The following is a 114,234-nucleotide window of genomic DNA, read 5'->3' as shown; positions in this document are numbered from 1 at the left end:
ACGCCAGCACTTCCTGCGCCTGCCCGACACGGACGAGAACCGGCCGCTGGGCACCGCCTTCCCCACGGCCGAGCTCATCACCACAGCCCTCGACTCCCGCGCCGGGCACGTCCTGGTGATGGTCGACTCCTGCTTCTCCGGGCGTCTGGCCGACGAACTCCTGGACAACCTCAAAGCCCTGGACCAGGACCGCCGGGCGTTGGGGTCCCTGGTCGTGCTGAGCGCTGGCAACGAAGACGCCAGACCCCGCCTTCAGGCCTTCACCTCGCTGCTGGCCGCGGTCCGCGCACACTGCGAAGACCAGACCAACGGGTACGCGCGCTCCCACCTGAGCTGGGAAGATTTCCATGCCATCAGTGGCGCCGTGTGGGACCACACCACCATGGCGGACTTCCACCGTATCTGGCCCCCAAACGACAGCGTCAGCCTCCAACTTGCCGCCCGCGCGCTGAGTCCCTGCCTGCCCAACCCCGGTTACACCGACTCCGCTCTCCTTGAGGACGCCCGCAGCCAGGTTGGCTGGAACCGCGCTGACCTGGACGAGTACTGGATCTCCCGGGCCACCGGCCAGATGTCCGGCAGTGGCCCAGGCTGGTACTTCACCGGACGCGCCGCCCTGGTCACCCGCATGATCGAGTTTCTGGGCGGTGACGACAGCGTCCTCATCGTGACCGGGCCCGCCGGTTCCGGGAAGAGCGCCCTCCTGGCCCGCCTGGTCACGCTCAGCGATCCCCGATTCCGTGCCGACGACGCCTACCGTCCCCTCCTCGACGCCATCCCCGAACACCTTCAAGTTCCTGAAGGCGCTGTCGACGCAGCAGTCCTGGCACGCAACACCGACCCGCACGAGCTGTCCGCCGCGCTCTACGAGGCCCTCACCGGCCACCCGACACCGGCCGGTCATGATCCTATTGAGGAACTGCGCGCCTATGTTCGCGCCTCCATGCTGCGCAACGGCACACCTCTCACTGTAGTGATCGATGGCATCGACGAAGCCCGCAACCCGCGCCGCATCATCACCGATGTCCTGCGTCCGCTGGCCGCCCTGCGCGCCGACGGCAGCCCCCTCGTCCGACTCCTCCTAGGCATCCGTAGCTCCACCGCCGAAGGCGCCCATCCTTTCAGCGCTGACCCCGCCGGTCCGACCGGCAGCGATCTTCTAGCCCTGCTGCAGCGGGCAACCGACGCCGGCCCGACATTGCGTACCGATGCCCTCACTGCACAGGACGACATCGCCGTCTACACCGCCTCATTGCTGCACGCCGAACCCCCGACCGGCTCGCGCCTCCTCGACCGTGACGACGACCGCGTCAGCCGAGTCGCCACAGCGGTGGCCGAAGAGGTGGCCCCCTCTTTCCTGGACGCCCGGCTCGCCGCCCAACAACTGCACGCTCGTACTATCCTGCCTCATCCCACCGACCTGGGCTGGCGCCACCATCTGAGGCAGGGAACGCACGAACTGCTTCGGCAGGACCTCGCCGATGTGGCCCTGCACGGCGACGCAACTCCCGAAGAACTCCTGGCCGTTCTGCGGGCCACCGCCTTCGCCCAGGGAGCGGGCTTGCCCTGGGCCGACATCTGGCCGGCCGCGGTGAACGCCCTCCATCCCACCTGCGACGACGCGGCAGCCGCCATCCGCCAAGTGGTGCGCGATAGCCGCCTGACCGGATACCTGACAACCGCCAACGAAGACGGCAGAACCGTCTACCGCCCCATCCACGAACGCGTCAGCGAGACACTGCGCACCGCACCCCACACACTCCTGACCCCCGCCGGTGGCGGCGCCGAGACAGCCGACACCACACCCGCCCACCGGCGACTCACCCAGGCCTTCGCCCAACTGCTACACAGGGCACCCGAACAACCCCCGCACCCCTACCTGCGGCGGCACCTGATCACCCACGCCGCACTGGGAAATGCAGTCGACGACGAACACATCCCGGCCCGCTTCCTGCCCTGGGTGACCCGTGACAACGTCCGCGGATCCCTTGGCCTGCCCATCACCGCCACCGATCGCATCCGGCACCTGGCTGCGTGGGCCCGCATCGAGCCCTTCGTCGGCGACGCACCCCCCGCCTCCCGGGCCGACAGCCTGGCCCTTGCCCAGCACACCGGCAGCACGCGGCCGCACACACCGACGCGGCACCCACAACTGCGCCCGCGATTCAACCATCTTCATCTGCCCACCAACATCCTGGCAGGCACCCCCGGCAACCCCTACGCGCTGGCCGCCTTCCGCACCGCCGACGACTCCGCGGTGCTGGCAGCGGCGGACGAGAGAGGGAACCTCACCCTGTGGGACCCGCTCTCCGGCAGCCCCTTTGGCACCGCCCTGGAAGGTCTGGGGCCCCACGCGCGCGCCCTGGCCGTCCTGGAGGACGGCCGCCGCCCCGGGGAATCCTCCCTCATCGTCGGAACCGACCGAGGGCTGTGGCAGTGCGACCCCCAGACCGGCGAGGCCGCCCCCCTGCTCGAAGGGCGCATCCGTGCCGTCGCCACCTTCAGTGATGGTGCACGCCGACGGGGCCGCCGCGGCGCATACGGATGGCCGCTCCTTGCCGTCGCCACCACTGAAGACCTCCTCCTGATGGATCCCATGACCGGCCACATCCAGACGCGCCGGCCTTTGCACAGCATCGGCCGCCTGCAGAGGGAACAGGACTTCGGCAGGAGGTACCGCGGCCCCCTCGTCCACGCACTCGCCGTCATCCCAGTACCAGGCGCCGGTCCACTGCTCGCCATTGCCCAGGACGGCAGTTACGTCCCCGTCGTGGATGCCCTGACGTTCGACGACGCCGGGGAACTGCCGTGTGCGGGCAGGGGTGCCTCCGCCGTCGTCGGCTTCGCCACACGTGAAGGCGAACCACGGCTGATTGTTGCGTCCCGCTCCACGAAGTCTGTGCGCATCTGGAACCCGCTGACGCGAGCCCAGCACGCACAGATCCGGCAGGCAGTGGCGTCCCTGGCCCTGCACCCGGGCCCCTATGGCGATCCCCTCCTGGTCACCGGCAGCAGCGTCGACGGCGCTCTGCACGTCTTCGATACCGACACCGGTGTACTAGTTCGCCAACTCCCCGCCGAGCACACCAAGATGGTCCGCGGCCTGACGGTCTTCACCGGCTCACAAGGCCAGCCCCTCCTGGCTTCCGCATCGTTCGACCGCACCATCCGCCTGTGGGACCTTCAGGCGCCGTCTGCCGACGGCGATACCGATCATCCCTCGGCAGACCAGGTCGCCCTCCTGCCGCATCCGTCCGGGCCACCCAGTCTCATCAGCGGTGGCCGCGCCGGCGAGATCGCCGTGCGCTCCGTACAGACCGGCCGGGAAACACACGTGCTGATCCCGCCGGACGACCGCCCCTACAAAGACGTCACCGCGCTGACCGTTCTCGAACCAACACCTGACACCACCGCACGTATCGCCATCGGGTACGCGGATGGAAGCGTCGACCTCACCACGGAAGAAGGCGCACGGCGCGTCCTGCTTCCCTCGTACTACTCCAACAGCAGGGTCCGGGCGCTGGCCCGCTTCCCCCACCCGGAAACCGGACAGTCCCTCCTCGCCGCCGCCATCAGCGACTCCCGCATCGAGTACCTGCGCGTCGACGACGACACCCCCCGATTGCCGACGCTGCGTGCCGAGGCGACCGTTCGGGCGCTCGCCGTCCTACCCGATACCAGATCACCGCTGCTGGCCATCGCCACCACCCGTGCCGTGCGCCTGCTGCACCCCGGCCACGACCCGCACATCGGCCTGCCCCAGCGCATCGGCGCCGTGCGCAGCCTCACCTGCCTGACCACGGCCGACGGGCACCTCCTGGCCACCGGCGGATCGGACGGCGCGATCCGACTGTGGGACCCCTTCGCCCCGCGCTCAGAAACCCATCCACCGCTAACCGGGCACCAGGGCCCCGTCACCGCCCTTGCCGCCCTGCCTCACCCGGACATCGACCGCCACCTGCTCGTCAGCGCCTGCTCGGACGACACCAGCATCCGCGTGTGGGACCACCACACGGGCCAGGAAATTCTCCGCCTGGTCACCGGCGCGCCGATCACCTCGCTTGCCATAGTCCCCGCCAGCGCCGCCAACCGCAGCACCGCCCCTGCCGTCATTGTCGGCAGTCCAACGGGAACGGCCGCTGTCACCGTGCATCTCCAATCCCCAAGAGGCGGCACCACGCTTGAGGATGCCTGAACTGCTCCAGGCACCGTTCCGGTAGGCATACCCGCCGCGACAGCGCACTCCCGCTGCAGTGTTGACATCTGAGGCACGATTCGCGAATCATGCCTCAACTCGGTGCCGCGGCCACAGCCGTGGTCCAGGACGCGTTTGACGCCGAGAGGGCCGGTCAGGTGCTGTTGCTGGACGTGCGCCACCTTCAGACGTCTCCGGTGGCGGTCGAGGACGACAAGCCCGGCGTCCCGCTACAGCCCGGAGCCGATGGCTTCGTCGACGAACCGGCGTACCAGAAGCTTCACTTCGCCCGATGGGACGGTGACGGACCATGCAAGCTCCGGCTGATGCTCATAGCACTGGAACCGGGCCACGACCGATCCGTCGTCCTCGACGTAGAACCACCTCCAGGACAGCTCGTGCGTGCATGCCGCGTGTGGTTCGAATACGGCAAGGCAGCGGACGATGTCGGCGTGGTGCCGAAAGGGGAGGGTCCGCTGAGCGCGGCAATCCGTGCACTGCAGAAGATGCTCGACCGCTCCGGGACGGTCGATGAAACCAGGAGTGCCCTCGGAGTTGTTGCACTTCACGCACAACGGCCCGCGGAACAGATCGTGGGAATGGCAATGGTCCCAGTACAGGGCCCGCCGAGGCTCAGGACACATCCGGCACAGGAAAACCTCGGCGGGAGAGCGTTTGGCGAATCCCTTCGTGTACTGGCGGCCTCGCAGATGGCCGGTGTAGGGCCTGGAGGCCTGGGCGGCACACGACGGGCACAGGACGACAAACCCTGAGGCGCTGGAGGAACGCCACTGCTCGCTGCCGGCCGGTGTTCCGCAGCCGCTGCACACGTCGTCCTGCGCTGCAAGGCTGGCTTCGACCTCCTCGGCCCGGTCCAGCACAGCAGCATAGGCGCGAGGAACCAGCCACTTCTTCCCCGACCAGACCATCAGCGGCAACGGCCGGGTGCTCGCGATGGTCCGCCGTGTGAAAGTTTCGGGCAGCTGCTGCCCGGTGAAATTCTTGGATAGGACACCGGGGCCCTGCATCTGAGGAAGCTCGGACTCATAGGTGGCTTGAGAGATCCACTGCCAGACGCGAGAGCGCCAGGTGTGTGGCTCGCTGCCCTCCAGCCCGGCGTCGACCAGGTCGCCGGGGTCGATCCCGAGTCCGGCCAGCCGCTTGCCGGACTTCTGGATGTCCCGGTCGAGGAAGCGCCATTTCTGCCGGTACTTGTAGCCGGGCACGGCCATATCACCGATGAGCACGTGGCTGGCAGTGGCGAACGTGTAGCGGTTCACATGATCCAGATACGCGGGGACTATCGTGTGATGGGTGAGGCTGGCAAGTCTTTGGTGTGCTGCCTGGAGTGAAAGCCACATGAGGCACAGCTCCTTGAGATCGCTGATAGAGCAACGGACGAGTCACCGAGCAGGCCGACGGGGCAACACTGCCTTGCTAAGGAGAGAGAGATGTTACGGGCAGGACGCCGACCCGAGCCGCGGTGAGGGCACCGGTTCCTGCTGCCCTGGATCCAGCACCTCCTACAGCCCGCCCCCGGCAGCAGACCCTTGAGACAGCCGGCACGGGCCTTCCAGGAGACCCAGGTATCCGCCGCCCCCAGCAGAGGCGACAACTGATAGCCGACGTTGATGCTCGTGACCTCCAGGCCCCGAAGACCCAAGGTCCAACGGTCTTCATGATCGTCGGCAAAGGCAGATGTATTCGCCACCGCACGATGCACAGCCACATACCAGCCACGCCAGTCAGGTCCACTCCGGAAGCCTCACAGGCACCACTATGTGGGGCCAAACTCACCGGTGATTGACGCCCTTCCGATGCCCAGGTGGGGCCAAAACCCGTTCCCGAACGGGGCCACCACTGACGCGTAAAGCCAGGGCTCGTCGCGCGCCTGGCCTGGCCACGCTTGGGTGAGCCGTTGCGAAACGCCCGGACTCGCCAGGGCCACCCCCTCGGCCGTCTACGACACGTCGCGCTTCGAGGGCCTGCGTCGGACCGCTCGGGTGGCGGCCGCATAGTCGGGGCACCGAGCTGGTCGTTGCGGGGTAGTGGCGGCGAACGTGTATGGTTCCGCTGCCCTTGGCGGGCGCCCACCGCGAGGAAAATGATCTGGCTCTGTCAGCTGATGGTGTACCAGGTGCCGGAGAACTCCCACCCATCGGTGCCTTCGCCGATGTCGTCGCAGATGACGAAGTCGATGAAGTCATCCTCGAAGGAACCGTCGTCGAGTTCTCCGCCCTGCCACTTCGACTCGATGGAGACCCAGTGCCCATTACGGCCGTCGATGCGCAGCGGTGCGGTGCCCCGAGCGCCACGCTCGCGCTCATCGGCGCCTGTCTTCACGAGGCCCCGGATCTCGAACTGGTGGTCCTTGAAGTTCTGCGGGATAGGGCCGGCGGGCGTGGTGGCGGCGGCTTCGTAGGCCTGGTGGATGGCCTCGCGGTAGGTGCGGCGCACGGTGTACTCGTCGTCGGCCAGCCACTTCATGAGGGTGGCGTGGGTGACGCCGAGCCCGGCTCGCTCGAGTTCTGCGTAACCGCGATGGGTTTCGGTGAGGTGGACGAGCTGGGCGTGCCAGCCCTTGGCCCGGTAGGACTTGAGCCGATTCCCGGGCTGCGCACCGAAGCCGGCGAGGAGGCTGTTGAGGGCTGCGCCCAGGGTGTTTCCTTCGCCGTGGGGCATCAGTCCTCACTTCCTTGCACGACTTTGACTTTGACCTCGCCGAACCCGGTTCCTACCTTGTACTTGCCGGGTGCGACGCCGTCCGGAGTCCAGAACACGGCCTCGTCGACGTTGCGCAGGGCGATCAGTGTGTGGCCGTCCTGGACGGCGCCCCAGGCCATGATCCAGTGGCGTACGGAAGCCTCGGCGACCATGCTCATGCGCCAGTCCGGGCGCCAGAAGGGGGAGGCCACGCTCTCACCCTTGGGCCACAGCAGGCGTAGAGCGATTGACAGGCGCCGCTTGTACTCGATGTACGCCTCTCCCGTACCGATCAGTTCGGCACGGGCCGTCTTCGCGGCCTGGTAGAACGGCTTGAGGAGTGAGTTGTTGGCCCGCCCGGTCCAGGAGTCGTAAATGCGCAGCGGCTCGGTGAGGTGCCCTTGCCTGATCAGCTTCTCCAGGAGCTCCACGTGCGGCGTGGTCACCCAGATCCGGCCCTGAGCGTCCGGCCGCATGGCCAGACGTCCCAGGGGGTGCGGCATGTGGCCGTGCTTCCAGGCTGGTACATCAATCTGGAAGATGCCTGCCTGGTCCTTGGCACGCTGGTCCAGGGGGCCGGTCTGCTTGAGTTTGTTCGGCGCCAAGGTGACAGCTGAGCAGGCGGAGGGGTAGGAGCCGTTACGGTCGATGGTGCAGAGCTGCCCGGGGCCGAACTGGTCGGGCACAATGAGCTGATGGCGCTTGCCGCCGCGGGTGCGCACGCTGTCCACGTCAGGATGGACCCAGCGGGGCTCGCCGTCCATGACCTCGTTGAACAGAGCCCAAGGCGCCTCGTCCCGCTCGTCCTTGCTGATGACTGCGATCGGGTGCATCTTTGACCGGCTGATGGCCTCCTTGAGGGTCCGCAGGGCGGGGAAGGGGGCGTTTCCCGGCTCGTCATCCTCGTCACCGGGCTGGAGGTCCGGTGCGCCGTGACCCTCTTGGACTTCGGGCTCGGGAGCGCTCAGGCCGGCATCGCCGACAGCGGTTCCAGCCTCGGAGCTCTGTGCGCGCAGGCCCGGCCCGGCGCCGAGGGGAGTGTCGTCGTGCTGGGCTGGGGGCTGTTGTTCCGTCGAGTGCTGCTGCAGGGCGGTAGCAAACGCGTCCAGGGCAGCGCGCAGGCGCTGGGCTGCGGGGTGGTTGGGAAGGTCCAGCGGAGCCTCGCGGGCCAGAGCAGCAGTATGGCGACGCAGACCGGGCAGGGCCTTCTCATCGGCGTTGAGGACGCCGTCGCGGTGATCGGAGAGGATCTGCACGGCGCGGGAGGCAAGGCCCTTGAGGGCTCCGGAGGTGAAGGGCAGAGCGGCGTCAGCCAGTTCCTGTTCCGCCACAGCAAGAGCGGACTCGGCGGGAGCGGGAGCAGGCAGCGCAGAGGGTAGGGGTGCGTTGGTGAAGCGTGCGTGATTCAGGTCGGGCTGGAGGAGGAAAGTGGTCTGGCCCAGGTCGCGTTCGGTGACCGTCACCGTGGCGGTGTCCGCGCCTGCGGGGAGCGCCAGGGTGAGAGTCACGTCGGCGTCCAGAGCGCGCACCACGTGTGTCTCGTCGGTGTTGAGGACGGCCAGGACCGGCACCGACAGCTGGCGGGCCAGGTGCATCAACGTGCGAACCGCGGGCGGAACCCTGGGCCCTGACAGCGGCAGGTGCGGGTCGGGGCTGTGGTGCAGCCGGTCCACGACGATCAGGGCCAAGTCATCGACGTAGGGAGCGGATTCGGCGATCGCCTCGGCGGTCAGATCGGCGCCGTCGTCGACGAGCAGAGGGGCTTGGACCAGGCGGGCACCGGCCTGCTCAGCCGCCTCGCGCTCGGCTGAGGTGAGGGCCCCGGTCCGCAGCTTGCGGTGGTCGGTTCCCGACTCGGCCGCGATGATCCAACGGGTCACATCATCTGCGGTCAGGCCCGCGGCCGCGTACAACACGCGGCGCCCTTCGCCCAGCGCGCTGCGGCGCGCGGCAGCGAGGGCAAGCAGGCTGCCGCCCGCCCCGGGCGCCGCAGCCACCAAAGTGAGGCGGCCCGGCTGCAGACCGCCAGTGGCGGCATCCAGCTCGGTGAGGCCGAAACCGAGGCCGGGCAAGGCGGGAGCAAGGACGCCACTGACCCGGTCCGCCAAAGACGCCAGTTTCCGTGCAGGGTGGCCCTGCGGTGCGGGGGAGGTCTCGCCGTCCACCATGTCCTCCTTCTAGGGGTCGTGTCGCGGCGGGGGCAGGCCGTGCGGCCGAAAAGTCGGTGCGCCATGGGGCAGATGACGGGCCCGCCCTGCGGATATGCACCGACATCACAGGGCACTGCGGTGGTGGGCTCAGCTGGTGGGGGAGCTCGGCTGCGGCGCGGAGGTCTGCTCGGCGGGAGTGGCTGAGACGTAGAAGACCGAGGAGCCCTGCTTGCTGCGCTGAGCCCGCCCCTTGGCCACCAGACCCTCCACCGTGGTGCGTACCACCGTGGTCTTGATGCTGCGCTCGGGATAGGCCTTAGTGAGCGCGGAGGTGATCTCGGCAGCGGAACGCGGTTCGCTGTGCTGGTCGAGGTGGTCGCGGACGAGTTCGACCAGCGTCGGACCCCCGGAGCGTGCGCCCGGAACCTTGGGGACTGGCGTGGATTTGGCTGCGGACGTCTTCGTGCGGGTTCCACCCGCCGTGCTGGTGTTGCGCTGCGGCTTGGGTGCCGGCTTTTGACGGGTGGTCTTCTTCGGGCCGGGCGTTGCTGTGTCTGCCGTACTCAGGGCTTCCTGCACCCTGACCAGCAGTGAGTGGTCGTGCTCCAGCCGCTGCAGTTGTTCCTGCAAGGCCGCGACCTCAGTGGCGATGCGCTCCTGTTCCTTACGGTTGGTCTCGAGGTCCGAGGCCACCTGGGTGGCGTATTGCCCCTGGACTCCTGCAGCTTCCAACTGAACTTCCGGCATGGCGACCTTTCATCGGTGCATCGGGACATCCGAGTGATGGATGCGGATCGTACGCGCAGGTGGCGCATATGTGCTGTAGCGCGCTGCCCCATTCAACCGGGGTGCCTGACGGCTCCACTCATGTCAGCAGCAGGTGGCGCGAGGGAGGGAACGATCTCCGTGTGATCTTAAGGAGTGTACCGCTGGCTGAAATTGCCTGGAGACCTTGATCAAGGCTGTTCTTGCGGCGTCCGATGGCCGCCTCGCATGCGGTGATGGATGGGCCGGACAGGCGGTACGGCGGGGATGTGTCCGGTCGGGCGCTGGGCAACGGCCGGCGGATCGTTGCGGATGCTGCGTCACCCAGGGCGGCAGGCAGCAGCCGGCTGACCGTTGTTCGTCGTCCTGCCCTGTCGTGTCAGGTTGGAGCAATCCCATGCCCATCGGGGCGTGTTCAGTTCAGGCTTCTCCACGGAGTACTGCCTCTTGGACCAAGCTCTGTCACATCAAGGCCGTGGGTCGCCGACAGCCAGTTGGGGCTACGGCCATGACGTTCCGACTACCGTCGCCCTCTGCTGAGGGTCGGCAGGCCCCACGATGTCGTCGTGGGGCTTTCCGGAAGGCTTTGCGAGGCCAGAGCGCATGACCTGAACGTGCTCAGGGTGGAGGACCGCGGCGCGGCGTTCCTATGCACTGATGTTGGCAGTGGCCCGAACTACGTCACCGCCAACCGTGAGTTCCTGCCGGAAGGGCTGGCAGGCGGGGGCCGGGGCTGATGGGCTCAGTCCTGCTCTGTGAGCGTGCTGTCGACGACCATTCGCACCAGCCGCTGCACCTCGGCAGCGGCGACTGTCTGCTCCCACTCGGTCGTAACGGGCTCGTGATAGCAGGACAACTTCAGCGACACCGAACCGTCCTGCTCGAGCCGGGCGAAATGCTTGCGAGGCGGCCTGTCACAGCCCTTGTGGGGTGCTGGTGTGATCAGGCCTTGGACCACTTTGGCGTGGTGCTGAGCGGGCAGCATGCGCTCGCGCCGGCAGTCCAGGCAGCGCAGCAGGTGCGCCACGGCGCCCGGGGTCCCCAGGTAGGACCAGGCACCGCCTTCCAGAAGTGTTGCAGCTGGCGCAGAGCGGGCCGCGGCCCTGCCATGCCCGCGTTCGTGGCAGTGGTCCCAGTAGTAGGCGCGGCGGGGTTCGGTGCACAGGCAGCACAGGTAGGTATCGGCCCGGCTGCGCGGAGACAGTGACGAATAGAGCGCTTTTGCCAGGTGCCCACGGTAGACCTGGTAGGCGGCCTGGGCACAGAGTGGGCACAGCGTCACGTAGCCCCGGGCGCTCGAACCGCGTGGCCAGGGACCAGGTGTGCCGCAGCTGCCGCAGGCAGCCGCCCTCGCCGTCAACTGCGCGGTCACCGCCTCGGCCTGAGTGAGCAGGTCCGCGTAGGCCTTGGGGCAGAAACCAACCGCTGCCTGACCACGGTCACCGACGAAATGGGGCTGCGCAGGTGACGAAACGCAGTCCGTGGCAGGCCGGGCCGCTTTGGCAATGCCGTCGCGCACCTCAACTCGGCTCCTATGAGCGGGAAGGCCTGCACCCGTGCACAGGATCCCCGCCTGCTGGGAGACCTGTTCCAACAGGTCAGCGAATTCCATTCGGTTGCCCTGGCTCCACGAACGTCGCGAATACCTGAGACCCGATTGCACTGGCGCGAGGTAACTGCGGGCTAGGCCAGCGTCGATCTCCCGTAGTTGGTCTAACAGTATGCAGCCCGGCCCACCCGCTGGACTCCGGTCTGCCGGATGGCGCTCGGCACCGTAGCGCGCGCCCCCGGCGTGCCACCTATGCCCGACTCTGTGCGGAACCTGTACCCCTGCGCGAAGCGTCCTCGGAAATGAGGAGCAAGGGGTGGACGCCTCATGGCTAGGTTGCAGCATTTCACGGGATTGGACTGGCTTAGGTGGGCGCTGAGGCTGGGCGCGGGCGGCTGGTTGGTCTACACCCTGTCCGTCCACGGGGTGTCCGAGGCCGACCCCGTGTCCTCGGTCCTCTCGGTCGTGATCGTCTTGCTCTCGCCGTTGATCCAGGAGCCCGCCGCCAAGCGGACCTTGGCCGACATCCTGCCCGAGTTCCGCAAGGACATCAGGGCGTACTGGATAGATGAGCGCGACTGGCGTGACCTGACCCGCCAGATACTCATGCCCGTCACATTGACCAATGTGTCCGTCAGTCCGCCAGCCGCTCTGCCGATGTGCGCCGGCTTGTGGTCTTTCCAGGAGTACGGCGAGAAGGTCGCTCACCTACTCACCACGGGGGGCATGCCCAGCCGAGCCATGATCTTCGGTGATGCGGGGGCAGGGAAAACGACCTTCGCCGTCATGCTCTCCAGCGAGCTGGCGAAAGGGGAGACATACATTCCGTTGTACCTTTCCTTGGCCTCCTGGAGCCCGAAGGACGAGAAATTCCCGGACTGGTTCGAGCGGCAAGCACTCACCGAGCACCGCAGGCTCCGCGAAATCATGCCTACGCCCCGGCCTCTGCTGCGGGAGCTCCTGATCAGCGACAAAATACTCCTCATCCTGGACGGCCTTGACGAACTGCGGGACGGCCAGGCTCAGGACACGGCCCTCGAACAGATCCAGGACTGCATCGCCGCCGACCTGCCCGTCGTGCTGCTTACCCGTACCGATCCCACCCTGCCGTTGCTGTCCGGAGCGCAACACCTGCGGCTGGAGCTACTGGCGAGCCACCACGTCATCAACTACCTGGACACTCTGACCGCAGAAATCGTCTCGAACGCACTGGTTCCCCAAGTGCACCGCGACGCCTGGCTGGAGGTCCGCAACGAGTTCGCCAGCGGTACATTGCCCGCCCTGACCTACCTGCTGAGCCGACCGCTGTACCTGGACCTGCTGGTGCGCACTGGGCTGAGGGACACCTCGCTGCCCGGCCGGTTGCTGCACGCCGTCCGCCACTCGAGCGACGGGATCGAGGAGGGAAAGAAGGTCCTGTACGCCTCGTTCGTGGACGATGTGCTCGATCACCGGTTCCACGATGCCCCCCGACGGGCCCGCAAAGCGCGGCGGTTGGCCATCCGCATGGCCACGGAAATGTCGAAACCGCCCACAGCCCGGACGATGGCGTGGTGGCGCTTGTACACGCGGGTGCCGCCGGTCGTGTTCGGGACCGCGATGGCGCCCCTCTCCGCTCCCGCCTACCAGCTGTGCCTGTTCATGCCGGCAGGCCTGACACGAGGCTTCGCCCTGGGCGTGATCACCGGAGTCGTCCTGGGCATGTGCCGGGGTGTGGACACCAGTAGTCCTGCCTGCATCAAGGCGGCGGTGGCCAGCACCAGCGCGGCCGTTCTGGCTATCGGAACCGTCTGGGTCGGCTGGCGGATCGCCGCCGTAGACGCGGTGGAGATCGCGCCCGTCGTCGGTTTGGTCTTCGGAGCCCGGACCATCCTCGCCGCGGGTTCGTGGCGTCACGTCACTGTGGTCATCGCCGGAGCAGGTGCGGTCAGTGCGCTGATGACCTGCGGAGCGGCTGCCGTATGGGCGCCTGGCGCTGATCCGCCGCGCAGCCTCTTCGGCGTCTTTATGGCGGTGTGTATGGGGCTGGGCGTGGCCACGGCGTCCGCGCGTCTGCTGACCGACCCGCACCCTGATCTGTATCCGGCCACCGCCACGTTCCGGCCGCAGGGGAACCCGCTGCCACATCTTGTCGCCGCGGGCACCGCGGCCGCAGCCGTAGGCGCGGCGGGAGGATTCGTCGGAGGCTTGTCCCACGGGCTGTCTCACGGGCTCCACGTCGCAGAATTCTTCGGCGCGGTGGTCGGCCTTGGCATCGGCCTCGCCGGCGGAATCATCCGGTGGCTGAATCAGCCCGGGACCGAAATGACCGCCACACCACAGCGGCTGTATCGTCATGACCGTGCGCTCGCCGCGCTGAGCGTGCTCGGCGTTGCGGCGGGCGCTACCTCCGCGCTGGCGGTACTGAACGCCTTCCTCGGACATTTCCTGCGCTCGCTCAGCGGCAGCTCCTTCACCCCCAGTCCGGTGCACGGCATCCTCTTCGGTGCCACCCTCGGGGTGATCGTTGCCGCCTTCAACACCGCTTGGCCCAACTACGTGGTGTGCATGCTCTGGTTCACGACCCGCTACCGCGTGCCGTGGGCACTCCTGCGCTACCTCGACATACTGCACACCTGCGGCATCCTGCGGCAGGAGGGGTCCTTCTACAGCTTTCAGGCGGAAGGTCTCCAACGACATCTAGTTCAGTGATCGCTCCCCCGCATCACCATATCCGTGTCTCGCGAGAATGCCGGGGCTGACCGCACTTCAGCAGGACACCGGCGACCCTGGTGGGGCACCGACGAAATGGGGCTGCGCAGGTGACGACGCAGTCCGTGGCAGTCCGGGCCGCTTCGGCAATGCCGTCGCGCACCTCAACTCGGCTTCTATGAGCGGGAATGCCCGCACCCGTGCACAGGATCCCCGCCTGTTGGAAGACGGTTACGGTGCAGCGCGCCTGTCGTTACCTCGTGGCCGCAGCCCGGGAGTTTTTGAGGGGTAGACCTGGGACGTGGGTTGAGAGCCTGTCTCTGAACCTCCGATCAGAAGGTTCAGAGACAGGCTCTCAAAGGCCTTTCGCCGTGTCACCGGCAGAGCTTGGCCCCGCAGGGGTGCTGCCGGAACGCTTGGCGGGTGCAGGGCAACCGCGTTCGTGTGCGGATCAAGATGGGGCGCAGATGTACTCCACCAGGACGAGGCGTCCGTAGACGGAACGGGCGGGGCCGCCACGGGGCCGGGCGGGCAGAGGGGCCGAGTCCTGGTCCGAAGTGGTCGAATGGCTGGGGTGCAAAGTGCCCGGGGCGGTCAGGGCGCGGATGCGAGCGACGAATTCAGGTGCTGGCAGGGGGAGTTCGACGTCGTCGTCGACGTATTTGATGGCGGAGACGACGTAGTCCATAACGGCGGCGAGCAGGGGTTGTCGGGCACGGAGGCGACGGCTGGGCCTCAGTCTGCTGAGGATCCGTAGCGTGGTGGGCAAGCTCGCTGGCCGGTGGATGTCGGGAATCTGGTCGGGTGTGGCGGGCAGGTGTTCGTCGAGGTCGGTGGCGCCCGGCGTCTGCTCCATCCACCAGGCGGCGGCGGTGTCTTCGCCTAGGGACTGGTGCTGCAGGGCGAGGCAGTAGGAGGCGATGTGATCGCCGGCGCCGGCGGCGAACTGCCACCAGAAGCGAGCGGCGTCGGGGACGTTGCCCAGCTGGAGGATGCAGCCCAGCACGCGGGCGGCATCGGGTTCGGTGGGGAGCGCGTGGGTGAGGAAGTCCTGGGTCAGGGCATCCAGTGCGGCGCGGGTGAGCACGGTTTCGCACAGGGTGTGCAGGTCGCAGGCGGCGTCCCGTGCCTGCTTGTCGCGACCCCGCCGGTGGATGGGGGAGTAGATCCATGGGGGCGAGGCGCTGGATGTGGACGGGGCGGGGGAAGTGGGGATGGGGGCGTCGATGAGGCGGGCTCTGGCGAGAAGGTGATCAATGGGTGCGGTCACCGTTATCCCTCCGGGGTGGAGCGGTTGGGGAAGAGGCGGTCGTTCAGGCTGCGTCTGGCGTGGAGCTCGGTGGAGCGGACCAGACCGACAGAAAGGCCGAGGACGTCGGCGACGTCCGTGTCCTGCATGCCGCGCAGGTACATGAGGACGGTGACATCCAGCTGGCCGGGCGGCAGACGGCGCACGGCCTGGAAGAGGGTCATGGTTTCCTCGACTTGGCGCAGTTCGGCGGCGCTGCTGTGGGCTTGGTTCAGGGCGAGGGAGTCGAAGGCGGACTCGACCAGGGTGGGGTAGCCGTCGGGATGGGGGGTGCGTTCCATGACGGTCTCGCGCAGGACGCGCCAGGCGAAGCGCGGGGTGTTGTCGCTGGAGCGCGCGTCATCCCAGACGACCTGGAGGAGGAAGAAGACGTCGTTGACGGCGCGCTGCGCGTCTGCCGGGCTGCGCAGAAAGGTGTTGGCGTAGTGGAAGTAGGTGGCGCCATACAGCTCGTAGAAGGCACTCAGATGCACGGGCCGCTCGCTGTCAGGGAAGTCTTTGGCAACGCAACGGTTGATCCACACGGTGCGCTTGTTCACCTCGAGCGCGGCCATGACCCACAGGCCGCGCAGGGCGGCTACTGATGAGTCGGGAACGCCCAGGGCGCGCATGAGGGAACGCACCCACTCCCAGCGCGGGTAGAGACCTACCGCGCGCAGGAGTTCGCTGAGCTTGGAGCGGGACCAGCCCATGCTGCGTTCGAGCTGTTCGAGGGTCACCCCGCTGACCTGGTAGGCATCCCGCAGCGGCTGGAGCCAGGCCCGGTGGGCCGTGCCCGCGCTGGGAATGATCGGCCCGAGTTTGCGGCCCGGCCTGGTCGGCGCCGGACCACCCGGCCCGGTCGGCGGCATCGGCTGGTCACCGCGGGGACTCCCCGCCCTCGTGCGAGTCGGTGGCCGTGCGCCGGGCTTCGGTGTGCTGGGTGTAGGCCTGCAGGATCTGCTGTACTCCGAAGCCGATTGACGGGATAAGCGTGATGGCTGCGGCGACGGTCTCGCCGAGAGCAATCATCACCAGGCACAGGGCGACGAGCGATACAAGCGCCGTTGCGACAACGGCAGTTCTGCTTGTCATGGGCTTCCTTCTGAGGGCGGTTTCCTAGTCCGTGGGGGTCAGCTCCTCGGACGTTTGCCGCGTCCCCCTGTCGAGAAGCCGGGCCCCAGCATGGAGCGCGGACCGGTGTCAGGACTCGCCCATCGGTGATCCGGGAACAATGCGCGACCTCTTAGAGGGCACAGAACGGGCGATTTCGTGTCGTCTCTCGCGCGTTCGTGCACGCTGTGGCCCGGAAAGGGCAATGTTCCGCATTCCGCTTGCGCCGCATTGCCACTGCGGCGCCCAATGAAGGGGAAGGCGCACCCCACCCGTGCCCCGAGGGGCACTCGCACGGTGCCCCTGCGGGATCCCAGTCCGGGAGACGGCCCCCTCGTTTGCCGCGAGGGGGCCACCCCCCCCGGCCGGCGTCCTCCGGCGCGACGATCGCACATCACGCGCGGCTGTCTGGAATGGTCCGAGCGCTTCCAGCACGGGCTGTACCGCGGCGGCACACTCATTGGTGTGTCTGTGCGCGCGGTCCAGGAATGCGAGTACGCCCTCGTGGTCGAATGGGTGTGGTGATGCCGCCTTTAACGGTGCCCTGACCTTCAGCGTCCCGTACGGCACTTCACACCCCGCATCGCGGCCCCGCTCGCTGAGCGTCTTGCTGCAGTCCCATGCCTGGTGAAGCGTCCCGCGGTGGGAGGGCCGTGGCGCCCGTTGTAACAGTGTGGCGTGTTGGGTGTCGTGCCCAGGCGGAGCCTGGTTTCCACCAGCCCGTCATGAGGCAGAAGGCGCAGCGTGCAGCACACCACCTCGAGCGAGATGCGAAACGCCTCGTCAGGTCCGGGTAGGTGATCACTCGGCTCGGTTGCAATACCTCCGTCCGGATCTCGTCCACCAGTACCGCCTAGAGCTGGCAGATCTGTGCACGGTAGGTCTCGGGGAGGCGGTGCACGGTCTTTTGTGGCAAGTCATGTACAGCGGCTACGGCGAGCCCTCGCAGGCTGCTGTGAGCAGGACATCGACGAGCCGGTCTGCGGCGTCGGGGCGTCCGTGGGCGCGGGCTCGGTCGGCGATCGAGGTGCGGTACTGGGGGTCGGCCAGCAGCGGTGCAACGGCGCCCTGGAGGGTCTGCGGTGACACCCTGTCGAGCAGGGCGACCGCGGCGTTCGCGTCGGCCAGGTGTCGTGCGTTGTGGGCCTGTTCGTTGCCTGCGGATGTCGCCAGGGGGATGAACACGGCCGCCTTGCCGAGCGCGGTCATCTCGGCGATGGTGCCGGCGCCGCTGCGGGAGACCACGACGTCGGCCAGGTCGAGGACGTCTGGCAGCTCGGGCCCGACGAACTCGGTCAGGTAGTGACGCCCGGCGAGCTCGCCGGGCCGTTCCGTAGTGCGCTGGCGCAGGGCGCCCAGGTGGTCGCGGCCGCACTGGTGGATGACGTTGGCCCGCTCCAAAAGCCAGGGGAGGGAGTCCATCACCACGTCGTTGATCTGCTGAGAGCCCTGAGCGCCGCCGGTGACGTACACGGTGGGCAGACGGCGGTCGAACGCCTGGAGTCCCAGCGTCTCGATGGCCTTGTCCGCTTGGCCGCTGAATACCTCGGGCCGCACAGGGTTGCCGGTCACCACCGCGGTGTGCCGGGCGGTCTCGGGCAGCAGGGCGATGGTGGACTCCGAGGATACGGCGATGCGTGTGGCGGCCCCGGCGAGCTTGCGGTTGGCCAGGCCGAGGCGGACGGTCTGCTCGTGCAGCACCAGGGGGCGCCGGCACAGGCGGGCGGCGAGTCCGCCGGGCACGGCGACGTAGCCGCCGGTGGCCAGGACGACGTCGGGGTGGAAGTCGGCGACGAGCTTGCGGGCCTGGGCCACGCCGAGCGGGACCCGGACCATGTCCCGCACGTTGGCGGGCGAGGCCAGTTTCAGGGGGTTCTTCGAGCGGCGGATCTTACCGGTGGCGACCTCCGCGAAGGCGATGCCCTCCTTGGGGGCCACGCGAGCCTCCAGGCCGTCCGCAGTTCCGATCCAGAGCACATCCAGCGGCGGTCTGCCTGCGGCTGTCAGACGGTTCTGGAGCGTCCGGACTGCGGTGAGTCCGGGGTAGGTGTGACCGCCGGTCCCGCCGCCGGTCACGATGAGGCGGAAGGGGCGGCTCGGGTCTGTGGGCAGGCGGGGGAGGCTCACGTCGTGGTTCACAAGAGGGGGTTCCTCATCTGTCGCGTTGAGAGAGATCCGTGCCAAACGATTCATCGGGGCGCAGGGAGCAGGGGCCCAGCCTCGGATCGCGCAGGGGCGAGCCTCCCACACCGAGGGGAGCCGCCCGTGCCACTCACGGGCGGCTCCTCCTTGGTGTGGTGAGGGCCTGTTTCACGGGCCACTTGTGATCGATAACCCGTACCTTCAGCGTCCCGTAGGACACCGCACACCGCTTGTCGCGGCTCCAGTCGGCGAGTGTCTTGGCCTCTCCCCATGCCGGGTAGAGCTTGCCAAGGAGGTGGGCGGGCCGCTCGGCCAGCGTGAGCAGGTCGGCACGCGGTGTGCAGTTGACCCGCCTGGTCACCTTCGTTCCGGCCTGCTTGTGTCCTTTCGTGATCAGAAATCCGGCATCGAGCAAAGGGCCGAGACCGGTGCGGACGGTCTTGACGGACACCCCGAACTCCTCGGCGAGCAGCGCCAGGGTCGGTATCCGGGTATCTGGCGGATACACCCGGTCAGCGAGCCTGCGGCGCATCTCTTTTTCGACGTACACGGCGAGCGGCATGTCCTCATCCTGGCCGGGCACGGTCCACCTCTCGCCCTCGACGACGATGCGCGTGCCCAGCCGGGGCCTGGTTTCCACCAGGCCGTCATGGCGCAGCAGCTTCAGCGCGCCCGAGACCACCGCACAGTTGGCGCGGTGACGGCTGACCAGCTCGGCATAGGTGATCACCCGGCCGGGCGCCAGATCCCCGCTGCGGATCTCGCCCAGCAGTACCGCATAGAGCTGAAGGGCTTGAGCGCGGGCGCTCTTGGGGAGCCTTCGCAGGGTCTCCTGTGGCAGGTCATGGAGGTCGGTCATCGTCTGGTGAACTGTGCCTTTACGTCGGGAAACAGGGCCTGGGCGTGCGTGCGGAGGGTGCTTCTCAGGCCGGGGGTGGGTGCGCTGTTCGGGGCACGTAGCGGGCCGCGCCGTTTTCGAGGACGGTCAGACAGCGGTCGAAGGCGGCGCGGGGCCGGCCCCAGGGGTCGGGCACGTCCTCGCCGGGGAGGTAGAGGCGCACCTTGGAGCGCGTGCGCGAGGTGGCAAGGTCGCAGAGTGCGACCACGTTGGACAGGTCCATGGCCAGGACGAGGTCGGCCCACTCCAAGAGCTCGGTGGTGACCTGGGCGGCCCGGTGGCCGGTGAGGTCGTAGCCGTGCGCGGCCGCGGCCTCGATCATCAGCGGGTGGGCGGGCTGGCCTGCCCACTTGTCCCGTATCCCTGCTGAACGGATCTCGAGTCCGGCGCCGCTGTGGTGGGTGAGGATGCACGCGGCTGCGGGGGAGCGGCAGTAGTTTCCCAGGCAGACCGTCAGGATCCGCCGCGGGTGGTGTCCTTCGGCGCCGCCGGTCACCGGTCTGCCTTTGCTGTGGCCAGGGCCTGCTCCAGAAGACCGGCGATCTGCACGACGTCGCTGGTGGTCAGGTGCTGGTGGAAGGGCAGGGTCAGAATCTGGCGGGCGACCCTCTCGGTGACGGGCAGCGACCTGTGATCCAGCGCCTCGAAGGCGGGCTGCAGGTGGTTGGGCGGGTAGTGGACGCCCACCCCCACGCCCTTGTCCTTGAGGAGGCCGAACACACGGTCCCGGTACGGGGCGGGCAGGTGTACGACGCACATCGACGGGGTGGAGTGCTCCACGTCCACGTCCACCACGGTGACATCGTCGATGCCGCGCAGTGCGAGCTCATAGGAGGCCCACAGCGCTTTGCGCTGGGCCATCGCCTGAGGGAAGTGGGCCAGTTGGATGCGCCCGATCGCGGCGTTCATGTTCGGCATCTGGGCCCGCATGCCGCGGCCTTCGACCGTGTAGCTGGTGGCCGCAGTCCGCGCCTGCGCGGACTGCACGATGCCCAGGTTGCGTTGCGAGCGGGCAAGACGGCCTTCGCGCAGGTCCCGCGGGATGATCATGCCGCCCTGGCCGCAGGTCAGGTTCTTGACCGGCCCGAAGCTGAAGCACGTGAGCTTCCCGGACGCACCGACCCTCACCGCGCCCTCGTGGGAGCCGAAAGCGTGTGCGGCGTCCTCGACGATCTGGATCCCGCGCTCGGTGAGGAGGGTGTCGAGCGCGGTCAGGTCGACGGCGCGGCCGCCGTACAGGACAGGAACGACCGCCCGGCTGTAGGGGGTGATGGCCTCCTCGACCGCTGCGGGCTCCACACACAGGGTGTTGGCATTGACGTCGATGAAGCGGGGGCGGGCGCCACAGGCCATGATCGCCTGGATGGTCGCACAGAACGTCAGGGAGGGGACGATGACTTCATCGCCTGTGCCGACACCGGCGGTGCGCAGGGCGATGTGCAGGGCGGCAGTTCCCGAAGCGACCGCGACGGCGTCGGGTACCCCGAGGAATTTTGCGACCTCCTGCTCGAACTGGGTGGTGGCCGTCCCGTGCTGGTAGTAGCCGCCGCGCAGCACGTCGGCGACGGCCATCTCCTCGCCCCCGTACATGTAGGGCTGGGCGCACTTTCCCGCAGCCGCGGAAACTACTTTACGGGGTGGGGTAGCGGTCATACTGCTCTCCTTTTGCGGGCTGGGGGCGCGTGGGGCGTAGCGGTCGGCGGGCAGCGTGGAAACATCCCCCACGGCCAGCGTGTCCGTGAACTTGGTGAGGTACCGGCCCGGCCGGCAGTGCAGCCGGGAGTGGTCGACGGGCTCGCCGAAGAGGCCGTTAAGCGCCTGCTGGACCAAATCGGCACCGGCCGCCTGGGAGAGCAGGAAGCCACCCGCGAAGCGCATGTTCATCTCGGTCAGCACGACCCGATTCGATGTGGGCTCGTCACAGACGAAGCCCTGCACGCAGCACGGCCCCACCGCACCGACAGCGCCCAGCGCCGCGGTGACCAGGGAGCTGACCTCTTCGTCGGCAAAGGTGCTGGCCACGACCGCCAGACCACCCTTGACGAGCAGACGCCAGCGCAGCGCCAGCGAGGCGCGCCCGACGCGGTCGACGAGGCAGTCCGCGGTGAATTCGCTGCCCTCGACCTTGGCCTGGACGACCGGGTCCGGCACCAGGCCGCACAGCGCATGCGCCTCGGCCCGGGTCCAGCAGAAATGCACGTCCCGGCCGCCCTGCCCGCGCCGGGGCTTGACCACCCACTCGCGGCCGTCGTCGGTCAGCTCGGCGTCGGCCTGCCCGGGGAGCAGGGTGAGCGGGGTGGGCAGGTGGTGCCGCCTCAGGACGTCGTGGAAGGCGGCCTTGTCAAGCGCCGCGGTGACGGCGGCCGGGTCCGGCAGCCACGTCCTGGCGCCGAGGGCGCCCAACTCCTCAGCGAGCTCGCACAGGAGCGGCAGCTCCGCCTCGACGGTGGACATGATGGCGTCGGGGCGCAGCTCGTTACAGAGCGAGAGCAGTGCGCCGGCAGCCCGCGGATCACCGGCGACCGGCACCACGCGCGGGGTGACCCGCGCGAGCAGAAGACCGGGAGCCAGGGGGCTGGCGTCGGCCGCGATGACCTCGCAGCCCAGCTGCAGCAGCTGCCGCGCGAGGTCGAGGCCGGGGGCACCGCCGACGCCGGTGACCAGGATGCGGCGCGGGCGCCGTGCAGGGTGCATCACCGGGGGCCGTCCAGCGCGGGGCGGGGCACCTGGATCTGCGCCATCGGGGCGGCGGGGTTACGGCGCAGGGGCGCCCACCGGTCGGGGTGCTGCCGGTACCAGTCCGCAGTCTCGGCCAGGCCCTCATCGAAGTCACGTCCGGGCTGATACCCCAGGGAGTCGGCGGCCTTCGACCAGGTCATGGCGTAACGCAGGTCATTCGCCTGACGGTCGGGAATGTAGGTCACCAGCTCCCAGCTCGCCCCGTACAGGCGCAGGATCCGCTCGGTGAGCTCCTTGTTCGTCAGGTCCGTGCCGCCGCCGAGGTTGTAGATCTCGCCCGGCGTACCGTCCCGCAGCACGAGCTCGATACCGGCGCAGTTGTCCTCGACATGAAGCCAGTTGCGGACGTGCTCGCCACGGCCGTGCAAAGTGACGGGTACGCCCTTGACGAGATTCGTCACGAACAGAGGGATGATCTTCTCCGGGTGCTGGCCGGGCCCGTAGTTGTTGGAGCTGCGGGTCACGCACACCGGCACGCCGTCCGTGAGGTACGCGGAGAGCGCCACCAGGTCACTGGCGGCCTTGGACACGGCGTAGGGCATGGTGGGGTTCAGCGGGTCTGCTTCTCCCGCGGCGCCTTCGGGCAGCGAGCCGTAGACCTCGTCGGTGGAGACGTGCACGAACTTCTCCACAGCGGTGCGCTTGGCGGCTTCCAGGAGAATGCTGGTGCCCACCACGTTCGACATCAGGAACGTGCCGGCCTCCAGGAAACTGCGGTCCACGTGTGACTCGGCAGCGAAGTGGACCACCGCCGTGTGGCACGACACGAGTTCGGTGACCAGCACCCTGTCGAGGATGTTGCCCTGGACGAACTCAAGCTTGGGCGAGAGGAAGGCCTCACCCAAATTCGGTGTGTTCCCCGCATAGGTGAGCGCGTCCAGGACCGTCACCCGGGCGACGTCGTCGGCTTGCAGGAGCCGTTTCACGAAATGGGAGCCGATGAACCCGGCTCCGCCGGTCACGAGCACATTCTCCATGTCCTGACCTCGATCTGAAGGGTAGGGAGAGGCGGAGAGGGACGGGTGGGTCCTGGGTGCCGCGCCCGCACTCAAAAGCGCGGCACCCAGGAGGGGCCCCTACAGGGGGAGGGGCCCGTCCGTGCGCTCGCCTCACGCTGGCCGGCGACGAGCACACGGTGTACCGGTCAGGTGAGGTGCCCATTCCCCACCCGACCGGGGGTAGTGCACCGATCCCGGCCGGGGCCAAGGCCCTCCCGGCGGAGACCGGCGATTCTGTGTCCGCCCGAGACAGAGCGGGGAGTTCGTCGAGGTTGACGACGGTGAATGGCCGCAAGGCGCGCATGAGTTGGGCGGCCGCCATCCAGTCCAGGGCGCCGTCGCCGTATGGCACCGGCACGCCATCACTCGCCATGACTTGGATGCTGCGGTTGACGGTGTTGTACCGGTAGGGCGTGCCGATGACGCCGTACAGGGGGGCGCTCTGCGCCAGCAGCGCGACGTACCCGTGCCTGGACAGGAGGGAGTACCGCAGAGGTGCCTTGCGGGCGTGCTCGACGCAGAACGGCGGCCGGGCGGTGCGGATCGCGGTCTGGGCCTTGGCCTCAGGCATGCTGTCCTCAGCGCTGTGGAGGAACAAGATCCCCTCAGGCGTCCTGGCGGGCTGAACTGGCACGACAGCTTCAGCATCGTCTCGCGCTGCCAGGCGGGATTGACCGTCCGCCAACGCGGCGCGCCGGTCAGCGCTCCGCACGAGTCGAGGGACTGCGAAACCCGCGCCCACAACACGCGCCCTGCACATCGCGGTCCCCGGGCCTCTGGTCCACGTAGCTGATGCGGCTGCCGCCAGCGCTGCTGAAGGAAGTGCGTAAGGCGGAGAGGGATTTGTCGACCTCGCCCTCGCGGGCCGTGATGTACGGGATCGGGTGCTCTCGTCGTGCGTTTGTGTTCCTCCTCTCGCGGTGAGCGGCCCCCGGGCGGCCGGGCGGCGCAGTCCGGGGCGGATACGCCCCGAGCGGGGAGCGTCGAAGAGCAGGCCAGTTCAGCTTCATCGTCGCGCCTTTTTCATATGGGTTCGAGTCCTGTTCGGTGGGCTACGCAGCCGCGGAGGAGCCGAGCGGTCAGTACACCGAGCAGGGGGATTGGGGGTTCAGACCGACCGTGCGGGCAGCGGTGCTGCGGTGGATGGCCGCCTCGCTGTAGCCGTAGAAGTGCCCGAGGACGTCGTCGTCCGTGCAGCCCCACAGCGTCGGCGGCCGCTCTCCCCATTCGACGACGTCACCGTCTGCCGGGGAGTGCCCCAGGCGCGGGGTCGGGAAGCCGGAGTGTTCCCGGAGTGCTTCAAGGATCTTCAGCGCCAGGCAGGTGCAGGACACGGGGAAATCTCCGCCGCGGCGGGTGCCACCGACCGGTACAGCAAGGAAGGGGATCCTCATCGTGCGCAGAGCCGGGCTCTTCTCCAGAAGCTGAGGGTCCGCGATCCGCTGGACGTAGTACTCATAGTCGTACGCCTCCCGCGGCGCGAGAACGATGACGCAGTCCACCGGGGGATGTTTGGCGATTCTTGGGTCATGCATCGGCGGAGTCCCTGATCGCCTTGGTCTTGAGGAGCGTTTCGGTCAGCTCCTCCACCACGAACGCCAGGCGCCTAGCGAGTCCAAGAGCGGGCACGTAGCCCTCCGGCGTCACCTCGTCCCGCACGTGCTCACCCCGCTTGATGATGCTGAGCTGTTCCGAGGTCGGCGGGAACCTCGGAACGGCTACTGCCGCCTCGCTGAGCCGTTGCAGGTGCTCGCGCAGGCGCTCAACCAGGGTGGTGACCACGGCCGGAGGCGGCAACTGGCTGCCGATCGCCATGTCGAGGTCATCGAAGATCTCCTCGGCATGGGGGAACTTCCGCGAGAGCGCCACCAGCACGCGCGCCAGAGCATCGGCGTCGAGCGGAGGTTTCGATTTCGCGACGGGCCGACGGGCGGTGACGCTGCTCATTGTTCCGCCCCGGTCGGTCGAAGCACGGCCTGCACCGTCTTGGTCCGGCCGTCCTCGGTCGTCGCAAACGCGAGCATCGCGCCGACGTGTCTCGCCTGCCACAGGCCAGGCCTACGGCGTTCGAGCCCAGCCGGCTCCCATCGCACGGCGTCCTCATACCCGGGGAATGTCGGCAGCTGGTCCGTTGCCTCGATAAGGAGCTCGCCCGTCTCGATTACGGCGAGACGCATCGGAACCCGGACGGTGTTGCCATGCCGGACAGCGTTGTCGACGAGTACGGCTGCGACTCGGGCCGCCTTCTCTACGTCTCCGGGCCAACACAGCAGGGTGAGGTGCGTCCGGCTGTAGACCCGGGCATTTCCTGCAGCTATTCCCGCGAGCTGGCCGAGGGTCCATCCGATGGGATCGCGCATCCCGACCGTCGTCGACCACTCGCGTACCGAGGCGTCGGTGAGAGGAAGGTCCCGCACGGTGGTGGCAGGTGATGCAGGAATCTTTTTGTGTGTCTGTGGGGTCACAGGGGCTCCCTGGGCCACGGGTGTGTATTCGCTCAGGCACTCACAGCGAGGTGTGACACGAGCGTTGCAACTACGGCGGGACGGCTCTACCCCCACCTTGTCCTCGGCTTTGCGTATCAAGTTGGTGCCATTCCTCGCCTTGTCCTCGGCTTGTCCTGACCTCGTCCTCGGACCAGCTAAATGGCCTCTGTACGGGGCAAGTTGATGAGGGAGACGTTCTACTGTCGAAGGCAGTGACGGCCTGAGCCAACGGGAGGGAAGGGCGACATGCTGTTCTTTCGGCACGTCCTTGAATCACTCGGCATCCGAAGCCACGAGGAGTTCCTTCCGCCGTACCGGAAGGCTGCCAAGCGACTCGGCATGACGGACGTAGACCCGGCTCCAAAGACCTTTCAGGGGTGGCTATACGACGGGCGGAAACCGATCAAGGTCTTCCGCCCCGTTCTCGTCGAGATGCTCGGATACAGCATCGAGAACCTCTGGACAGAAGTTCCCGCGGGATCGGAGCCGAAGATCGCCGCCTTGGCTGGCCCTCCACTGACTGAAGACCATGCCGAGTCCGGCATGGCCCTAAACGAGATGAGAAGGACGGGCGTGATGGCTGCACGGCGCGCAAAGGAGTTTGTTCTCGGAGCAGATCGCGACAGGGTGGGCGATGACACCCTCGGGTTCCTCAGCGAGGAAGTCGCACGGCTCGTCGCCGCATACCCGCGCGAACCCCTCGCGGCGATCTGGCAGGACCTGCTGACGGCGCAGGACGAGACCTTCCGAATCTTGGAAGGGGGCAGGGCCCGGCCGACGCAGCTTCGCGATCTCCACTTCAACGCAGGGATCCTGTCGTTCCTCGTCGCCAAGGGGTTCAACGACATGGAAGACCCGGACCAGGCCATGACGATGACCCGCGTGGCGGGGTTCTGCGCCAAGGAGGCGGAGCACGCTGGGCTCATTGCCCTGGTAGACGGCCTGAAGTCCCTCATCGCGTACTGGGCTGGGAAGACCGGAGATGCCCTGCATTACGCCAGGCAGGGATCCGCGACCGCGGGCCGTCTCGAAGGGACTGTCGCGCTATGGCTCCTGGGCCTGCAAGCGCGATCCGCGGCCGTCCTGGGTGATACGCAGGCCGTGGCCGCAGCGAACCGCGAAGCCACGGACCGGCGCGAGCACGTCGTGCTGGACGACCTGGACGCTCTGGGCGGACTGCTCACCTACGCCTCGGAGAAGCAGCTCTACTACGTTGTGGAATCCGCAGCGCTCCTTGGCGAGGGTGGCGCAGACCTCTCCGAGCAAGCGGAATTCGCCGTGCAGGGCCTCAGCGATCCCCGCTCGCCGAGTTGGGCCTTCGGAGACCTCGCCGGCGCGCAATGCGACCTAGCGCTCATCCGACTGCACAGCGGCGAGTTGGAGGGGGCGGCAGAAGCGGTCCGGCCTGTCCTCGACCTGCCCAGTACGCATCGGAACAACGGCATCGTCGTCTCTGCGCAGCGTGTCCGGCAGGCACTCGTCCAGAGTCCCGCGAGTTCTGCTCTCGTGGCACGCGAACTGCGGGAGGAGCTGGAGCAGTTCCCTGCGCGTCGGCCTGCACTGCCTCATTAGCGCCGCGCGGGTAGAGTCCCGGGCATGTACCCGGTCGAGCGTTCGAGCCCGCGTCTGGCCCTCCGAGAATTCTCCATCGAGGACGCGGACGCGGTGTTCGCGATCTACGGAAGTCCAGAGGCAACGGAACACTTGTCCTTTGAACCTCGTAGCCGCGCAGAGGTTGAGTCCATCGTGGCTCGCTCAATCACCTCGGCCACTACGACGCCCCGCACCGAGTACGCGCTCGCGGTCGTCGAGCGAGTCAGCAGTGAGGTGATCGGCTTCACCCGCCTTGCCGCGGATCCTCATCAACAGCGCGCCGCCACATTCGGGTTCGCCCTGCGCCCTGACACCTGGGGGGTCGGCTACGGCTTGGAAACGGTCCGGCTCCTCCTTGACCTCGGGTTCGGCGGTCTTGGACTTCACCGGATCTGGGGCGCTCGGTCTCCGCTCAACGAGCACTCCGCCAAGACAATGACCGCTGCTGGACTTGTCGAGGAGGGCACAATTCGCGAGCACATCCAGAAGGCTGGCCGCTGGCGCGACTCTGTCGTGCACGCAATCCTCGAACGGGAATGGTCAGTCCAGCCGACATCCCGCCCGCTAACCTAGACCAGCAGGCTCCGCTTACAAGGTCGGAGAGCGGCGCCCGGCGGCCAAGGCTGTACGGGCTGCGGGCCTGCGATTTCAGCGTGCGCTCTGCGGTAGCAGCTTGTTCGTCTGGCTGGGTGCGAGGGCGATAGATTTGGCTATGTGGGCAAGTTGAACAACTGACCGTGACGGGCCTGGAGGCCGACATGGAAACGCCACACTCGGACCCCGAAGCCGTCAGGCCGCGTCCCGACTACCCGCCAAAGAAGTCACCGTCGCCGCCTCCGCCGCAGACGCGTTTGGCAGTTCCCTCCCTTCCAGTGCCGCAGCGCTGTGGTCGGGGCGGGCGGCCGGTGATGAAGAATCGGCCGGGGGGAAACTGGACGCTGGAAGCGCAGCCATGGGCCGCTAAGAAGGCCTACGCAGAGGTGACTGGCAAGCTGGTGAAGTGGGGGCTTAAGCCGCCCACCACGCTGGAGGCGCTGACCCTGCATCTTGTGTCCACTGTGGTGGCCGATGGCGGCCGGCACGTCAGCGTTCATCTCGCCGAGCAGGACCACCATGCGCTCATCCTGGTCTATAGCCACCAGCCACAGCCGCCCGAGCTCGCCAGCGAGGTGCTGCCGCGGCTGCACGAGCTGGGCGCGGTGAGCTGCGGCACGGAAATGACCGAGGAGGGCCGTCAGGTTTGGGTAGTCCTTGACCTGGCCCCTTAGGCCGAGCATGTGCATCGGTGAGGCTGCGCCGTTGCGGGTGGGCAACTGGCGCTGCCAACGGCGAACGGCTCACCCGAAATGGCGAACAGACCGAGGCCAGTTGGCGTGGCTTGACTGATATAGGGCTGCTGAAGCAGTTAGGGTCCCGGGTCGTGACGGAGAAGAGGGAACGGGTCTGTTTTTGCGGGTGCGGCGAGAACGCGGAGATGGGCAGGTGGTTCGTCCAGGGCCACGACGTCACCGCGGCCGCCGCCCTCCGTGCCGTGGAGGAATTGCGCCCGCCACACCTGCTGGTCTCGGCGGGGTTCAGCCCGGAGCGCTCGGTGGCCGAGACGGCTGTCCGGGAGGCGGGCTGGGTGCGCGTACGGCGGGCCGTCGGCCAACCAACCATGCACCGCGCCCCGGTTGGCGACCAGCCCCCTCCTCACCCGAACCTGGGCCGGATCCGGAGCGTGAACGCACGCTTCCGGACCTTGCCACAGTGATGCTGGCCGAGTCCGGGGCTGCCCAGGGCCGACTGCTGCCCGGGGCGGCCGGCCCGACGTGGGAGACGGTGCCGCTGCATCTGCGCCAGCAGCTCAGGGGCCCGCGCCCACCCCCGATGCCTCGTCGCGTCGTCAATGGCCCCGTGCTCCCGCAGTCTGCCCCGGAGCTGGCCTACCCGGAATATGAGGAGCTGCGCGCGAGGCGCGCCTGAAGGACCGCGGGCCGATCGGTGGATAGGCCATCACCTGCGTGGAGGATGCCGTCCGCTGCCGCCGCGGCTCCGATTGGTGCACGGCTGCCCTGGGCCGGCGCTGGCTGTTCTCCACGACCCACGTCTCTCTTACCAGGAGGATGGGGGCGCGGTGCGGGTGATGAGGGCGGGGAGGCGTCCGCTCTCGATGGTGTGCTGCGGCAGGGACAGTCCGAAGTGCTCGCCGATGACCGTCAGTGCCCGGTGTTGTTGCTCCTGTGTCGAAAGTTCCTCGTCCGGGCCGAGCATGTCGTCGATGGAGCCTTGGGGAGCGATGACTCCGGCCGCCTCGAGGGCTGGGCGCAGCAGGTCGGGCTGGGCTCCGGCGGGGGAGTAGCCAGCGCCCAGTTCGAAGTGCAGCTGTACCTCGCCGTCGGCGTGGTAGCTGAAGAAGGAGGGCGGGTCGTCCGGACGCGGATCGAAGATGAGTACCTCGGCGCCGCGGGAGACGGCCGGGTCCAGGGCCCAGCCTTCGCTGCCACCGCTTTCCACGATGAACGCCCAGTCGCCGGCTTGGCCGATGCGTCCCGCGCAGTAGACCTGCGCCAAGTCGACCATGGCGGATGCCTCCTGGAGGGTGGCGCCGGGCTGGATCTCCACCGGCTCGTGATCGGCCATACGCTCGGCCAGCTGCTGCGGGCTGAGGCCGCGGGCGCAGGTGATGTACAGATCGCCGGCATTCATGTTCGCGGCGCGCCACGCATCGGCGATCCACGCAAGGCTGTCAGGCATGGCCACTTTCTCTCTTCGGGCGGAGACTTGGGGCTGGTGGGGCCCGGTGGCTATGCACCGGGCCCCACCAGCGTTCACAAACCTATGGCTTGGGAACCGTGCAGGCCACGGTCACCTTGGTTGCGTCGCAATGCGCGAACTGGGGGAATTCCACCCAGTAGGGATCCTTGTCCAGCAGGCGGTACTTGCCTGAGAAGCCTCCGCTGAACGCTCCGCCCATTGAAGTGGAGTTGATCCAGCCGGACATGGCGGAGCGGCCGCACTTCTCCTTCCACGTAGGAGCAGCCGTGCGGACGTCGTCGTACAGGTGCCATTCGCCCTGCTTGACCCGGGTGGCATAGGTCTGCACGCAGTCGTTGCCGGTGTCGACCTCGTTCATGCCACCCATGCCGGTGGGCATGCCGCCGGAGTTGTAGCTGGCGGCGTAGGCGAACTCGTCACAGGACACCTTGTCGGTGGAGCTGATCTCGGTGACCTTGGTGGCATCCGGGTTGCCGTAGACCTTGGCCCAGTCATCGGGGCAGATCACCTTGCGGTTGTCGTCCGGGTCGCGCTTGGGCTGGTTCTTTTCCTTGGAGGGCAGGAAGAACAGCGGCTTGTTGGCGGCCTTGCTGCCAGGGTGCGTGGGCAGTTTGGACTGGATCAGCCACGCGTGTGCGACGGCCGGCGGTGTCTTGTCGAAGTTCATCACCCACGTCGGGATGTACTTGTGGAACGTGCAGCCCGGAGTGGTCGAGGAAATCTTGTCGCAGCGGATCTCGGCGCCTTCGGCCTCCCACCGGGACGCTGCCGGGTTCGCCACCGGAGAGTAGGCGCTGATCTTCGTCGACAGGTCCAGCAACTCGGAGCTGTTCGCCGCGTTCCAGGTGTGGTCAATCTTCCCGACCGCGGTGTGCGAGAACGGGTCGAGCCCCGTCCATTCCAGGGCCCCGTCCCATGACTGCGGGCCGTTCGAGCACTTGTCGGGCATCATGCAGTTGAACCGGACGTCGAGCGTCACCGAGCCGAATTTCTCGTCGATCGATAGGGGCACGAGCGTGAGCTGCTGCGTGAACGTCGCGGAGTTCGACGCCAGCTTCACCTCCTGCCCAAGGGCCCAGGTAGCGTTCAACGTCTCACCGGTGGGCTTGCCGTCCTTGTCGACGACGATGCCCACATACTCGAAGTTGAAGGACGATATGCAGGCCTCATACCGCTTGATGTGCGAGTTGACATAGGTCTTGCACCAGTCGACCAGGTGCGGCAGATCCGCATTCGACCCCTTGGTGAGGGCGTCGCGGGTGCGCTTGCTGGTGTCCGGAACCAACCGCGAGCACGGCTGTATGTCCGTCTTCGGATTGACCTTCCCGCAGTTCCAGCCGTCATCGGCACTGCGTCCGATGGGCGGCACGGTGGGGTCGACCGCCCCCATGGAGGGCTGGGGAATCTGCTGCGGCTTTTGGTAGTCGTCCTGATCCAGAACCGGGGCGTCCTTGTTCGGCTCTGGCAGCGTGATACTCACCGCCCGGCCGCGGGTGTGGAACTTCGTCCACGACGACCAGTCGGTCTCGTAGAGGGTGCCGTCGAAGGCGCTGGTGCGAAAGGCGTAGGTGGTGTTCGTCTTCAGATCGCCATAGGCGAGCGTCACCTCCGCCCTACCGCCGGACGTCACGTACTCGGACACCACCACCCCGAAGTCCGCAGGCTTCCCGGTATCGGGGTCGGTGAGCTTCACCTGCGCCTTCGGATTGCCGCTGGCGTCGGTCGTGTAGACCTCGAAGGTCAAGTCCGCCTTATCGCCATCGGCATCGGTGACGGTGTTGCTCAGCGTGACGTTGGTGCGGTTCACCTGCCAGACACCAGCTGAGTCCTTGGTGGACGGCGGACCGGCCTTCTGGTTCTTCCCCGAGACGGGCCGGTGGCTGTTGGCGGCCGCGGCCAGCTTCTCCGGGCCGGCAGCAGGCCGTGAGGACGGCGCATAGTCCCAGTCGGGAGTGCCATCACCGCTGTCAGCGGCGGCCACGTTGCCCATACCTAAGAGCAAGATCGAGCAGGCACTGAGAGCGAGTCGTGACAGAATGCGACTTCTTGCGGATCTTCCAGACAAGAGAAAAGTCCCCTCTGGCCCCGCCGTATGTGTGTTTCTGGGCAGGGCTGATCGGATGTGTTTTGTCGCGCTGGAACGTTCTACGGGTGCTTGTTCTGGGGCGGCAAGGACACCAACCGGGACACATCCCTTGAACACCCTGTAGCGGACGTGACGATGAACACGGTTGCGGGCAGGGGGTCACAACCCTGTGAGAGTGCTGTGAAGAAACTGAGCCTCCGTCACCCGCTCCACCGTCATGATCTACATCGCGATGATCGCCCTCATGACCCGCCGCCTCACCCGCGAATCCACACCAACCTGGCGAGGAGTATGAACCACATCAACTACGCGGAACGGGATGAAACGACGGGTCAAAATGCCCTCTGAGTGTCACAAAGTAACGGCACGTCATACCCAGAGTCTGGCAGTGACCATTGACAGGCCATGCCTAATGTCCTGCACCTCCACGGCTCCTGGACCGGATGTGCCAACAACTGTCTGTTCCTCCTGCTTGGCCAAAGACATCTATGGCACCGCCCCCCCGCCAGAAACCATGGAACCGACTCACCGCGAGAGCCGAGGTGGGGCCACTTCACCCCGTCACCACGCCTTCATGTGCCCGAGCGCCCCGCTAACTGGGGCCGTTGGAGCCAATATGCCGGGACCGCTGAACCAACGTCACAACCAACCCGCTGTTGCGATCACGGTGCCCCCAAACTGCCTGCAATCCAGATCAGTTGCCTATCAGAAGAGCATGACTCCACCTTGCGGTTCACGGCCGGCTGCGGTCTCCTTCGTGCGCAGGAGGGCTGCGTGGCTCGCGAGTCTGAAGGTGCGGCCGGCTGTTTGCATGTCACCCCTGCTCGCTGGCCTGGTCGAGGAGTTTGCGCATGAGGATTTCCGTGTCGAGTTCGGTCGCTAGGCCCAGGGAGCGGTTGACCTGGTTCAGGCGGGAGATCGCTGCATGCAGGCCGTTCCGATTGCCTGCGGCTGCTTCGATCTGGAACCAGTCCCGGTAGAGCAGTTCGGCGCTGTCGTCGACCTCGAGTCCGATGGCGATGGCGCGGCGGGCCAGGGTCAGGTCGTGGTGTGGACCTGGCTCCAGACGCAACGTTGCCACGGTGTGCGCTGTACTGACGATGCGCATCGCAATTTCCTGCTGCAGCGGCTCGCTCCAGGGCAGCGGCTGCGCACCGAAGGGTTTCCCGCGGACTTGATGGAGGGCGCGTTCGAGGTCGGGCAGTCCGGCCGGGCCGTGGGGGAGAGCGGCCTCGACGGTGCGCAGGAAGAGGTGCCAGTCGCAGCAGATCTTCGCCGAGATCGTGAACGGGTCGCTCTTCACGGAGCGCCGTGGCACGTACCACAGGCCGGTCTCGTCCTTGCCGAGACTGCGGCGCAGGCCGCCGAGCCGGGAGTTGAGGGTTTCGGCTGCCCAGGGGTGGAACGGGTCCATCTCCGTGCACAGGGTGTCTGCAGTGCGACCGGGACGCAGGTGGAGCAGGGCTGCCAGTTGTGCCTCGCGGGCTCCGTGACGGGAGGCGGTCACGCCGGAGATGGCGACGGGTCCCAGGACTTGGATGAGCGGCACACCGGGGGGCGGGTCGTGAAAGCCCGGGTTGCCGGCGGTTGGTTTGGGCGAGGGGCTGCTGCCGGCGGCCGGTGCGGATGATGTGCTGCTGAGGTTCTGCGAGGGCGCCGGTGACGCCTGCGGGAGTGTGGAAGCGGGCTGTTCGTCGTCCTCGGCTGCGGGGGCCAGCGGTATGTCGGGGCCGTCAAGGTCTTGCTGTGGGTGGGAGGGAAGGCCGGGCACGGTGGTGGGAGAGGCGGAGGCGGTCAGGAGTGCAGGGAAGATTCCCAGCCCGCCGTCATTTTTCCCCTCGGCGCCCGTGTGGCGGGAGTTGGTGCTCTGTGCACCGTCGGTTGGGCCGGGGGAGTCGGTTGCGGGGGTGTGGGGCGGGCCGGTTTTCGGGGAGGGCGTGGAGGCCGTGGTGCGGGCCGCGTGTGCGGTCTGGTTCTCGGACGGCACGTGCTTCCAGGCTCCGTCGGCGGGGCGGGGCTGTTGCCCGGATACCTTGAGTGCGGCCGTGACCTCCTCGAGGGCGTCGTGTTCCAGGCGCTGCAGGGTGATGTCGAGGCCGAGGCTGTCGAGGGCCTGCGGCTGGGTTTCGGCGGCATCCAGGAGGTCGCTGTCCTCGAAGAGGAGACGGGCCTGGCCTGCGGGGATGATGAGTGCGGCCTCCATGGTGTTTCTCGACTTGTGGAAGGTTTCGGCGACCTGCCAGGAGCTGTCGGCATCGAGGTCGGCAGCGCACAGGATCAAGTAGCAGGTGCGGGATTCCTTGGGTTCCTGGTGGGCTTCGAGAAGACGCTCGGCAAAGTCTCGTGCCGCGTCTCCGGTTGCGCTGATGTGCGCGATGCGGCCCGTGGGCAGCAGGTGGTTGAGGCCCTCGCCGAATCCGACGACGACGACTTCCACGTCGCCCGCCCAGGGGCTCATGGCGAGTTCCAGAGCCAGCGAGGTGAGGACCTCCGTGCGGTGCGTGCGATCACCGTCCAGCAGGAGGACACCGGTGTGCGGCAAGTCGAGCAGCACCAGCTGGCCGTCACCGTCGGCGCCGACGGTGACCAGACCCGGGTAGGGGGGCGGCACGTCGGCGGCCTCGTTCTCGGCGAGGAGCTCGGCGGTCTTCTCACACACCCACCAGCCAGCCCGGCCGGCCGTGAAGGGGGGTACGGCGGCGGCCTGCAGGTCGTCGGGCAGGACCTGCACGCTGCGGTCGGTGATCCGGGCCCCGCGCAGGGCCGGAAGAGCGTGCCCCTGCTGGCCGGCGTGGTGGGCCAGGGTGCGTAGCGCACGGTCGAGCCGGAGGAGGCCCGTGGAATCAGCGGCCTGAGCCAGCTGCGCCTCGGTCGGGGAGGTGTTGTCGGGCATGGCGATGAGCTCGCCGGGCCGGGCGCTGCGGCGTTGCAGGATGCGGCGCAGGGACAGAGCCAGGGTCACCGCGGCCGCCAGGGAGGCCAGTACACCCGCGGTGCGCAGAGTGAACACGTCCGATGCCGTGGATGTGTCAGGGTCCGCGGCGGGCACCGAAGTCGGCTTACCGGACGGTGTGGATACCGGGGAGGGGCGGGCAGGCCGCTCGGTGGGCCGCTGACCCTCATGATCGGGTTTTTCGGGTGTGGCCGGCGGCTTCGTGGGACCCCTCTCCCCGGGCCCGGGCCCGGGGCCATGTTCACGCTCGCTGTCTTTGTCACTGTCAGCGGCATCGTCGTGCGGGGTGTGGCCGTCCTTCTTGTCGCCGGGGGTGTCGGGTGTGGTGGAGCCCGTCGCCGCGGGAACGGTGATCTGTTGCCCGGGGTAGATCAGGTCGGGATCGTGCAGCGCCGGTGTATTGCCCGGCTGGTCATGCCCCTTGCTGGCGTCGAATAGCTGCGGCCACTGGTTGCCATCGCCGAGCTCGTCCGCGGCGATGGTGGACAACGACTCCCCGGCCTCGACCGTGTGGATCCGCTCGCCCTGTTCGTCCGTGGCCGCTGCTGCTGGCCGCTCGGCTGCCGCGAGCCGCATCCGTCTCCCCGTTGCGTCGCTGCCCTCTGCTTGTTCGGACACCGGGGCGGGGCAGGAGATGTGGGCGTCGGCCGGGAGCCGCACGTGGAGTCCGGCGGGCAACAGCGCACCTTGTGGAAGATCCGGATTGAGACGGCGGATCTCGGCGGAGCGGCTTCCCGAGCCCAGGTACTCCACGGCCAGGTCCCACACGGTTTCTCCCGTCTCACCCACCACATGGACCGGCCCCCTCTGCGCGGGCGGTTCGCCCTGCAAGGCGGCGGCGGTGGTGGCGGGCGCTGTGGGGGCCTTCGTGTGCGGGACGGTGTTAGCCACATGCAGTGGTGCGGTGGCGGCCACCGCCGGAGCGGGAGAGGCCATCGCCGTACCGGCGGGCAGCACCAGCAGCCCGCCCAGCAGGAACCCGGCCAGCCGTTGCGGCGCGCCCAGCACGCGGCGTTGCCCACGAGGCGGGCGGCGGCGCAGCAGACGGGGGATCTCGGCCAGCACACCCAGGGCGAACCACAGCCACAACGCCCACCCCAGCACGGTCAGCACGGTGAACAGGACCTGCCCGTCGTCCGGCGACATCAGTGCCTTAGTGATGTCCGAGCCGCTGGGCATGCCAGCCGGGAGAGTGCCGGCAGCGGCAAGGACCCACGGCACACCGGTCAGCAGCAGCGCCAAAACAGCCAGGCTGCCCGCGGCGCGCAGCACCCGCGCGGGCCGGGCCGGGCGGCCGGGGGAAGAGTGGGACATCGTTATGCTCCCGGGTCGGTGCGTTCGAGCGTGACGTCGGCGTGCGCGGTGACCTGCATGCTTGAGTAGCCGAACCCGCCTAGCAGCAGAGTCTGGTAGGTGTCGTGGACGGTGACGGTGATGCTCTGCCCGTCCGCGGCAACCGTGACGGTGCCCTGGACGTTGGCGTCGGCGAGGAAGGCCTGGGCGGTGGCGACGGCCCGGCCCGGGTCAGCGCGAGTGCCCTCGCCGGTGATGGCACCCGGCGCGCTGATCTCCTGGCCTGCGGCGCGGGCCGCCTCCGCGGCGATGTCCTCGGCATCCGCGTCGGCCATCAGCAGACGCCCGCCGTCCACCAGCAGCGCGAGCAGCCCGATCATGACGATCGCGAAGCCGAGGAAGTACAAAGTCACCGAGCCGCGGTCGCCGCCGTGGCGAGCCGGGCGGCGGGCGCGGTGGGCCCCGCCGCGGCCCAGCCGGGCAGCTCTCCTCTGCAGCCTCATGGGGTGCGCCCTTCGCCGGTACGGGCCACATACCGGTCCACTGCACTGTGCCGGGTCGCCCGTAACGTCTTGGAGCCCGGCAGCCCCGGCACCGCCAACTGCGCCAGCGGGATCTTGCAGTGCACGGTTACCGTGACACTGCCCGCCTGGCCGGGCTGCGAGGGAAACCGGCTGGTGTCGACCTGGACGTCGGAACTGGCACAGGCGCGCTGCGCCTGCCCCAGCGAGGTGAGCGCCGCCTGCCGGGCCCGGGCTTGCGCGGTAGCGGGGTCGGCGGACTCACTGGCCGCGCGGGCGGCCGCGGCCGCGGCATTGGCGGCCGTGCTGTCTCCCAGCCCGGCCAGCCCGAACGCCGCGGTGATTCCCAGGACCGGCACCAGCACCGTCAGGCACAACACCGCCTCCAACGTGTACGAACCACAATCGCCGTTGCGGCGCCCGGCCAGCGCCGCAGCACGCACCCCGACACCGCGCCGGTGGACAGACGCGGGGCCACGCTGCCCGTTCACTGGTCCCTCTCCACGGTGTCCTCCGCGCTGCGCTCGATGCGCACGTCCCACGGCAGGAAGTTCATGACCCGCCCCGACACGGTCACCCGCACCCGCTGCCCGCTCGACCCGGCGGTACTCACATGGGCCTGCTGGACCACCCCGACCCGGGCCAGCCAGTCCGCGGCACGCGCCGCGCCCTGCCCAGGGCTGGACTTGAACTGCGCACCGGTCTGCGCACCCTTGCGGGCCGCGGTGTGGGCGGCGGTACTGGCCAGGAAATACACCCCCAGCTGCAGCACCACCAAGGAGATGAACAGCAAGATCGGCGCGATGACCAGGAACTCCAGCGTGGAGAGCCCCGACTGGCGCCGGCTGCCGCGCAACGCCTGCTGCCGCGCGCGCCACCACCGCTGGATGTGAGTCCTCATGCGCCGACGGCGGCCTTGAACCGGTCGATCAACGTCGTGGAGGTGCTCTTGAACACAGTGCCGAACGCCACCGCCACACCCAGCACCACCGCACCCAGGATCAGCTTCTCCAGCGTCTCCATCCCGGCATCGCGGCGGGCTCCGGCCATCTGCTCCACCCGCGTCAGCCACGCCGTGTGCAGGCGCAGGGCCACTGTCTCGAACCCCGTGAACTTCATGATCGAAACTCCTCGTCGGAAGGCGCACCACGGGTGCGCGGTCAAGTCGTCAGATGGATGTCAGGGCACTGAAAGCCGGGTAGGCAAACATCACCAGCACGACCGTGAACAGCACCGTGCCGGGCACGACGAGGCGCTCGGATGCGGCGGTCGCCTCGGCCTCCCGGTCGGTGAGCAGCCGCTGGCGCAGCAGCAGCGCCTGGGTCGCCAGCATCTTTTGGATCGAGGCGCCGGCGCCGGCCAGGGAGAACGACTCCGCCGGGGCGGCCAGCTCGGGGATGTCGAGCTGCTCGCCGAGCTGCTTGAGGGCCTCCCACTGCGGGACGCCTGCCAGTTCGGCGCGTTTGAGGGTGGTACTGATGCGGGTCAGGATCCAGTGGTCGCCGACCTCGGCGGTGCGCTGGACCGCCGCCTCGGGCCCCACGTTCGCGCCGCGCTCCAACTGGGCGCGCTCCAGAAAGGAAGCGATGGCATAGCGCACTTCCAGGCGGGCTGCCTTGGCCTTGCGCCGCACATCGGCATCCGCGGAGAACCAGATGTAGGCGGCGAAGCCCACCGAGACCAGCAGCGGCGGAGCAAAGGAGATCCCCAAGCCTGCCATCAGCAGCAGCCCACCGGCCTGCACCATGACCAAGGCCACCAAGGACCCCACCACTTTGGTGCCCACATGGTGGGGCACCGACTTGTTGAGCAGTTCCAAGTCCGCGCGCGGCACGTTCAGGCGGTGGCCGTGAGAGGCCAGGATCTGCACGCCGGCCCGTTCCCACACCGTGGGCGCACCACGTCCGTGCCCGTCCGGCGCCGCCGGTTGCCCAGGTGGGCCTGTGGTGTTCTCCAGACGGTCCAGGACACCGTCCATGTCCGGCCGGGCGGGCAGCAGTTCGCGTACCACCAGGAACAGGCCTGCGCCGGTGATCGCACCGTAGGCCAGTGCACCGGTCGAGATCACAGCAGTGCCCCCTTCTTCCGGTCCGAGGGGCCCGACACAGACCCGGGGGGACCGGCCGGGCCGGGGGCCGGCAGCGGGGCCAGCAGCCGCGGTGCCGGCCGCGACAGAGCGAGTCTGCGCATCCCCACCAGAGCCGCGGCGAACATCAGCCCCAGGGCGAGCAGCACGAGTTGGCCCTGCGCGCTGCGGTAGATCTCGCCCCAGGACGGGTTGGTGACGATGTACGCGGCGATCGCCAGCGAAATGATGGAAACCCAGCGCGTCCCGGTGCGCACCTGGCTGCGCTTGGCATCCACCGTGCGCAGGGTGATGGCCTCCTGCTCGGTGAGGTGGGCCATGGACTGCAGGGCCCGGCTCAGTCCCGGCCCGTGGTCCTGGGCGTGGGTGAGGAACAGCATGACCGCGTTGTCGACGGCACCGTCCGCGAAGGCATCGGCGAACTGCCGGTAGGCCAGCACCGGGTTGGAGCCCACCCGCAGCCGCGCGGCCAGCAGGCGTACCTGCGCGCGGATGGTCACCGGAGCGCGCGTCGCCGACGCGGTGATCGCACTGTCCAGCGTGCCGCCGGACTCATGCACCCCCGCCAGCTGCTGCATCCACTCCGCCAGCGCCTCCAGGCGCACGATCTGCCGTTGGCTGGTGCCAGCCGGATTCCAGATCCACGGCACACCCAGCACCCCCACCGCGGCGAGCAGCCCGTGCACCGGCCGCGCCCAGTACAGCCAGGCCCCGACCGCAGACAGGCCCGCTAGGGCCATGATGAACCGGTAGCGGCGCGCCCAGGCCTCGGGCAGCGCCTCTCGCGCCAACTGCCAGCGCCCCACCCACGGCGAGGGGCGACGCTGGGTGGCCAGGGGAACTGGGACAGCGCCGCGCACCGCGAGGAGGAGCCCGCCCACGAGCAGCGCCCCGCATACCGAGGCCAGCAGATTCCACTGATCCGTGCTCACGCCGCGTCCTCCTTCGTGCCGATCAGGACCAGCGGGGCGGGCCATGCGCCGTACTGCGGCACAGTCAGCCAGCGACGGTCGAACCCGGCCAGCGTCTCCAGCTCCTCGATGAAGGACGGCACGAGCTGTGGGACCCCGCGCGGATCGGATCCCCCGGGCGCGAAGATGTCCTGGATAGAGGGGTGGCCGCTCTCGCCCGGCTGCACCTCCAGGACATGCGAGACGAAACGGTGGCGGCGCCCGCCCTGACGCGTCTGGTTGATCTGCTTGAGGTAGACCACGACGTGGACGGCGGTTCCCACGAGTTCGTGGACGTCGTCGCGGTGCATCCCCCGGCACAGCGTGACCAGGCGGGGCAACACCAGGCTGGGGTAGGCGGCGTGCAGCGTGCACATGGACCCGGCACCGCCGGCGCTCATCGCCTGCAGCATCGCGATCGCTTCGCGGTCGCGGACCTCACCGACGATGATGCGCGTGGACAGCATCCGCAGGGCATGGGGAAACATGTCCTCCACCGTGATCTGCCCGACCGGCCGGCCATCGACGAGTTCGCCGTTGGACTCGCGGGACTCCATCGCCAGGAACTGGGCGCCGCCCTCGACCTGGTCGAGGTACAGCTCCCGGTCCGACTCGAGGGTCACCACCCGCTCGTCGGCGGGAATCTTCTTCGCCAGCGCCCGCAACAGTGACGTTTTACCGGTGCCCATATCCCCGGCGAACAGCACGTTCTTCTTCGCCAGCACGAGTGCGTGCAAGAACGCGGACAGGGCGGGGGAAAGAGTGCCCCACCTCTGCATCTGTTCCAGGCTCGAGGCCATCACGCGGTGTCGGCGCACCCCCAAAAACGGATCACCGGTCAAGGTCGTGGCCTCGGCACGGGAGCCGTCCGGCAACCGGAAGGAGACCATCGGGGAGGAGGCGGACAACCGCCGCTCGCGGTGCCCTGAGTTGGACGCCAACCGGTTGATCAGCGCGATCAGTTCGTCGTCGTTCTGCGCGACCGGCGGGACTGTGACGGTGGGCCGGTTGAAGTAGTCGACCTGGACGGTGTCACCGAGCACGACGATGTTCTCCACGTCCGGGTCGTCCAGATACTTCTGCAAGGGCCCGGCATGAAACAGCGCGTCATAGACGGCCTGGCACAGCGTCTCCACCTGCGCGCGGGTCAGCGTCGCGTGCCGCCGCGCCTGGTCCACCGCCCACCGCGAAACCCGCTCGGCCACCAGCGACCGGGCCCGCTCGCGGCGCGCACTCTCATCGGCCAGCGGCTCCTGCTCATCCGCGCCGACGATGTCATCGCTCACCGCGTCGCGCAGCGCGGCGATGTCCTGCGGCGAGACCGGCAACGCCCCGGCCTGCTCAGTGACCTCCAGCGCCGCGGGCGAGGACAGCGCCGCAGAGTGGCGCGTGTGCGCGTCGGCCGTCGGCGCGACGGTCGGGGCCGGCGCCTGCTGGGACAAGGACTGGCGCAAGACGTCCTGCAGGCGTGGCGTCCCGGGCACCGGCTGCTTCTCAGCCATGAGAGGCCACCCCCAGCAGCCCGGGATCAACCGGCTGGCCCGCCGGGCGGACCGCGGCCAACCGCTGCAGCACCCCAGCCACCTGCGGTGACGTCACCGGCGCGGCGGGCATATCCAGCGCCCGGCGCCGCGTGTTGACCTCCACCATGATCGCCGCAGCCGTTTTCCGAGCCTGCTTGAGCAACGGGAGCTTGGCCAGCCGCGGCGGCCGCAGCGCCCCATGAGTGAACAGCGCACCGGCTGGCACATCCCACGGCAGCAAGTCCACCACCGGGACGCCGAACCGGCGCGCGATGGCATCCGTCCGCAAACCCCCTGCTGCAGAGCTCAGTTCCTGAATGACCAGCAGCCGCAGCGCCTCGCTGCCGCTGCCGCACCGCTCCAGCTCACCCTGCAGCACGCGGGCGACCGGCAGCGTCTGCGCCACCGACGTCAGGGTGTTGCGCAGCACGAGCAGCACCACATCGGCCCGGTAGGCGAGCACGGCCGGGAACAGCCCGGCATGCAGAGCGCCCCCGTTGACGACGACCTGCCCGGCGTCGACCACCACGTCGTACCCGGCGTGCTGGTCCATGGCATGCAGCAGCAGCGCCAGCGGCTCCCAGGTCCCCGACAGCGCCGACGCCTGCGCCGGGTCGGTCAGCCCGGGCAGGATCAGGCGGTTGCCATCCGCGTCCAGCGGCCGCAGGTGAACTTCGAAGGCCTCGGCAAGCTGATGCTGCAGGTGAGCCTGGGCCAAGTGCCACAGCCCCACATCGCCACCCCAGGCGCCCTGGCGGTATCCGCTGCGGATCGACGCCTGCCGGCCCGCGGCCTCCACCAGCAGAGAGGGACGTGGGCTGGACAGAGCCAGCGCCAGACAGGACACGGTGACTCCGCAGCCGTGTCCGCCGGCGAGCACCATGACGGACATGGATCAGCCCCCGGCCTTGAGGACGATCGCTACCCGGCCCGCGCTGGCATCGGAGGCTACCACGCCGCTCTCGACGTCCGAGACAGCAACCTGGACGACGACGTCGCCACTGCTGGCGGGGACACCCACCTTAACTACCCGCCCGGTGACCTCGGACAGCTCCGACTGTTCCTTGTCCATCGTGCCTTCCTGGGGTCGCGTCACCAGACTCACCGCGTCGCCCGGGCGCAGCGCATCCACCGGCGCCATGCCCCGCTTCACCTCAACAGCCACCAGTGCCTCACCGGCCTTGAGGCCGCCACGCCCGGCGAGCTGAGCAGAGGTCAACAAGGAGCCCTGGGACAGTGCGGCCCCGGCTCGGCGGCCCACCACGGTGTCCTTCTTCGCCGCGGCGACCGGCTTGAGCCCAGGATCGTCAGGCAGCGCCACGACCCGCAGGTCCTGCTCGGTGATCTTCTTCCCGGACGGCACGTCGCGGGCCAGCGCCAGCACATCGGAGCGCTCACTCGAGGCGTTCATCAGCCCTGCGAAGCCGATGGCGCCGGCCAGCACCATCACCGACCCGATCACCATGAAGGAGCGGCGTCGCCGACGGGGCGGCTCCGGATCGGTGATGGCGATGTCCGGGCGCATCACCGGGTCAGCGCCGGGCGGGGCGGGCACCTGCGGCCTGTTCTTCGTCATGTTCTTTAACACCACGTGCTTGCCCTCCTGCCTAGTCGAGGACTCTCATCTCGCCCACGGCTACCGTGAAGTCGCTGTCGCGGACCTCGGTGAACTCGCCCGTCTCGCCACCTCCGGTGACGTGCCACTCCACCGCCCAGGTCGCGGTCGCGGTGCCCTTGAAACGGCCTCCCGCCAGCCCCCTGGACGGGACCCGGTAGAAGTGTCCGCAGTCGGGCGACTTGGTCATGCCGTACGACGGCTTGTACTTGGTTCCGGCGCCGCGGCAGAGCACGCTCCTGCCGTCGCCCATCGACCAGCGGATCGAGGACACCTTTGCGGTGGCCGACACGGTGACTCCGGCCAGCGACGCGCTGGCGGCATTCGGGCCGAACGTGGTGGGGGAGGGGTCCACCCACATCCACATCGGGACCCCGACGGTGTACTTGCCCGCCGCCTGGGGGCTGGCGATTGCAGGGCCGGTCAGAAGCATCGAGTCGACGGCTTGCCGGGCCAGCGCCTGGGGGTCAACGTCGATGTCCGGGGCTTCGGCGGCCCAGAACACCTGCGGAACTCCTGCGAGCGGCCCGCCCAGGGCCGCTTGCCCAGCGTCCTCGGTCAGACAGACGCGGGTGTAGATGGCGCCGTTGCCGGGCTTGTGGCCTTTCCAGAGCGGGTCGCTCGCGGGCGGCTGCGGGGCCAGGCGCTCGACGGCGCACAACTGGAAGCCGGCCTGGCCTTTGCTCTTCGACGTGCCTTTTCCCGGTCCGTCTGCCGGGCGGCCGCCACCGAGACTGCGGCTGCCGCCGGCACCGGGCTCGGTGCGGCAGACCGTGACGTAGGAAGACCGGCCGGGGCAGAGGCCGCTGGTGCCTTTGTCGGGCTGCGGAGCTGCCGCGGCGCCAGGCAGAGTCGCGGCTGTCACCAGCATCACCAGGAGCGTGGGCGCCAGACGTCTCAGCAGGTGCGGTTGCCGTGTGTTTCGACCTTGGTGATGATCCACTGGTTCCCCCACTTCTCGGCCTGGGCGGTGGTCAGGTAGCGCATGGGCTGGGTGCTCGGGAAGGGCAGCACCTTGCCGTTGGAGCGTTTGACGGTTGGCCAGTTGGTGATGTCGAGGCAGTCAGTCACCCGTGCCTTGGGGATCTTCGCGTCCAGGTCGATCGGAGCATCGATCTTGGTGTTGCGGTGGGTGGGCGCGCCCTTGGTGGCGGTGCCAGCCTTCTTCATCAGCAGGAGATCACCCATCGCCCGGCCGAGTGCGTCCTTGGTGGCGTACTTCTTGAGGTCCGTGCCCGTGGCGTCGGCCTTCGCATACGCCTTGACCTGCTCGTCCCACATGCGGGCATAAGTGGTCAGTGCTGCCTTTTTCTCCTGCGCCTGCGGGTCGGCCGAGCTCTTGGTCGGTGTCGGGGAGGCTTTGGCGGACTTCGTGGCGGTTTTGTTCGGGTCATCATCCGCGGTGCTGCCGCTGCTGCACGCGGCGACGGCGATGCCGAGCACAGCAGTGAGAGATACCAGAGGCATAGTTCGTCGCGCGTGGACGTAGTGGTGCGATCGCGATGTCATGTGTGCTCTCCCCGCATGGCCTGTTGAGGTGAATGCCCGGTGCAGTCTGTTCAGACCGGCAACTCTGGGGCGGATAGGGCCAGTTGTGGCCGTCGTCATGCGTGCGATTTGTGATGCGAACAGTAGGACGCTCTCTGTCAACGCTCCATGCGATTCGGATAGTTGATGGTTGCGTTCCGCTACGAGTGATGCAATTGCGCCACAGCCCCGCAGGCCTGCAGGTCCTGTGCGTATGCATCGATAGCGGGCTACATGCCTATTTGGTGCTTCACCTACTGTGACTGGGTGTGCGGGCCGGTCACCGCGAGGCCCGCACACACGGCGCGCCACGGTGCCGCCTTGATCGGAAGTAATGCCGTGCCCGTCCATGCCTCCTGTGTGCGCCAGCGCGGCGAGAGGGCAGGGTTGCTCTCCGTTCAGGGTTCTTCGGGCGGGAGCCGAGCGTGGTCGAGGGTGTCCTGAACGGTTGTGTGGCGTCACTGGTAGCTCCGGTTTTTCGTGAGCGTGACGGCAGGGGCCGGTGCGTGTTCGCTCAAAAAGGCGCACACCCGCTGCAGCTGGGCGGTAGCCCGCGCGGTGAGGTCGGGCAACGGCAAAGTGCCGGCGTTGCGGTCGGCGTATCGCTTCAAGGCGCCGACCTTGGCCGGGCGTGCCAGGTGGGCGAAGACGTCGTCCAGGTGGGGGCCGTGGATCAGGACGGGGCCGATGCGGCGCCCTTCGACGGTGAAGGTGGCGTAGTGGTCGTACTGGATTAGGTGTGCGATCTCGGCAGCGCTGGGACGCTCCCCCCATTCCTCGGTCAGGGGCGCGATAGCAGCCCGGGACCCCTTAGTGGTCGAGAGGGTGGATGCATTCTGCAGGAGTGACTGGCGCACATCGCTGGGCAGTCGGGCCAGCAGCTGGGTGAGCGCATGGATCTGCACGCGGTACTTGCGAAAGTCCTCGAACATGCTGGCAATCGAGTCCGAGGACGCCTCGGCGAGGGTGATGAGCTCATCGAAGTAGGCCCTGAACCACAGCCGTTGGTCCGCGGGCAGGTCTGCGCGGGAGCGTCCGGCCTGCAGCAGATCACGATTGAGGAGAGCGGCCACGAGACGGTCGGTGGGACCGCGGCCGGCCGTGCACACCCACACGATCATGCGGTCGTCCATGGCCGCGCGGATGTTGTAGATGCCCTGGCCCTGACCGAGGAACCCGTAGGTGACCGGGTTGCCGGACAGCCGGGTCAGCGGATTGAGCAGGATCGCGAACGCATCGGGCGGGAACGTGGGGAAGGTGTGCTCCCACCAGGCGCGTGAGTCCTCATTGAGGAAGCTGCCGACGGCGCCGAGCGCCTGCGCACGAAAGCCGGCGTCGGTGAGCAGCGCACGGACGTGAAAGATGGTGGCCTGATCCGCCGGGCGCCCGGCCCGGCAGGCGAGCTCGTTGAGCGCGGTCAGCACCGTCAAGGCCGCGGTGAGGATCGCGATCGCGCGCGGTGCGGAGGCGTCGCCCCACCCGAAGGCGGCCGCGAAGGAGTCCACCACGCCCTCGACGACCTCGTGACGGGCCCGCTGGTGATCCATGCCGATCGGATTCCACGAGCTGACCTGTGGGTCGGCGCCGATGCCGGTCAGGTCGATTCGGGCCAGCCGCTGCGCGATGTGTTTATGGGCCAGATAGGGCGCGGCCCGGGCGAAGCTGTCGCGGTGCGGGTCGATGAACAACAGCCCGCCCCCGGCATGGGCATACCCGATCGCCTGGGCTATGGCCAGTTCCGTCTTTCCGCCGCCCGACTTGCCCACGCCCAGCTCGTAGAGCGTCTCGGCGGCGTGTGTGGCCACCAGCCGCCGCCGCCCGTCCGGCCCCCGGTACCAGCCCTGCAGCAGCAATTCGGGATCTCCCGGCCGCCAGGTGGGCAGGTCCGCGGGCAGCAGCGGCAGCCGGCAGTGCACGGTGGGCGGCTTCAGCAGCCCGGCCAGCTCCTCCAGGCGCACCCAGTTCGCGCGCGGCGGCTCGCACTGCCCGGTCCGCCAGCGCCGGTCGAAGACAGCACGGTGCGGCCAGCGGTCGGCCCCCAGACGCCAGGGCCCGATCCTCAGTCCGCGCATCGCCAGCCGCGCCGACCCGCCGAACACGTCGAAGCCGGCCTGGATCCTCGCCATCCGGGCGTGCGCGCGGCCCTCGATGTCGGAGGCGCAGCGCACCAGGATCTGCACCCGCACCAGCTGGTCGTCCTCCGCGAGCTTGCCCAGCGCCTCGGAGCGGTCCACGCGGCCTACCGAGGGCGGCAGGACCACCGGACGCGCGCGCAGCGCCCCGCTGCCGCGCCCGGACAGCAACTGCTGCATGTGAGCGACCAGCGACACGTCCAGGCCCGCCCCGTCGCGCTGCAGCCAGCGGGCCGCGCGCGCCGCCTCCCGCTCTTCCGCACGGCGGGCGTGGCCCATCAGCTGCCAGCGGCGCACCCGCAGGGCCCACTTGGGGGCCCGCTGCAGGTCGATGCAGACCTCGGCCAGGTCGCCGAGGTCGGTGCGCAGATCGGCGACGGCGTCCACGAGCGGCTGCAGCGGGTCGGGCCGCAGCGGAACCTCGCGCAGAGCGGCGACCGGATTGCCGCGCAGGAGGAACTCGGCGCGCACCTCGTGCGCCCGGTCCCGGTCGGCCAGCGGTGCCGCCTGGGTGACGCGGACGTGCAGGCCGAACGGTGTGGTGGACAGCAGGCGTTCGGCGCCCGCGGGTCCTTCGAGCCGGTAGGCGAAGGGATGCCGGGCATCGGCCCGCAGCCGGATCCGCACCGTCTTGGTGCGACGCGGCGCCCACCACGGCAAGGCGGTGCACGCCCGGGCGAGTTCCACGCCGCGTCGGAAGATCTCTTCCGCGGTGGGGTCGAAATAGGGGGCGGGCGAGAGCTCCAGACTCATGCGCTCCTGGGAGGCCTTCATCGCCAGATGGCGGGTCAGGCCCAGCGCGGTACTCAGGACGGCGGCCACGGCCAGGGCGAGCAGATACCAGTGCGCGGCCAGCCACAGGAGCGCGTGCGCTGTCCCCGTCAGGCAGGAGAGCGGGCCGGAGGCCTGCTGTATCAGGTGCGAGGTGACCATGTGCCGGCTCCTGTGACTCGGTGGAAGAGGTAGCGGCTGGTGCGCCCCTCGGTGAAGGTCCCGCCCCGGTCGGCGCCCGCCCACACCAGGTGCACCACCGCCCGGCCGGCGCCACCCTCACGGCGGGCAATGGCGGCCTGGATCCGCACGCGGCTGAACGCGGGCGCCACGAGAGCGGGCGGGTGCGAGCCGAACACCTGGGGGAAGCGGTCTCGGCCGACTCCGGTCGCATCGGCCTGCAGCCATGCCGCTCCCCGGCGGCGCAGTTGCTCCTCGTCCGCCACGGGCAGGTCCGGCGGCCACCCGCTCTCCAGCTGACGTTGTATCTCCCGGTCGGTGACGCGCCCGCCGGCGCGCGGCGCCAAGCCCGGGAGGGAGGCCACCGGTGCCCCCGGCGGGCCGGTCCGGGATGCGCCAGGAGAGGCGCGGGGAGCCTGCGGCCTCTGCGGTCCGGGCGCAGGCGCCGCAGAGGGCTGTCCGCCGGCGCCGGGCTGCCCGGCGCCGGCAGTCAGGAGCAGGTAGCCGGCCAGGGCCAGCAGCAGCGTGCAGCTGAACAGCAGCCACGGAGCGCGCGGCACCGGATGCGAGCGCGGGAGGGCGGGCGTCACAGCAGGCGTGCCCCTCCCGCATAGCCGGGCATCGCATCGACCCGGTCCACGCGCACCCGCGTCCCGGGCCGCGCGGCGTTGACCATCTGGCCCTTTCCCGCATAGAGCCCGACGTGGAAGATGGCGCCGCGGTGGTCGGCATAGAAGACGAGATCGCCCGGGCGCAGCGCGCGCGTGCCCCTGCTGACGGGGATGTGCCGGCCCATCTCGGCCTGGGTCTGGGTGGTGCGGGGCAGGGCCATACCGACCCGGGCGTAGGCATAGGTGGTCAGCCCGGAGCAGTCGAACCCCCGGACTTCGGCGCCGGACTTCCCGCTGGGGGAGCAGCACGTCCCCGTGCTGGGCCCCTTCGCGTTGCCGCCACCCCACGAGTAGGGCGTCCCGCGCTGGGCGAGCGCCGCTCTCAGCACCGTCCTCGCCTTGCCGGACACCGCCGCCAGCTCCACGCTCGTGGAGCGTGTGGCCGCGCTGCGGTACTGCGCGATGCGGCTGCTGACGTTGTTCACGTACTCCGTGGAGCGGTTGTACTGGTAGATCGCCGCGTGCAGTTGGGAGCGCTGGTTGAGGTTGCGGCCGCGGCCGCACAGATACACCGCGGCCCCCAGGGCGGCGTCGAAGCCGTTGTGCGGGTCCTTGACCGTGTCGCCGTTGCCGTCGCGGCCCACGGACGCCCAGGTGGAGGGCAGGAACTGGAAAGGGCCCACGGCCCGTTCGCCGTTCGCGACGCCGTCCCAGCGGCCGTCGTCGGTGTCGGGGAAGACGCTGTGGTTGTGTCCGGCGCCCGACCCGTTGAGCAGCACGCCCAGAATCCGTGGTTGGTGGATGTCGCCGTTCTGGGCGATGACCCGCCCGGCGGCATGATTGCTCTCCACCTTGGCGATACCCGCCAGGATCGGCCAGGACATGCCCCGGCACCGCGGCACCTGACGGCCGATCTGCCGGGAGGCATTCTTGTAGGCGGCCAGCATGGTGGGCGGGATGTCCGCAGCGCTGCCGCCCAGGACCGGCTCCTTTGCAGCGCCGGAGTCCGGGGCGGAGAGCTGGGCCGCCGCCGACAGCACCCCGGCCACGGGAGCCGCGCAGGACGCGGCGACGAGCAGCACCACCAGACACCCCCACTGCGCACGCCGGCGCCGCCTCAACCGCGTCACGGCTCCTCTCCCTCCAGGTCGGCGGCGGCCACGTCAAGGCGCGGCGAACGGTCCTCATCCCGCGCCTGGGCGATCCGCTGCTGCAGGGCCTCGAAACGCCGACGTGCTTCCTCGCGCGAACGCGGGCTGGCGCCCAAGCCCCCGCTGCGGGGCCGCGACGCGGGGGGAGCGGCGCCCTGCTGGGGCGCGAGCCGCGAGCGGCCCGGCGACGCAGCAGGGCTGTCCGAGGGGCCCGCGCCACCCGAGGGCGGGGCGGGTGCAGAGCCCGGCGGGGTGGAAGGGGGCTGTGCCGGGCCGGCCGGCCCCGGTGCACCCGTGCCCCCGCCGGCTGACGGCGGCGGCAGACGCCGCGAGCCGGCCACTGGCCCCTCGTGCTCCCGGTCGTCCTCGCGATGCCCGCGGCCCACCCAGGCCCGCCCGTCCTCGCGCGCGGTGTTGCGCCACACATCGAGCTGCTGACGGGCGTCGTGGGTGTACTGCGAGGCTCGCGCTCGGGCCCGGCGGGTGTTGGCGGGCAGGCCGTAGGTGGCGCCGTGCGCGATCCGGCCCGTGCGGTTCAAGAGGCGGTAACCGCGCAGCCGCACCAGCCGGTTGTGCGCACGGGTCGACAAGAGCGTGCGGTCGCTGTGCTGATCGTGCAGGATGGCACCGGACTGCTCGTCGGCGATGACGCCATCCTCATTGCGGTAGCGGTCCGGCGGTCCCTGACGGCGCACTGCGCCCGGCCCCCGGCCAAGAGAGCCCCCACCCGCCCCCTCGGCGGGCATGCCCGCGTCGTCTCCGGCGCCGGTGGGTTTGCGGATCTTCTCCAGCGCCTGGTCGCCGGGGTCCTTGCCCACCGCCAGCCACCAGGCGCCGCGGGCCCCCCACCGCGCGCCGGCCGCAGCCAACGCGAGCGGCCCCAGACCGCGGGAGGCCTCCGCGCCCGCGTCGGCGAGCAGCCCGGCCGGGTCGATGGGCATGCCGGTGCCCTCCGTCATCGCGCCCAGCGAGCGCATGATGCGCTGACGGGTACCGAGCCGTCCATATCCGCCGCCCAGGGTGCGCAGCCCGGATCCGCCGGCCCCCAGGCCGCCGCCGTGCACGGCCAGCGCCGCGCCGATCTCGGAGCTGTCGCCCGGCAGGTGGGTGCCGCCGATCTTCGCGTAGCGCATCCGCAGCGCCAGCCGCTGCCCGGCCGAGGAGATCGCCCGCAGCAGACGCCGGTGGAAGGCCAGTGCGGCCAGCGCCAGGCCGTTGAGGGCCAGCAGCCGCTCGGCCGGCACCCTGGGGCCGTCGGTCAGCATGATGTCGATACCGATGCCGTAGGCGGGCAGGAACATGCACACCGCGAACATCGCGGCGACGGAGACGCCCAGCAGCGCCAGCCACTTCCACACCGCCTGCCGGCTGGGGCCGGGCAGCATCGCCCACACCAGCGCGACCCCACCCACCGCGGCGGCCGCCGCATCCGCGGCCTGCACCCCCATCAGCACGAACGCTCCGGACAGGGCGATCGCGCAGATCAGCAGCGCGGAGACGAACAGCATCAACACGCCGGCGGCCCGCCACCCGGCGGGTTCCCTGGCGTACTCCGCACAGGCCTTGCCCACCGGCCCCGCCTTCTTGAGATCCTTCAAGAACGCGGCGAACTGCTGGTCCTGCTCACTCAAGACCGGGGTCGCGGACTCCAGCAGCTGTCCTCCCAAAGTCAGGTCGGGCAGGTCCTGAGCCGCAGCGCGCTTGGCGCCCGCGTATCCCTCCTGGCAGTACTTTTTGAGAGGACCTGCCACCAGCCCGCACGGCTCCTTCTTGTCCTGCTCGGCGGAGGGCTTGTAGCCGCCGGAGACCCATTTCAGGTGCAGCGCGTAGGCCTGCCGGTCGGCCTTCTTGCCCGGGTCGAGGATCCGGCCGTACTGCACGAGCATGTAGCCCTTGACGACCAAGACGTTGGACAGCGAATCCTGGATGGGCTTGGCCACTTCGGAGGCGGAGTAGGGGCGCTCCTCCTGGACCTGATGGCACTTCTCCAGGGCTTTGCCCCACATCCCCGCGCACGGCCCCGCGTTCCCGCTGGCGAGTTTCCCGCCCCAGTCGTGAGAGGCGACGGTGGCCTGGGCGACCTCGGCGGCCGCCTGCTGGCTTTGCGCGAGCGGACCGTTCTGGCCCAGCAGATAGTCCGGGCGGACGAACGCGGAGGCGGCGAACGCGGCGATCAGCAGCGTCAGGAAAATCTCCCCCAGTCCCTTGCTGGCCCTGCCCCGCACCAGGAGGATCCCGCCGAAGATGAACGCCCAGGCCAGCAACAGGCCCTTGAGGCCAAGGGTGTCCACGACGATGCCGTTATAGGTCTGGGAGACCCGCTGGGCCGGATCGGCCAGCATCTTGATCAGAGGGAAGCGCAGGGCGAACTCAAGCGCCCAGCACGCCAGTCCGGCCAGCAGACGCACCAGCGTGAACAGCCCGTTCATCAAAAACGCGTACGCGTTGCTCTTCAGCGAGAAGACCGAACCGCCCTGCGCCGACAGCTCATAGCCATCCAGCGGCACACCCTCGGAACTGTCCACGTTCAGCGGGGCCATCATGTCCCCGCCAACGTTCGCGGCGTAGGCGACCTGCCCGTTGACGACAAGAAACACCACCGCGAGCACCAGGGCGTGGGCGAAGGTGCGCAGCCGGACACTCTCCGGCCGCCACCTGATCATGAGGGATCCTTCCTTCCGACCCGGCACAGGATCAGGAGCGCGACCACGGCGGCGGCCGGCGGCAGGAGCTGTGCCACGACCACGCAGTGCGCCTGCGGTCGCGCCCGCGCTGTGCGGTCCGGCCCGACCGTGCACGACCCCCGGGCCGGACCGGCGATCAACGCGCAGGCCCCGGCACGGCCTTGAGCCCCGGCAGGAGCCCCGGCCGGGTCACCGGAAGGCGTGGCCCACCCCGACGGCAGACGCAGGATCACAGCGGCCGCGGCCAGCATCAGGCCGGTCAGACACAGGACGGCGGCAGCCCGGCGAGCGGCTCGACGGCGCCGTACCCGGTCCCATCCCCGGCTGATCATCAGACGGCCTCCTGCGGTGCGGGCCCCGACGCCGGGGCCCGGCCGGGGGTAGTGGTGATCCGCGACGCGATCCGCTCCAGGGAAGGGATGACGACTTTGACGCGTCCGGTGTTCTGCCGCGGGCCGGTCAACAGCAGCTCCCCGGCACGGTCCCGGCGCCCGACATGGGAGAGGTTGGAGGTGACCAGCCGCACCAGTTCGCTGTCGCGGCTGTCCAGGCCCACGAACTCCAGGCCGCGGCGAGCCCGTTCACGATCCGTGGTGCGTGCCAGCGCCCGATAGGCCATCAAGCCCCGGTCGGGCCCCAGTTCCTCGGCCTCGTGGGCGCCGGCCAGCAGCCCCGCACCGTGCTTGCGGCCGTCATGGAGGATCTCGTGGACCAGGGCGGTGCCTTCGGCGGACGAGGTGAGCCAGTACAGCTCGTCGAGTGCGACCGCGCAGAACCGCTCGGGCTGGGCGAAGGCGGCCTGGCGGGCGATCGCCGCGATCAGGTAGAGCACCGCCCGGCCGATCAGCGCCTCCAAGGGCTGCTGATGCAGCACCTCGGGGTGCGCGAACGCCTGCTTGGGCGGCAGCTTCAGCCCGGTCGTCGTCACCACAATGAACTCCGAGGCCCCAGTGCCCTCCAGCCGCACCGGAGGCAGCGCCGGGTCGAACACCATGCGGGCCAGGTGATTCTGCTCGACCACGCGCAGCAGCCCGGCCAGCGTGGCGGCCGCGTCCTGACGCTTACCGCTCGCCCCCGCGGCCATCTGCCGCAGCACGGCGACCACCCCGCTCATGGAGCAGGCAGCGGACGAAGCGGCCTGCTCCACGGCGTGATGCAACACCTCCCCGGCCGTGGTCATCGGGCCCACGCCCAGCTGCAGCGTGAGATAGCTCAGCGCGTAGTGACGGCCCCTGGCACCCGGGAACAAGCGCAGCGGATCAATGGACAGCTGTGCCTGCGCGGCGTCAATGATCTGGCAGCGGCCCGGCGCGGCCGCCTGAGCGAACGACGCCCACTCCCGCACCGGGGTGCGATCGATACAGATGACACGGCTGCCCCGGTCCACGACCGAACCGGCGATCAGCTTCAGCAGCACGCTCTTGCCACCGCCCAGATCTCCCACCACCCCCAGCGAGGCCGAGGCATCCTGCCTGGGCGCATCCGAAATGTTGACCAGCACCGGCCGGGTGGTGCCGCAGTCCAGGTCCAACCCCAGCAGCAGCCCGGTCGGATCGCCCACCTCGCTGTGCGCGAAGGCCCCCGCCAGCGCCCAGTCCTCACTGAGCTGATGCTGGGTGAACTCCCGCAGCCTCGCGGCCCGCACTGCTCCGGGCAGCCCGAGCGTGAACAGGTCAATCTGCAGGCCGGACGGACGCACCGCCCGGTAGTCGGCACCCGCCAGCAGCGTCTCCAGCGCCCGCGCCCGCGCATCGCACAGCTGAGCAGTCGGCGCCCACACCGTGAGCACCGTGACGCTCTGGACTTCCACCTCGACGCTGTTGCGCGCCAGCCGCCTCTCCAGCTCACCCAGATCGACCGCGGCCTCGGGCAAGCTGGCAGGCATGCCGGTGGGCCGGACGTCGTACTGGTCGGCCTGGTCCACCAGCTCGTTCTTCTTGCGCTGCACCTGGGCGCGGGCCGTCTCCGCCGGCACCAGCGCCAGATCGACGGTGAAATCGACGGGGAAGTCGAGGACTTCGAGCTGGGTGAACAGATCCGCGGCCTCCTGACGTACCGCGGGCGGGCACTCGGCCAGCGCCAGATGCGCCTGATAGCCCGCCCCGGTCGCACTCTCGACCTGCAGCCACCGACGCCGCAGCGGAGATGCCGACCGCATCCTCCACCACCGCCCCCGGCGCTCCGCCCCGCGCAAGCGCCCAGCGCCGGCCAACTCCCGGGCCCCGAGCATGCTGCGGTCGATGCCGCCCTCCTCCAGGCGGACCTGCCCCAGGTCGGCATAGCTGGGGGAGCGCAGCACCGCACCGTGCACCTGGCCGCCGTACAGGTCGCTGCTCGCCGCCTGGTCGAGCAGCGGCTCGGCCAGACCCCGGTGCACTGCATGCTGGATCATCCACACGATCTCCGCAGGCCTCGCCGGGCGGTACGCCGCCGCACCGGCCAACTGCGCCTCCACCTGCGCAGCTTGTTCCCGGCACACGGTCACCTCGGCGCGCGAAACCGGCGCGGCCCGCAGCCCCAGCGAGTCGGAGACATCCGCCCACAGCGCCGTCACCGCCTTCAGCCCCTGACGGCCGCTCTCCAGCGGGACGGCCAGCCACCAGGTGCGCTGGTGCATCTCCTGCTCCTCCAGCAGATCCAGTGCCACGTCCAGGTGCTCGATCCACGGGCGGGCCCCCAAGGGCAGAGCCCCGTCGGGCTCGGTGAGTCCGTCGACCATGCGCCAGGCGACCTCACCCGCATCAACCTGCGCGCACAGACCGAACAGCCGCGGCGCCCCGGACAGCGAACGCACCAACGTGGTCGTCTTGTCGAGCAGCTCCTCGCGAACCGCCGGCGGCACATAAGTGCCCGGCACCGTCTCCTGGCCGCGGCCCTCGCTGTCGGGGCCAGGATGCAACCGGTAGAGGGCCCACACATGCCCCTGGGCGGACCACAGCAGATGCCCGGCGATGTGCCGGATAGGAACACGCATCACCCCTCCTTGGTCGCGACGGCGTTTTGGGCGCGGAGTTGGGCCTGAGCCAGCAAGGCACGCACCAAAGACACGGGCACAGCAGACGCCACGGCCGATGACCTGGCTGACGGCGAGTAGCCAGCGTTCGGGCCTTGGGCCCGGGCGGCTCGCGGGCCCGGGCGCCCGGCGCGCTGCGCGCGCCCCGGGCGCAGCTGATCGCCGGGGCGGGGAAGGTCTTCGATGGTGAAGCCGCCGCCCAGGCGCCGTGCGGGCCGGTCGCGGGCGGCACGGCGGCCCATGCGGCCACCGGCCGGCTGAGCCGCCAACGCCACCAGACCCAAGGCCGCCGCAACCGGCGTACGTCCACCGATCTTCGGACGCCGCAGCATCCAGATCCCCACGATCCAGGCGGCCACCGGAAGCACCGACAACGGCCCGAACCCGCCCCACAGCCAGAAGGTTTTCACCAGGACGAATCCGCCCACGGTGGCCAGCGCGATCTGGGCCGCGTTGTAAGGACCCAACGGCAGACGCCAGTCGGCGATCTTTCCCATCACCCAGGGATAGCGCCGCGCGGAGGTATAGAAGCGTGCCCGGCGGGGGACGGCCGCCGTACTCATAGCGGCCCCCGCCCGCCTACCGGACCACCCGCAGGTATCGGATGCGCGAAGGCAGGAGCACTCCTGGCCGGGTTCTTCACCTCGTCCTCGAACATGTCCGCCAGCTGGTTACGCGAGTTGTACAGACCCAGCGCGATCACCATGAGGATCAGCGCGCCGATGCCCGCCTTGAGACTGAACCGCTGCAGCATGATCACGACGACGAGGACGACCAGCGCCGCCTGCAGCCCGGCCGTGCCCCAGTCCTTCGCCGTCCCGATCCAGGAATCGCCCAGATCAGCCAACTTGCCCGCGAGCACGACACGGTTGACGGTGTCCATCACCGCTCACCGCCCGCCCCGGAGGACAGCGCGGCGATCTCCCACCGGCCGCCGCGGGCAGCGAGCGTGAGCTCGTAAGACAGCGGCCAGCGCCCGGCCGCATCGCTCGCCTCGACATGAACCTGGACATGCACCCGCGTCCCATCTCCCGGCCCCGCGGCACCGGCCGCCGGTTCCCGGGCAGCCACGTCCTGCACCTCGACGGCCTTCGCAGCCACTGGCGACACCGCCGACATCCGCACCCCGGGCGCCAGATACCGGCCGACCTCGCCCTGCCCGGCCAAGTACGCCGACAAAAACCCCTCGACGGTCTGCCACAGCGGGCCCTCAAAGACGCTCACCCGATACCCGGAAGCGGGCACCGCGTGCAAGGTGGGCGCGGCCACCACGGCCGGCGCGGCCACCACCGCGAAGGAGGCGCCGCTCGCGGAGACGAGCACGGGCACCGCGAAGTAGCGCACCGACTCCGCATACTGCGCAGCCACCGTCACCGACCACTGCCCGCCGCTGCGCGGCACACTGCGCACCGGCGTCACCCGGCGCGGCGCCGGCGCATCCTCGGCCAACGACGGCAGGGGAACATCGGGAGCCATCGACTGCGCGCGCCGCCCGGCCGCACTGCTGGCGTCCTCGCGGCTGCGGAGCCAGACATCGACGAACTGCGCGACATAGCCCGCAGGATCCACCGTGACCCTGTGCACAGGATGCCGCGGGACACTGCGGGGCGCGGCCGCGACCGTCGAAGAAGGCTCCAGCAGAGCCACCGTCAGCGCGAGCGGCCCGGCCGCAACGGCCGCCCAGAGGCCCGCACGGGACCACCGCACACGACGCCGCATCTGGGTCAGCGCCACCCCGGCAGCCACCGGCAGCCCCCCGGCATCAGCTGATTGCTTGGGTCGGTACATGCGTGAACTCCCCGAAAGAGCAGGCAGGTTGGTGACCTGAGAGAACCCGTCCACCCCGACCGCTCCGCCGACCACGCAGCCCCGACCACAGCGTCGAACCGGTCACGAATCCGTGGCCGGCCCGTGGGAGCAGCTACCACCCCACCGATACAGGCCAGCACGCCAGCGGCACCTCACCCCGCCCTCTGCCGCGCAGCAATACGGCCCAGGGGCAGACCCCGCATCACGGCAGCGCCGAGCGGCACAGCGCCAGCGGAATCTGCGCCCCGGCCCCCCGGGGAGCGCCCACACCGTTTGCGTACACGCGCCACCACTACGGCCAGGGGCGCCAGATCACAGTGAGAGCTGCGCACCCCCTGCGACCAGCGGTGGCCGGGGTCGATCAGATGGTGGTTGGGGGCGCCAGCACGTGTGGCCGGGCCGACCACCAGGCGACAGCGGAGAGGACTCAGCACGCACCGCCGTAGTGCACCACATGACGGCGCACCCTCTACGGCACTGCAACCCGCCGGCCGCGGACCGCAAGAACACTGCTCACCGCCGCCGCCCGCCCCATGGACAGTCCCCTCGGGAGACGTAGAGCGGGGCCAGTAGAACCCGGCCACCACGAACCCCGCCCGTTGTGATGCCGTCGTGATCCTGGTCGGGGCTCGCTGGTCGGCGAACCGGTAGAGGCCGCCGGATTTGCTCAGGCCATGCACCACTCCCCGCCCCTCGCGCCCTGGCCCCTTCCGCCGCCAGCCAACACATCGCAGAGGAGCCCATGCCATGACGAACCGTTCCGGCAGCCTTCCGAGCGCGGAAGCCGCGCCGTACTTCCTGTTCGCCCACGAGCCCTACTTCCCGCCACACGGACTGCGCGAGATCAACACCACCATCGTGGAAGCCGCAATCCTGCTCCACAGCCGGGTGCAGCAGCCCGACGGTGACCGCATGCACCGCCTCCTCAACAACGGCCGCCGTGGGACCCGCGAGATCGTGCCGCTGGCCACCCTCACCCATGAACTGGATGGCGGGGCTGGGTGGCCGGCCGTCGGCGACTGGGAGCAGGTCACCCACGATCTCCTCACCCTGAGCCGCTTCGGCACCTGCGACGCCATCCGGCTGGGACTGCCCGCCATCGAACGAGCCTTGATGTGTACCGCACCCAACAGCGAATTGTTGACCTTTGACGCAGCGACCGGGCAGCGGGTCACCTACGGACCCGCTGAGCGAGCCAGCCTCCTCGCTCAGCTCCAGACCCGCCTCAACCACCCCACAGCGGAACACGCCTATGGCGCCGGACCCGTCGCCAGCGCCTGGCCCGACAGGCCTCGACCCTGAACCCAACCCACCTGTGCGGGACCACCCCCGCGGGCGCGGGGATGGTCCCATGACGAACAGCGGGGCAACGGTGCTGCCCGGGTGCTCCCCGCGCCCGCGGGGATGGTCCCTGTGGGGCATGGTCCGGCGCGCGGAGTCTTCGGTGCTCCCCGCGCCCGCGGGGATGGGGCCGCCTCGACGACGCGGAGCACGCCTATCAGCTAGGGCTCGGTGCGGCAGGCCGATGATCTGACACTGGTGGGGAACCTGGCGGGCAGTCTCGCTTATCAGTGGTCGAACAACGGTCGCGAGCGCGAAGCCGTCGACATGGCACAGGCCGCGGTCGACGAGGCGGGTCCCGACGCGGCGCCCGCCGCGCGGGCGCCTCGGGGCGCCGGCGTCCCGCAGGACGGGTCGGCGGCGTCGGGTTCCCGGCGCAGGTCGATGAACCGGCCGCCGTCGCCGGTGTCGATGGCGAGTTCGCTCATGCGAGGCAGTGCGCTGCGTGAGCGCCTGCAGCGTGATCGTTTCGTGGGGATTGGCAGCTGTCCGGGGCCCGGCGACGCGGGCCGGGGTGTGGCGGGTGCGGGTGGGTGTGGACGAGGCGACGCGGGCCTTGCGGCGGCTGATCGAGGAGTAGCCCACGCAGCGCGAAGCTCTCGGGCCGGAGTGGTCCGCGGCCGGCCGGGGCGCCGAGGTCGTCGGTGTGGGGTGGGGGCGCGTCGATAGGATCGTCGTTGTTGTCCGGATGATTCGGGTGTCGGGTGGGAGTGACCTTCGTGGCTGGGCTGGTGCAGGAGCAGCGGCTTGATGTGTTTGTGGACTCTTACGCGTTCGCGTTTGTGGAGTCTTGGGATGCGGAGCTTCCGGTCGAGTTTCCGGATGCGTTCAATTCGGATGTGTTTGTGAATGCGTTTCCTGGCCGAGTGGATGTGTGCAGTGCCGGTAACACGCATACTGCGGCGGTGACGGTGCAGGTGTGGGGCGAGACCCCGCCCGCGGAGGACGGCTCGGTGTGGGATGCGCAGGGTGAGGCGGGGTTTGAGTCGCTGAGCGGCGATGTCGCGGTGTGGACGCCGGCGTTGGGGCGTACCGACGATCTGGTTGAGCTTGGGCGGAAGGGCCCGTGGCGGGTTCGTGTACACAGCGCGGGGCGTGCTGCGGTGGCTGCGCTGCGGGAGTCCGAGTTGCCTGTGGTCGGGGTCGAGTGGTATCTGGTGCAGTTCTTTCCCGCCGGCTGATTCGGGGGCCGGGGCGGCCGTTCGCAGTGGCCGCCCCGGCATCCGTCAGTTCGTGATCTTGACGAGGAAGGCGTCGTCCTCGGTGTCGGCGAGCATTCTGTTCTTCGCGTAGAAGCTCTTCAGCAGTAGCCCGGCCTTCCCGTTGTCAGCAGCTTTTACGGGCTTGACCGAGAAGTTGAACTTCTTGGCGTCCGGGTCGAAGTCGTGTTCGGCGGCGCCTTCCAGGGTGGACCTGAAGGGGTACTCGTCGCACTCTCGTGTGCCGCCCTGTGAGTAGTTGTCGCCCCAGTACCTCTTGCACTGCTTGATGGCGGCTTTGCCGTTGGCATCGCTGCGGTCCTTGTGCCGTGTCCGGTGCAGGGGCGCGCTGGGTATCTGCCCGGGGACCTTCTTCGCCGACATGTAGGGGTTGGTGTTTTCGGGGTCGGTGAAGGCCTTCTTGATGTGCTTGGCGACTTGCTGCTCTACCGCCCCGTCCCTGGTGTGGTAGATCATCGGGACGATGTAGCTGAACGTGGCGGCTCCGGCCTTGTCGGGATTGCCGGAGCCGGTGGAGTTCGCCAGGTACTTGGCTGCGTCCCACCGGGGGGCGAGCAGGAACATCTTCGTGCTCGTCGGGGGGCTCAGCGTCCATGGGGCGGGTGGTGTGACGCCGACGATGGGCTCGTAGACGGCGAAGATCGTGTCAAGGGCGTCGCCTTGGCCGGCTTTGGCGGTGACGGTGTGGGTGAAGGACTTTTGGCGCTTGGCCTCGGCGAAGGTTTTCGTGCCGGGCATGGTCCCGCCGTAGGTGTAGCGGGCGCGGGAGGGCCAGCTCGTTTTGATTTCCGGTTTCACGGAGATCTTCAGGGCGTCGGCGGGAACGGCTCCGGTCTTGCCCATCTCGCTAAAGTGGAACTCATAGTCGATCTTCCGGCTGTTCTTGGCGACGGTGCCCACGATCCGCAGGTTGAACCAGCTTTCCCCCTTGGGACGGCCGTTCTGCACCCAGGTCTGGATGAACGAGGTGCCGGTGCACACCGCGAACCTGGACTTGACGTAGAACTTCTTGCTGCTGCCAAGGCCGTTGCGGCATTCATCGAGCGACATCTTGCGTGGCGGTTCGGGGTAGGTGGCGTCTCCTGCGGCCCGCGGCGAGTGCAGCGGCCGGGCCGGTGCAGGAGGCCGGGGTGTGGCGGAGAGTTCCTGTTCGAGTTGCGCATACGCTGCCGCGGGGCCCACGGTCTCAGCGGCGGTGAGCGAGGTCTGTGCCTGCCTGTCCAGTGACCCCTTCTGCCGCAGTTCCTCAAGGGCGGGCTTAAGGGAGCCCAGGGGGACTGCGTGGGTCTGCACGCTCAGCGCGGGGGCGTCGTCAGCGCCGGCGGGGGCTGCTGCCGCGGGCAGGGCGGCGGCGGTGAGTAAGGCCGCCAGGGCGCCACGGCAGGCCATAGCCAGCCACGGTTTTGTCACGGGGTGCTCCTCGGTTCGGCTTGGAGTGTGCTGCCCCGAATCCTTACAAGATCTACAGAACTGTTGATCGCAAACCGTCACGCAGTGGAGAACATGACGCGATCTTCACCGCAGCTGGCTGAGACATCGTGGGCCCGACCGCCAGGCCCACGCACGTCACGGTCCGGCTGGCGGACGGCACGGAGGCCGAGACCAGCCAACTCCCCGCCACCCAGCGCCCTTCGGTGGGCCGAGCCCTCGCCGGCTCGTTGGGAGAGCCGCTGTTGGGCGGGCGCCACCGCGGCACCACCGAGGTCGCGGTGGGGACGACGCGGCACCGCACAGTGCGGTTCGTACGCCTGCGGGAGGACCTGTTCCCGCCCTCAGGAGCCTGAAGGGCGCCAGCCCTTGCGCCCTGACGGCTCCGCGGAGCCCAGCAGCTCGATCCACAGCCGCTCGCCCACCGTGCTGCCAGCAGGGTCACACGCGGCGCACTGGCCCTCCCGGCCCGCCTTGGACAGGCAGGGCCGATGCCGCCGGGCCTGCTCGTCCCAGGCCCGGCTGGTATCGGTCGCTTTCCAGTCCCAGGCGTGGATCTCCTGCAGGAAACCCGTCAGTTCGGCCAGGGACGTGATGAGCGCGTCCCGGTAGGCCTCCAGTTCCTGCACCTTGTGGGTGTCGAAGGTGTCACCCTCGGCGTCGTTGTCCGCGAGCCGGACGAAGGGCCGGCCCGGTCTGCCGTCCGGCAGCGTGTACGCGTAGAGGTTCATCTCGAACCCGACGTTGCGCACCAGGCTGTGGTGCGGCAGAGACGGGCCGGCCATGGGGCCCATGTGCAGCACCTGGGTCACGTCCGTCCCCTCCGCGCCGGGGTGGTCCTCGGGCGCCGCTTGCATGCTGCACCAGGGCGGACAGTTGAACTCAGGGCATCGGCATCGTTCGTTGGTCACCTTCCGGGTATCGGCGCGCGGCCGGTTGCGCTGAACCCCGTGCTGACGCCTGCCGCGAGCTCGGTGCGGGGCTCGCCCAGGAGCTGCGCCGCGTCGAGGACCAGGCGGCCGCGACCACTCGGGCCCGGACTGCCGTGCAGCGGGCGCTCAACCAGGTCCTACACAGGAGCGTGGGCCGGGAGCGGAAGCTCGATACCGTCTACGAGCTGCGCGACAACGCGGAAGCGATTGCCGGGGGCATTGCGCTCACCACCGCTGCGCTGCGCGAGGTCGCCGCTCAGCTGGCACGGTGCTGAGGGGGCTGCCGGATGCCAGGCACAGTTCTGCGCCCGGCAGGGAGCATCTAGCCCAGCTGGTCGGCGACGTTGTACGCGCCCAACCGCAGCGCACGGATGTCGCTGATTCTGGGCACCGCCGCGAATACCTGTCTGTCAGTCTTGGAAGTCCCGGTCGACGTCGAGCAGGGCCTGCTGCATGGCTCCGGCAAGGGCGGGGTTACTCGGAATGATGCGGCTTGAGACCCGTCACCCGCCAGACCCTTGCCACTGTCGACTGCGACATTCCAGCCCTGCGGGCCATCGAGCGGGTCGACCAGCGGGCGGCGTTCGCAGGCTTCGTCTCCAGGGTGAGCCGTACCAATTCGGCCACCTGCTCGTCGGTGACCGTGCGCATCCGGCCGCCTCGGGGAAGATCCGTCAGCCCGTCCAGCCGGTCGGCGACGAACCGGGCTCGCCACTTGGACACCGTGTTACTGCTCACCTTGAGGTGCTGGGCCACCGAATGGCCCGACCGTGCCCATCTCGATGGCTCGATTTCGGCACACGCCAGCACGATCTTTGCTCTCAACGCCAAAGATGTGGATTGAGCCCGAGCCCACTTGCCGAGCACCGCACGCTCGTAGTCCGACAGCACCAAGGCAGATCGCGGCGCCCGCCCGTCCTCAATCCGAATCAGGTTGCCGTCCCGGCCGACCAGACCGGGAATCCGCTGGTCGGCGAAGCGGGAACGCCACATCCTCACCGTGGTCGTGGCGTGACCCAAATGCGCGGCTACGCTGGCGTTTGACGCTCCGTCGGCACAGGCCAGGATGATTCGGGCCCGCATGGCCGCCCGCGGGAGCGCTGCCTTCGCCCAGCGAGCTAGCTCGGCGCGCTCATCGTCTGAAAGCGTGATCTCGACCGCGCGGGGCCCTCGATGCGACATGCAGGAAGTCTACGAATTGCAGACCTTCGTCCCCACGGTGTCAGGCGCCGATGAGCGCCGTGTCGTAGTAGCGGGCGAGCGCGGCCTCGGCGCCGGAGCCCATGGGCAGTGACGATGCGCTGGAAGCGGGCTGAGCGCAGATCCCCGGCGGTCCAGATCCGTGGGTGCTGCTCGTCGGGCGGGCAGTAGCCGTCCGTGGCCTGGGCGAGGTCGTCGAGGGCGGCGGGCCGGTTGACGAGGTTTCCGAGGACGGTGCCGGCGATGTACTGCCGCTGCTCGCCGCCGCGGTGGTCGACGTCGAGGATCCAGCCGCTGGTGGGTGCAGGGGTGATGGGGACGGCGCTGCACCGCACGAGGTTCACGCGCGGGTCCTCGGCGATCTCGGTGGCTTTGTAGTCGTCCTCTGGTGGGCACAGGACGCTGATGGTGCGGGCGACGGTCGGGTGGGCGCGCAGCCAGGTGCCCAGCGGCCGGTCCGCGCCGAGCACCCACGTCACGCCGCTCATCTGGTCGGGACCGGTGCGCCACAGCGGGTCAGGCCAGAAGCCGTCGGGTGCGGTGATCCAGGGGGTATCGGCGGGGGGGAGGGTGGTGACGCCGGTGGCGATGATGGCGGCGACCGCGGTGTGCTCGGTGCCGTCGGCGAGGCGGACGAAGGCGTGTGCGTAGTCGGCGGACACCGCGACGGCGGTGGCGGTGGTGCGGCGCAGCAGGTTGGTGGAGGCGATCCGCTCGAGGTCGGCGGCGAGCGCGGGTCCCGCCTGCCGGATGTGGAGTAGCTGCTGGACGATCCGGCGTGGGCGCAGTGCCAGGGTGGGCGGGTTCACCGCTATGAGGGGTGTGGCCCGCCCACCTGACGCCATCTATGCCGCGGTGGTGTCCGCCGGGGCCTTCACGTACTCAACCTCCTGCCGGCCGCACTCTTCGGCGAGCTTCTCCAGGGCGGTGACTTCGGCTTTGTTCGCGGTCAGGCTCCAGCGGAGTTTGGTGGCGGTCCAGTCTGCTGCGTAGGTGCAGCGCGCGTCCGCGAGCGGCGGCAGCCACTGAGCGGGGTCCTTATCGGCTTTGGCCCGGTTGCTCTTGGCGGTGACCGCGACCAGCGAGCGGTCGGCGGTGAGGTCGTTGGCGTAGTCCTGGCGGTGCTTGGACGTCCATGTCGAGGCGCCGGAGTCCCAGGCCTCGGCGAGCGGCACCACATGGTCGATGTCCAGCGCGCGTGGCTCGGTGAGGGTCTTCCCGTCGTAGTACGAGTACCACCTCCCCTGGGTGACCTTGCAGGCGCCCTCGACCGCCGGCTTCGTGCGGGACTCAGCGATGAGGACCTCGGCGCGGGTGCTGCAGCTGTCGTGGTCGGCGTCCACCCAATGCTTGAAGCTCGTGCGGATATAGCCCTCGCGGGATTCCGTGGCGCGCGGCAGCTTGTCGATGGCCTTGGCCAGGGACAAGCGGTGCGGCTCGGGTGCGGCCGGCGCGGAGGGGGCGGGTGCCGCGGCGAGGGCGGGAAGGGCGAGAAGCGCAGCGGTGAGGCCGCGCAGCATGGTTTTGGTCATGGACCGGTGATAGCCCTGCTGGGCTGGCGGGGGTGGGCGAAGCAGTCTGTGATCACCCGCATGGAGGGATCAGTCATACCGAGGAAACGTCTCGGCGGGCGGCCGGCCGAGGTGGTCGCCCAGTACGGACGGCAAAGCCGTCACTATCGACGGGTCCACAACAGCCTTCAGTCTCTGATCATGATGGGTTCCACCGCGGTAACGACGATCGCCGCGCTGAGCCAGCAGGAGTGGACCTGGCAGAGCGTGTCCATCGTCGTCCTGGGGTTCAACGTAACCCTCGCGTCCGCCTTCACCGGCTACTACAAGTACCGCGAACGCAGCTATTTCCCGCGGCAGACAACGGACGCCATCGAGGAGGAGCTCAACGCCGTGCTGCTCGGCATCGGTGACTACAGCCACTTCACCGAGGACCAGGAGGACGAAGCGCTCGCCAAGTTCACTCAGCGTGTGGAGACGCTGCGCAGTGAGCAGCGGCGCCGGGAGCAGCAACTCGACCAGCCTGCGGACCAGGCTGCGGCACTGGGATTGCCTGCGGCGTGATCGCACCGGGCACGGCGCTGCGTGTTCCCCGACGCAGGAGAGGGATGCGTCCCGGCCGCCGCGGTCGGCGACGGCTGATCGGGTGACCCGCCCCGCGTTCTGTCCTGGCGGGGAAGAGCTTGGTCATGTCCTGGACGTTGCCCGATCCCATGCTCGCCGTCGCCGTGCCCGATCCGCTGTTGCCGCCCGGGTGGGCCGCGGAGCCCAAGTGGGATGGCTACAGAGCACTATTGGCGCGGTACGCCGATGGTCGGGTGGTACTGCGCTCGCGCCGCGGGACCCTGATGACGGCTGCGTTCCCCGAGATCGTTTCGGCCGCCGCGGTGCTGCCCGGCGACATTGCGCTCGATGGGGAGCTGGTGGTGTGGGAGGACGGCCGGCTGGCCTTCGAGCGCCTGCAGGGCCGTCTGAACCGCACGGCGGCCGCGGCTACCCGCAACGCTATGGCCTGGCCGGCGCACTTCGTCGCCTTCGACCTCCTGCGACAAGGGGAGGACCTGGCCTCCCAGCCGTATACCGTGCGCCGGGCCGCCCTGGAACGCCTCTTCGCCGACCACGCGCTGGGGCCAGCCTTCGCGCTGTGTCCGTCGACCACCGACCTGCAGCAGGCCACGGAGTGGCTTTCGTGGTCGGCCGTGGGCATGGAGGGCCTCTGCTTCAAACGTCTGGACGAGCGGTACCGGCCAGGCCAGCGGACCTGGCGAGGACGGTCAGGAGCAGACAGGAACCGAACTGATGCAGCACACGTCTCCCGCATCATGATCTCCGACGAGCACCAAGAGCACGCGAGCTCCACCGGGCTCACCTCGCCGTCCGCGGTGACTGTAGATCCACCAAAGGCCAACGACTACAACAGCTTCGCCGAGGCGTACACGGCCGAAAATGAAGCCAACCTCATCAATGCCTACTACGAGCGGCCCGCGATGCTGGCCCTTGCCGGAGATGTGACCGGTCGGCGGATCCTTGATGCCGGCTGCGGCTCCGGGCCTCTGCTCGGGGTGCTGCGTAACCGTGGCGCCATCGTGAGCGGCTTCGACGCGAGTGCCGGGATGCTGGAGCTGGCACGGCGACGGCACGGCGACGGTGTTGACCTGCAGGTGGTCGACCTGGGCAGCCCGCTTCCGTACTCTGATGACACGTTCGACGATGTAGTCGCGTCTCTGGTGCTGCACTACCTGGAGGACTGGGGTCCGACGCTGGCTGAGCTGCGACGCGTACTCAAGCCCGGCGGTCGGCTGATCGCGTCTGTCGACCATCCCTTTGCCATCAACCTCATGCACCGCCAGGCCGGCCGCGAGGCCGAGTACGACTATTTCGACACCACCAACTGGACCGACGAGTGGACCATGGGCGGCCAGACCGCGCTGATGAGTATCTGGCACAGGCCGCTGCACGCGATGATCGAGGCGTTCACCGGGGCCGGTTTCCGGATAACGGTCATCAGCGAGCCGGAGCCGGATCCAGCCGCCCGTGAGCTGTTCCCCGAAGCCATCGCGGCCAAGCCGCGCTTCTTGTGCTTTCTGTTCTTCGTCCTGCAGGCTGAGTAGCACCCGGGTACTCCCAATCATCACCCGTCACTTGAGTCAGAACTCACCTGCCGACTGGTCTCAACGCTCGCTTATAGAGCCGTGTGGCGGCTCCAAGGCTGAACTGTCTGCGGGATCAAGGGAGTTCGTGGGGAAGTGGGCTCCCGGCCGGGAGCCTGGGTCGGTCCGGGTGGTGTTGCCGACCGTGAACTTGAGAACGATCAGTGCCGGTTGGCCTCGCGGGATGTGGGCTGTCCGCTCCTGCGGGAGGGCCGGCGGGTGATGCGCCTGGTCATCAGCGTGATCGCGGCCCAGGATGAGTCCTGTGCAACCAATCGTCGAGGGTGACGAAGTCCGATTCGGTGAGGCCCAGGCGGGGGTCGACGCGATGGAGCAGAGCATGTCCTGGATGGTGCGCGGATACCCAGGCGCGATCGGTGTCGGTGATCTCATCGTCGACCCATGTGAATGAGCGTCCGGCAGCCCAGTCGACGAGGGCGCGGGTCTTCCAGTGCAGTCCGTCTCGCTCGTCCTGCTCTTCTTGGTCGGGCGACTCCGGCCAAAGCACAACTGCCAACTGCGGCAGGCCAATCCGCGGAGCTATGTGTTCGTTCGCATCGGCCATCCATGTCGTGGCCCAGACCAGATCGCACGGCAGCGCCGCCAACCGGGGCCCGTGCCCTGGATTGATCCTGGCCAGCAACGGATTCCCGTTGGTCCCCTGCGGTTCGGGGACCGGGTAGGTCGGATAGCCGTTTGGGTACTGCTGCGGCGTCGCTCCGAAGGGAATGAGAGGTCCGTCGACATCGAGGAAGAGCAGTGGAGGCTGCGCAGAACCGGTCACTGCCGCACGATAGCGGCTCGACGTGATAGTCCCGAGTCGATGAGCAGGATCGCCAAGCGGCAGCGGGCCCGTCCTTCGCGAGCTGAAGAGCGGGTTCCTGTCGGAGATCAGCTTTTGAACCCGGCGCTGCTTCGTCCGGCGTCGCGGCGGAAGTCGGGCATGCCGAGATGAACGGTGGAGGGCTGCGCTGCACGGTCGCGCATTTCCTCCAGCTTCTGCGCGGCGGCGGCCACGGTGGGCTCGATGGCGGCGACCTCGCCGAGCCAGCCCTGGTCCTTGGCCTCCTGGAGGCCGTCGATGCGGTTGGCGTGGATCTTCTGAAGACGAGGCAACGGGGCCGGGGCAACGAGAAGTAGGGGACATCTGACACAGGCTTCTCTGAACTAGTGCTCTGACCATATTGGTTCGCCGGGTTGGTGGTCGGGGCGATTGGATGTGCGGTGAGGTCCGATCCGAGTGCTGGGGGTGCGGTGGCTGAGCCTGTTCGCGTGCGCAGGTTGACCGACCAGGAGGGGCAGAAACTGCAGCAGATCGTGCGCCGGGGCAGCACCGGTTCAACGAGATCGGCCTGGCCTGTCTGGACCCTCGGTGGGCGGGAGGCCGTCCCCGCCTGCTCAGTCCTGACGACGAGGACTTCATCGTCCAGACGGCCACCACCCGTCGGACCAAGCTCGGCCAGCCCTTCACCCGCTGGTCCATCCGCAAACTGCTGGACTACCTGCGGAAAGTCCATGGGCGGGTCATCCGCATCAGCCGCGATGCGTTACGCCGTCTGCTCACCCGCCGCGGCATCACCTTCCAGCGCACCAAGACGTGGAAGGAGTCCCCGGACCCCGACCGCGAGGCAAAGCTGGACCGGATCGAGGAGGTCCTGGACCGCTTCCCGGACCGGGTCTTCGCGTTCGACGAGTTCGGCCCGCTCGGCATCCGCCCCACCGGCGGTGCGGGCTGGGCCCCCGCCAGTCACCCCGAGCGGCACCCGGCGACCTACCACCGCACGCACGGCGTCAGGTACTTCCACGGCTGCTATTCGGTCGGCGACGACACGCTCTGGGGCGTCAACCGCCGGAAGAAGGGCGCCGCGAACACGCTGGCCGCGCTCAGGTCGGTCCGGGCCGCCCGACCGGACGGCGCCCCCATCTACGTCATCCTGGACAACCTGTCCGCCCACAAGGGCGAGACGATCCGCCGCTGGGCGAAGAAGAACCGCGTCGAGCTGTGCTTCACGCCGACGTACGCGTCCTGGGCCAACCCAATCGAGGCGCACTTCGGGCCGCTGCGGCAGTTCACCATCGCCAACTCCAACCACTGCAACCACACTGTGCAGACCCGGGCCCTGCACGCCTATCTGCGCTGGCGCAACGCGAATGCCCGTCACCCGGACGTGCTGGCAGCCCAGCGCCGCGAGCGCGCTCGCATCCGCAGAGAGAAGGGCATCCGTTGGGGCGGACGTCCCCTCGCCAATGCCGCTTGACCAGCCCGGCGGGTCCTAGCAGTAGCCGTCCACCCTCGCGCCGACTGGAGCGAGGTTGGGCCAGGGATGTCCTGCTCTGTCGGAGGCAGCGGACCGTAGGAGGTCGAGAATCGCGCACCCCGGGTAGCCCCGAAAACTCGCGTAGGTGCCCCGGTAGTAGCAGCTCCAGTAGCTCACGACCCGCCGTTGAGTGCGCGCGAAGAATGCAGGGTTGTCCACGATGAACTGCCCGTAAGCGAGGTGGCCGGAGGTGCCGGCCGTGGCGAGATCACGGAGCTCATCGCAGATGACGACCAGGATCTCCAAGACGTACTCGCCAACCAGCTGCACGACGAAGGGGACGACCCATGGGTCCGTGGAACCAACGACCTTCTCCAGGTGGCGCTGTCTGACCATGCCGTCGCAGTGCCTTGAGTACAGGCAGTGCAGAAGCTGTTGTTGGCGCGACGAAAGCGACGCTACAGCGTCAGTTGGCGGCTCGTCGTTGTAGAGGCGCTCGGGGATCAAAACCTGCTGGCCCTCGACAGCGACCGAGAACGAGGTATGTGGCTGGAGCCGAGAATCAGGCATCACCGCCAGGACTGCCTCGGCATCGCTTGCAAGCTCGGCTGGGAACGCCGTGATCAACGGATTGCTGCGGTCGGAAAGCGGCTGCACGAGCCGAGCATAGGCGGATGCCTCGGCCAGGTAGCTGGCATTAATGGCCCCACACCCGCCCAACCCGGCGAAGGTATGCGGTCAGAGCACTAGGGAACAGGGTGTGGCCCCGATCTCTGGAGCGGGCATCCCTGGGCTGGCACGATGAGTGTCCATGAATGATCAAGAATCCCTGCCGCCCAAGCTCTGCGCTTGGTCACAACTCACTTCCCACACGCCCTGGGCGCCATGCTGGGAGGCTCGGCTGCCCAGGGGTCGTGCCAATCCGACGAGTGATCTCGACGTGGCTGTCCTCCTGCCGGACTCGGACACCAGCCGTCGTGAGGTGATACGCCATGAGGGCCGCCTGGCCGAGCTGTTCCTAAACATCCTTGCGGACGTGCCGGAATTCTTCGAGTGGGACAGAGCCCGTCGTCGTGGCACGGTCCTGTGCATCTATGCCCAGGGGCTGCCCTTGATGGACCCCCAGGGCCATCTTTCCTGGACGTGTGAACAGGCCCGAGCGATACTCGCGGTCGGCCCGCCTCCGCTCACCCCAGCGGAATGGGAACGAGGCCGCTACGGCCTCACCTGCTTCATGGACGACTTGGTCGACACCCCGCCGACCAATCGGTACGAACAGCTCTCCCTCGCCGACTTCATTCTGCGCGAGGCAACACACCTTCTCACTGCCTAGCCAGCGTAGAGGGCACAGGGCGGTGCCAGGTGGTCTCCTACTCACCCTCCACGCTCACCGCCGATGAGGTGCGCCGTGCTCATGGCCCGCCGCGACAGCACCAGTGCGGTGTAGCCGCACTGGACCGGTCGTCCGCCTGGTAGCCGACGAACGGTGTCTGCAAGGCGGTTGCGCAGTCAGGACGATCATCGGCCACCGGTTTTCACAGGGCGGCCCAGGGTCGGGGGCTGCCGCCGCTCAATGGCGCCCATATGTTGCTGGCGGGCCCGTGCTCCTCGAGGTCTTCCAGGATGGCTGCGCCGAGTGGGACTGCGCGGCTCAGTGCAGCGACGAGCGGGTGCTGGGCAACCATCTCTTGCAGATCACTGATCCGGTTGGCCAGTCGGGTGCGGGAGGCGTTGGTCAGTACGAACAGCACTCGTGGGAAGACCGGATACCAGCGTAGCCAGCCCGGCCCGGCTGCGGCGGGTGCTCTGCGGTGGCCCGCGGGCTGTGCGTCGTAGTGATAGAGCCGTGCGTAATCGATCAGTTTCGTGGCCAGGCGCTCGCTGCTCATGGTGGTGCGGTCGACTTCTACGAAGGCGCGCAGCTTTCGCCGTTGGGCGTCTTCGAGGAGGGTGTAGTGCATGACGGCGTCGGCCACCAGGCGGTCGCCCTCGCCGATGGAGTGCGAGACCTCAGGAGTCCAGTCCCAGGGGCCATGCTCATGGCTGCGTCGGCGGGCCTCTGCGCTGAAGACCAGATGGGTCCGTACGACGGTGAGCGTGTGCGGTGTTTTCATCGATGCCGCTGCTGTCGAAGCGATGGTGTAGGGCTGGCGCCCCCGGAGGACGGGCAGGCCCCGGACGAGGTGGCCACCCTGATCGGTGAGGTGCCAGGCGCGGGGATGTGACCGGGATGTGCTGGGCAGCACTGTGAAGTCGACGAATCCCTCGACACGCAATCTGGCCACGGCTCGGGAGATCAACTGCCGGGTGCCGTCGGGACGGAGCATCTGGTGCAGCTGGCTCGTGGTGGCGATGCGGTGCTGGGCGAGCGCCGCCAGCACTTGGTGGCGTAGCGGTTCACCGGTCATCGGGGTCCCTTCTTCACAAGGGCGCCAGGCCGGAGGAGAGCTTGTCAAAGCTCGCTCGTTCGGCTGAGGGGCGTCTGTTCAGGCCGTGCACTAGGGGCCGTGAGGATCTGAGCCGACCGGTGTCGTGCTCGCCTGTGGGGGAGGAAACCCGAGAGCCTCGACCGGGTCCTCGACCACCAAGGCCCGGCCACGGTCACGGACAAGACACGCTGTCACCACTGCAGGCACGTACTCCGACCACCGAGTTGCAGATGGCGGCGGCCGACGCGGACTTGGCCTGACTGAAGCTATGGAGCGGCGAGGCTGGGGCGCATCGGAGCACTGGGCGGCATGCCGATCTGCCTTACGGGCCCCAGAAAGGATGGGTTCTCAGGTACCCGCCGGGGCCGCGCTGAAGGTTGCTCGCGCCGTGTCGTTCCTCGCACACCTCAGACACCGGTAGGCCGAGATGATCAGTGCCGAGTGCCCCACCGTCGACACGTCGGCGTCGTCATGCGAGGTCGGCGTCCCGCACACGGCCCACAGGCGGAACTCCATCTCAGGCGCCGCGCAGGACGGGCACCACAGCCGACTCGGCTGCTCGGTAACCGGTAAGGTCCAATAGCCCCAACGGGGCGTGAGCAGGCGTGGAGAAGCCCCCGGCGGTGACCCGGGCCCTCAATGCGAGCGCGGCCGCCAAGCAGAAGGACACCCACCTGCGCGAGTACCTGGAACCCAAACGGGACGTGGGCTTCTTCGAGCGGCGTCGCGCCGGGTTCACCCTCAAGCAGCTGGAGGCCGACATCAGCGCCGTGACCGCCGAGCGCGCGGCGCTGTGGACGGAGGCGAACCGGGCCCAGAATGTCGCCCGCGACCACCGGCTGGAGGCGTGGAAGTTGGTGCGCGAGAGCAACTTCGCCGGGCAGTTCCGTGACCTCGGCGCCGACAAGCCCGCTCCGAAGGAGCTCGACGTCGTCATCGAGCGGCTGGCCACGATGCGCGAGCGGCTGCCGGACGTCGAGATGCGCCTGGACCGCCGCGACGCCCAGACGCTGGCCCGTCTGCAGGGGGAGGCCGCCAAGTTCAAGGAGGCGGCCACCAGCAGCCGTGCCACTGTGGCGGCCGGGCAGGCCGAGCAGGTCCTGCGCAAGACGATCGCCACAAAGTACCCCGAGCTCCACAACGTCGAGACGAAGGCCCGCCGGGCGCACATCGTCGAGCAGAAGCGCGCGGCCGCCGAGCAGGCCCGGGCCCGGGCCCAGGAGTCGGCCAGCTACCACCACCAGCCGCCCTCACAGGGCCGTGGAGGGCCGTCCATGGGCCGGTAGACCCATTAGGTCCAACAGGTCTGACGAGCCGTGAGCGGGCATGAAGAGGCCCCGGCGGTGCTCGGCGCACGAGCGGCCGCCGGGGCCTCCTGGGTGGCTCGGGCACCCGCTGGAAAGCGCCGGGAGGTGGAGTCTCAGGGGGACGTGACCGTTGGGACGGAGCCCTGCGGACGTGAGGCGGACGGACCTTCACTGTGGTGCCGCCCGCCGTCGTGTATGCCCCTGCTACCCGCCGAGATCGGGGAGGGTCGAGCCCAAGCCGACCGCGCGGAGCTTGACAGGGTCGATGACCCGGTAGGTCCGGTTACTTCGCCCGTGCGTGGTGTCGGCGAGGATCTCGTGCTCGCGCAGCTCCTTCAGGGCCTTCTCTACGGTGGAGACCCCGAAGCCGAGGGCGTTGGCGAAGTCGCGCTGGGCGGGGCCGATCAGCACTTGGGGGTCGAGAGCGCCGGAAAGGATCTCAGCGCCGAGATCTTGGTGGTAGGTGAGATGGGACAGGAGCCGGGCGACGCGGTGGAGCGGCTTGCTGGCGTCCATGCCGTAGACGGCCTCGAACTCCTTGACGAAGTTCATCAGCCGCTGGTGGATCATGCGGACGACCGGCAGGTTGCGTACCGCGAGCGAGCGCAGGGCTGCGCGCGGGATGCGTACGGTACGGGTGGCGGACAGGAACTGGACCTGCTCGAGCCTGGTGACGGACGGCACGTCGGTGAACAGGTCAAGGTTGCCCAGGACGTAGTTTCCCCCCCAGATGTGCCCGTCGACGAGCACCGTGCCGAACAGTACGAACTCGATGTGCTGGGAGTTCAGCGGCTCGGGCTCGGCGGAGCGCGGGTGCCGGTACAGCTGACTGAAGCTGGCGAGCTCCTCGGCGACGTCCTGATCGAGGCCCTGCTGCATGTAGTAGTACTGCAGCACGCGGCGGGCGCGGTTGTTACGGGATTCTGCGCCGCCAGCAGTGTTCACCTCGTGCACGGGGGAGACACGCGTGGCGGCGAGTGCCGCTCGGCTCAGCCTCGGGAGCGCGGTGTGCTTGTGCGCCTGGAGGGGCACGCCACCCCTGGAGCGGATCTCGTTCACAGCAGCCCCGCCTTCACGTCGGCCAAGAGCGGCGCGGCGACGACGTGCACAGCCACGGGCGGAGCCGGAGGCTCGGTGAGGGCCTTGGTGATGGGCACCATCGACCCGACGAGCGTGCCGATGCCGACGATGACGGCGACGACGCGGCCCGGCGTCGACTTGAGCCGGTCGACGGCGAACGCGATCGTCGCAAAGACGATCAGGAAGATCGCCACGAGAACGACGAGCCGCACGAGGGCGGTCTCGGGCTCGGGCGGGGGCTCCATCAGGATCCGGGTGATGGGCACCAGCGCCCCGATCAGGGTGGCGATCGCGGTGACGATCGCAGCGACCCGGACGGGCTTGGACTGGAAGCGGTGAACGACGAAGGCGATCGTCGCAAAGACGATCAGGAAGATCGCCAAGAGGGCGACCAACGGAGCCGTGGCGGACACGAGCAGTTCTCCCGAGTACTGGACGGACGGGGGACCACGGCTGCTGCCCGGCTTCCCTCCGGTGGCTTAGGCCGGAGGGAGGACGAGCCCGGCACAGGTGCCGGATACCGCGCTGGACTGTTCTTCGCTCTTCTTGCGTGGCCGGGCTCGGCACCCCAAGTAACAGGCTCCATCGACCGGTTAATCGCGAACGATACCGAAGTCCGACAACGTGCCCAACTAAGGCATCCGGAGAGGGAATCGGGCTCAACTCAGGCGTCTGGTGCGGGTTTTGGTGCTCATAAACAAAGGTACTCAAGTCGGCCAAACGAGTACTTGTCGTATTTTCTGAGCTCTGATTGGACGTCAAGAAACCCGTAGACGTAGGGCTTTGAGGGCGTCGCCTCCTGAAACCCCTCCGAATAAGGCATGAGGAGACACCAAGTTCGGTTACATATTCCGTGCTGGACACGGGCCCCTGGACTGGCCTTCGCTCAGCATCATCGGGCATTTGCCCGGAGGGTTGGCCCCCTTCGGGTGCCCGATGTCCATCGTCACTGAGGGCCCCGCCGACAGCGGGGCCCTCAGTGTTTCCGCAGTTCAAGCCAGTTGTGCATCCGCGGCGTTCGTGGCCGCCCCTTCAGGCCGGGCCTCCTGTCGTTCGCCAGGCTAAAGAGTCAGAGCGGCCTCCAACTCTGTTCCTCACGCAGCTCAAATAAGTGGTGAAAACGGGAGAAAGTTACCTCTGCTCTGAGATTGCAAATCTTGCTACATGCTGTAAGGTGCCGCCTCTGTCACCTGATGCGATCGACTTTCACGTACGTGTAGTCAAAAGTGCAGGGAAAAAGCAATTTTAGGGCGCTTAAGTGCCAAGATGCCGCTTTCGGCACATGGCCACGCTCCGTCTACTTTCGGTGCAACACCGAAAGTGTTCCGCGCCCCTTACAGCGACGACCGCGGCCAACTAGCAGCCTCATGGGGCCCGGCTTACCTCCCGGGCCTGCGTTCGTCGCCCGGCGTACCAAGGGAAGCGCCGGAAGCCGTGCTCAGGGGGACGCGGCCGTCGCCTCTTCGGCGGGCACGGCGGTCTGCAGGCGGTCGAGGCGTTCGTACAGCGCGCGGAGAAGCCGGGCCCGGTTCTGCACCCTGTGCAGGCTCGTGCACGGCTGCGAGAGCCGTCCGTCGGCCTCCTGCAGGATCAGCTCGGCGAACAGCCGGCGCCCGTCGTCCTCGTCGAGGCGGGCCGCGCTGACGCGGACCTCGTCGGCGACGGCCCTCGCCGCCCCGCCGAGCAGGTGCCCGATCTGCACGACCTCGTCGGCCGGTACATCCGGCGGTGAGGACCAGGCCAGCGCAGTACGCACGATCCGCTCGTGCGTCTCGCGGTCGGGCGGAAGTCCCGCCGTCAGGCGGTCCTTGGGGTCATGGAGAACGCTGTAGGAAGTGCTCATGAAGGATCCGCCTTGGGCTGCACGGCGCTCCCCAGGGCGCGCAAGTGGTGGACGAGCTGGTCCGGACACACCAGCGGGAGGTCGTTGCCGGGCGTGCTGAGCCAGTGAGCCGCCGGGCTGACCGCGCCCGGGGCCGGAACCAGCAGCTGGTGGCCGGCGTCCAGGACGCGCACACCGGGTAGGTCCGCGGCCGCGCGTCCGGTGCCCGGCGGCACCATCACGTACAACTGGTCGCGCAGGTGGTCGGCGAGCACCGGGTACCCGCGTCGCGGGCTGACCCGCAGCGCGGCCAGCGCGGCGAGTCCCAGCGATATCGGGGTGATGGCCACCGCGTCCCAGCTCTGGCCGCACGCCTCCCAGCGGGTGAGCTCGGAGCGGTGCTGCCACCGCTCGCACAGCCGGTCAGACGGCTGTGCGAGCTGGTGCCACATCGAGGTGGATGCCTTCACGGACTGGGCCATATCCGGACCGTAGGCGCGGTATACAGAGGGTGACCCACACGATGTGTGTGGGTCCTCAACTCCCCTGCGGAGCACCTGATGGACCGGATCCAGTTCGGCCGCCGAGTCGCCTACTGGCGAGGCCGCCGCCGCTACTCCCAGCAGGAACTCGCCTCCCTCATGCGCCGCTCGCTGCGCTGGGTCGAGGAACTGGAGGGCGGCCGCCGTCAGGCCGACCCGAACCTGTCCGTCGCGACCGAGGTCGCGATGTGCCTCGATGTCACCCTGGACCGCCTGCTCCACGACCCGGCGGTGCTGTGCCCCGCCGAGAGCGAGATCGACGCGGTCCGCGCCGCCCTGCAGCGCCACGACGTCCTCACCGGACGCTGCGCCAACGACGCCACCGACCCCGTACCGGTCGTCGTCCTGCAGCGCAGCCTCTGGCACGCGCGCACCGGCTTCCAGGCCGGACACTTCGCCCAGCTCGGCACGCAGCTCCCCCAACTGCTCGTCGAGGCCACCCGGGCCGCCGCCCGGCACGAGGGCGACGACCGGCTGGAGGCGTACCGGCAGCTCTCCCTGACGCTGGAGCTCACCGAGGCCGCGGCCATCAAGTGGGGCTCCAGCGAGCTCGCGGTGACCGCCGGCCAGCGTGCGGTCGCGGCCGCCGAACGCTCCGAGGACCCCCTCATTCAGGCGTCCGCGGCCCGGCACCTCGCGGACGCCATGACCGCCCACAGCCAGGCGGCGGCCGCCGTCACCTTCGCCACCTGCGCCGCCCGCCGCCTTCAGGACGAGCTGATGCGCAGCGGCCCCGAGGGGCTCTCCGTGCTCGGGATGCTGTTCCTGAAGGCCGCCATGGCGCAGGCCACCGCCGCCGAGGCCGACAACGACCGCCCCGACGTCCTGGCCCGCGCGGTGCCCGGCTTCCTCGATCAGGCCGACGAGCACGCCGAACGCCTCGGACACGACGACAACCTCCTGTGGACCAGCTTCGGGCCAACCAACTGCGCGCTCTACCGCGTCGCCGCCCACGTGCAACTGAGCGAGGGCGCCGCCGCCGTGGCGGTCGCGGCGGGCATTTCCGCAACCGCCCTCGCCGGACTACCGCGTGAACGCCGCGCCCATCTGCTCACCGACCGTGCCATCGCCGAGAAGCAGGCCGACCGGCGCGCGGACGCCGTCGACACCCTCCTCGAGGCGGAGAAACTCGCCCCCGAGGAAGTCGTGTGCCGCCCGCGCACCAAACGCCTCGTCGAGGACCTCCGCCTGCTGGGCGTCAGCCCCACCGCGGAGGGCCGCTTGCGCGGCCTCGTTGATCGCTGTGGACTGCCCGGATGACCCAGACCCGCACCCTGTACTTGATCGCCTGCGCCGCCCCGCCGGCCCGCCGCCTCGACGTCCCCATCCGCGCTGCCCAGAAGGCCGGTTGGGACGTCTGCCTGATCCTCACGCCCTCCGCCCACCGGTGGCTTACCGAGGATGCCGAGGACGAGATCGAGGCCCTGGAGGAACTGACCGGGCACCCTGTCCGCTGGCAGTACAAGCTCCCCTCGCAGCCCGACGTCCTGCCCGCGCCGGACGCCATCCTCGTCGCCCCGCTCACCAACAACACGCTCGCGAAGTGGGCATCGGCCATCAGCGACACGCTGGCCCTCGGTCTGATCACCGAGGGCATCGGACTGGGCCTCAAGATCGCCGCCCTCCCCCACTTCAACGATGCGCAGGCCGCGCATCCTGCCGTCCGCAAACACGTCGACTTCCTGCGCGAGGCCGGTGTCACCGTGCTGCTCGGCGAGGGCGGCTTCACCCCGCACAAGCCCAAGCAGGGAAACGTCGACGCCTACCCGTGGCAGGCCGGGCTCGACGCCCTCTGCTGATCAGTTGGGACCGTTAGACCCAACGGGCCCAACCGTTGCTGCATCTTTCTCCAAGCGTCGGCGGCGCCATGCGGTGTACCTGCGCTTTGAAAGATTTTCTTCAGGTGCGGCCGCACGACGGTAGCCGCACCGGGCAGCGAATGCCGTAACCATCGTTCAGCTAGGAGGGGGCCCGCCGTCTCCGCCCGAACCCAGCAAGAGGTAAAGGAGCGTCACCACCCCCACGCTGACCGCCAGCGCGGTCCCGAGGGCGGGGTGGCGATACACGACGTAGCCGACGAACGCCCCGGCGAGAAGAAGGACGAGGATGCGCAGATCGAGCAGACCGTTCACCGGGTCACCGCCGAGCTGACCGAGGGGATCACGATGAGGTCGGCCGCCGCGAGCTGATGGGCACGCCGTCGGACCCGGGCCAGGCGCCGCTCGACCGTCTTCCTCGTGGTCCCCAGCTGCTGCGCGATCTGCTCCTGGGTCGCCCCAGTGGCCAGCATCGCCTCGCAGACCGCCCGCTCCTCCATCGACGCCTTAAAGGCGCTAACAAAGCCGTTGAACGTGGCGGTGAGTGATCAGACAGACGGCGAGTCCGAGGAAGGCTTCGTGGATGTCGTCGCGTCGTTCCCAGCGGATGCGCAGGCGGCGAAAGCCGTGCAGCCAGGCGATGGTGCGTTCGACGACGTAGCGGAAAATGCCCAGTCCTGTGCCGTGCGGCTCGCCTCGTTTCGCGATCACGGGGCGGATTCCGCGCTGCCAGAGCAGGCGCCGGTACATGTCGTGGTCGTAGCCGCGGTCGGCCAGCAGCGCATCAGGCCGGTGTCGAGTCCGGCCGACCAGCCCGGCAACGGCAGGAATCTTGTCGACCAGCGGCAGCAGCTGGGTGATGTCGTTGCGGTTTCCGCCGGTCAGCGTGACCGCGAGCGGGATGCCCTGGCCGTCGGTGATGAGGTGGTGCTTGCTGCCCGGCCGTGCGCGGTCGACCGGGCTGGGGCCGCTTTTGGGCCCCGTCGAGCGGCCCGGACGTGCGAGGAGTCGATCACCGCCCGCGACCAGTCGAGCTGGTTCTTCGAGCGCAGCTTCTCCAGCAGGAGGACGTGGAGTTGGTCCCAGACGCCGGCCTCGTTCCAGGCGGCCAGCCGCCGCCAGCAGGTCATGCCCGACCCGAAGCCCAGCTCCTGGGGCAGGTACTCCCACTGGATACCGGTGTGCAGCACGAACAGGATCCCGCACAGGGCCTGCCGGTCGGGCACCCGAGGTCTGCCCTGGGCCAGTTTGGGTCCCGGCTCGGGCAGCAACGGCTCGATGAGCGACCACAGTTCATCCGACACGATCCACACGGCCGCGACTGATGTTTCGCCACAACCAGACCAACGAGCCGACACGCCAACAGTCACATGATCAACCGCTTTTGTTAGAACCAGTTAGCGAGGTCACCGAGGAAGCCCGTCGCGTGATCCTCCGCGATGGGGCCGGGTGGGGCCCGTACGCACCATGGGGGCTCGTGCTCGACCGCCAACAGCTCATCGCCGCCAGGGCTCGGCCTGTCCTCTACGTCTCCCGCGAGGAACGCACCAAGATGCAGGCCGCGCTGCCGCGGCGGACGTACAACCGCTGCGTCGCCTATGAGCCAGCCCCTGCGCAGGGCACCCGTTCGGACTGGCTGCACGAACGGGAGTGGCGGATCTGCTTCGAGCCCGAAGCCGAACCCGTGCTGCCCCTCATGCCGCAGCTCGTCAGGAAGGCTGGAGTGGTGTCCTTCACGCCGCGACCGGTCGTCGGCGTCATCGTCGGCACCCGGGGTTGGACCCCGCCGCCCCGCTATCGCAGCTACGACGAAGCACAAGCAGAACTCGACACCGTGGTGCAACGGCTGCAGGCCCTGATGAATACCGAACGGGACCACCAGTGGCCCAGCATCGACGTCGAGGCGTACATCGTGGAGTTCGCCAGGCCCGCGAACGGCCTGGCCCGCTGGTTCTGGGACGGGTCCGAGCTCGTGCGGGACGGCCACATCGACATCCAGGCACAGGAATGGGAGATCAAGATGCTCAGCGGGGGCACCGTGCCGGGAATGAGCACCACCGTTCACCCCGAGACGGACCTAGGGGAGCTGCGCGGTGACGACCGTATCTGAGATGACCGCCCCCAGCCTCGACGATGTCTGGCCGGTGCCACTGGATCCGGCGGCCGCCGAGCGTCAGTGCTCATCGAGCGGTGGGCCGAGCGCCACGGCGTCGACGCCGCCCGCCGCCTGGCCGAGGCCGAGGACCTGGCCGACGCCGTCGCCGCCGAGATCACCCCGGACAACACCACCGATACCTACAACAAGAGAAGCAAGTCTTCGCTGGCCTCCTCAATAGGGTCGTCCCCGTTGAGGAGGCTGCCGACGTTGATCGGAGCGCCGTCGTCCATGCGTAACACACCCTTAGTGACCGTGGAGAACGAGCGTACTGCCGGGCTCTGGCTGTAGGGGCGGCATGCGGACAGAGGTGGGAAACACCTTGGCACTGCCCATCCACAACCAGCGAGGAGGGTGCACCGGTTGCGCGCAGAGGAGCTACCTCCTGGAGATGGCGAGGAAGGCAGCGATCGCACCTGCGATCGTGACGACGAGGGTCACGCCGGCGACCGCGACGGTGAGTGGGGTCGCGAGCGAGGGGTGCGCGATCGTCACGTAGAGCAGGCCGGCTCCGATGATGAGGATGACGAGGACGAAGAGCAGGATCAGGAGAGGGAGCAGGGCCGCGGCAGCCGGGCCAATGGGAGCCGGGTAGGGCTGATGGGGCTGGGCGGAGGGCGTCTGAGTGGAGCTGCTGTTGGTCATGGCACGAGCATCGTTGTGATCGTCGGGAGATCCTGCCCGACAAAATCGGGGGTGTTCTCTGGACGACCGGGACGGTGCCGAACGAGGGCTTGCGCGATAGTGGCCGTATGGCATTCGGGATGGGGTTCGGTGAGATCGAGATGGACCTCACCGGGACAGGCGTCACCCTGCGGAATCTCTACGGATGGCCGGGGTGGGTGATAGAGGTCGACATCAACTGGTCGACCTGGAGTGCGCGCACCCTCCGGGACATCCCGCCCCCTCGGACCCGGAGCAACGCTCGGCGACCGACAGACGACCCCGAACTGGTCCGGCGCATCAGGAAGGCGGCTGAGGCAGCCAAGGAACTCCCCCGCAGCTCGATCTGGGTGGTCTCCTTGGCCCTTCCCACACCGCACAAGAAGAAGACGGACGGTGTGCAGTTGCGGGCCGCCACCATCGGGGCGATGTACAACTACGCGCTCAAGCTGGGCCTCTCCCCGAAGCGCGCCATCTCGGAGGTCTATGACCTCCCTCTGGTGGAAGCCGAGGATGAGCGCGCGCAGCCGTCCCGCAAGTACGAGCGCTGGATCGAGCAGGCGCGCAAAACCATCAACCCAGAAACCGGCAGGCCGTATCTCCAGCCCTACAATAGCGAGCTTCACGCTCCCAGGCTGTGGCCGATCGGCCGCGGACACCCGCTGGAGCCGCGCCGTGCAAGGCCAGTGTTTCCCGAGCCGGTCCGAGAGGGACAGTACGCCGGCCACGTCCTGACCTTGAGGGTGTCGAGAACGGCGCCGCCGGACTGGGCAGCCCAAGAGGCCCGGGAACGGGGATCCCGGATGATCGGCCCGGACCTGGTCATCGAGGGGGCCTGGTCCAGTGGCGAGGAATTGCCGCGACTTCCCGTGCTGCGGGGTGTCAGCCCAGGGGAGACCCCCCGCCGGGTACAGAGCCTGGTCACGGAGCTGGAGGGACGCTATCCCGGGGCGAAGGTCACGGCCATCGTCAGCGCCCAGGCGATGGGGCAGCGCCCCGGAGCGAACTGATCACGGCGTCGGACCCTGAACGTGGCCGGGCCATGAAGCTGACCCCCTTCGGCAAGAGGGCCGTAGCAGTCGTCAGCACCGGGTCGTGTCAGCCCTGACGCTGAGTGTCATCCGCCTCGAACTGCGAGCCGATGTTGTTCCACATGAAGTCGACCTTCCAGTCGGCCTTGCCGGCCGCCCAGCCGAGCATCGCGGTCAAGACCTTCTCCTGGGAGACGGTCCGCGTCTGATAGTGCTCGGCTGCCACGCCGTCCCGGAATTCCAGTTGGTACGTGTTGTCGTCGCGCAGCAACACCTGGACATACCAGCTGCCTTTCAGGCCCTCCTCCACGCGCTCCAGCACCAGATGCGCATCACCGCGCCGGAGGTTGGCCAGCATCCTGCCTATCGCGGGCTTCGAAGGCCTCTTGACCACGCGCCCTGCCTCATCAGTTGCGATCAGCATGGCGTGATCCTTCAACATGGCTCTGACATTGCCCTGCTCAGCAACCAGGACATGTCGTCATCATGGGCTGGTGACGACATGGATGCGCTGCTACTGGGACGAGGAAGATGTCTGGTTCTACTTCGAGGTCGACGCCGAAGGTTGGGTGACCCAGCAGATCGAGCTCGAAGGTCCGGGGCTGACCCCGATCGCAGCTGCCTCCCTGGCCGAATGGCAGCGGGCCTCCGACACAGACCGCCTCGACGAGTACAACAGCAGGTTTGGAGTCACGGCAGAACTGCCCGTCTCTGAGCGGGAAGGCCACGATCCGGAGCAGCTGACCTCTGACGTGTTCGAGGAGCTCTGGGACTCTGCCCGCTGGCAGATCACAGCCCAGCCGTCGTGATCGCTTGCCGGGACGGATAGTCACTTGCCGCACCCGCCCCGCCAGCAGCAGTAACGGAGGTGCAGCAGGTGAACAACACGGGGCTAACCATGGCTCGCGGCGTCTATGAGGTCAGCAGTACAACCGACCTTGTAGTGCTCATCGTTCTCGCCATTGCGGTTCTGGTCGGCATGGTGTGGTGGCGACGGCACCGCCGCAACTAGGTCATCAGCCCCACATCTCACCTGGAGATGAACGATCGTGCTGAGAGGCGCCGCTCCCCGTCTCCTACCGCCCCGGCTGGTCCTTCCTGTCCAGCCGGGGCTCTTGCACGTCCCTTCTCCGTGGCCACCGTCATCGTCACCAGCTGTCTGCCAATCACAGGCCGGGACGGCGGCCGCGGCCCCAGACGGCATCGCTGTGCAGGACCGCGTGAGGAGGGGAGAACTCGAGGCATCAGGGCGGCGGGTAAGAACGCCGGCGATGCGGGAGGCCTCGGCGACCCACGTCGCGGCGGTCGGCGCTATGAAGCCGAGCACGGTCTGGATGTCCCCCCGGCGGGTTTCGAGGGGCAGGCGCCAGATCCCCTCGCGGCCGGATGCAGCGACCCCACAACTCGTTCGCAACCGCTCGCACTCTTTAGCCTGTCCCGCGTGCGCGCCGCGACGTCCGAGGCGCTTGGGCTCCAGGTACTCGCGCAGGTGCGTGTCTTTCTGCTCCGCCTCGGCCCGCGCATTCATCGCCCGGCCGGTCCACCACGCCGAACCCGGCGCCCACGCGACCCTGGCCGCGCGGTCACCGACACCGACACCTCATACGCGCCACGTAGGTGCCGCGGGAGATGCCGCCCCGAAGGGTATTCGTCAAGGTACCCGTGGATGCATACTCGGGGTATGGCAGACACCACGATGAAGGTTGACTCCGAGACCCGGGACCGGTTCGCCGCGATCGCCGCGGCCCGCGGTCAGAGCGTGCGCGCGTACCTGGCGCAGCTGGCCATCGAGGAGGAGAACCAGATCAAGCTGAACAAGGCGACGCAGGTGTTCCGCGAGGTGACCTCGAGGCCCGGCATCGCCGAGGCCTTCGACGCCGCGTTCCCCGATGACGCCCCAGGCCCCCGGCGCACGGCCGGGCGGGCGGCCTGACATTGGAGCTGCACATCGACATCCGATGGCTCCTCGACCGCCAGGAGGAACTGCTCGGCAAGGACCTGGGAGTGCGGGACTACTCAGCTCTCGTGGCCGCCGTCGCCCGGCACAAGGTGAATACGCCGGCGCTCGACGCGGGGGAGCCCGATGCCTACTGGCGGGCCGCCGCGCTGCTGGAGCAGCTGGTGCTGCTGCGCCCGCTTCCGGCGCGCAACGCCTACTTCGGCTACGGCGTGGCCGTCGCCTGCATCCGGGCCTCCGGCGAAGCCGTCGACGACGACTTCGCCGCCTGGCGGGACCTGATCACTGATATGCGCGGCCTGCGGCTGACGGTGTACGACGTCGCCGACCGGCTGCGCTCCCTGAGCCCGGCAGCCTGAACAGACCAGGGGCTGGAGCTGCTCAGCCCTGCGGGCGATCGGATCGCGGAGGTGTCGTCAGCAGCCGTGCCGGAGACCGGTTCTCCGGCACGGCTGGCTCCCGAAGAGCCGTCCGGGCCTCGGCGGGCGGTGGAAGAGCCAGGACGAATAGCTTCCGGCAGGTGACGGCGAGCTGCGGATGGAGTGTGCCGGTGTTGTAGGGAATGCCTGCCTCTCACGGGGCACGCACCTGCGGGGCGATCTGCGGACAGCGGCTGGAAGGCACGTCGGGGAAGGGTAGGAACGGACCAGAGAATCGGTGTCGCTGTCCCCCTCGTCCACACATTGAGTGTGCGCGCCGGCGGTCTGGGTGCATGCGGGGTTCAAAGACAGGCTTTTCGCAGGGCTCGTGATCGATTATTCCGACACCGGGATCCCTCCGCCATTCGCTAATTGGCGTATTTTAACGCGGCTAAGTCCGGCAAACAGGTTGCACTTGAGACCATCAACCGCACGCCGCAACCCCCGCCACACCACACAGATTGGGCGGCCGGTGGAGCCGGTGACATCTAGGATGCTTCGCACAATTTCGGTGACAAGTGGCGCGCTAACCTAGTGACAACCACCGTGCTTTGCCGCCATTGCAACCGCAGGTCAGCAGCCACCGTCGGTGACAACTAGCGCGCTTCGGCTCACCCATTGAGCCGAAGGCCGATAGTTGTCACATAGGCAGGCCGGTTGTCACCACGATCTAGGTTGACGGTCTCGTCAAGATTTCCGCCCTGAGCCATGGACTACCGCTCTCTTCGGTTTGGTGTCGGGTAGTGACAGGTGCTGATCCCTGCGATAGGCCGGAACTATGCGGTATGCGCAGGTTGGTGGGCCGACCGCCGAGCGGCGGCGGTTTCGTGAGGGGAGCCAGCGGGAGACCGGGGAGCGGTTTGCCCGTAGTGCGAAGACGTCGGTGATCGCGAAGGACCTGTGACTGAGCAGTCGGTAGAACGCTGGCGGCGTGTGTGGCGGGAGAGCGGCGTCAAGTTACGGGTGTCCAAGGGGCCGCCCTGATGTCCGAAGCTGTCCGATGCGCAGTTCGCCGGCCTGGAGGCGGAGCTCTCCCTAGAACCAGCCGCACACGGTTGGGAGGAACAGCAGTGAACCCTGCTGCGAATCAGAACGGTGATCGTCCCGAAGTTTCGGACCTTCTGCTCGATGGCTGGGGTGTGACGGCTGCTGCCTGCCCCGGCACAGCTGGTCCAGGCAGTTCCCGGCCCGCCAGGCACTGGAACGGGACGAACCGCGGTCCAGCTGTGGCAGAAGGAAGTGTGGCCACAGGTGGAAGCGCCGCGGCGGCGTTCGGAGCCCACATCGTCTTTGCGGATGATGCCGGTTTCTCGATGACGCCGCCCTGGGCCCACACCTGGGATCGATGCGGGCACACCCCGATGGTGCGGGCCCGCGGCAGGTCCTGGCGGCGCTGGTCGATCGCCGCGATGTGCTGCTACAGGCCGAGCGAAGCTTCCCAACGCATCTACCGGCCGCGCCGCCACAGCAAGCATGCAGACTCCGACCGCAAGAGCTTCGCCTGGACCGATTACCGTGATCTGGCCGTCAGCGCCCACCTCCAGCTCGGCACCCCCATCGTCATGTTGAGGGAAATGATGGGGCGAAATCTCCTTCCACCGCCGTTAGTCGATGCGGAATCGGTGGGAGGTGGCTAGGAATCGAAGGCAGCTACGAGCCCTGCCTGGGCATCCCTTGCGCGAACAAAGGCGTCAAGGTAGACGTCCTACTGGCCTGTCCCGGCCGATCACTGTGGTCGTGATCTGCAGCAGCCTGCTGCTGGTCGCCTTCGTGACAGTGATGGCCCCCAGATACTTGCTGAGCTGGGACGTTCCAGGAACGCCCGTCTCGGGTCGGGCCAAGGCTATTAATGACATCCGTACCACGTTGCTGCAAGGTCTGGCCGGAATCGCTTTGCTGATCGGTGCCTTCTTCAGCTGGCGACAACTACAGGTCAGCAACCAAGGCCAGATCACTCAGCGTTTCACGGCCGCTGTGGAGCAACTGGGCAGCCCGAGCCCAGAGGTGCGGCTTGGAGCGATCTTCGCGCTGGAACGTATCGCCGACGACTCCCCCTACGACCGCGTGACAATCGCAGAGGTACTCTGCGCATTTGTCCAGCGCAGCGGGCCTGCCGATCCACCCTCGGCAAGGCCGGTGGCACGGGACCCGGCTCACAAGCACGAACTTGCCCTTATGCACCGTGCAGCGGATTCCTTGTCCGTCCGCTGCACCGACCGTCAGGCGGCCATGGCAGTCCTCGGCCGTCGAGCTCTGGTGCCGAATCGGCACGTGTTGGGATTGGCTCGGACCGACCTGCGGGGGGCGAGGCTGGTTTTTGCAGATCTCGAAAAGGCCGACCTGCATTACAGCGACCTCTCGGATGTGAATCTTGAGAGCGCAGATCTAAGAGGCGCAGATCTAACCGGCATCTGGCTGGCAGGGTCGTTCCTTCGCGGTGCACGACTGCACCAGGCCGACCTGCGGGCTGCGATCTTGTGGCATGCGCGGCTGGAAGAGGCTGACCTGCGGGCGACAGACTTGAGCAATGCCGATTTGACTGGTGCTGTCCTCAACGGCGCGCGCCTGGACCAGGCCGACCTGCGCGGTGCCGATCTAACCGGGACAGAAGCCTCACGCGCCAGCCTGGCAGGAGCGGTCGCCGACGCCAGTACGGTTTGGCCCGGCGGCTTCGACGCCGCAGCCGCCGGAGTAGTTAACGCTGATGACAGTGCGCCACCGCCCCGCCCGCAGACCTGGTACGACCTGCCGAGATGATGCTCGGATGCGGACGTCCCGGTTTGAATTCCACGCGGCGGAGCTGTGTTCGCACCCGCCCAACCGTCACGCCGGTTACAGGACAACCTCTGAGTGAGCATGATCCATTATGTTGAGACGTGCTGGCCTATGGGGCGATTTGCTCCTCTGCGGCTTGCACGAAGTCCGTAATAGCCTGATGGACGGCGTCACTTCGAGATTCACGCTCCCGCTCGTCAGCTGCTCTATGGATGTATTTCACCTGACCCAGCGCGTCTTCGGCTAGCTGTACGAGGCCTGGATTGCGTGCGAGGAGGCGTACCCGAAACAGTTCTTGACGTGCGACGTAACGAAGGCGGTGATATTCGAGCCGCGCCGCAACAGCCTCGGGGCTGTCCGGAGACTCGTCCTGACGATGCCATCGGTCGAGGGATCCACGCTGATAGGTGGCCAGTGCGGCGGCAAAGGCGCTGTAGGCGGCAATACGTTCTTGCAGGAACAAATGCTCCCGAGCGAACGACTCTCCGCGCTGACTAATCCTCCGCTGAATGACATAGCTCAGCGCTACGCCAAGTAGCGTACCGATCACTGCGACAATGCTCGTGAAGATGCTGGCCACACCGATAGGGCAACACAACTTCTCGCCGCTTGAGAAGAGAGCGCGCATCGGTCTTTGCGAGTACCGATCTTGATAGACGCGCGGGAATGGCGGAGTCTCGATCTTCGTTTCCGGTGACTGAATAGCTACCGTATACGTGTTCGTGACAAGCCGAGTGCCTCGTTGATGACAACCAAGTAGTCTCGACGGGCCTCATTCGCTAACTCGGCTGCCCTTCTGGTGACAACTATCGAGCTTCGGCTCACCCATCGACCGCGACAAGGACCACCTGATCCGCGCGGACTACGACAGCGTTCGTATCGCCGACGCGCTGCGCCGCAGCCCGCACTTCACCGCTGCGTACGCCAACCCCGGCGACTACGACGTCGTCTTCGCCACCTCCGACACCGGTGACAGCCGGGCCTGGCTCCTCACGCTGAAGGACCCGGCCCCCTCCGACGGCGACGACATGCTCGGCGAGCCCGTCCTGCACGAGGCCCTGGCGGCCGCGGTCCTCAACCACCCCGACTTCGTCGCCGCCACCCCGGACTACCCCAGCGACGGCGACATCACCATCCACACCCGCGACGGCCAGCGCTACCTCGGTGTCATCGGCATCGCCACCGACGAGGACACCGCCCTGCTGAAGCAGCCGTCCCCGGCCGTCGACGTCGCCCTCGCCGCCGACAAGCTGCTCGCCAGTGACCCGAGCGACTCCGAGCGCGCCACGGCCGAACTCCTCAACTACATCGCGGCCACCTGGGACAAGCAGGACCTGCCGCTGCGCGAGCACGCCCAGGCCGTCGCCCGCACCCTGACCCGGTAGGAGGGGATCCGCCCATGACCGCATCCACGGCCACCCGGCGCGCGTACGGTGAGGTGACGACCCGCCGGGAGGACCAGATGAGCGCGCAGCCCGACCACGCACCCGTCACCGCCTACGCCCCCGCGCCCGGAGCACCGGCCGAACTCCTCGCCCAGCTGCGCGCCGACAAGCGCGCGGAGAAGTGGGTGCCGGCCTTCGAGCGCGAGTGGTCGGCCGCCCTCGAGGAATCCCGCCGCAGCTTCTCCCTGGCCGGGCTCTACGAGGTCGTCCAGGACTGGCAGGGCCGCATCGCGCACGCCCCGGCCGTCGACGCGTTCGTCGCCTCCGGCTACGACGACAGCGACGCCGTCGACCTGGCGGAGCTCCGCCGCCGTCGCGGGTGAGCCCGGCGCCGTACGCGGTCCGCGTCTCCGCCCCGGCCGCCAAGGTCCTCGACGCCCTGCCCGAGCACGCGGTGGACACCGTGTGGGACATCCTCACCGCGGCCGCCGCCGACCCGTGGGGCTTCCGGCAGTTCGACACCGACGACGAAGAAGGCGAGGACGTCCGCTACGCGGCCGTCGGCCAGCTCTCCATCACCTACTGGATCAACCGGCCCCTGAACAGCATGACGGTCCTGAACATCGTCTGGCTCGGGTAGCCACCCTGTGACAACGGCCTGACCCCGGCATCGCAACTGCCGGGGTCAGGCCGTTTCCGATCGTAGCCACCGCCGTATCCACCGGTAGTCACCCCGGCGGCAACGCGTAGCCGGGCGGTTGTCACCAGGCGCCGCGGGGGCGGTCGGCACCGAGCTGCACCTCGCGCCGGCACTCCGGGCACTCCGGCAGGCCCTCCATGCGGCGCGGCCTGTCGTCCTTCGCCCAGCTGAACCCGCACAGCGCCGTGTTCGAGTACAGCCCGACCTGGTCGTCCTCGCTGGCGTGTGAGCCGTAGCCCGGCACCCTCCAGGTGAACGTCGCCTCCCCGTCGTACGGGCCGCCCTCGGGCCAGTCGTAGACCGCCTCGGTGGTCGTGCAGCGCATCCGCAGGTCAGGCCCCGTCCACTTCTTGCCGTAGACGATCTCCGCAGCGGCGTCGGCCGCGTCCGCGAGGCGCTCGAAGGACAGGTCGTAGTCGTGCATGTGCTCCCACGAGCCCGGCTTCTGCGTCTCGCGCATCAGCGAGCGGAACATCAGCAGCAGCCGCGCCAGGTCGTGCTGATCGACCCGGACCGTGTTCGTCTCCGCGTCGAACCCGTACGTCGGGTCGTGGGGCTTCTTCGGCATCGGTCCTCGCTCGCGTCGCTCCGGCGGCCAGTACCCCGCCCAGGGCGGCCGGATGCTCAACGACCCAGGCCCGCCGGAGCCACGCCGACCTACGCCGTCCGTGCGTCGGCCGAACCGTGGCTCAGGCTGGCGGCGCCGTGGCGCTGGGCAGTTCCCCGGAGAAGGCCCACTACTGCTCGATGGTCCACACGGCGACGCTGGAGCGGTCGGTGGACATCCGCAGCCACACCTCCTCGCCGCCGGGCATGAGCGCGACCTCCAGGTGCGCCTCGTCCCACGTGCCCACCGGGTACATCCACTCGATGCCGTCGGGCCACGTTCGCATCGCCACGGTGCGCACGCTCAGCGCCGCGGCGAAGGCGTCCAGCGCTCGATCCCCGCCACCTGGTCCCCTTCGGCTCATGCGACGGGGCCCGCACCCGCTGTTCGGTGACAGCGATGTTGGACTGATTGCCATCGAAGTCGGACCAACCTAGAGCTCGGTGACCCGTGGAAGACCAGGGAGGATCTCGGATGCCAAAGGGGCGGGGCCGTGGGGTTGGGGAACGTAGCGATCACGCGAGATCGGCATAGTGCTGGGCAGGTCGGTGCGGGCCGTGCTGCGCGGTGTCGGACTGAAAGGGACCGGGCATGCCCTGGGCGAAAGAGCGGTGACCACAAGGGGGGATGGGCGATGACGAAGCTCGGCCAAGGGGCACTGTTCCTGTTCTACTACCTCGACGTTGTGGCTGTTCTCGCCATCGGGGACTGGATCTCCGAGGTAGGTCCTCTTCTGCTTTACGGCAGCCCGGCCGCTTTCGTCACGGGGTTCGTCACCCAGGCGGCACATGACGTCTATCGGCGAAATGCGGAGAGCAACGCGCGTCTGTAGGAGCTCTGTTGGACAGCGCAACCTGAAACTGTGCTGGACGTAGTGCAGCACCTTCCCGCGCCGCGCTGCCGGGCAGTCCAACTTCGATGGCAAACGATCCAGCATCGATGTCACCGGACACCCGCCGTCGCAGGTCAGCGTGACAGACCCACGCCGCGCACGGTGTCACGCTGTGAGGCTGTCAGGCTCACAGGCCGTTTTCCCAGGTGGACGAGGTGGACTGTGAGGCTGTGAGGTGGAACTCGCGGCCCATTGTCCCCTGACAGGTGATCTTGACTGGCCAAGTGATCTTGACGGTTGGACGGTACTGCTGGCTGGTGACGGCGCCCGGTCCGAATCAGGTGGCCGGAGGCATCAGAATCGGTCGGCGGCCCGGACGGGACCTGAGCATCGAGCGCAGGTCATGGACGGTGCACGTCTCCAGGTCGGCAACCAGCGGGACGCCACCGTGAATCGCCGGATCCTCAATGAAGCCAACCACTGGGTCCACGAGGTCGTCCTCCCCGTCCTTGCACCACCTGACGGTCCAACCTGGCGGGGCCGGGAAGCTGTGCTCGTAGCCTGCACCCTCGCGGACGCACTGGAAACCGGGCTGCTTGCTGGCCTGCACGAGACGCCCAGCTCGGCGGTCCAAGATCAAGGCATTGCGATCTTCATCCCCATCTGCGACTGGGATGAACTGCTCCGACTTCTCCCCTGGATGTACGAACACTGCAACCCAGCGCGGGCCGACCATGCGCTTCTCCTCCAGTCAGGCAGGTGGTGCCGGTCATCGTAGGGCTCCAGCGGCCGCGCCGGGAGGCGGTCAAACTCACCCGTCAATCGGTCAAGTTCCTCTGTCACTAGCTGTGCTCAATCCCCTGACCTGTGACGTTCGGTGAGTGGGGGCGCCTTCTCTAAGCCTTGGATGAACCTAGGAGTGCTTGATGTGGTCTCCGAGCCAGAGGGTGCACTGCTTCATGCGTAGACGGTCGTCAGAGAACCAGCCTTGCCACGGCTCATCCAGGCGATGCCAGGCAGCTGGCTGACCGCTTTCGGCCACCAGTTGACGTGCGTCGGTCCACGACTGCCAGATAGGAAAGGCCCGCGGTGGCTGACCAGGCGGGGTGGTACGAGCGCACCGTAGCGGCCGCCGGGGTCGCGATCAGGTCCGCCTGCACGCCGGTCTCCTCGAACAGTTCTCGCCGAGCCGCCTCGCGCGGCGTCTCACCGGGATCGACTTTGCCGCCCGGTGCCACCCACCCGCGCCAGCGGTGGTTGACCAGTAGCACATGGTTAAAGGTGCGGTCGAAAGCCCAGACCTCGGTTGCGAGGGGCCCCTCCAGGGCCGCATCGGGGCGGAGCATCCACTCCAACGCTCCGTCGTAAACAGCGAGTGCCTGGTGCGCATCGCACATCGCCGCTTCAAGAGCCTGTGCCTCTATTTGATGTCCTCTCACTTGCCGGACGGTACGACCCACCACTGACAACTCAGGCCCTTCATGGTGGCGTGGGCTTCAAGGCTGGTCAGGCGAGGGCGGTGGGGGTCAGGCGGATGGTGCGCGGCTGGTGCTGGGGCCGGAGGCGGATCGGCCTGGGCTTGACGACGGCATCGGGTTCGACGGGGTGGGGCTCGCTGCACGGGGCCGGGGTGGGCGGGTGAGGCGGCGGACCATGAGCGTGATCATGGTCCAGGTGAGGTGGGCCTCGCTGTGGGAGATGAGCCGCTCGTAGTCTCGGACGTTTCTGCGGGCCCGCATGATCCAGCTGATGGCCCTTTCAACTCGCCACCGCTTCGCCAGGACGGCAAAGCCGTCCTGGTCCTTGCGCCGGGGAACGGTGTGCAGAGTGATCCCGAGGAACGACTTCGACCACCGGACGAGCTCGCCGCCGTAGGCGGAGTCGGCCCAGGCGACGGTGACTTCAGGGTGGGCCAGGCGAAGGCGGAAAATCTGGTCGCGGGCGGGATGGTCGTCACGGTTGGTCGCGGGGGCAACCATGATCTGCAGGGGCATGCCGCGCATGTCGACGGCCAGGTGGCGCTTGCGGCCGTTGATTTTCTTCCCGGCATCGAAGCCGCGGGTGGCGGCCCCCACCGTTTCGGCGGCGGAACCCGACGGCGCTGCGCCAGTCCCTCGCCCGGCTGCGCGCGCAGCGCGACTGGAGCTACGACGAACTCGCCGCGCACAGCGGCCTGTCCAGGCGCACCCTCATCGAGATCGAACAAGGCCGCACCATCGGCACCCTGGCCACCTGGCACGCCCTTGCCCACGCCTTCGACCTGCCGCTGGGCGAACTCCTCGCCCCTCTGTGCACCGGCCACGAACCTCCACGCGGGGAACGCCAGGCCCCCTGAAGACCCTCACCCGATCGGAACCCCGGCATCGCTGACCTGTACGGGCGCGGTCCAGGTGTTCCCATTTCGTCACCCTTGCGAAGGCACTCGACGCGACACGCCCCGGAAGCGGACGGACCGGCTGACACCTTCAACTCCGGTACCCGCACTGCCCGGTGCAGGCCCTTCCGCATGCCCGCACCCCCGCGGTCTGCCACGGCTTCCCGGAGACCCTCTTCCATGACCTTCACCCCCACCGCAGAACAGGCCGCCACCCTCGAGGCGTTCACCAGCGGAGGCCACCTCGCCATCCAGGCCGGCGCCGGCACCGGCAAGACCTCCACCCTCGCCTTCCTCGCCGAACAAACTCCCAAGCGTCGCGGCCGCTACCTCGCCTTCAACCGCGCCATCGCCCAGGACGCCGCCACCCGCTTCCCCTCAACTGTGCAGTGCAAGACCGCGCACTCCCTGGCCTACGCCGCTCTCGGCCACCGCTACCGCGCACGCCTTAACAGCCCCCGCCGGCCCGGCTGGAGGATCGGAGCGGACCTCGGCCTGAACACCCCGGTACGCATCCTGGGTCGCGATCTTCTGCCCGCCACCTTGTCCAACACCGTGCTGCGCACCGTGACCCGCTACTGCCAGTCCGCCGACACCGAACTCGCCCACCACCACGTCCCACACCTGCGAGGCCTCGAGGCCGAAGCTGCGCACACCGAACTCGCCGAGCTGCTCTGCCCTATGCCGCGAAAGCCTGGGACGACCTGCAAGACCCCGCAGCGGGAACCATCCGCTTCGAACACGACCGCTACCTCAAAATGTGGGCCCTGACCGAACCCGTCCTCGACGCCGACTTCCTCCTCCTGGACGAAGCGCAGGACACCAACCCCGTCCTCGAACAGATCGTCCTGGACCAAAGAAAGCGCAGCCAGATCGTCATGGTCGGCGACTCCGCCCAAGCCATCTACGGCTGGCGCGGCGCCCGCGACGTCATGACCGGCTTCACCGGGGACCACCTCACCCTCACCCGCTCCTTCCGCTTCGGCCCGGCGCTGGCCGCCGAAGCCAACCGCTGGCTCACCCTCGCCGACGCCCCCATCCGCCTGGCCGGAAGCACCGACCTTCCCACCACCGTCGGGTCGTCCACCGACCGGACCGGCGCGGTGCTGTGCCGCACCAACATCGGCGCCGTCACCGAAATCCTCGCCCTCCAGCAGACGGGCACCGCCACCGCATTGACCGGCGGGGGAGACACGCTGCGCGCCCTGGCCCAAGCCGCCCGCGACCTCATCCAGGGACGGTGCACCCACCATCCCGAACTGGTGCTGTTCACCACCTGGAACGAACTGCGCGACTACGCCGAACTCGACCCCGCCGGCGCCGACCTCCAGCCCTTCGTAGGCCTTGTCGACGGCCACGGCCCCGATGCCATCCTCCAGGCGGTCGACCGCCTGGTCCCCGAAACCCACGCCCAGGTCACCGTCTCCACCGCTCACAAAGCCAAGGGCCGCGAATGGCCCCAGGTACGCATCGCCGCCGACTTCACCCCGCCTGCCGACACCGACGAACTCGATGCCGAAGGCCGCCCCGTGCCCGGCCCCATCGACCCGGACGAGGCGCGCCTGGCCTATGTCGCCATCACCCGAGCCCGCCGTCACCTCGACCCCGCCGGCCTGGCCTGGCTCGACAACCACCCCGACGCCCCCAAGGCGACCTGATGACCGCCGGCACGACGCCTGTCCGGCGCATGAACATGCCATCGCCATCGAGGAAGGCACAGCGCGCTGGTCTGCTTCCTACGCCAGCCGCCACCACTACTTCGACAACCTTCACCACGTCGACCACGAACTCCTCACCACCATCGACCACATGACCGCCCACCTCGAAGTCAGCTTCCTACGCGCCGCCGACTGGGAAAGGCGATCATGACCGGTTACGACGCTTGGCAGCAGTTGCGCAAGCATGGCGCCGGCCGCCTCGAACTCGACCTCGACGCACAGACCCTGACCTACGTCGAACCCTGACCGGCTGTGCCGGCCGTTCTCCGATCTGCAGTCCAGGTTCGTCCGCTCGGCGATCGAGTCGCTAATGCCCTGCACGGGACCGGCCTTCAGGCCGCGTGTCCGAAGGCGACGACGGAAAGGGCCTGCGCGCGTGTGCGGGTGCTTCTGTCTGTTCATCAACGGGTCGGCCGCGGCCGCTGCGCTGACGAAGCGGAACGGTTACTGCACCTGTCGCAAGGACGGACAGCAGCTGCACCAGCAGTCCGGCCCGTTCCACAGGAGCGAAGAGCACGAGCCCGACAGCCCCGATCGCGATGAGCACACCGATGGCTATCGTTCCTCTCGAACGCGGCACGGGTGTAGCCAGAGCATCGTTGGGCGGTTCGTTCACCACGGCATCCCTCTCGGCTGGTTCGGTCACACAAACCAGCCTCGCCCACGGCGAAGACCAGTTGATCGAGCTGGTTGAGCCCTGCCGTCGCGTTGTCGAACTGTGCCAACAGAAAGCCGAGTTGGGGCAACCTGTGTCATAGACTGCATCGCAGGTAGAGGCCCAACTCGGGGGAGCGGGATGCCGAGGATCATTCGCATGCCGAGCGAGGCCGAGCTGCCATCAGGTGCCCAAAGGCGCTTCCTCGCCCTTCTCTTTCACCTGTACCGGGACGCTGGGCGCCCTGCGCTGCGTGTGATCAGCGACCGGATCGCGGAACGTGATGAAGAGTTTGCCGGCACGGCAAGCCGCGAAACGGTCCGGCGGATGCTGCACGGGGCGGTCCCGACGGACTGGCGTGCCGTGGAAGCAGTGATGGTGACGCTCTGCGAGTTGGGAGACCTTGATCCCGAGAAGGTTGTCGACGTTGGTGACGGTTACGGCCGATCACTCCGCCCGCATCTCCGCGAACTGTGGAACCAGGCGCTAGAAGATCCAAACCCAGACCCCGCAGATGCATGGGTGACCAAGAGCGTTCGAGGTCGGCGGGCCGAGCTCGGACCTCCTCCCGATCCATTCGACTGAGGTCTCTTCGGCGATCGTGCAGGGGCAGATGATGTTCCACGCGCGAGAAGGGGAGGGGCCAGAGTCCCGCCGATGACCTCATCTCGTGAGGTGCACAGCCGTCGGGCGTACGTGCCGGGGCGCACCACTATCCGCAGTGCCAGCAATGTCGTCTGCGGGTGACCGCGTTCCGCTACCCGGCGGCTTGCCGAGGGGATGCACCGGCGGTCAATTGTCGAACGCGTTGTCGAATTCTTGGTTTTGGCGGTTGCATTCCTATCTCGGTGCACGCCTGGATGAATCTGGCTGGATTCGGATTGGTTCGGCAGGGCAGGTATGCACGAAATTCCGTGGCACCAGAGAGAGCGGAACGCGGCGCCGTGTGCACAATTTCCGCAGCTCACGGCCGCCTTTCGTGTGCCGGTTCCGGGCGGGAGGGGGTGCGCTCGCCAGATGCCCTGACCCGCCGCGGCCGCGGGGAAGGCGGGGGAGGGGGCGGCGGATTCAGGTCATGGCATCGCGTGCGGAGTGCCGCAACCTCCTTTTCCACAACGGTAATTGTCAGTGGCGGCCTCTAACTTTTCGAGTGTGCCCAGGAAGTCGAAGCCATCCTTGCCAAGGGGCAATGTCTTGGGTGCAGATGCCGTTGTCCGTTGGGGAGGGGAGTGCGGTTGCGTTCGCGGATGTGGTGGCAGGAGGCCGTGCCGGGGGACTGGTACGTGTTCGGAATGCCCGACGACCTGGTGCGCGAGCGGTATCTCGCGCTGTTGGCGGCATTGGAGGAACTGTCCACCCGGGGGCCGATGGCGACACTGTCCGACATTGCCGCCCAGCTGCCGGTGGTCGGCTATCACGATGTGCTGCCGGAGAGTGAACTGCGCGCCTGCCTGGACCAGTTGCAGGCCTGGCGGTTCGCCGAACCGTTCCACGACTACGCGGCCCCGCTACGCCGCCTGCAAGGACTGTCCGCACGCGAGGAGGCCTGGGCGCTGACCCACCGGGGCCGCGGCATCGTAGCCGCGGTGCGCACCGCCGTCGTCGACGTCGTGCGCGCCTTGCAACTGCCCAGCCGCCTGCTGGACAGCGTCGAGCGCACCCTGCGAGCCCTCCTCGACCACCTGGACGGCGATCACGGTCTGCTGCCCGGAGACCTGGAGGACGTGCGCACCCGCATCGACGAACTCCAGCGGGTGACCGCCGACTTCTACGCCGCCCTGGCGAAGATGGTGCAGGCCGACGTCACCGACAACGCGGTGTTCAGCGAGAACCGGGACCGCGTGGTGGAGGCCCTGCGCCAATTCCCCCGCGAGTACGGCCGCGGTCTGCCCCGGGTCGAGGCGGCACTGCAGGAGCTGCGTGAGCAGGGCATCGCGCGCACCGTCGAAGCCGCAGCTGCGCACGCTGGACTGGTGGACGCGGCCGACCAACAGCACTGGATCGACGAACGCATACGCCGCCTGACCGACCTGGACGCATGGTTCACGCCGGATGGCACCGTGTACCGCCTCATCGACTCGGCCAGCGGAGCCGTGCACACCCTGCTGGTCGCCATCGACCGCCGCTACATGGCCCGCCGACGCGGCAGCGACCTGGGAGTCGACTTCCGGGCCCTGGCCCGCAGCCTGCACCGACAGCCCGACGACACCGAGGCCCGCCGCGTGTACGCGGCCGCGTTCGGCAACTGGCCCGCCTGGCACGCCGTGCTGCCCGCAGCCGAGGACGACGTCGCACACGGAACCGTGGCCGTGGCCGCAGCCACCCGCCACCAGGTCGAGGTGACCTTGCGGGAACACGAACGGCACGGACCCTCCACCGGACGGCCCCGCAAGGTCCCCGACACCTCCGCCGACCGCACCGCCGCCCACGCGCAGGCCCAGGCCGCGGCCCTGCGCCGCCGCCACCTCGCCGCGCTGCTCGCCACCGACGGCGAAGTCGGCCTCGATCATCTCGACCAACTTCCTTGGGAGGCAGCCGTGCTGCTGCTGAACGCCATCGAGGTCGCCCTGTCCCACTACCGGCCCATCGACGGCGTGGGGCACGCCGCCATCGACGAGGCGGGCCTCGCGGTGAGCGTGCGCCCCGGCCGGCCGGATACCACCGTCACCGTCGAACTGGCCGAAGGCCGCCTGAGCGGACCCGACTTGCGGATCGCCGTCACCCCCCAAGAGCAGCAGCCCTCCCTGCCCGCCCCGGCCGCTGAGCAGCAATGGAGCGTGGCATGAGTGAACTGCTGGATGCCGACCTCAGCGAGAGCGCCCGCATTCTGATGGCGCGCGGACGCCTCACCGCAGAGGGCGACCCCGAGCACTACCGGGCTGCCCTGAAAGGCCATCAGGAGCTGACCGACTTCTTCCGCACCGAGCTGAACTGGACCGTGGGCGTCCACGAAGTCGCCGACCTCATCTGCCTGCACAAACGCCGCAGTGACGTCCCCGCCGACCGCGGCCCGCGCCTGGTCCGCGACCGCCAGCCGCTGGCCGGCTCCCTGGTAATGGTCCTCATCTGCCTGGCCTGCGAACAGCTGTGGCGCCGCCCGCGCATGAGCGTACGGGAACTGCTCCAGGCCATCGCCCAGGTCTGCGCCGCCGAAGCCGACACCGGCCACCTGCCCCGCTTCCCGGTCGTCGCCGCCAAGGACGTCACCAAACAGCAGGCACGCCGCAACCGCCAAAGCCTGGGCGACGCGCTGAAGATCCTCGTCGCCGAAGGCTTCATCACCGTCGACGCCGACCTCGACCGCACCCTGGCCGATGAGGACGGCGACCTGATCATCACTGCCTCCCGCGACCGGCTCGCCACCAAGTTCTCCTCCCTGCCGCCCACCCTCCTGCAACTCGACAACCTGCCCCCCGACCAGCACGCCCCGGCGCTGTCCGCCGAGTCCCTCCTGGACCACACCACCGACACCCCGGCAGATGCTCCCAGCCTCCAGCAGCGGCGCCTGAAAGCAATCCGCCGCCTCGTCGACGACCCCGCCACCGACCCCCTGGACGACGCCCCCGACACCACCCCCTACCTGCACACCCTCACCGGACGCGAACGCGCCCTCAACGTCGCCGCCGCCCTGGGCCTTACGGCGACCGTGCGCCGCAACTGGTGGGAGATCACCGACCCCAGCGGCCAGGCCGGCAGCCTCGACTTCCCCAACGGCCGCCGCACCGAACGCCAGGCCGCCCTCGCCCTACTCGCCGCCCTCCCCGCGCGCGACGACCCCACAGCGTTGCTGGAGATCGACGAAATCACCGCTCTGTTCGCCGACATCCGCGCCCGCCAGCCCCGCTGGGCCGCCGCCTACGAGCGCCTGCCCTTGCTGGCCCGTGCCGCAGCCGCCGAACTGACCAGCGTCCGCCTGCTCACTGCCGTCCCCGATACCCCGGATCGATGGCAGCCGACAGCCGGGGTGCATCTGTGGCGCGTGCGGGTGCGCCAGCCCGCCCCGCCCCCTGCCGCGTCACCCGAGACTGATCCCGCGCCGGCAGCCGACGGCCTCCCGCTCTTCCAGTCGGCGCAGAGCACGGATCCCGCCCTCGACACCCAGCCTGCGGTGAACCAAGGAGACGTTGACGGATGAGGCCCACCGAACACCCCGCCCCGTACCTGAGCCTGAGCTCCGCTCACAACCAGACGCTGGGCGTGCCCGGCGCCAAAGGCCGGTGGCAGCCCACCCGCGCCGGCATCGTCAACTCCTGGGCCTGGAGCAGCGAACAGCTGTACTTCCAAGACGGCTGGCTCGCCCTGGTCGGCCCCAACGGATCCGGCAAGTCCCTCACCGCAGCCATGCTGATCACCGTTCTGCTGGACGCCGACACCTCACAAACTGCCCTGTCCGTATCCGGGAAAGCCGCCGGCACCCTCACCAGCCGCCACACCGACTTCAACGACCGCGAAGACCGCACCGGCATCTGGTGGCTCGAGTACGGCTTGTGTGATCCCAGCGACGGCAGCACCCGCTATGTGACCACCGGCCTGTGGCTGCGGGCCATCTCCGGCCGCCTGGAGCGGGCCTTCTTCCTCGCCCCCGGCCGGGTGGGCAGCGACCTGCTCCTCGAACATGACCGCGAACCCGTCCGCCTCGACGCGCTCGCCGAACAACTTGCTGCCTGCCAGGGGCAGTTGTTCACCGATGCCAAGGCTCTGCGCGGCTCCCTGACCCACCTCACCGCGCAAGACGAGCGCTCCTACCGCAACGCCGTGCGCACCCACCTGTTCACCCCGCTCAACGAGGTCCAGTTCGAAGCACTCCTCGCCGTCCTGCGCAGCCTGCGCAGTGTTCGCACCGCCGAGGCCATCTCCCCGAACCGGATGCGGCAAGTCCTCACCGACGCCCTGCCCGCCCTGGACGCCGACAACCTCACCCAGGTCGCCGAGGCGATGGAACGCATCGCCGAGCTCGAGACCAAGCTGGAGCGCACCCGCAAGGAAGCCAAGCTGCTGGAGGGCACCGACCGCAGCTACCGCCGCTATCTGCGCACTGTGGCCCAGACCGAAGCGGCCGCCCTGACCGCCGCCAACACCGAGTTCGACGACCAGGCCCGCGACCTGAAGAAGGCCACCGACGACCTGCACCAGGCCCAGCTCACCTCGCGCGAGGCAGGCCAGGACCACACCGCCGCACTCCTCGAGATCGCGCAGATCAAGGGACGGCTGTCCGCGGACCAGACGCTGCTGGGCGACCATGCAGGGGCCGACCTGCCGCACCTCGAGGACCGGGCCCGCGACCTGGCCGGCCAGGCCGACGCCGCCGCCGGACGCGCCCGGGATGCCGGCGACGACGCCGAGCAAGGCGAAGCCAAGGCCGCCGACAGCCGTCAGGATGCCGCCGCCGCCCAAGCCCAGCTCACCCGGATCGCCACCGACCTGCGGGCCGGCGCCGGCGATCTGGGCGCACAGGCCGCCGTGGAGAACCTCCTGGACGCCTCCGCCGCGCTCGCCGACGCGCACAGCGGCACCGAGGCCACCGCAGACCCGCAATGGCTGTGCAGCCACCCGCTGGCCTGGGCCGAAGACCACCAGCGGCAGATCCAGGCCGTGGACCGGGCCCTGACCGCGTACCAGCACACCCAGGACACTCAGCACACCGCCGCCGACGAACAACGTGCCGCCGAGGACACCGAAACCGCGCACCGCGACGCCGCCGGCGAGGCCACCAACCAGCGTCGGCACGCCGAACAGAACCTCCACGCCGAGCTGCACACCTGGCAGCAGGCCGCGCGCCAGCTCGGCCCGCTCCCCACCCCGCTACCGGGCGGGGACGAGACCAATGACCGCATGGACACCACACAGCTGACCGCTTGGCTCGATACGGCAGCCGACCAGGCACGCAGGCGCATCGACGTCCCCGGACACCAACAGACCGCGGCCGCGGACGCCGCACATTCCCAGGCCGCCGCCACTGCTCTCGATCAAGCCCGCGGCCGGCAGAGCACAGCCCATGCCGCCACCGAGCAGGCGAGTGCCGTGCACGAGCAGACCCTGCAGCAGGCACACGCGCAGACCCATGCCGACACCCACGCCCGCACCCAGGCCCAGCAGACCCATCAACAGGCCCACACCGACGCCCAGCTGGCGCTCAAGGAGGCCGAATACGCCCTCACCGAGGCGGACACCGCCCGCCTCCAAGCCGCCCGCACCTGGCTCGGCACCCTCCGCACCTGGCGCGACAACCTGATCCACCTGCACGCCGATGCACTCGAGCTGCCCCCTGCTGACGTATCCGCGGCCGAACTCGGCGCCCTCAACCACTCCACACTCGCCCTCGCGGCGGCCCGCGCCCACGCCCAGGCCGCCCAACGCCTGCAGCAGGACACCGACACCGCCCGCCGCGCGGTGGATGCTGCAGCCGTCACCGTCGAAGACCTCACCGGCGACCTGCAGCAGGCCCAGCAAGCAGCCCCGGTCCCCGCCCCGCCACCCTGGCGTACCCGCAGCCCGCACGACGGCGTCCCGCTGTGGGCCCTGGTCGACTTCGCCCCCCACCTGCCCGCAGCCGAAGCCGATCTCCTGGAGGGAGCACTCCTGGTCGCCGGCCTCCTCGACGCCCTGGTCACCCCCGACGGCCACCTGGGCGACGGCGATCTCACCTTCACCCCCACCGCCGCAGCCGCAGGCCGCAGCCTGGCCGACGTACTGATCGTCGACGATGCGCCCGCCATCGACGCCGCCCACGTTCGCCGCCTCCTTGCTGCCGTCCCCCTGGACACCCCCGGCCGGCCGGCAGCGCCGGGCCGGCTGGCTCACGGTGTCCTGACCGCCAGCGCCCCCAGCGGCTACGTTGCCGCGTTCATCGGCCGCACCGCCCGCGAACGAGCCCGCCAACAGCGTGTGAACCGCCTCGAACACGACCTGGCCACAGCCCGGCACACCCTGCGCACGGCCGAACAGCACCTGGCCCGGTGTCTTGACGACCTCGAGACCGCGGCCGACGAACGCGACAGCCTCCCGCCCGATACCCAGTTGCAGGAAGCCCGCGCTCACGCCAACCGCCAGCACACCCGCACCCAGCAAGTACGCCAGGACACCACTGCCGCCCTGGCCGATGCCGACCGGACGCTGGAGCGGACACTGACCGCGCTGGAGGCAGCCGCCACTGCCCGTGCCGCCACCCTCGATGCCGCCGCTGCGCTCCTGCGACAGGCCCGCGACGCCGAGGCCCAGGCTGACGAGGCCGTACAAGAGGCCGCCACCACCGCTGCTGAGCAGCAGATCATCGCGCAGACCAGCGCACAGGCCCGCGACCAGGCCCTGGCCGACCAGCGCGCCGCCGACGCCGACCACAGCGCCTTCCCCTGCACGGCCATTGACGCCGTACGCCAGGCCCAGCAGACCGAAGACACCACCCACCAGGACCTGAACCGGGCCCGCGCCGACGTCCTGAAGGCCACCGCCCGCTACGAAAAGGCAGGCAAAGCAGTCGGCGACGCCTTGCGCGCCCTGAACTCCGCGGCCACCCTGCCCACCGGCGGCATGCTCCGCACCGAACCCGCCCATCTTGAGCGCCGAAGCCAGGCCGTCAACCTCCTCATCGGACACCTCCACGCCTGGGCCTCGGCGGCCCAGCGCGTCACCGACCTGCTGGCCCACGCCGACACCGACCGCAGCCGCGCTGTCGAACTCAGGCGGCGCCACACCCGCGCCCAACAGGACGCCGCACAAGCTCAGCAGGACGCCGAACAGGCAGCCTCCTCAGCCCAGGAGGTGCGCGCCCTGTACGGAGCCGAGTACCAGGACCTCCTCGCCCGCCGCGACGAAACCGCCGCTGCCCTCACCCAGGCCGAGTCCCACGCCGAACAGGTCCGCACACGCCGTCAGGACGCCGACACCCGCGCGGCCGTCGCCCAGAGCGTCCTGGACCGCACCGAACCCCTGAAAGCCGCTGCCGAGAACAAGCGCGAAGCCTGTCTGAGCATGCTCAGCCGCCTCGTTGATGAGCGGCTGACCGCATTTCCAGACGACCTGCCCGCCGACACCCGAGGCCGCCCCGCCCACGTCACCGCCGGCCTCGCCTGGGCCCGACGCCTCCTGACCGACGCCCCCGGCGGAACCGACCGCCTCACCGTGCTGACCCGCCAGCGCGACCGCGACCTGACCACGCTGGAGAACACCGCCCGCACCGCAAGCGCCGGCTTGGCCGGATTCGACCGACAGGTCACCCTGATCAGCATCGAAGACGCCCCGTGGCGGCGCGCCGTCGTCGCCGACCCCGCCGCCCTGCGCGGCGAAGACGTCTCCACCGCGCTGCAGGACCTGCACGCAACCGCCGCCCAGATCGAGGGCGACCTGCGCGCCGACATCAAACAAGTCCTCAAGACCAGCATGTTCACCCGCCTGCAGCGCGACATCCAACTGCGCCGGGAAGCCGCCACCGAACTGGTTACCAAGATCCGCGCCACCCTCAAGGAGGTGCGCACCGGGGTCGCCCAGGTCGGCGTCCAAGTCGTCTGGGAAGTCCGCGCAGACCCAGAAGCCCAGCGCATGGTCGACCTCATCATCCAGCCCCCGTCCGACGAGACGTTCGAGCGCATGTATGAGGTGCTGCGGGACCGCATGAACGAGAAGGCAGGCGAACCCTGGGCCGAACGCGTCGCCCACACCTTCGACTACCGCCGCTGGTACGACTGGACGATCAGCGTCACCCACGCCTCCTTCGAAGCCGCCGGCAAGGAGAAATTCCGCGAAGTCACCGCCCGCTCCAACCCGCTGGAAGCCCTGTCCACCGGCGAGCGGCGCCTGGCCACCATGCTGCCGCTGCTCGCCGCCGCCTGGTCGATGTACTCCACCCGCGACTACAACGGACCGCGCCTGCTGTCCATCGACGAAATCGACGCAGCCTTCGACGACACCAACCTCCGCCAGATCCTGGCCCTGCTGCGCTCCTGGGACTTCGACGTCCTGGCCACCGCCCCCTTCATGACCCCGCTGATCAAACGAGAGACCCGGCGGGCCATGGTCCATCAGGTCCACACCGCCGGACGTCGCCGCGTCACCGTGCCCTGGCTGTGGAACGGGCACGGCGAACCCGAGCCCCTTACCCTTGACCTGACCTTCACCCCGCCCCAGGACACGCCGTGACCGCCGATCCGTTCCGCCTGGCCGGCGACCCGGATCTCGTCCCGCTGTGGCAAGTCGTCCACGACCGCCTCGCCGCCGGCACCGACCCCATCGCCATCGCCACCGTCACCGTTCCCGACCTACCAGCGGGCGCGACGGCCGCCCTGCGCTCCTGGCTCGACACCCCCGCCCAGCGCCGCCGCGGCTACACCAACGTCCCCCACACCGCCCGCGGAACCAAGGTCCCGCTCCGTCTCCTACTGACTGCCGTGAGCCTGCCCCCGCAGGCGCTGCAGCCACTGGTCGAACAGGCCCTCGGCCGTGCCGTCATCAACCGCAAGAACGGCCAACTCACCCGCACCGCCCTGCGCCAGGAACTCTCCGACTACGCCGCACGTCGGCTGCCGCACCTGCCCCGACTGCGCGCCCGGATCCTCTCGCAGAGCATCGACTCCGCAACGGCTCCCGAGATCCGTCGCCTCATCGATGCCCTCGCCTCCCTCACTGGCTGCCTGCCCCACCAGCCGCCGCGAGCCCTGCCTAAACTCGCCCACGACCACGCCGGTGACCCCCACTACTTCGACGCCACCACACTGCCCGGACAGCGTCTCATCACGGCTGTCGCCGAACTGGCCGACCGCCTTGAGCCCACCCGCCCCGACCACATCCGTGCCCTGCTCGCTGAGTACGGCATCCTCGCCGACCGGCTCTCCGCCACCGTTTTGCTCCACCAGGTGAAGGCCATCGGCGACGGCCCCATCGACCGCCGCCTCAACGACGCCACCACCCCCGTGCCCCTCAACCTCCTCGACCTCACCCGCACTCCGCCACACCTGGAACCCCAGACCCTCACCGTTATCGAGAACCCCTCCGTCCTCGAAGCAGCGATGGAACGCGCCAGCCCTCACCCCATGGCCTGCACCAGCGGCCAGCTCCGAGCCGTCGACCACGCCTTGCTGCAACTGGCCGTCGACCAAGGCCTGCACCTGCGCTACGCAGGAGACCTGGACACGGCCGGATTCCAGATCGCCGCCGTGGTGCAGCACACCTACGGAGCGGACCTCATCGCCATGGACACGACTCTCATCCGCTCGACAGACGCCGAATATGACATCGCGCCATCCGATGCCAGCGCCTCCATGGCAGCCACACAACTATCCGGTGCGGGGCGGGTGTTGTACCAGGAGCACGACGCGGTTCTGGACCTCTTGTTCCCGCCGGGGATTCCGCAACAGAGTCAGTGAGGACGAGCTCCTGGCTCCACTCCCAGCCGCCCCGGCGCACGGTTTTCTGCGCCGCGGTGTGGTCGCCGGCCTCGTCTTGGTCGGCGGCGTGCCGCAGCAGGGTCCGCACCGTCGGCGAGGTCATGGCGGGCAGCACGCGGCGCAGGACCTGGGCCAGCTCGCCGGGGCCGGGGGCGGCGGGGAGGTCGGTCTGCTGCTCGGCGGGCAGGTGCCACGGGGCGATGAGCGTGCCGGGGCCCGGCGTCGTCTGCAGGGGGTCGAAGGTCATCGGTGGTTCTCCTTGGGTGTGGGGTCGAGGGGCTTGCCGCTGAGGAGGTCGTGGGCGAGGGAGCGGTGGGTTCCGGCGGTGCGCTTGTGCTCGCGGCCCAGGGGGGCTTCAGCGGCGGCGAGTTGGTCGTAGGCGCTGGCGCGGGCGAGCAGGGCGGTGGCCCATGCGGCGCGCTTGTGGTCGGCGTCGGCGGTGCCGACGGCTGCCATGCTCGCCTGGTAAGCCTCGTCGGCTGCCTGCCGCAAGCTCTCTTGCTGTTCGCGGAGTTGGGCGGCCTGCTCGCGTTTTTCCTGCGCGGCGGTGCGGGCTGCGGGGTCGGCGTAGGAGGGCAGGGTGGCGGTGATCGCGTCGGTGCGGCCCTCGTGGTCGAGTTCGGCGAACCACTCGTCCAGGTTCGCGGCGAGTTCGGCGGAGGGGGTGCCCGCGCCGATGCCGGTGCGCTTGCGGCCCATCAGGGCCCAGCCCTCGACGGCGGGCGACCAGCGTTCATGGGCGGCCTGGCGGGAGACGCCGGTCATCTCGGCGATGGCGGCCCAGCTGGCGCCGCGCTCGCACTCGACGACGACGGCCTCCCGCACCAGCCGGTCGGCCAGGGACCGGACGTACAGGGCGTCGGCGAGGAGGTCGGCGTTCGCGTCCGCGGAGCGCGGCAGGTCGTCGAGGACGGCGATGATCACATGCTCGTCTCCGTCACGTAGCCATGTCAGTTGGACCACGCTGGGGGCAGTAACAACCAGGCCGGGGGTTCGCTCGTCGGCAGACCTAAGGGCGCTTCGCCTGTCGCCCCGTCGAAGTTGACCGTGCCGCCGGAGAACACCGCCCCGGAGAGGTCGCCGCCGTCGAACGTGACGTCGGTGAGGTCGAGGTCGTGGCCCTGCCAGGAGTGCGGGTGCTCGGGGGGCAGGCGCAGATGGTCGCGGATGAGGCGGATGACGGTGTGCCGGACCTCCCGCAGGGCGCGGTAGGCGTGCCGGGCAGCTGTGTCGCCCGACGGCAAGTCGGTCTCCGCTGTGTAGGGCAGGCGCAGGTAGGCGCACAGAACGTCGATGCAGGTCTGGCGTAGTTCGCGGGTGGGGGCGTCGTCGGCGAGGCCGGCCAGGGCATGCACCCCGCCCAGGCGCACGGCGGGGGAGTCCTCGCCGAGCTGGGCAACGGCGCTGGTGAAGCGTTCGGTGTGCAGGCGGGTGGCCTCGCGTAAGGCGCCGTCCTCGTCGACCCGCTGACGCCGGTATGCCACCACCAGGGCGACCAGGGCACCGGCCCCTGCGACCACCCCAAAGGACAGCTTCACCAGGTCGAACAGCGTCTGGGAGTCGATACGGTGCTCGGTCTTGAGCCCCCGGGCGCCGAGCAGGTCCCACCCCGCGGAGAACACCGCGGCGGCCACCAGGAGCGCGGTGGTGAAGGTCAGGACCAAGACGGTGCCGACCGGCCACAGGCGCAGCCCGCGCCGCTCCGTCCGGCGTCGGGGCAGTTGTGCTCTCACACACTCTCAGGACGGTCCGGGCCTGTCGCCGGTTGCGGCCCCGCCATCATCGCTCTGGAGTCCTAGCTCAGATACCAGCCGCAAAGCAGCCGGATGATCACGTGCTCACCGCCGTGGCGCCCTGCTCGTCGTACTCGCGGAATCCGCATGACGGTGGCGGGCGAGGGGTGCTGTACGGGCGCGGTCGGCTACCCGCGACCTACTTTGCAGCTGGTGTCTGAGCTAGGACTCCCAGGCCGGGTAGGCGCACCGAGTATCTCCCAGCACCCTCAAGTCGCCGTGCAGGAAGAGTTATCCACAGCTGTCGGACCGCAGTGCGGGGGTGTGGCCGGGGGCCAGTGCCCGGCCTCCTCCGGAAGGCGTGCGAGGTCGTCGAGCGAGGCCGGGGGATGCGGGCTGCAAGCAGACGGTTTGCCGCGACGTAGTGCTACGAAAACGCATTTCACCTTTCGAGGGGGATGAAGCTGACGTTCACACGTACAGGGGTGCACTAAGACTTCTCAGTACGAGATGGAGTGTTGCCTGTGTCCACCAACGTCACCCCGGCGCTCACCGCGCCCGCGTCTGTCGCCTCCCCCCGCCGGGCCGACGAAGAGCGGGCCGCCGCTCAGCGGGCCGCTGACGGGGAACTGTTCGAGCAACTGCAGGCGGACGGGTTCAAGGGCGCTCGCTTTGACATGCTCCGGGACCGCTTCTGGTTGTACGGCTGGAAGGTGCTACGGGCCTGGATGAGGGACGGCACGATCATCGAGCGCTGCCGTGAGCGCCGGATCTACTTCCCCGCGCCCTACACCGAGGTCGAAGAGATGATGCGGCGGGATGACGTCCGGCAAGACATCGTCATCGACTGCCTGAGCCGGGCTGTCCCTCGCTTCATGTCGGACTGCCTGCAGGACTGGAAGCCGGACGGCGGTCGGAGCCTGAACACCTTTTTCCTGCACCTTGCCCTGCACGTCTACCGGGACGCCTACCGGCAGTGGGCCGGCGGCCACCGGCAGCGGATGCGGGAGATCCTCGGACCCGACAGGGTTCCGGTCGACGACGACCCCTTTTCTGATGAATGGGGGTACGAGCCCGTGCCAGGTCCGGAGAGCCAGTTCGTGCTGCAGGAGACCCTGGACATCATCCTGGAGGGGTCCTCGATGGAGGAGCGGGCGGTGTGCACGGCCATGCTCAACACCGGGGCTACACAGGAGAGGATCGCGCAACAACTCGGGACCACCCGGAAGTCCGTCGAACGGCGCCTGAGCAAGGTCCGGCAGCGGGCCCGGGAGCTCGCCGCGGCCGGCGTCATCATGACCCCCTCGGTCAGCTCGGCGGTGACCCGGTGAACGGTCCCCTCGACCTGCGTGTCCTTGTACTCTTCCTTCTCGGTGCGGCCACGGCGTACATCGCGTACAGGCACCCGGACGTCGGCGTCGCCGTGCTCGTCGCCGTCGGTGTGGTGACCCTGGTGTACCTGCTCCTGGGGTCCGGCACGAACGGAGACCCTCCTGCGGGCTGACACACACCCTCGGTCGGACGGCTCGCGCGTACGCGTGCGCGCATACTGGGGGGTCCAGAAAGTCCAGGAACTCGACCGTCCCCCGGGTCCGGCCCGGCCCGGTGCGCGACAATCGCGGCGTGCAGACGTCGACGTTCCTCTCAGTCCGCGCGCTCGCCCAGCTCCTCGACGACCTGGGCGCCAGCGCGGCCCGTCGGCGTCAGCTGGACATGGTCCGCGGGGAGCTGGAGCGGGCGCTGGAGCGGGGCGCGCTGCCGGTCGGCGCCCGACGCAGCCTGCGGCGGCTCCTGGAGGAAGAGGCGCTCGGCCCGTATGTACGGCTCGCGGAGTCCGGGGCGCTGCGGCACCGCCGGGTCGAGGGCGGCTTCCCGCCCACATCGGAGTCGACCAACGAGATCCGCCGCAAGTGCGTCGACCTGCTGCGCGAGGCCCTGGGGATGCCCGCACTGCGCCTGGGCGGCGGGGAGATCCCGCTGCAGCCCGCCGGCCCGCAAGGGACCAACGCCCGTAACCGGCTGCCGCGTCGTGGAGGCGGTGAACTAGGAGGGCTCACCGCTGAATTTCACCTTCTGGACTTGCGCAGGGCGGCCTGCTCCAGGATGCGCCGGCGCGTCCAACGCCGGCGCCCGTTCTGGCGACCGGCGTTCTCGGCGACTGCATCCGTGGTCTTCAGCAGCGGCAGGTTGCCCTGGGAAAGGCTGCTGGAGAAGGAGCCGATGGTCTTGTACCCCAGCAAGGAGGCCGCCGCCGTTGCCCCCAGAAGCTCGTCGGGATCGCCGTCGACGGGGACGTCAGGCAGGGCCGGCGCCGTTTTGCTTGTCGTTCGTCTTCCGCGGCCTGGCCGGGTGGCCATCCAGTCCAGCAGAGTCTGCACACGCCACAGCTGCCGGCGGTAGGGGTTCTCGGCCGTACCCAACTCTTCGACGACGTCCGGGTCGGGGAAATACCCCGGGTGGTCGCGGACGAAGGTGGTGACCTGATTGGGATTCTTGTAGCCGAGGAACCGTGAGGCATCCGCCGCATTCAGCAGTTCCTCCGGGTCGCGGGAGGGTGGTGAGTGTTCCTGGAGCCTTGCCGGCTTGCGGTGGGCGAACCAGTCGGTGACCTTCGCGTGGTCCCACAGGCGGGCGCGGCCGCGCATGCCCGCAACCTCGGGAAACGGCACGCCGGCCGCGTTTTCCGCGCGCTCGGCGTAGAGGCCGCTGATGCGCGCGGGCGTCAGGCCTTGTTCAGCCGCGATCTCGGCAGCGTCGGCCAGACGAGGCTCACGGCGCGAGGCCATGGCAGAACCGCCGTTCTGTCAGGAGCGGACCGGCCCGCCCGGCCCACAACATAAATAATGGCAGGAGTTGCGGTGGGGGGACCAGTCCGCAGTTCAGGGTTTCTCCCGGACGGCCGTGCTCATGGCTCAATCCCCAGGGATCAAGCACACGCCGCGCCGTGCGGCGTCCTCCGCCATTTCCGCGTACGCCATGGCGGCCGGCGTCATCTCCCACTCGGTCACAGCCAGAAGCAGGATCACCTCGTCGCGGTCCTGCGATGCATCACAGGGCATACCGGCCGTGGCCGCGGCGGCCATCAGCTCCGCAGTGGCCAGCCCGCCGAGGCGCGCTGCCACACTTCGGTGCAGATCCTGCAGTCCCTGCTGGTACAGCTCGTTTGCCTCATGCAGGAGCAGCACCAGGTCCTCGTCGGGGCTGGCCGCTGCCGCCGCAACAAGGTCGAAAATCCGCTGGGTCGTCATCATCATTGAGTATGCCTCCCGGTTGGGAGCGAAGGCCGGTGTGGTCAGCGGCAGCTCTCGTATATGGCGTGGCCGCTGGCCCCGAGCCAGATCGGGTCCCCTCAGGGAGGCCGGTGGCGCCGCCGGTAGCCCGGGCAATCCGTGCGGCCATTACCCCTCGACCGTCGTACTCGCGGCATGTCTGTCCAGACGGCAAGGGCCCGTCTCGCCGTCCCCTCGGCGGGGCAGAGGCAGTGACGGTCGAGGCACTGGGCGAGAGCTCTCCGCGGAGATCGGCCGGTATGTGCCGCACGACGACTACCGGCCCGCGGGGGCAGCCCCGCTCACTCTGGCCGCATCGCTCCCGATTATGCGCAATGGCTTCAGCGTCGAGGGAGGGCAAGGGCGGCTCACTTGCTCACGGTGTGTTTCTGCTACCAGGAGGATGGGGGCGCGGTGCGGGCGATGACGCCGGGTAGGCGTCCGCTCTCGATAGTCTGATGCGGCAGGGACAGTCCGAAATGGGTGTGGCCCCTCTGAAGTGACCAGTGGTGATACCCCGTTGGCGACAGAATGGCCGTGTGCTAGTTCCGTCGCTGAGGAGGAATTCATGCTGGCCGTTGCGGAGCGTATGCGTGGGACTGATGGTGTGCCGGATGTGGTGCTCTGGCATGCCTCTGGTGATGGCGCCGAGTGTGACGGCGACTGTGACTTCCATGCTATTGCGTGCAGTGACGACGAGGGCATTGCGCTGACTGCGCCGAAGCGCGACGTGCCGCTCGACCTGGGTGTTCCTGGGGAGAGGTGGTGTGACGACTGCTTGGCGATCATCGTCCGCTCCGGCAACTCGTAATCGGGCGGAAAGGACGTAACGTGGCCTGGCCACTGGCCAGATAGATCCGCTGGTGTTCGGCGGCGGGATGGTGTTCCCAGCGGGCATTGAGGTCGCCGTTGGCGGTTACGGCTCGGAGTTTAAGGACGGCTTCGGCTCCGCCGAGGGCCCAGCGGGCGCCGCCAATGTCGAGTCTGTCGGCGATACAGGTGCCTGGCTGCTCCCTCAATGATCCCGGTGGTGATGGGCCAGCCGGCTGCGAGGGCCTGGTCGTAGTGCAGGAAGTCGCTGTTCGTGCACAGGTAGTGGGCGCACGTATCGACACCGCGATGCTGATCACCGGCCAACTCCGCCTGCTCTGAATGGGCTGAAGGGTAGGGATCACGTGTTGCGACGCTCCCTGGAGTCTGCCCATCCGGCGGGGCCCTTTGTCGTGCGCAGTGCCGGGAAGCGTGGACTACCGCGCGTGTGGTGGTTTCCGGGGTGGAGGGATGGACGGCAGGATTTCCCACAGCGGTCGACGGCCGCTGGCCCATTGCTGCAGGAGTTGCCGGTCGACCAGGTGCAGATGCTGCTGCCGGGCGAGTTCGCGGGCAGGCTGCGAGATCTTTCCGTTGGTCACCATCACGACGACGTCGCCGCCGTGCACGGGTCGGCCGGTGCCGTTGAGCGTCTGCAGTTCCGGAGTGCCGACGGCCGCGCCGGCGGGCCCTTTCCTGCGGTGCTTGCACTGGATCACCCAGTACCGGCCCTGAGGGTCATGGCCCTTCACATCGGCACCGAGGTCGCCTCGGCCGCCGCAGCGCAGTGCGTCGCGTGATCCGTCCCGGGCGAGCAGATCGCGCACGGCGACCTCGAAAGCCGTGTGGTGCATCGCGTCCAGCTGTCCGAGCGAGTACGTCAGGCCCTCGACCCTCAGTCGCGCAGAGCGCATCTGGTCAACCTGCCGGTAGATGAAGGCCGCGAGCACGAGCAGAGCAAGGAGTCCGAGCACGATCAGCACCCACCAGTGCGCCCACATCCACCGTCCGACCTTCATCAGCGCCAACCCGGCCACGACGAGCATGCCGAGTGCGACGAGCAGGTCTTCGTCGCTCTTGCGCCGGCGCCGGCGCGGGCTCACCGGGAGGCCTCCGCAGCCACCGCACGCTGCGCCCGGTGCCAGTCCTGTTCGGTGCGATTGGTGCCGTTGTATCCCTTGTTCCCGCGCACGGTGCCCCCTCATCTGCAGCTCCCCGCCGCTTTCATGAGAGCACCCGGTACTGACAGCGGACCCGGCGTTGAGATCCTCGACGACAACGACGCATGGCAGCTTCTCCACGGCCTCACGAACGTCGTGATCTACGACGAATCCGAGTTCACCCGCGCCCTCACAGACCGAATTCGTGAGCTCCAGGACGCCATGACCGCGTTCGGGCGCGCGTACGCGGAGGCCGCCCTCCCGGCGCTGGAGCAGGTCGCGCGCGCGTTCCAGACGATGCGCGAGGCGACTCGCCGGGGGCCACGGAGAGCCCGCCCGCCACCGTGAACGGCCCGCCTGGCAGTCGCCGCGGGTCCGCAAGGAGGCGACGTTGAACAGCCTCGGCTGGTTCATGGCGGGCCTGGGTGCAGGCATAGCCCTCGCCTGCGCCACCCACCTCCGCACCATCGCCCTCCACTGGGCACGACTTCCACGAAGCCTTCGGACAGCCCTCGCAGATCGGCGCGTTCGGCCTCGGCCTTCACGGCTACCTCGCTCGCCTCGACCAGGCCGACGCCGAGCAGCTGGAGTACGACCGCCACCAGGCCGCGCACCTCCGCTTGCTGGAACGTTCCTCCGACTAGCTCGGAGAGCGGCCGGCGCCCGTCCGCCTCCACATCCTCGACACCATGCGCGGAGTCGAGGCCGCCCTCGTCGAGACCGCAGACCAGACCGCGGCCGTCGTCCAGCGCTCGCCCATGAGCTACGCGCCGCGTGGGTGGCCGGCCGGCGACCGGGCCCGCCGGGACGTGCTCGCTCGGGGGGACGCGCTCGACCCGCGTCGGTGGCGGTACACGGGCCGCCGCACGGCCCCGTACGCCGCGCTGTGGCTCCTCACCCGCATCACCCACGCCCCGGGCCCGTTCACGGCGCTCCCGGAGAGGGAGGAGCGGCGCATCGTCGCGGTCGCGGCGGGCGCGGCCGCGGCGGGTGGAGCGGGCCCTCGACATCGCCGCGCAGCGCCGCACGCTGGAGCAGCGCCACGATTGCGGTGGTGCAATCGACATCCACGATGGCGAAGGCCGGCAGCCCTTCGCGCACTGCACCGGGTGCGGACAAGTGTGGTCAGAACGCGGGGCGGTCGCGGCATGACGCCGAAGGGGCAGCGTCAGGGGCTTCTGCGCCAGCTGCACGAGGAGGGCGTGAGGGCCCGACGGCGCCTCGCCGCCCGGCGCACGGGTTGGTGCCTGCTGCTCGCCGCGCTCATCACGACTTGGGTAGCTGCCTGGTCGTGACGGCGGGCGGGCCCGCGGGGGATGAGCCTCACATGTCAGCTGGGACACGGAGGTCGGAGTGGTTCGAGCACCGGGACCAAAGTCCCTTTGGTGGGATTTTGGTCCCTTTTCTTATTTAGATCCTATAACCGGCTTTTACGGAGCCTGCGCCATATGGCGCAGTCCTTCAAGATCATCATGGTGCAGGAGGTTCCGCCGTATCTCCTGCGCGGATGTGCTTTGAACGTCAGACCGGAAGGGCCTCATGAATATCCGTCAGCGCACTGCGACCGGCATGGTTGCCGCAGTGACTGCCACCTCGCTCATCATCG

The 114,234-nt window shown here is 68.8% G+C and carries 106 protein-coding genes and 4 pseudogenes (1 of these 110 only partly in view); 41 read left to right on the top strand and 69 right to left on the bottom strand.

Features of this window, described 5'->3' with window-relative positions; genetic code table 11:
• Positions 1–4,195, top strand: the 3' portion of a protein-coding gene (locus ACZ69I_RS23025) for an AAA family ATPase (RefSeq protein ID WP_470834270.1). Its footprint begins 314 nt before the window's first position; 4,195 of the gene's 4,509 nt are visible here — the last part of the coding sequence; its start codon lies off the left edge, out of view; the stop codon is at positions 4,193–4,195.
• Positions 4,196–4,425: 230 nt separating this feature from the next.
• On the opposite strand, the gene ACZ69I_RS23020 is transcribed toward ACZ69I_RS23025, so the two are convergent.
• From ACZ69I_RS23020 to ACZ69I_RS23000, 5 genes are all read right to left on the bottom strand, one after another.
• Entirely contained in the window at positions 4,426–5,475 is a 1,050-nt protein-coding gene (locus tag ACZ69I_RS23020; protein WP_470834269.1) for an endonuclease domain-containing protein, read from the bottom strand.
• A gap of 838 nt (positions 5,476–6,313) precedes the next feature.
• Positions 6,314–6,877, bottom strand: coding sequence for a hypothetical protein (locus tag ACZ69I_RS23015; RefSeq protein ID WP_470834268.1), 564 nt, complete (start codon positions 6,875–6,877; stop codon positions 6,314–6,316).
• A complete protein-coding gene (locus ACZ69I_RS23010) occupies positions 6,877–9,066 on the bottom strand; it encodes a DnaB-like helicase C-terminal domain-containing protein (RefSeq protein WP_470834267.1) in 2,190 nt (729 codons plus the stop codon). The genes ACZ69I_RS23015 and ACZ69I_RS23010 overlap by 1 nt, the downstream gene beginning before the upstream one ends.
• A 129-nt stretch (positions 9,067–9,195) precedes the next feature.
• Positions 9,196–9,795 carry a hypothetical protein gene (locus tag ACZ69I_RS23005; RefSeq protein ID WP_470834266.1) on the bottom strand — a complete coding sequence of 200 codons (600 nt, stop codon included), beginning with the start codon at positions 9,793–9,795 and terminating at the stop codon, positions 9,196–9,198.
• Positions 9,796–10,555: 760 nt separating this feature from the next.
• Positions 10,556–11,332, bottom strand: coding sequence for a hypothetical protein (locus ACZ69I_RS23000; protein WP_470834264.1), 777 nt, complete (start codon positions 11,330–11,332; stop codon positions 10,556–10,558).
• Positions 11,333–11,689: 357 nt separating this feature from the next.
• Between ACZ69I_RS23000 and ACZ69I_RS22995 the strand changes: the two genes are divergently transcribed.
• The gene (locus ACZ69I_RS22995) at positions 11,690–14,053 is read left to right on the top strand and encodes an NACHT domain-containing protein (protein ID WP_470834263.1); all 2,364 of its coding nucleotides are present in this window, start codon (positions 11,690–11,692) and stop codon (positions 14,051–14,053) included.
• Between the two features lie 451 nt (positions 14,054–14,504).
• On the opposite strand, the gene ACZ69I_RS22990 is transcribed toward ACZ69I_RS22995, so the two are convergent.
• From ACZ69I_RS22990 to ACZ69I_RS22940, 11 genes are all read right to left on the bottom strand, one after another.
• Positions 14,505–15,323, bottom strand: a complete 819-nt coding sequence (locus ACZ69I_RS22990) for a hypothetical protein (RefSeq protein WP_470834262.1) — start codon at positions 15,321–15,323, stop codon at positions 14,505–14,507.
• A gap of 2 nt (positions 15,324–15,325) precedes the next feature.
• Positions 15,326–16,213: a helix-turn-helix domain-containing protein gene (locus ACZ69I_RS22985; RefSeq protein ID WP_470834260.1), complete on the bottom strand. Its 888-nt coding sequence runs from the start codon at positions 16,211–16,213 to the stop codon at positions 15,326–15,328.
• A 7-nt stretch (positions 16,214–16,220) separates the two neighbouring features.
• Positions 16,221–16,436 carry a hypothetical protein gene (locus tag ACZ69I_RS22980; RefSeq protein WP_470834258.1) on the bottom strand — a complete coding sequence of 72 codons (216 nt, stop codon included), beginning with the start codon at positions 16,434–16,436 and terminating at the stop codon, positions 16,221–16,223.
• 948 nt (positions 16,437–17,384) lie between these two features.
• Positions 17,385–18,593, bottom strand: coding sequence for a UDP-N-acetylglucosamine--N-acetylmuramyl-(pentapeptide) pyrophosphoryl-undecaprenol N-acetylglucosamine transferase (locus ACZ69I_RS22975; protein WP_470834256.1), 1,209 nt, complete (start codon positions 18,591–18,593; stop codon positions 17,385–17,387).
• Between the two features lie 133 nt (positions 18,594–18,726).
• A complete protein-coding gene (locus tag ACZ69I_RS22970) occupies positions 18,727–19,455 on the bottom strand; it encodes a GntR family transcriptional regulator (protein WP_467677296.1) in 729 nt (242 codons plus the stop codon).
• A 64-nt stretch (positions 19,456–19,519) separates the two neighbouring features.
• Positions 19,520–19,990 (bottom strand): low molecular weight protein-tyrosine-phosphatase, encoded by a 471-nt coding sequence (locus ACZ69I_RS22965; protein WP_470834254.1) that lies wholly within the window; start codon positions 19,988–19,990, stop codon positions 19,520–19,522.
• Complete coding sequence (locus ACZ69I_RS22960; protein WP_470834253.1) at positions 19,987–22,188, bottom strand: aminotransferase class I/II-fold pyridoxal phosphate-dependent enzyme; 2,202 nt, start codon at positions 22,186–22,188, stop codon at positions 19,987–19,989. Before ACZ69I_RS22960 ends, ACZ69I_RS22965 begins: the two co-directional genes overlap by 4 nt.
• Entirely contained in the window at positions 22,188–23,210 is a 1,023-nt protein-coding gene (locus ACZ69I_RS22955) for a dTDP-glucose 4,6-dehydratase (protein WP_470834251.1), read from the bottom strand. The genes ACZ69I_RS22960 and ACZ69I_RS22955 overlap by 1 nt, the downstream gene beginning before the upstream one ends.
• A 1,100-nt stretch (positions 23,211–24,310) precedes the next feature.
• Complete coding sequence (locus tag ACZ69I_RS22950) at positions 24,311–24,766, bottom strand: DUF6302 family protein (protein ID WP_470834249.1); 456 nt, start codon at positions 24,764–24,766, stop codon at positions 24,311–24,313.
• Positions 24,759–25,178 carry a DUF6415 family natural product biosynthesis protein gene (locus tag ACZ69I_RS22945; protein WP_467677304.1) on the bottom strand — a complete coding sequence of 140 codons (420 nt, stop codon included), beginning with the start codon at positions 25,176–25,178 and terminating at the stop codon, positions 24,759–24,761. The genes ACZ69I_RS22950 and ACZ69I_RS22945 overlap by 8 nt, the downstream gene beginning before the upstream one ends.
• On the bottom strand, positions 25,175–25,696 hold the full coding sequence (locus ACZ69I_RS22940; RefSeq protein ID WP_467677306.1) for a hypothetical protein: 522 nt from the start codon (positions 25,694–25,696) through the stop codon (positions 25,175–25,177). The genes ACZ69I_RS22945 and ACZ69I_RS22940 overlap by 4 nt, the downstream gene beginning before the upstream one ends.
• 267 nt (positions 25,697–25,963) lie before the next feature.
• Here ACZ69I_RS22940 and ACZ69I_RS22935 point away from each other — a divergent pair, with 267 nt between their 5' ends.
• The 4 genes from ACZ69I_RS22935 (at position 25,964) to ACZ69I_RS22920 (ending at position 29,063) form a co-directional block, all read left to right on the top strand.
• Positions 25,964–27,289 (top strand): hypothetical protein, encoded by a 1,326-nt coding sequence (locus tag ACZ69I_RS22935; RefSeq protein WP_470834248.1) that lies wholly within the window; start codon positions 25,964–25,966, stop codon positions 27,287–27,289.
• Positions 27,290–27,313: 24 nt separating this feature from the next.
• Positions 27,314–27,883, top strand: a complete 570-nt coding sequence (locus ACZ69I_RS22930) for a GNAT family N-acetyltransferase (RefSeq protein ID WP_467677310.1) — start codon at positions 27,314–27,316, stop codon at positions 27,881–27,883.
• A 407-nt stretch (positions 27,884–28,290) separates the two neighbouring features.
• Positions 28,291–28,578 (top strand): hypothetical protein, encoded by a 288-nt coding sequence (locus ACZ69I_RS22925; RefSeq protein ID WP_467677312.1) that lies wholly within the window; start codon positions 28,291–28,293, stop codon positions 28,576–28,578.
• A 152-nt stretch (positions 28,579–28,730) separates the two neighbouring features.
• Positions 28,731–29,063: a hypothetical protein gene (locus ACZ69I_RS22920; RefSeq protein WP_467677314.1), complete on the top strand. Its 333-nt coding sequence runs from the start codon at positions 28,731–28,733 to the stop codon at positions 29,061–29,063.
• Between the two features lie 341 nt (positions 29,064–29,404).
• Here the strand turns inward: ACZ69I_RS22920 and ACZ69I_RS22915 are convergent, their stop codons facing one another.
• From ACZ69I_RS22915 to ACZ69I_RS22810, 22 genes are all read right to left on the bottom strand, one after another.
• Positions 29,405–30,046 (bottom strand): DUF6461 domain-containing protein, encoded by a 642-nt coding sequence (locus ACZ69I_RS22915; protein WP_467677316.1) that lies wholly within the window; start codon positions 30,044–30,046, stop codon positions 29,405–29,407.
• A gap of 82 nt (positions 30,047–30,128) precedes the next feature.
• Positions 30,129–32,057 (bottom strand): hypothetical protein, encoded by a 1,929-nt coding sequence (locus tag ACZ69I_RS22910; RefSeq protein ID WP_470834246.1) that lies wholly within the window; start codon positions 32,055–32,057, stop codon positions 30,129–30,131.
• A gap of 910 nt (positions 32,058–32,967) precedes the next feature.
• Entirely contained in the window at positions 32,968–36,348 is a 3,381-nt protein-coding gene (locus ACZ69I_RS22905; protein WP_470834245.1) for a LysM peptidoglycan-binding domain-containing protein, read from the bottom strand.
• Between the two features lie 74 nt (positions 36,349–36,422).
• Positions 36,423–36,902, bottom strand: coding sequence for a pilus assembly protein TadG-related protein (locus tag ACZ69I_RS22900; protein ID WP_470834243.1), 480 nt, complete (start codon positions 36,900–36,902; stop codon positions 36,423–36,425).
• The gene (locus ACZ69I_RS22895; protein ID WP_470834241.1) at positions 36,899–37,411 is read right to left on the bottom strand and encodes a hypothetical protein; all 513 of its coding nucleotides are present in this window, start codon (positions 37,409–37,411) and stop codon (positions 36,899–36,901) included. Before ACZ69I_RS22895 ends, ACZ69I_RS22900 begins: the two co-directional genes overlap by 4 nt.
• Positions 37,408–37,821, bottom strand: a complete 414-nt coding sequence (locus tag ACZ69I_RS22890) for a TadE/TadG family type IV pilus assembly protein (RefSeq protein WP_470834239.1) — start codon at positions 37,819–37,821, stop codon at positions 37,408–37,410. Before ACZ69I_RS22890 ends, ACZ69I_RS22895 begins: the two co-directional genes overlap by 4 nt.
• Positions 37,818–38,039 carry a hypothetical protein gene (locus ACZ69I_RS22885; RefSeq protein WP_467677328.1) on the bottom strand — a complete coding sequence of 74 codons (222 nt, stop codon included), beginning with the start codon at positions 38,037–38,039 and terminating at the stop codon, positions 37,818–37,820. Before ACZ69I_RS22885 ends, ACZ69I_RS22890 begins: the two co-directional genes overlap by 4 nt.
• 49 nt (positions 38,040–38,088) lie before the next feature.
• Positions 38,089–38,988, bottom strand: coding sequence for a hypothetical protein (locus ACZ69I_RS22880; RefSeq protein WP_470834237.1), 900 nt, complete (start codon positions 38,986–38,988; stop codon positions 38,089–38,091).
• Complete coding sequence (locus tag ACZ69I_RS22875; RefSeq protein ID WP_470834235.1) at positions 38,985–39,938, bottom strand: type II secretion system F family protein; 954 nt, start codon at positions 39,936–39,938, stop codon at positions 38,985–38,987. Before ACZ69I_RS22875 ends, ACZ69I_RS22880 begins: the two co-directional genes overlap by 4 nt.
• Entirely contained in the window at positions 39,935–41,458 is a 1,524-nt protein-coding gene (locus ACZ69I_RS22870) for a CpaF family protein (RefSeq protein WP_470834233.1), read from the bottom strand. Before ACZ69I_RS22870 ends, ACZ69I_RS22875 begins: the two co-directional genes overlap by 4 nt.
• Entirely contained in the window at positions 41,451–42,371 is a 921-nt protein-coding gene (locus ACZ69I_RS22865) for a hypothetical protein (RefSeq protein ID WP_470834232.1), read from the bottom strand. The genes ACZ69I_RS22870 and ACZ69I_RS22865 overlap by 8 nt, the downstream gene beginning before the upstream one ends.
• Positions 42,372–42,374: 3 nt before the next feature.
• The gene (locus tag ACZ69I_RS22860) at positions 42,375–43,055 is read right to left on the bottom strand and encodes an SAF domain-containing protein (protein ID WP_470834230.1); all 681 of its coding nucleotides are present in this window, start codon (positions 43,053–43,055) and stop codon (positions 42,375–42,377) included.
• Positions 43,056–43,086: 31 nt separating this feature from the next.
• A complete protein-coding gene (locus tag ACZ69I_RS22855; RefSeq protein WP_470834228.1) occupies positions 43,087–43,965 on the bottom strand; it encodes an ATP/GTP-binding protein in 879 nt (292 codons plus the stop codon).
• A 26-nt stretch (positions 43,966–43,991) separates the two neighbouring features.
• Positions 43,992–44,537: a hypothetical protein gene (locus tag ACZ69I_RS22850; protein WP_470834227.1), complete on the bottom strand. Its 546-nt coding sequence runs from the start codon at positions 44,535–44,537 to the stop codon at positions 43,992–43,994.
• Between the two features lie 542 nt (positions 44,538–45,079).
• A complete protein-coding gene (locus tag ACZ69I_RS22845) occupies positions 45,080–47,686 on the bottom strand; it encodes an ATP/GTP-binding protein (RefSeq protein WP_470834225.1) in 2,607 nt (868 codons plus the stop codon).
• On the bottom strand, positions 47,668–48,051 hold the full coding sequence (locus ACZ69I_RS22840; RefSeq protein WP_470834224.1) for a hypothetical protein: 384 nt from the start codon (positions 48,049–48,051) through the stop codon (positions 47,668–47,670). Before ACZ69I_RS22840 ends, ACZ69I_RS22845 begins: the two co-directional genes overlap by 19 nt.
• A 239-nt stretch (positions 48,052–48,290) precedes the next feature.
• A complete protein-coding gene (locus ACZ69I_RS22835; RefSeq protein ID WP_470834222.1) occupies positions 48,291–49,445 on the bottom strand; it encodes a C40 family peptidase in 1,155 nt (384 codons plus the stop codon).
• The gene (locus tag ACZ69I_RS22830; protein ID WP_470834220.1) at positions 49,442–52,129 is read right to left on the bottom strand and encodes a hypothetical protein; all 2,688 of its coding nucleotides are present in this window, start codon (positions 52,127–52,129) and stop codon (positions 49,442–49,444) included. The genes ACZ69I_RS22835 and ACZ69I_RS22830 overlap by 4 nt, the downstream gene beginning before the upstream one ends.
• A 352-nt stretch (positions 52,130–52,481) precedes the next feature.
• Complete coding sequence (locus ACZ69I_RS22825) at positions 52,482–55,124, bottom strand: ATP-binding protein (protein WP_470834219.1); 2,643 nt, start codon at positions 55,122–55,124, stop codon at positions 52,482–52,484.
• Positions 55,124–55,660: a hypothetical protein gene (locus ACZ69I_RS22820; RefSeq protein ID WP_470834217.1), complete on the bottom strand. Its 537-nt coding sequence runs from the start codon at positions 55,658–55,660 to the stop codon at positions 55,124–55,126. The genes ACZ69I_RS22825 and ACZ69I_RS22820 overlap by 1 nt, the downstream gene beginning before the upstream one ends.
• Positions 55,661–55,722: 62 nt before the next feature.
• Positions 55,723–56,046, bottom strand: a complete 324-nt coding sequence (locus ACZ69I_RS22815) for a hypothetical protein (protein ID WP_467677354.1) — start codon at positions 56,044–56,046, stop codon at positions 55,723–55,725.
• On the bottom strand, positions 56,046–56,951 hold the full coding sequence (locus ACZ69I_RS22810; RefSeq protein ID WP_470834216.1) for a conjugal transfer protein: 906 nt from the start codon (positions 56,949–56,951) through the stop codon (positions 56,046–56,048). The genes ACZ69I_RS22815 and ACZ69I_RS22810 overlap by 1 nt, the downstream gene beginning before the upstream one ends.
• A 768-nt stretch (positions 56,952–57,719) precedes the next feature.
• Between ACZ69I_RS22810 and ACZ69I_RS22805 the strand changes: the two genes are divergently transcribed.
• Entirely contained in the window at positions 57,720–58,274 is a 555-nt protein-coding gene (locus ACZ69I_RS22805; protein ID WP_470834215.1) for a hypothetical protein, read from the top strand.
• A 266-nt stretch (positions 58,275–58,540) separates the two neighbouring features.
• Here the strand turns inward: ACZ69I_RS22805 and ACZ69I_RS22800 are convergent, their stop codons facing one another.
• On the bottom strand, positions 58,541–58,741 hold the full coding sequence (locus ACZ69I_RS22800; protein ID WP_470834214.1) for a hypothetical protein: 201 nt from the start codon (positions 58,739–58,741) through the stop codon (positions 58,541–58,543).
• 291 nt (positions 58,742–59,032) lie between these two features.
• On the opposite strand from ACZ69I_RS22800, the gene ACZ69I_RS22795 reads away from it, so the two are divergent.
• On the top strand, positions 59,033–59,494 hold the full coding sequence (locus ACZ69I_RS22795; protein ID WP_470834212.1) for a hypothetical protein: 462 nt from the start codon (positions 59,033–59,035) through the stop codon (positions 59,492–59,494).
• A gap of 45 nt (positions 59,495–59,539) precedes the next feature.
• Here the strand turns inward: ACZ69I_RS22795 and ACZ69I_RS22790 are convergent, their stop codons facing one another.
• Positions 59,540–60,943 carry a NucA/NucB deoxyribonuclease domain-containing protein gene (locus ACZ69I_RS22790; protein WP_467677364.1) on the bottom strand — a complete coding sequence of 468 codons (1,404 nt, stop codon included), beginning with the start codon at positions 60,941–60,943 and terminating at the stop codon, positions 59,540–59,542.
• 128 nt (positions 60,944–61,071) lie between these two features.
• Here ACZ69I_RS22790 and ACZ69I_RS22785 point away from each other — a divergent pair, with 128 nt between their 5' ends.
• Positions 61,072–61,317 (top strand): hypothetical protein, encoded by a 246-nt coding sequence (locus ACZ69I_RS22785; protein WP_467677366.1) that lies wholly within the window; start codon positions 61,072–61,074, stop codon positions 61,315–61,317.
• Here the strand turns inward: ACZ69I_RS22785 and ACZ69I_RS22780 are convergent.
• The 4 genes from ACZ69I_RS22780 to ACZ69I_RS22765 all read right to left on the bottom strand — a co-directional run bounded on the left by ACZ69I_RS22780 (position 61,306) and on the right by ACZ69I_RS22765 (position 64,625).
• On the bottom strand, positions 61,306–61,818 hold the full coding sequence (locus ACZ69I_RS22780; protein ID WP_467677368.1) for a hypothetical protein: 513 nt from the start codon (positions 61,816–61,818) through the stop codon (positions 61,306–61,308). The two genes, ACZ69I_RS22785 and ACZ69I_RS22780, sit on opposite strands and share 12 nt — an antisense overlap.
• Before the next feature lie 549 nt (positions 61,819–62,367).
• Positions 62,368–62,976: a helix-turn-helix domain-containing protein gene (locus ACZ69I_RS22775; protein ID WP_470834411.1), complete on the bottom strand. Its 609-nt coding sequence runs from the start codon at positions 62,974–62,976 to the stop codon at positions 62,368–62,370.
• Positions 62,977–63,011: 35 nt separating this feature from the next.
• Positions 63,012–63,902 carry an oxidoreductase gene (locus ACZ69I_RS22770; protein ID WP_470834210.1) on the bottom strand — a complete coding sequence of 297 codons (891 nt, stop codon included), beginning with the start codon at positions 63,900–63,902 and terminating at the stop codon, positions 63,012–63,014.
• A 36-nt stretch (positions 63,903–63,938) separates the two neighbouring features.
• The gene (locus tag ACZ69I_RS22765) at positions 63,939–64,625 is read right to left on the bottom strand and encodes an HNH endonuclease family protein (RefSeq protein WP_470834208.1); all 687 of its coding nucleotides are present in this window, start codon (positions 64,623–64,625) and stop codon (positions 63,939–63,941) included.
• Between the two features lie 48 nt (positions 64,626–64,673).
• On the opposite strand from ACZ69I_RS22765, the gene ACZ69I_RS22760 reads away from it, so the two are divergent.
• The 3 genes and pseudogenes from ACZ69I_RS22760 to ACZ69I_RS22750 all read left to right on the top strand — a co-directional run bounded on the left by ACZ69I_RS22760 (position 64,674) and on the right by ACZ69I_RS22750 (position 66,715).
• The gene (locus ACZ69I_RS22760; RefSeq protein WP_470834207.1) at positions 64,674–65,168 is read left to right on the top strand and encodes a DUF4231 domain-containing protein; all 495 of its coding nucleotides are present in this window, start codon (positions 64,674–64,676) and stop codon (positions 65,166–65,168) included.
• Positions 65,169–65,293: 125 nt separating this feature from the next.
• Positions 65,294–65,857, top strand: a pseudogene (locus ACZ69I_RS22755) (ATP-dependent DNA ligase); the annotation flags it as partial.
• Between the two features lie 69 nt (positions 65,858–65,926).
• Positions 65,927–66,715: a class I SAM-dependent methyltransferase gene (locus ACZ69I_RS22750; protein ID WP_470834409.1), complete on the top strand. Its 789-nt coding sequence runs from the start codon at positions 65,927–65,929 to the stop codon at positions 66,713–66,715.
• 274 nt (positions 66,716–66,989) lie between these two features.
• Here the strand turns inward: ACZ69I_RS22750 and ACZ69I_RS22745 are convergent, their stop codons facing one another.
• Positions 66,990–67,538 (bottom strand): HAD domain-containing protein, encoded by a 549-nt coding sequence (locus ACZ69I_RS22745; RefSeq protein ID WP_467677376.1) that lies wholly within the window; start codon positions 67,536–67,538, stop codon positions 66,990–66,992.
• Positions 67,539–67,645: 107 nt separating this feature from the next.
• Positions 67,646–67,870 (bottom strand): hypothetical protein, encoded by a 225-nt coding sequence (locus tag ACZ69I_RS22740; protein ID WP_470834206.1) that lies wholly within the window; start codon positions 67,868–67,870, stop codon positions 67,646–67,648.
• 138 nt (positions 67,871–68,008) lie between these two features.
• Between ACZ69I_RS22740 and ACZ69I_RS22735 the strand changes: the two are divergent.
• Positions 68,009–69,012: pseudogene (locus ACZ69I_RS22735) on the top strand (IS630 family transposase).
• Positions 69,013–69,027: 15 nt separating this feature from the next.
• Here the strand turns inward: ACZ69I_RS22735 and ACZ69I_RS22730 are convergent.
• Positions 69,028–69,669 (bottom strand): hypothetical protein, encoded by a 642-nt coding sequence (locus ACZ69I_RS22730; protein WP_470834204.1) that lies wholly within the window; start codon positions 69,667–69,669, stop codon positions 69,028–69,030.
• 283 nt (positions 69,670–69,952) lie between these two features.
• On the opposite strand from ACZ69I_RS22730, the gene ACZ69I_RS22725 reads away from it, so the two are divergent.
• A complete protein-coding gene (locus tag ACZ69I_RS22725) occupies positions 69,953–70,345 on the top strand; it encodes a hypothetical protein (protein ID WP_470834203.1) in 393 nt (130 codons plus the stop codon).
• Between the two features lie 202 nt (positions 70,346–70,547).
• Here the strand turns inward: ACZ69I_RS22725 and ACZ69I_RS22720 are convergent, their stop codons facing one another.
• Positions 70,548–71,420: a replication-relaxation family protein gene (locus ACZ69I_RS22720; RefSeq protein WP_467677385.1), complete on the bottom strand. Its 873-nt coding sequence runs from the start codon at positions 71,418–71,420 to the stop codon at positions 70,548–70,550.
• A 626-nt stretch (positions 71,421–72,046) separates the two neighbouring features.
• Between ACZ69I_RS22720 and ACZ69I_RS22715 the strand changes: the two genes are divergently transcribed.
• Positions 72,047–72,727 (top strand): hypothetical protein, encoded by a 681-nt coding sequence (locus ACZ69I_RS22715; protein WP_467677387.1) that lies wholly within the window; start codon positions 72,047–72,049, stop codon positions 72,725–72,727.
• Positions 72,728–72,952: 225 nt separating this feature from the next.
• On the opposite strand, the gene ACZ69I_RS22710 is transcribed toward ACZ69I_RS22715, so the two are convergent.
• The 4 genes from ACZ69I_RS22710 to ACZ69I_RS22695 all read right to left on the bottom strand — a co-directional run bounded on the left by ACZ69I_RS22710 (position 72,953) and on the right by ACZ69I_RS22695 (position 76,132).
• Complete coding sequence (locus tag ACZ69I_RS22710; protein ID WP_467677389.1) at positions 72,953–73,807, bottom strand: helix-turn-helix domain-containing protein; 855 nt, start codon at positions 73,805–73,807, stop codon at positions 72,953–72,955.
• Positions 73,804–74,211: a hypothetical protein gene (locus tag ACZ69I_RS22705; RefSeq protein WP_467677391.1), complete on the bottom strand. Its 408-nt coding sequence runs from the start codon at positions 74,209–74,211 to the stop codon at positions 73,804–73,806. Before ACZ69I_RS22705 ends, ACZ69I_RS22710 begins: the two co-directional genes overlap by 4 nt.
• Positions 74,212–75,266: 1,055 nt before the next feature.
• Positions 75,267–75,671 (bottom strand): restriction endonuclease, encoded by a 405-nt coding sequence (locus tag ACZ69I_RS22700; protein ID WP_467677393.1) that lies wholly within the window; start codon positions 75,669–75,671, stop codon positions 75,267–75,269.
• Positions 75,668–76,132 carry a hypothetical protein gene (locus tag ACZ69I_RS22695; RefSeq protein ID WP_467677395.1) on the bottom strand — a complete coding sequence of 155 codons (465 nt, stop codon included), beginning with the start codon at positions 76,130–76,132 and terminating at the stop codon, positions 75,668–75,670. The genes ACZ69I_RS22700 and ACZ69I_RS22695 overlap by 4 nt, the downstream gene beginning before the upstream one ends.
• A gap of 78 nt (positions 76,133–76,210) precedes the next feature.
• Between ACZ69I_RS22695 and ACZ69I_RS22690 the strand changes: the two genes are divergently transcribed.
• Entirely contained in the window at positions 76,211–77,452 is a 1,242-nt protein-coding gene (locus ACZ69I_RS22690; RefSeq protein WP_467677397.1) for a helix-turn-helix domain-containing protein, read from the top strand.
• Positions 77,449–77,991: a flavoprotein gene (locus ACZ69I_RS22685; protein ID WP_470834200.1), complete on the top strand. Its 543-nt coding sequence runs from the start codon at positions 77,449–77,451 to the stop codon at positions 77,989–77,991. The genes ACZ69I_RS22690 and ACZ69I_RS22685 overlap by 4 nt, the downstream gene beginning before the upstream one ends.
• A gap of 156 nt (positions 77,992–78,147) precedes the next feature.
• Here the strand turns inward: ACZ69I_RS22685 and ACZ69I_RS22680 are convergent, their stop codons facing one another.
• From ACZ69I_RS22680 to ACZ69I_RS22670, 3 genes are all read right to left on the bottom strand, one after another.
• Entirely contained in the window at positions 78,148–78,324 is a 177-nt protein-coding gene (locus ACZ69I_RS22680) for a hypothetical protein (RefSeq protein ID WP_467677401.1), read from the bottom strand.
• Positions 78,321–78,509, bottom strand: coding sequence for a sigma factor-like helix-turn-helix DNA-binding protein (locus ACZ69I_RS22675; protein WP_467677403.1), 189 nt, complete (start codon positions 78,507–78,509; stop codon positions 78,321–78,323). The genes ACZ69I_RS22680 and ACZ69I_RS22675 overlap by 4 nt, the downstream gene beginning before the upstream one ends.
• Before the next feature lie 16 nt (positions 78,510–78,525).
• Positions 78,526–79,322, bottom strand: a protein-coding gene (locus ACZ69I_RS22670; RefSeq protein ID WP_470834197.1) for an IS5 family transposase whose coding sequence is annotated in 2 segments (ribosomal slippage) — positions 78,526–79,011 and positions 79,014–79,322 — 795 coding nt in all. Because the reading frame shifts where the segments join, the coding sequence is not laid out codon by codon here.
• Between the two features lie 164 nt (positions 79,323–79,486).
• Between ACZ69I_RS22670 and ACZ69I_RS22665 the strand changes: the two genes are divergently transcribed.
• Positions 79,487–80,119, top strand: a complete 633-nt coding sequence (locus ACZ69I_RS22665) for a hypothetical protein (protein WP_467677405.1) — start codon at positions 79,487–79,489, stop codon at positions 80,117–80,119.
• Positions 80,120–80,185: 66 nt separating this feature from the next.
• Positions 80,186–80,455, top strand: a complete 270-nt coding sequence (locus tag ACZ69I_RS22660; protein WP_467677407.1) for a hypothetical protein — start codon at positions 80,186–80,188, stop codon at positions 80,453–80,455.
• A gap of 87 nt (positions 80,456–80,542) precedes the next feature.
• Here ACZ69I_RS22660 and ACZ69I_RS22655 read toward each other — a convergent pair whose 3' ends face one another.
• Positions 80,543–80,809: a hypothetical protein gene (locus ACZ69I_RS22655; protein ID WP_467677409.1), complete on the bottom strand. Its 267-nt coding sequence runs from the start codon at positions 80,807–80,809 to the stop codon at positions 80,543–80,545.
• Positions 80,810–80,916: 107 nt separating this feature from the next.
• Here ACZ69I_RS22655 and ACZ69I_RS22650 point away from each other — a divergent pair, with 107 nt between their 5' ends.
• Entirely contained in the window at positions 80,917–81,837 is a 921-nt protein-coding gene (locus tag ACZ69I_RS22650) for a hypothetical protein (protein ID WP_467677411.1), read from the top strand.
• A gap of 88 nt (positions 81,838–81,925) precedes the next feature.
• Here ACZ69I_RS22650 and ACZ69I_RS22645 read toward each other — a convergent pair whose 3' ends face one another.
• Positions 81,926–82,282 (bottom strand): hypothetical protein, encoded by a 357-nt coding sequence (locus ACZ69I_RS22645; protein WP_467677413.1) that lies wholly within the window; start codon positions 82,280–82,282, stop codon positions 81,926–81,928.
• Positions 82,283–82,364: 82 nt separating this feature from the next.
• Here ACZ69I_RS22645 and ACZ69I_RS22640 point away from each other — a divergent pair, with 82 nt between their 5' ends.
• From ACZ69I_RS22640 to ACZ69I_RS22620, 5 genes are all read left to right on the top strand, one after another.
• Positions 82,365–82,667 carry a hypothetical protein gene (locus tag ACZ69I_RS22640; protein ID WP_467677624.1) on the top strand — a complete coding sequence of 101 codons (303 nt, stop codon included), beginning with the start codon at positions 82,365–82,367 and terminating at the stop codon, positions 82,665–82,667.
• Positions 82,668–83,539: 872 nt separating this feature from the next.
• Positions 83,540–83,791, top strand: a complete 252-nt coding sequence (locus tag ACZ69I_RS22635; RefSeq protein ID WP_467677415.1) for an antitoxin MazE7 — start codon at positions 83,540–83,542, stop codon at positions 83,789–83,791.
• A 2-nt stretch (positions 83,792–83,793) separates the two neighbouring features.
• Entirely contained in the window at positions 83,794–84,174 is a 381-nt protein-coding gene (locus ACZ69I_RS22630) for a toxin Doc (RefSeq protein ID WP_467677417.1), read from the top strand.
• 1,301 nt (positions 84,175–85,475) lie between these two features.
• A complete protein-coding gene (locus tag ACZ69I_RS22625) occupies positions 85,476–85,871 on the top strand; it encodes a transposase (RefSeq protein WP_467677419.1) in 396 nt (131 codons plus the stop codon).
• A 100-nt stretch (positions 85,872–85,971) separates the two neighbouring features.
• Positions 85,972–86,991, top strand: a complete 1,020-nt coding sequence (locus ACZ69I_RS22620; protein WP_467677421.1) for a pentapeptide repeat-containing protein — start codon at positions 85,972–85,974, stop codon at positions 86,989–86,991.
• Between the two features lie 127 nt (positions 86,992–87,118).
• Here ACZ69I_RS22620 and ACZ69I_RS22615 read toward each other — a convergent pair whose 3' ends face one another.
• A complete protein-coding gene (locus tag ACZ69I_RS22615; protein ID WP_467677424.1) occupies positions 87,119–87,589 on the bottom strand; it encodes a hypothetical protein in 471 nt (156 codons plus the stop codon).
• Positions 87,590–88,037: 448 nt separating this feature from the next.
• Here ACZ69I_RS22615 and ACZ69I_RS22610 point away from each other — a divergent pair, with 448 nt between their 5' ends.
• From ACZ69I_RS22610 to ACZ69I_RS22600, 3 genes are all read left to right on the top strand, one after another.
• Positions 88,038–88,394 (top strand): hypothetical protein, encoded by a 357-nt coding sequence (locus ACZ69I_RS22610; RefSeq protein ID WP_470834192.1) that lies wholly within the window; start codon positions 88,038–88,040, stop codon positions 88,392–88,394.
• Positions 88,395–88,471: 77 nt separating this feature from the next.
• Entirely contained in the window at positions 88,472–88,777 is a 306-nt protein-coding gene (locus ACZ69I_RS22605) for a DUF6247 family protein (protein WP_467677628.1), read from the top strand.
• Positions 88,774–89,034 carry a hypothetical protein gene (locus ACZ69I_RS22600; RefSeq protein ID WP_470834190.1) on the top strand — a complete coding sequence of 87 codons (261 nt, stop codon included), beginning with the start codon at positions 88,774–88,776 and terminating at the stop codon, positions 89,032–89,034. The genes ACZ69I_RS22605 and ACZ69I_RS22600 overlap by 4 nt, the downstream gene beginning before the upstream one ends.
• A gap of 121 nt (positions 89,035–89,155) precedes the next feature.
• Here the strand turns inward: ACZ69I_RS22600 and ACZ69I_RS22595 are convergent, their stop codons facing one another.
• Entirely contained in the window at positions 89,156–89,662 is a 507-nt protein-coding gene (locus ACZ69I_RS22595; protein ID WP_467677430.1) for a hypothetical protein, read from the bottom strand.
• Between the two features lie 169 nt (positions 89,663–89,831).
• Positions 89,832–89,993, bottom strand: a complete 162-nt coding sequence (locus tag ACZ69I_RS22590; protein WP_467677432.1) for a hypothetical protein — start codon at positions 89,991–89,993, stop codon at positions 89,832–89,834.
• Between the two features lie 342 nt (positions 89,994–90,335).
• Between ACZ69I_RS22590 and ACZ69I_RS22585 the strand changes: the two genes are divergently transcribed.
• Entirely contained in the window at positions 90,336–90,533 is a 198-nt protein-coding gene (locus ACZ69I_RS22585) for a hypothetical protein (protein ID WP_467677434.1), read from the top strand.
• A 998-nt stretch (positions 90,534–91,531) separates the two neighbouring features.
• On the opposite strand, the gene ACZ69I_RS22580 is transcribed toward ACZ69I_RS22585, so the two are convergent.
• On the bottom strand, positions 91,532–91,972 hold the full coding sequence (locus tag ACZ69I_RS22580) for an NUDIX domain-containing protein (RefSeq protein WP_467677436.1): 441 nt from the start codon (positions 91,970–91,972) through the stop codon (positions 91,532–91,534).
• A gap of 87 nt (positions 91,973–92,059) precedes the next feature.
• Complete coding sequence (locus tag ACZ69I_RS22575; protein WP_467677438.1) at positions 92,060–92,608, bottom strand: transposase; 549 nt, start codon at positions 92,606–92,608, stop codon at positions 92,060–92,062.
• A 26-nt stretch (positions 92,609–92,634) separates the two neighbouring features.
• Between ACZ69I_RS22575 and ACZ69I_RS22570 the strand changes: the two genes are divergently transcribed.
• From ACZ69I_RS22570 to ACZ69I_RS22535, 8 genes and pseudogenes are all read left to right on the top strand, one after another.
• The gene (locus ACZ69I_RS22570; RefSeq protein ID WP_467677630.1) at positions 92,635–92,868 is read left to right on the top strand and encodes a helix-turn-helix transcriptional regulator; all 234 of its coding nucleotides are present in this window, start codon (positions 92,635–92,637) and stop codon (positions 92,866–92,868) included.
• A 219-nt stretch (positions 92,869–93,087) separates the two neighbouring features.
• Positions 93,088–94,565, top strand: a pseudogene (locus ACZ69I_RS22565) (UvrD-helicase domain-containing protein).
• Positions 94,477–94,776 (top strand): hypothetical protein, encoded by a 300-nt coding sequence (locus ACZ69I_RS22560; protein ID WP_467677441.1) that lies wholly within the window; start codon positions 94,477–94,479, stop codon positions 94,774–94,776. Before ACZ69I_RS22565 ends, ACZ69I_RS22560 begins: the two are co-directional and overlap by 89 nt.
• Before the next feature lie 663 nt (positions 94,777–95,439).
• On the top strand, positions 95,440–95,865 hold the full coding sequence (locus ACZ69I_RS22555; protein WP_467677443.1) for a hypothetical protein: 426 nt from the start codon (positions 95,440–95,442) through the stop codon (positions 95,863–95,865).
• A 650-nt stretch (positions 95,866–96,515) separates the two neighbouring features.
• Positions 96,516–98,066, top strand: coding sequence for a DUF2397 family protein (locus ACZ69I_RS22550; protein WP_467677445.1), 1,551 nt, complete (start codon positions 96,516–96,518; stop codon positions 98,064–98,066).
• Positions 98,063–99,415: a DUF2398 family protein gene (locus tag ACZ69I_RS22545; protein WP_467677447.1), complete on the top strand. Its 1,353-nt coding sequence runs from the start codon at positions 98,063–98,065 to the stop codon at positions 99,413–99,415. Before ACZ69I_RS22550 ends, ACZ69I_RS22545 begins: the two co-directional genes overlap by 4 nt.
• On the top strand, positions 99,412–104,412 hold the full coding sequence (locus ACZ69I_RS22540; RefSeq protein WP_470834186.1) for an SbcC/MukB-like Walker B domain-containing protein: 5,001 nt from the start codon (positions 99,412–99,414) through the stop codon (positions 104,410–104,412). The genes ACZ69I_RS22545 and ACZ69I_RS22540 overlap by 4 nt, the downstream gene beginning before the upstream one ends.
• The gene (locus tag ACZ69I_RS22535) at positions 104,409–105,635 is read left to right on the top strand and encodes a DUF2399 domain-containing protein (RefSeq protein ID WP_470834185.1); all 1,227 of its coding nucleotides are present in this window, start codon (positions 104,409–104,411) and stop codon (positions 105,633–105,635) included. Before ACZ69I_RS22540 ends, ACZ69I_RS22535 begins: the two co-directional genes overlap by 4 nt.
• Before the next feature lie 264 nt (positions 105,636–105,899).
• Here ACZ69I_RS22535 and ACZ69I_RS22530 read toward each other — a convergent pair whose 3' ends face one another.
• Together ACZ69I_RS22530 and ACZ69I_RS22525 are read right to left on the bottom strand one after the other, a co-directional pair.
• On the bottom strand, positions 105,900–106,580 hold the full coding sequence (locus ACZ69I_RS22530; protein WP_470834184.1) for a hypothetical protein: 681 nt from the start codon (positions 106,578–106,580) through the stop codon (positions 105,900–105,902).
• A 26-nt stretch (positions 106,581–106,606) separates the two neighbouring features.
• Complete coding sequence (locus tag ACZ69I_RS22525; protein WP_470834183.1) at positions 106,607–107,389, bottom strand: hypothetical protein; 783 nt, start codon at positions 107,387–107,389, stop codon at positions 106,607–106,609.
• Between the two features lie 524 nt (positions 107,390–107,913).
• On the opposite strand from ACZ69I_RS22525, the gene ACZ69I_RS22520 reads away from it, so the two are divergent.
• Together ACZ69I_RS22520 and ACZ69I_RS22515 are read left to right on the top strand one after the other, a co-directional pair.
• Positions 107,914–108,720 carry an RNA polymerase sigma factor gene (locus ACZ69I_RS22520; protein ID WP_467677478.1) on the top strand — a complete coding sequence of 269 codons (807 nt, stop codon included), beginning with the start codon at positions 107,914–107,916 and terminating at the stop codon, positions 108,718–108,720.
• Complete coding sequence (locus ACZ69I_RS22515; protein ID WP_467677480.1) at positions 108,717–108,893, top strand: hypothetical protein; 177 nt, start codon at positions 108,717–108,719, stop codon at positions 108,891–108,893. Before ACZ69I_RS22520 ends, ACZ69I_RS22515 begins: the two co-directional genes overlap by 4 nt.
• 140 nt (positions 108,894–109,033) lie before the next feature.
• Here the strand turns inward: ACZ69I_RS22515 and ACZ69I_RS22510 are convergent, their stop codons facing one another.
• The 3 genes from ACZ69I_RS22510 to ACZ69I_RS22500 all read right to left on the bottom strand — a co-directional run bounded on the left by ACZ69I_RS22510 (position 109,034) and on the right by ACZ69I_RS22500 (position 110,643).
• Positions 109,034–109,240 (bottom strand): hypothetical protein, encoded by a 207-nt coding sequence (locus ACZ69I_RS22510; RefSeq protein WP_467677482.1) that lies wholly within the window; start codon positions 109,238–109,240, stop codon positions 109,034–109,036.
• Between the two features lie 215 nt (positions 109,241–109,455).
• On the bottom strand, positions 109,456–110,175 hold the full coding sequence (locus ACZ69I_RS22505; protein ID WP_470834180.1) for a hypothetical protein: 720 nt from the start codon (positions 110,173–110,175) through the stop codon (positions 109,456–109,458).
• Between the two features lie 126 nt (positions 110,176–110,301).
• A complete protein-coding gene (locus tag ACZ69I_RS22500; RefSeq protein WP_470834178.1) occupies positions 110,302–110,643 on the bottom strand; it encodes a hypothetical protein in 342 nt (113 codons plus the stop codon).
• 583 nt (positions 110,644–111,226) lie between these two features.
• Here ACZ69I_RS22500 and ACZ69I_RS22495 point away from each other — a divergent pair.
• On the top strand, positions 111,227–111,469 hold the full coding sequence (locus ACZ69I_RS22495) for a hypothetical protein (RefSeq protein WP_470834177.1): 243 nt from the start codon (positions 111,227–111,229) through the stop codon (positions 111,467–111,469).
• Here the strand turns inward: ACZ69I_RS22495 and ACZ69I_RS22490 are convergent.
• Both ACZ69I_RS22490 and ACZ69I_RS22485 read right to left on the bottom strand, forming a co-directional pair.
• Positions 111,444–111,771: pseudogene (locus ACZ69I_RS22490) on the bottom strand (ISKra4 family transposase); the annotation flags it as partial. The gene ACZ69I_RS22495 and the pseudogene ACZ69I_RS22490 overlap by 26 nt on opposite strands.
• Positions 111,772–111,905: 134 nt before the next feature.
• On the bottom strand, positions 111,906–112,571 hold the full coding sequence (locus ACZ69I_RS22485; protein ID WP_470834175.1) for a restriction endonuclease: 666 nt from the start codon (positions 112,569–112,571) through the stop codon (positions 111,906–111,908).
• 123 nt (positions 112,572–112,694) lie between these two features.
• On the opposite strand from ACZ69I_RS22485, the gene ACZ69I_RS22480 reads away from it, so the two are divergent.
• Positions 112,695–112,976, top strand: coding sequence for a hypothetical protein (locus ACZ69I_RS22480; protein ID WP_470834174.1), 282 nt, complete (start codon positions 112,695–112,697; stop codon positions 112,974–112,976).
• Positions 112,977–114,234: the final 1,258 nt, after the last annotated feature.

The sequence above is a fragment of the Streptomyces sp. NPDC036815 genome, from assembly GCF_055609205.1.
This window is presented reverse-complemented; position numbering and strand designations above follow the sequence as displayed.

What these genes read in the sequence shown, in the direction of transcription:
- ACZ69I_RS23015 (WP_470834268.1), bottom strand. Translation starts at nt 6,877, where the DNA reads ATGCCCCACGGCGAAGGAAACACCCTGGGCGCAGCCCTCAACAGCCTC.
- ACZ69I_RS23010 (WP_470834267.1), bottom strand. Translation starts at nt 9,066, where the DNA reads ATGGTGGACGGCGAGACCTCCCCCGCACCGCAGGGCCACCCTGCACGG.
- ACZ69I_RS23005 (WP_470834266.1), bottom strand. Translation starts at nt 9,795, where the DNA reads ATGCCGGAAGTTCAGTTGGAAGCTGCAGGAGTCCAGGGGCAATACGCC.
- ACZ69I_RS22995 (WP_470834263.1), top strand. Translation starts at nt 11,690, where the DNA reads ATGGCTAGGTTGCAGCATTTCACGGGATTGGACTGGCTTAGGTGGGCG.
- ACZ69I_RS22985 (WP_470834260.1), bottom strand. Translation starts at nt 16,213, where the DNA reads ATGCCGCCGACCGGGCCGGGTGGTCCGGCGCCGACCAGGCCGGGCCGC.
- ACZ69I_RS22980 (WP_470834258.1), bottom strand. Translation starts at nt 16,436, where the DNA reads ATGACAAGCAGAACTGCCGTTGTCGCAACGGCGCTTGTATCGCTCGTC.
- ACZ69I_RS22970 (WP_467677296.1), bottom strand. Translation starts at nt 19,455, where the DNA reads ATGACCGACCTCCATGACCTGCCACAGGAGACCCTGCGAAGGCTCCCC.
- ACZ69I_RS22960 (WP_470834253.1), bottom strand. Translation starts at nt 22,188, where the DNA reads ATGCACCCTGCACGGCGCCCGCGCCGCATCCTGGTCACCGGCGTCGGC.
- ACZ69I_RS22955 (WP_470834251.1), bottom strand. Translation starts at nt 23,210, where the DNA reads ATGGAGAATGTGCTCGTGACCGGCGGAGCCGGGTTCATCGGCTCCCAT.
- ACZ69I_RS22950 (WP_470834249.1), bottom strand. Translation starts at nt 24,766, where the DNA reads ATGCATGACCCAAGAATCGCCAAACATCCCCCGGTGGACTGCGTCATC.
- ACZ69I_RS22945 (WP_467677304.1), bottom strand. Translation starts at nt 25,178, where the DNA reads ATGAGCAGCGTCACCGCCCGTCGGCCCGTCGCGAAATCGAAACCTCCG.
- ACZ69I_RS22935 (WP_470834248.1), top strand. Translation starts at nt 25,964, where the DNA reads ATGCTGTTCTTTCGGCACGTCCTTGAATCACTCGGCATCCGAAGCCAC.
- ACZ69I_RS22930 (WP_467677310.1), top strand. Translation starts at nt 27,314, where the DNA reads ATGTACCCGGTCGAGCGTTCGAGCCCGCGTCTGGCCCTCCGAGAATTC.
- ACZ69I_RS22915 (WP_467677316.1), bottom strand. Translation starts at nt 30,046, where the DNA reads ATGCCTGACAGCCTTGCGTGGATCGCCGATGCGTGGCGCGCCGCGAAC.
- ACZ69I_RS22910 (WP_470834246.1), bottom strand. Translation starts at nt 32,057, where the DNA reads ATGGGCAACGTGGCCGCCGCTGACAGCGGTGATGGCACTCCCGACTGG.
- ACZ69I_RS22900 (WP_470834243.1), bottom strand. Translation starts at nt 36,902, where the DNA reads ATGAGGCTGCAGAGGAGAGCTGCCCGGCTGGGCCGCGGCGGGGCCCAC.
- ACZ69I_RS22890 (WP_470834239.1), bottom strand. Translation starts at nt 37,821, where the DNA reads ATGAGGACTCACATCCAGCGGTGGTGGCGCGCGCGGCAGCAGGCGTTG.
- ACZ69I_RS22885 (WP_467677328.1), bottom strand. Translation starts at nt 38,039, where the DNA reads ATGAAGTTCACGGGGTTCGAGACAGTGGCCCTGCGCCTGCACACGGCG.
- ACZ69I_RS22870 (WP_470834233.1), bottom strand. Translation starts at nt 41,458, where the DNA reads ATGGCTGAGAAGCAGCCGGTGCCCGGGACGCCACGCCTGCAGGACGTC.
- ACZ69I_RS22865 (WP_470834232.1), bottom strand. Translation starts at nt 42,371, where the DNA reads ATGTCCGTCATGGTGCTCGCCGGCGGACACGGCTGCGGAGTCACCGTG.
- ACZ69I_RS22860 (WP_470834230.1), bottom strand. Translation starts at nt 43,055, where the DNA reads ATGACGAAGAACAGGCCGCAGGTGCCCGCCCCGCCCGGCGCTGACCCG.
- ACZ69I_RS22855 (WP_470834228.1), bottom strand. Translation starts at nt 43,965, where the DNA reads ATGCTGGTGACAGCCGCGACTCTGCCTGGCGCCGCGGCAGCTCCGCAG.
- ACZ69I_RS22845 (WP_470834225.1), bottom strand. Translation starts at nt 47,686, where the DNA reads ATGGTCACCTCGCACCTGATACAGCAGGCCTCCGGCCCGCTCTCCTGC.
- ACZ69I_RS22830 (WP_470834220.1), bottom strand. Translation starts at nt 52,129, where the DNA reads ATGATCAGGTGGCGGCCGGAGAGTGTCCGGCTGCGCACCTTCGCCCAC.
- ACZ69I_RS22825 (WP_470834219.1), bottom strand. Translation starts at nt 55,124, where the DNA reads ATGCGTGTTCCTATCCGGCACATCGCCGGGCATCTGCTGTGGTCCGCC.
- ACZ69I_RS22820 (WP_470834217.1), bottom strand. Translation starts at nt 55,660, where the DNA reads ATGGGAAAGATCGCCGACTGGCGTCTGCCGTTGGGTCCTTACAACGCG.
- ACZ69I_RS22815 (WP_467677354.1), bottom strand. Translation starts at nt 56,046, where the DNA reads ATGGACACCGTCAACCGTGTCGTGCTCGCGGGCAAGTTGGCTGATCTG.
- ACZ69I_RS22810 (WP_470834216.1), bottom strand. Translation starts at nt 56,951, where the DNA reads ATGTACCGACCCAAGCAATCAGCTGATGCCGGGGGGCTGCCGGTGGCT.
- ACZ69I_RS22805 (WP_470834215.1), top strand. Translation starts at nt 57,720, where the DNA reads ATGACGAACCGTTCCGGCAGCCTTCCGAGCGCGGAAGCCGCGCCGTAC.
- ACZ69I_RS22800 (WP_470834214.1), bottom strand. Translation starts at nt 58,741, where the DNA reads ATGAGCGAACTCGCCATCGACACCGGCGACGGCGGCCGGTTCATCGAC.
- ACZ69I_RS22780 (WP_467677368.1), bottom strand. Translation starts at nt 61,818, where the DNA reads ATGCAAGCGGCGCCCGAGGACCACCCCGGCGCGGAGGGGACGGACGTG.
- ACZ69I_RS22775 (WP_470834411.1), bottom strand. Translation starts at nt 62,976, where the DNA reads ATGCGGGCCCGAATCATCCTGGCCTGTGCCGACGGAGCGTCAAACGCC.
- ACZ69I_RS22765 (WP_470834208.1), bottom strand. Translation starts at nt 64,625, where the DNA reads ATGACCAAAACCATGCTGCGCGGCCTCACCGCTGCGCTTCTCGCCCTT.
- ACZ69I_RS22750 (WP_470834409.1), top strand. Translation starts at nt 65,927, where the DNA reads ATGATCTCCGACGAGCACCAAGAGCACGCGAGCTCCACCGGGCTCACC.
- ACZ69I_RS22720 (WP_467677385.1), bottom strand. Translation starts at nt 71,420, where the DNA reads ATGACCGGTGAACCGCTACGCCACCAAGTGCTGGCGGCGCTCGCCCAG.
- ACZ69I_RS22700 (WP_467677393.1), bottom strand. Translation starts at nt 75,671, where the DNA reads ATGAGCACTTCCTACAGCGTTCTCCATGACCCCAAGGACCGCCTGACG.
- ACZ69I_RS22695 (WP_467677395.1), bottom strand. Translation starts at nt 76,132, where the DNA reads ATGGCCCAGTCCGTGAAGGCATCCACCTCGATGTGGCACCAGCTCGCA.
- ACZ69I_RS22690 (WP_467677397.1), top strand. Translation starts at nt 76,211, where the DNA reads ATGGACCGGATCCAGTTCGGCCGCCGAGTCGCCTACTGGCGAGGCCGC.
- ACZ69I_RS22685 (WP_470834200.1), top strand. Translation starts at nt 77,449, where the DNA reads ATGACCCAGACCCGCACCCTGTACTTGATCGCCTGCGCCGCCCCGCCG.
- ACZ69I_RS22675 (WP_467677403.1), bottom strand. Translation starts at nt 78,509, where the DNA reads ATGGAGGAGCGGGCGGTCTGCGAGGCGATGCTGGCCACTGGGGCGACC.
- ACZ69I_RS22655 (WP_467677409.1), bottom strand. Translation starts at nt 80,809, where the DNA reads ATGACCAACAGCAGCTCCACTCAGACGCCCTCCGCCCAGCCCCATCAG.
- ACZ69I_RS22650 (WP_467677411.1), top strand. Translation starts at nt 80,917, where the DNA reads ATGGCATTCGGGATGGGGTTCGGTGAGATCGAGATGGACCTCACCGGG.
- ACZ69I_RS22645 (WP_467677413.1), bottom strand. Translation starts at nt 82,282, where the DNA reads ATGCTGATCGCAACTGATGAGGCAGGGCGCGTGGTCAAGAGGCCTTCG.
- ACZ69I_RS22640 (WP_467677624.1), top strand. Translation starts at nt 82,365, where the DNA reads ATGCGCTGCTACTGGGACGAGGAAGATGTCTGGTTCTACTTCGAGGTC.
- ACZ69I_RS22635 (WP_467677415.1), top strand. Translation starts at nt 83,540, where the DNA reads ATGGCAGACACCACGATGAAGGTTGACTCCGAGACCCGGGACCGGTTC.
- ACZ69I_RS22610 (WP_470834192.1), top strand. Translation starts at nt 88,038, where the DNA reads ATGCTCGGCGAGCCCGTCCTGCACGAGGCCCTGGCGGCCGCGGTCCTC.
- ACZ69I_RS22605 (WP_467677628.1), top strand. Translation starts at nt 88,472, where the DNA reads ATGAGCGCGCAGCCCGACCACGCACCCGTCACCGCCTACGCCCCCGCG.
- ACZ69I_RS22595 (WP_467677430.1), bottom strand. Translation starts at nt 89,662, where the DNA reads ATGCCGAAGAAGCCCCACGACCCGACGTACGGGTTCGACGCGGAGACG.
- ACZ69I_RS22585 (WP_467677434.1), top strand. Translation starts at nt 90,336, where the DNA reads ATGACGAAGCTCGGCCAAGGGGCACTGTTCCTGTTCTACTACCTCGAC.
- ACZ69I_RS22560 (WP_467677441.1), top strand. Translation starts at nt 94,477, where the DNA reads ATGTCGCCATCACCCGAGCCCGCCGTCACCTCGACCCCGCCGGCCTGG.
- ACZ69I_RS22555 (WP_467677443.1), top strand. Translation starts at nt 95,440, where the DNA reads ATGCCGAGCGAGGCCGAGCTGCCATCAGGTGCCCAAAGGCGCTTCCTC.
- ACZ69I_RS22545 (WP_467677447.1), top strand. Translation starts at nt 98,063, where the DNA reads ATGAGTGAACTGCTGGATGCCGACCTCAGCGAGAGCGCCCGCATTCTG.
- ACZ69I_RS22540 (WP_470834186.1), top strand. Translation starts at nt 99,412, where the DNA reads ATGAGGCCCACCGAACACCCCGCCCCGTACCTGAGCCTGAGCTCCGCT.
- ACZ69I_RS22505 (WP_470834180.1), bottom strand. Translation starts at nt 110,175, where the DNA reads ATGGCCTCGCGCCGTGAGCCTCGTCTGGCCGACGCTGCCGAGATCGCG.
- ACZ69I_RS22500 (WP_470834178.1), bottom strand. Translation starts at nt 110,643, where the DNA reads ATGATGATGACGACCCAGCGGATTTTCGACCTTGTTGCGGCGGCAGCG.
- ACZ69I_RS22495 (WP_470834177.1), top strand. Translation starts at nt 111,227, where the DNA reads ATGCTGGCCGTTGCGGAGCGTATGCGTGGGACTGATGGTGTGCCGGAT.
- ACZ69I_RS22480 (WP_470834174.1), top strand. Translation starts at nt 112,695, where the DNA reads ATGAGAGCACCCGGTACTGACAGCGGACCCGGCGTTGAGATCCTCGAC.